Below are 111,954 nucleotides of genomic sequence, written 5' to 3'. Positions count from 1 at the left end.
GAGAAGACGCTGACCTTCGCGGACTTCTTCGGCGGCTACCAACGCCAGCTGTTCCTCATGGACCACGCCGGGCTTCCGCTGAAGACGGTGCTCGAGCAGCTCGACCTGCTGGGCGAGGAAGTGGTGCCCGTGCTGCGTAAGGAATTCGCTGCCCGACGCCCCGAAGGTGTGCCGGAGAACCCGCCGACGCACGCGAGCATGCTGGCACGCAAGGACGAAGTAGTTGCCCTCTAGTACCGAGCTCGCCACCGACGCCTGGGAGTCGCTCTTTCGCTCCCAGGTGTCGCTGATGCGACGCTTCACCGCGGACGACATCTGGAATCCGATCAGCCTGCGCGAGTACGACGTGCTGTTCACATTGAGCAAATGCGCCACCCGCAAGCTGCGTCTGCACGATCTGAACGACGAGATCCTGCTCAGCCAACCGTCACTCAGTCGCCTGTGCGAACGCCTCGAAAAGCTGGGGTACGTCACGCGCCGACCGGATCCGACCGACAAACGCGGAACCGTCGTCGTCCTCACCGACGACGGACTCGCCGTGCAGCGCGACATCGGCCGCAAGCACGCAGCCCGAATCCGCCGATACGTCGGCGGCGTTCTGTCCGACGACGAGATGACGACGCTCACCGCGTTGTGCACCAAGCTGCGTCTGGGCCAAGCGGGCGTCGTAGTTCTCGATCGAGCAACCGACGGGTCGGACGACAACCCATCGCAGGCTTGACCTCACGACTTGCGGCCTAGAACAGGGTCGCAACCTCGTCGAGGTCGGCGTCGTTCCGTGCATTAGATGCATTTGCCTTCAGGGCGGGAGTAGCGGGAGTAGACCTCGCGACCGCCACCGCAGCCGACGTGGCCGCCGTGGATGTACCCGCCGTGGATGTACCCGCCGTGGACTTGCCCGCAGCCGCAGCACGCGCAGCTTCACCGGCGAGTGCGTCGGCGGCTTCGTTGAAGTGGTTGCCGACGTGACCACGAACCCAGCGGAATCGGACGGGGCCTGCGCGCTCCGTGATCGCGCGATCGATGTTCATGACGAGATCGAGGTTCTTGACGGGCGACCCGCCTGCCGTCTTCCACCCCTTGCGCTTCCATCCGGGCAACCACTCGGACGCACACTTGATGGCGTACTGCGAATCGGATTCGATCAACAACGGCTCATCGCCCGGATGCGCGACTATTGCTTCGAACAGAGCGCGAAGCTCGGCGATCTGGTTGGTACCCGACGCTTCTCCACCGGAGTTGCTGGGGCCCGTGTGATTCACCCAGGCCCACCCGATGGCGCCACCCGGATTACGCAGACACGAGCCGTCAGTACTCACGATGATCACGACACAGGACCATACTTCGACCCACCGACAAAGAACAGACGCCGCGCATGAAATCGGCGTCGCTCCTCTGAATTACTGTGGGACACATCCGCGAAACGAAAGGACCTCCTGTCGTGACCGTTCCCTCGTCGTTCAGTGCCCTGGTTGCCCGCGAAGTCGCACACGAACCGGACGCATCCCGAATCGAACTCGCGAAGGAGACGGTCGACGAGACCTTCCTTCCCCGTCGCGACGCACCCGCGGTCACGATCGCCGTCGAGTATTCGAGCGTCAATTTCAAGGATGCGCTCGCCATCACACCGAAGGGTGGTGTGGTCCGCGACTATCCGATCGTCCCGGGTATAGACATCGCCGGAACCGTCGTCGAGTCCGCTGCCGACGACATCTCCGTCGGACAGAAAGTCGTCGCCCACGGATACGACATCGGCACCGGGCAACACGGCGGCTACGCCGAATACGCGCGAGTACCGGCAGACTGGGTCGTTCCTCTCACGACACTGTCGACGCGCGACGCCGCCGCGATCGGTACCGCCGGCTTCACCGCCGCGATGAGCGTCGAAGCCCTGCTCACCCACGGGATCCGACCGGACGACGGCCCCATCGTCGTCACCGGCGCCAGCGGTGGCGTGGGAAGCGTCAGCGTCGATCTGCTGTCGGCGGCGGGCTTCGAAGTCCACGCATCGAGCGGCAAGAAGGATGCCGTCGACCTGTTGACCAGCCTCGGAGCAGCGCACGTGATCGGCCGCCTCCCCGAAGATCCCGACGCGAAGCCGCGACCGCTCGGCCGTGCCGAATGGGCGGGCGCCGTCGACTGCGTCGGAGGAAAGACGCTCGCGCACGTTCTGTCGACCACGCGATACGCAGGCGCCGTCGCCGCTAGCGGGTTGACCGGCGGCGCAGGCTTGTCGACGACGGTTCTGCCGTTCATCCTTCGGGGCGTCGCACTGCTCGGCATCGACTCCGTCCAGCGGCCCATCGAGAAGCGTCGAGCAACCTGGCAGCAACTCGAATCGACGCTGCGCCCACGTCGCCTCGATCAACTCGTCACCGAAGTCCCTGTCTCGAATGTGCATGCGGCGTTGAACGACATCTCGCGGGGAGGTGTCACCGGCCGAACGGTGGTCGCAGTGGCCGGCGGGTTCTGACTGTCGGTCCCGGCCGATATCCTGGTGATCCCATGCTGTCGTCAGGTCCTCTTTCCGCCACCGACTCGGTGCGCGCCGAGTTCGTCTCCGACCGGCCACTGGACATGCTCCTGTCCATGTCGCCGCTACGTCGGGGGCGCACCGACCCCACCTACGAGCGCGACGCCTCCGGGTCCGTGTGGCGCACATCACGATTCGAGTCCGGGCCGGCCACCTACCGGCTCACGCAGACGTCGAGGCATTCGGTCGCAGCCACCGCATGGGGCCCGGGGGCGTCCGAATTCCTCGAGTCGCTGCCGGCGCTCGTCGGCGCGGACGACGACGCGTCGGAATTCGCGCCGGAGCATCCCACGCTGAAAGAAGCACATCGTCTGTTTCCCCACCTGCGCCTCGGACGCACGGGCCGCGTGATGGAAGCTCTCGTTCCGGCGATCCTCGAGCAGCGCGTGCACGGCCTGTCCGCGTTCGCGTCGTGGCGGACGCTCGTCACCAAGTTCGGCGATCGCGCTCCCGGGCCGACACCGAAGCCGATGTTCGTCTCGCCGACGCCCGACGTGTGGCGTCGAATCCCGTCGTGGGAGTACCACCTCGCGAACGTGGACCCGGCGCGGTCCAAGACCATCGTCCGGTGCGCGCAGGTCGCGAACCGTCTCGAGCAGGCGTCGTCGATGAGCCCCGCGGACGCGATGAAACGCCTTCGCGCCGTTCCGGGCGTGGGCATCTGGACCGCCGCCGAGGTAGCGCAACGCGCCTTCGGGGATCCCGACGCGTTGTCCGTCGGCGACTACCACCTGTCGGCCGTCGTCGGCTGGTCGCTCCTGGGACGACCCATCGACGATGCCGAGATGATCGAGTACATGAAACCGCTTGCGCCGCACAGACATCGGGCCGTCCGATTGCTCGCCGCAAGCGGCAAGGCCATCAAACCGAAGTTCGGGCCCCGCACTCCGCTCGTCGATCACACCTGGCACTGACTCCCTCCCCTACGCGCGACCCCCTTGCGCATCGGTGACGCAGGTGTATTCTTTGGTTGAAGGTTCAACTTAGCCGTCGTTACTCCAGTTCTCGAGGTGCCCATGTCCATCCAACGTCTCAACCACGCAGTTCTGTACGTCAGGAACGTCGAGAAGTCCGTCGCGTTCTACACCGACGTCCTCGGTTTCCGGACGAAGATGACCATGGGCTCCAGCGCGGCGTTCCTCCAGGCAAGTGCGAGCTCCAACGATCACGACCTCGGCCTGTTCCAACTCGGCGACGCCGCAGGACCGAGCAGCGCCGGACGCTCCACCGTCGGCCTCTACCACCTTGCGTGGGAGGTTCAGACGCTGGCCGATCTTGCCGATCTCGCGCAGAAGCTTTCTGCCGCAGGCGGTCTCGTCGGCGCGTCGGACCACGGCACGACCAAGAGTCTGTACGGCAAGGACCCGGACGGCATCGAATTCGAGATCGTCTGGCTCGTTCCGCTGAACCTGATCGACGACGCGGCCGTCGAGGCGAGCAAGTCCATCCGCCCTCTCGATCTGCAGGCCGAGATCGATCGATACGGCATCGACACACCCAGTGGCGTCGGCGTGTCGAGTCCCGTGAGCTGATCGCGCGGAGTCCGGCGGGGAACAACACCTCCACGGGTACGCGTTGTGCAAGCGAGATAGTTCGCTGCGATAAGGAGTCCACAGTGGTTGCCATAGGAAACTCGAACCTCGACATCTTCCCCCTCGCACTCGGTGGAAACACCTTCGGTTGGACGAGCGACGAGACGTCGTCGTTCGAGATCTTGGACGCCTTCACCGCAGGTGGCGGTAACTTCATCGACACCGCGGATTCGTACTCGGCGTTCGCCGACGGCAATTCCGGCGGCGAATCCGAGACGATCATCGGCAACTGGACGGCGGCACGCGGCAACCGCGACGACGTCGTCATCGCCACAAAGGTGAGCCAGCACCCCGAGTTCAGAGGTCTCGCACCCGCCAACGTGAAGGCCGCGGCGGAGGCGTCGCTGAAGCGTCTGCAGAGCGACCACATCGACGTCTACTACGCCCACTACGACGACGAGAACACGCCGCTCGTCGAGACGCTCGCCGCGTTCGACGAGCTGGTCAAGGACGGAAAGGTCCGCTACGTCGCCATCTCGAACTACTCGCCGGACCGCATCCGCGAATGGCTGTCACTCGCCGAGCAGAACGGTTTCTCGGCACCCGTTGCGCTGCAGCCGCACTACAACCTCGTGACTCGTCGCGAGTACGAGACCGAACTCGCCTCTCTCGCGGCCGACAACAATCTCGGTGTGTTCCCGTACTTCTCGCTCGCCGCAGGGTTCCTGACCGGCAAGTACCGCACCCGTGAGGACCTCGAAGGTCAGGCACGCCAGAAGTTGGCGTCGGGCTACTTCACCGACGAGGGCCTGAACGTGGTCGACGCTCTCAGCGATATCGCCGACGCCCACGACGCCGAGATCTCGTCCGTCGCGCTCGCGTGGTTGCTGGCACAGCCGACGGTCACCGCGCCGATCGCGAGCGCCAGCAAGATCACTCAGCTCCCGGCCCTGCTCGCCGCTCCCGCGTTGACCCTGTCGACCGACGAGGTCGCACGGCTCACCGAGGTTTCCGACCGGATCTAGTTCGCGGTCTCGCGCCGAGAGACAGACGCGCACGGATGAAGTGGATGGTGCCGTCGGGGATCAGGAACGACTCCTCGACCCCGACGGTCACCAGCTTTCTCCCGAACATCCCCGCGTCGATCACGAACGTCGCGTGCACCGTGTCGCCGTCCTCGGTCAACGCGATGTCGCGAATGTCCACGATCGCACGGTAGTAGAAGGCCGTGTTCAGACCCTTTTTCAACCCAGGGCCGGAAAAGCCGGTGGTGACACCGTTTTCGACCCGACGCGCTCCGGGCGCGAACTGGACCGCGCTCGCGTCGTGCGACGCCAGTGCATCGATGTAGGCCCGCGCCACTGCTTGCCGTGTCGACGCCGACTCAGGACTGTCCCCCTCCACGATCGTGACTGTAGTTCGACTTCGTCACACCGGGAACAGAACGACAGGCCTCGTTGCTGAGGGTTGGGTGTCCCACGCCACCGAACAAGCCACGACAGCGTCAGCGACGACGACCGAACCCACCTCCGCCGAACGGATGCGCATCATCCTCGTCCTCGGTGCGCTGATCGCCCTCGGCCCGCTGACGATCGACATGTATCTCCCCGCGCTGCCGTCGATCGTCGACGATCTGAATTCGTCCTCGGCCGCGGTGCAGCTCACGCTCACCGGCACGTTGATCGGTCTCGCCCTGGGCCAGCTCGTCATCGGCCCGCTGTCCGACATCGTCGGACGCCGTCTGCCGCTCATCGCAGGCACTGCCATTCACATCGTGGCATCGCTGCTGTGCGTCGTCGCACCGAACGTCGCCGTGCTCGGCGTGTTCCGCGGCCTGCAAGGTCTCGGTGCGGCAGCCGCGGCCGTCGTCGCGATGGCTGTCGTGCGTGACCTCTTCACCGGCCGCGCAGCCGCGACGGTTCTGTCGCGGCTGATGCTGGTCATGGGCGTCGCGCCCGTCCTCGCGCCGTCGATCGGTGGCGGCATCCTGCTCGCCGGCTCGTGGCGTTGGGTCTTCGGAGTTCTCGCGGTGCTCGGCGTCGCACTCCTGATCGTCGCGGTGTTCGCACTGCGCGAGAGCCTTCCGCCGGAGCGTCGCCGCAGCCGCGGCATCATGCCCGTCGTCCGCACGTACGGCGGTCTGCTGCGCGACGGCCAGTTCCTGGTGCTCGTCCTCGTCGCTGCTCTCGCGATGTCGGCCATGTTCGCCTACATCGCCGGGTCGTCGTTCGTGCTGCAGGAGGAGTTCGGCCTCAACGAGCAGCAGTTCGCGATCGTCTTCGCGCTCGGAGCCATCGCCCTCATCGGCGCATCGCAGCTCAACGTCGTGCTGCTCGGCCACTTCACCCCCGTGCGCATCGTCATCGCCGCGTTGTCGACGGCGGTGGTGTCCGCACTCGTCATGACGGTCATCGCGCTGGCAGGCGTCGGCGGTATGTTCGGCTTCCTGATTCCGCTGTGGTTCGTCCTCGGCGCAGTCGGCTTCGTCATGCCGAACGCCCCCGCGCTCGCACTGTCGCGCCACGGTGAAGCAGCCGGTACCGCGGCTGCCCTGCTCGGCGCCGCGCAGTTCGGGTCCGGCGCGATCATCGCTCCGGTCGTCGGCGTGCTCGGCAACGACAACGTGGCAGTATCGGTCACGATGGTCGGCGTCTCGGCGATCGCTCTCGTCGCGCTGATCGCAGTGACCCGAGCTACCAGGAGAACCGAGAGTGCCAGCGCAGAACGACAGACCGAGCAGGGAACGGGACTCGGCCGGTAAACCGCAGAACGCGCGTCCCCGCGACGGCCTGGGCAGGCCGCTTCCGCGGGGAGCCGTCGGCGTCGATCGCATTCCCGACGACCTGAGGCTCCCTCCCGACGAGGCCATCACTCGCGCTCAGGAACTTCTCGACGGCGGCATGCCCTTCCACGCTCACGAAATTCTCGAAGGAACGTGGAAGGACGCCCCCGAAGCCGAGCGGATGCTGTGGCAGGGACTCGCTCAGCTGGCCGTCGGCCTCACTCATCTCCTTCGCGGCAATGCCGTCGGCGCTCGATCCCTCCTCGGCCAGGGCCACGACCGCATCCGTGATCACGAGGCCGATCCGCCCTACGGACTCGATATCGCAGGCCTTCTGCACTGGTCCGACACGCTGGTCGACGCTCTAGACGCCGGTCGCGTCCCGGACTCGCCCGCCGTGCCGCAGCTTCGTCGCTGATCCCTCGTTCGCGCATCGAAACAGTGATCGCTATTGTGGCGAGAGGTTAGGTAAGGCTTTCGGAACAGAAGGAGATCCGGCGGTGACCGTGCAGACAGCAGCAGCGCAGATCCCGTACTGGGTTGCAGTGCTCACTCCCGAGGAGCGCTCGTTCGGAAGCCGCCGCAGCGACCCGAGAATCGACACCATCTCCTCGTCCGTCGTCACCAACACGCGCACGCAATGGGCGGGCCCGCAGCACCCGTCCGCGACGACTCTGCTGACCGCCCTGGCCGCGACCGTCGGGGCATGGCAGAGCGATCGTTGCCGCAGCTGCACGTCCGGCGTCCTCGTCGACATCGACGGCCCGGGTGGCCAGTTCTTCCCGGTGCGCCTTCCGTGCACCGGTGACGCGCACTCCCTTCTCGAGGAAGTTCGCCGACGCGTCGCCGCAGCACCCAACGGTGGGCGTGACTACGCGGCCGCGAAGTACCGACTGAATTCTCCGGCGCTGAATCGCAGGTCCGGCGCCCAGATCTCGTTCCGCGTCGGCACGGAGATAGAAGCTCGGGGCGACGACTCCCTGACGCACAGCCTGGCCGTCACGTGCGACGTCGTCGAGGTCGACGGAGTCACGATGGTGGACACCGCTTTTCGCTGGAACTGCCGAGTGTTCACCCGCGCCGACGTCGACGACTTCGAGCGCTTCTGGGAAAAGACACTCGCAGTCTTCGTATGAGGCCTGTTCGTCTAGTTCTTCAGGTACTGCACGTCGTCTGCGATACCAGCCTCGGGCGTTTCCAGAATCACGGGTGCACCTGCCGCCTCGGCCACTGCCTTGAGTACCTCGGCGTCGATCGTCCCGTCGGCGAGGTTGGCGTGACGGTCTCGCGCCGAATCGAACTCGTCGCGTGAATTGTTCAGGTGCACGAGGTCGATACGTCCGGTGATGGCCTTGACCCGATCGACGACGCCGACCAGTTCCTCGCCACCGGCCCACGCGTGGCACGTGTCGAGGCAGAACCCGGCACCGAATTCGCCGACGGCATCCCACAGCCGCGCGATGTCGTCGAACCGTCGCGCCATCGCGAAGTCGCCGCCCGCGGTGTTCTCGATGAAGATCGGCACCCCGAATCCGCCGTCCTTCGCCTGCCGCTCGAACAACTTGCGCCAGTTCTCGAAGCCCTTCGCGGTGTCCTCGCCGTCGCGCACATGCCCGCCGTGCACGACGAGACCGATCGCACCGATCTCGGCAGCAGCCGCAGCCTGCTCGATGACGGCTTTGCGGGACGGAATGCGAATGCGGTTGTTCAGACTCGCGACGTTCAGCACGTACGAGCTGTGGACGACGACGTCGACCTCGCTGTCGCGGAGCTGTTCGCCCTGCGGATGAGGTTCGAGTTTGTTCCACTTCTGCGGGTCGGTGAGGAACATCTGGACCAGGTCGACGCCGAGGCTCTCCGCGGAGCCGAGCGGATCGTTGCTGTCGCGGACGTGTGCTCCAATGCGCATGAGTCCAATAGTAGGAGCGACTTCTCAGGGTATCCCCCGATAGTGCGACGACCGAAAGCAGGGAACACTGTCCTGCATGACTGAAATCGCCGCCAGCGCGGTCGCACTGTCCAAGACGTACGGCACCGGAGACACACAGGTTCACGCGCTGCGCGACGTGAGCGTCCAGTTCGCGCGCGGCGAATTCACCGCGATCATGGGACCGTCGGGTTCCGGTAAATCGACATTGATGCACTGCCTCGCCGGATTGGACACGGCGTCGTCGGGCATCGTCACGATCGGTGACACCGAACTGACCGACCTGTCCGACAAGCAGATGACCGGATTGCGCAGGGACAGAATCGGTTTCGTGTTCCAGTCGTTCAACCTCGTCCCGACGCTGACGGCGCTGGAGAACATCACCTTGCCGCTCGACATCGCCGGCCGCACGCCGGACGAGGAGTGGCTCGACACCGTCGTCACCCGGCTCGGTCTGACCGACCGGCTGGGTCACCGCCCGAGCGAGCTGTCCGGTGGACAGCAGCAGCGCGTCGCGTGCGCCCGTGCGCTCGTCGGGCGCCCCGACATCGTCTTCGGCGACGAGCCGACCGGCAATCTCGATTCGCGCTCCTCGGGCGAGGTCCTCGGCATTCTGCGGACCGCAGCCGACGAGTTCGACCAGACCGTCGTCATCGTCACGCACGACCCCCGCGCTGCCAGCTACGCCGACCGCGTCGTGTTCCTCGCCGACGGTGCGGTCATCGATCATCTCGCCGACCCGACCGCCGAGGCCGTGCTCGATCGCATGAAGCAGCTGGAGACGGTCTGACATGTCGCGCACTCACAACCCCATGCGCAAGGTGTCGCTCAGAAACCTTGCCGCACACAAGGTTCGACTCGCGCTGACCGTGCTGTCGGTCGTGCTGGGCACCGCGTTCGTGTCGGGGTCGTTCGTCTTCACCGACACGCTCCAGCGCACCTTCTCGTCCATCTTCTCCGACACCGCGCAGGGTGCCGACGTCCGCGTCAGCGCGCAGGAAGCCGGTTCGAGCGGGGTACCGGTAAGCGACGCGAATGTCATTGCAGCCCTTCCGAACGTGCGCGCGGTCGCACCGTACGTGGGCGGACAGGTCGTGCTCCTGGGCAAGGACGGCGCCGCGGTGCAGACCGGTGGCGCGCCGACGGTGGGCGAGGCCTACCTGGCCGACGATCGACGCCTCGGCGACCCCGCCGTCTTCGTCGCAGGAACAGCGCCCACCGCACCCGGCCAGGTCGTCGTCAACGAAGGCGGCGCAACGAGATCCGGACTGACCGTCGGCGACGCGACGCAGGTCCTCGTACCGTCCAAGGGCACCGTGGACGTGACCATCGTCGGCATCTACGACACACCCGTCGAATCCGGCGGATACATCGGCCTGCAGTTCTACGAGTCGCAGGCCGACGAATTGTTCACCGACGGCACGCACGTGCAGTACTACGACGTTGCGGGCGGTGATACTGCCGGAAACGACCTTGCGGCACAGGGTCTTACCCAGAGCGATCTGCGCGACGAGATCGCCGCCGCCCTTCCCGACCTGAAAGTACAGACGGCCGACGAGGTGCGTGACGAGGCGCAGGCCCAGGTCGAGACCGCGCTGTCGTTCGTGAACTACTTCCTGCTGGCGTTCGGCGGGATCGCGCTTCTCGTCGGCACATTCATCATCTACAACACCTTCTCGATGATCGTCGCGCAACGCGTCCGCGAACTCGCACTGCTGCGGGCGATCGGTGCCAGCCGCGGCCAGGTGAGCCGATCGGTCGTGCTGGAGGCCCTCGTCGTCGGAATCATCGGTAGCGCACTCGGATTCGCAGGAGGCGTCGGTCTCGCATACGGCCTACGGGAGCTACTCAACGCATTCGATCTCGGATTACCCTCGGGCACACTGGCTCTCGAACCCCGAACGGTGATCGTCGCGTTCGCCGTCGGCATCGTCGTCACCGTTCTGAGCGCGTACGCGCCCGCGCGGCGTGCCGCGAACATTCCACCCGTCGCCGCCATGCGGGAGGAATTCGCGTCCACCGGCGACAGTCTGCGCGTGCGCACAGTCGTCGGCGCAGTACTCGGTGTGCTGGGTCTGCTCGCCCTCGTCGTCGGGGCGCAGTCGACCGGCGGTGGCGCCGCCGCGACCGTCGGAGTCGGTGCGGTTGCCGTCATCGTGGCCGTCGCACTCGCCGCACCGTCGCTGTCCAGGCCGATCGTCGGCGCGCTGGGCGCCGTGCTGACCAGGCCGTTCGGCGCCATCGGACGCCTCGCGCGAACCAACTCGGTGCGCAATCCGCGGCGCACGGCAGCAACCGCGTTCGCACTGATGCTCGGTCTGATGCTCGTCTCCGTCATCGGGGTGCTCGGCTCGACCGCCAAGGCGAGCGTCGACGCGCTCGTCGACAACGGCATCGAAGCCGACTACATCTTCAGCGGGCCGCCGTCGATCGGCGTGCCGACGGGCGCGGGACGGGCCGCACGGGACGTCCCCGGCGTCGAACGCGTCGCGATCCTGCATCCCGTGTCGGTGAAGATCGACGACGAGCAGGCGTTCGGCGTCGCCCTCGAAGGCAGCCCCGACGGTCTCTTCGATCAGAGCGTCGTGGCGGGATCCGGCGAACAGACGCCGAACAGCATCGGCGTGTCCGAGTCGGCGTCGAAGAACAACGACTGGCCGCTCGGGTCGACCATCGACATGGTCTCGCTCGACGGCAAGTCCGTCTCGGTCGAGGTGACGACGATCTTCGCCGACAACCCTCTCGTCGGCGACTGGATCCTGTCCGACGACGTCTACCAGGCAGTCACGCCGGGAGTCGTACGCTCGGACATCGCCGTCCTGATCGGCGCGGCACCGGGCACCGACCTGGGTCAACTGCGTGCCGATCTCGAGAACGCAGTGAAGCCGTTCGTCGTCGTCCAGGTGCAGGACCGCGAGGAGTTCAAGGGCGCGCAGAGTCAGCAGATCGACACGTTGCTCGCCGTGCTCTACGGCCTGCTCGCCCTCGCGGTGGTCATCGCGATCCTCGGCATCGTCAACACGCTCGCGCTGTCCGTCGTCGAACGACGTCGCGAAATCGGCATGCTGAGGGCCGTCGGCATGCAGCGTCCGCAGGTCAGGCGCACGATCTATCTCGAATCGATGCTCATCGCCCTGTTCGGTGCAATCGTCGGACTGATCCTCGGCGTCGTCTTCGGCTGGGGCTTCGTGCGGACTCTGCGCGACGAAGGACTCGGCGTCCTGACCATTCCATGGGGACAGATGGTCGGCATGCTGGTCGGTTCGGCCGTCGTCGGCATCGGAGCCGCGTTGCTCCCGGCGATCCGGGCCGCGCGCACCCGCCCACTGGAGGTGATCAGCGAGGCCTGACGAGGCCCGAACACGCCACCAATTGCCGGAAAACGGACCACCCAGTTACCGTGAACGTGTAAAACAGACCGAAGGATGGTTTAGTGCACGATTACTGAGTGGTCCGTCGGCAGTGGCAAGGGGAGGCGCATGTCGGTCCAGGAAAGCACGGCGCGCGAGGCCGATCGACGCTTCAACGAGACTCTCGCGCCTCTGAGCAGGCCCGACGTCCGCGACACCGTTCTCGGCCGTCTCTGCGAGGTCGCCCACGCAATGCCGTCCGCAACGGCCGTGGTGACCGACGACGGGTCCATCACGTTCGACGATCTGATGCACCGCACGTATGCGGTCGCCCGCAAGGTCGTGACCTTCGCGCCGACCGAAGCAGAACCCGTCGCCGTCGAGACCTCGTCGACGATCGACGCAGTGGTCCTGATGCTCGCGGTGTTCGCGTCGGGCAGGGTCCTTGTTCCACTCGACCCCCACCTGCCCGAAGCGCGCCGGGAACAGATCGTCGCGCAGTCCAGCGCCCGACGCCTCGCAATCGAGGACGTCGACGGCATCGAGGTGTCGTCGGTGCCGCTCCCGATGGTCACCGGAAACCACATCGCACTCATCGCGTTCACGTCCGGATCTACCGGTGCCGCGAAAGGCGTACTGCTCAGCAACCGCATGTGCCTGAGCAAGGCGTACGAAGTGAGCTCCACTCTGGGATTGTCCGGACGCCACCGCGTCGGGAATGCTCTTCCCGTCAGTTTCGGTGCAGGCATCAACACGTTGCTGGCCGGCATCCTCAGCGGCGCGCAGGTGCACTGTCGCGATCCACGGGCCGCGCATGCCGTGGAGTTCACCGACTGGGTCACCCGGAACGAGTTGACGACGCTGCATTGCTCGCCGTCCCTCGTTCGCGCGATCGCGGGCATTCCTTCCGATACGCGTCGGTTTCCGTCGCTGCAGTACGTGATCACCTACGGCGAAGCTCTGCATGCACGTGACGTGGTCGCTTTTCGGCACGAATCCGACTGTGCCGCAACGTTCGTGAACTGGTACGCCACCACCGAGGCGGGTGCCGTCGCGCGGATGCACTACGTCCCCGGCGCTCCGCTTCCCGACGGGTTTCTCGACGCGGGCAGGTGCCCCGGAGGCAAGAGCATCGACATCGTGCGATCCGACGGCGTTCTCGCCAGGCCCGGTGAGGTCGGGCAGGTCCGAGTCACCGGAGACTGCTTCGCCGACGGCTACCTCGACATGCCCGATCAGACCGCGCGTCGATTCTCCGTCGACTCCGGCCGACAGCGTTACTGGACAGGCGATCTCGGCCGCATCGACGAACGTGGCGTCCTGCACCTCGTCGGCCGGATCGACGACGCGGTCAAGATCCGCGGCTATCTCGTCGAACCCGCCGAGGTCGAGAGCGCGGTGCGATCGCTCGACGGCGTCACGGACGCGGTCGTCATTGCGTCCGAGGACAATTCGGCTCTCGAACTCGCCGTGTTCTTCGTCGGGGACTCGATCACCGACACGGACGTGCGCGGCGCTCTCCGCGAGACGCTGCCGGACTGGATGGTGCCGAAGTTCGTCACCCGGCTCGATGCGATTCCGCGCACGGATCGCGGCAAGGTCGACCGGGCCTCGCTCCCACCCATACCTCCGACGGATCGACACGGCGCGGCGGCGTCGTCTGAAACCGTGCTGTCGGGCGCGACCGAGTACTGGCTCGCGATCATCGTCACTCGCGAGTTGGAGTTGACGACACTGCATCGCGACGCGGACTTCGCCGAACTCGGCGCCACGTCGTTGGTGACGACGCGCATCCTCGTCGAGATCCGGCAGGCGTTCCACGTGGAACTGTCCCCGGCCGACCTCGTCAGTGCGATGACGGTACGTCGCCTGGCCGAGTTGATCGACCGACGGCTCGCCGCGGCCGATCGCAGCAGGGGACCGAAGAACCCGATGCTCGTACCGCTTCGTGAGGAAGGGACGGGAGCGCCACTGTTCGTCGTCGCGGGTGCAGGTGTTCCTGCCGTGGGCCTCGCCCCGCTCGCGAAACGACTGACCGGCCGCCCGGTGTACGCGTTGCAGGCCAGGGGCCTCGACACCCGTGCGCTCCCGCATCGCACGATCTCCCGGGCCGCGCGGGCCTATGCTCGCGAGATCCAGAAAGTGCAGCCTCACGGGCCCTACACGCTGGCCGGGCACTCGCTCGGGGCCTGGATCGCGCTCGAGATGGCGCACGTCCTCGAATCGCACGGTGAGACCGTCGAGCGTGTCGTGCTGCTCGACCCACGCCTGTACCAGTGGCTGCTGAACAAGGTGCCGGGAGGCGGAGAGCATCTCGAAGCAGCGCCACCGGACCCCTATTCGGAAAGCTACAAGCCCGGTTTCCGGGCCGTCGCCCGTCAGTGGGCACAGGTCGCGACCGCCGGACTCGTCCGGTTCCGAACCACCGAACGTTGGCTCGCGTTCGGCATCATCGGAGCGATGGCACTGCGCAGACATACGCCGAAGCCGTGGGACGGGTCGGTGACCGTCGTCGTCACCGAGAGCAACACCGCTGACCGCCGGTCGTGGGAAGTCCTCGCCCCGGGACGCCTGGATATCGAACAGATGCCGGGTGAGCACATCGGGCTGGTGCGCGAACCGGTCGTGAGCAAGGTCGCCGAGGTCATCGACCGCACCCTCGAGTCCGACCGGTGACGCTCACGGCCGCCATCGCGGCGCATCGCGGCTTGACCTGTTCACCACCGGCCGAGACGCGTACGTTGGGCCAGGACACTGTGAATCTGCCGAACGTCGATGCGCTGGAGGGGGTGCAACGGGCCATGAGCGAGTACCAGCTCGACTGCGTGGAGCTGCACAAGGACGTGCTCCGTTACGTCGACGAGGGCGACGGTCCGCCGGTCGTTCTGGTGCACGGCCTGCTGGGGTCACACCAGTCCTGGGCAGGTCAGATCGAGCGCCTGTCCGAGAAGTACCGCGTCATCGCACCTGACCTCTTCGGTCACGGGAGCTCGGACAAGCCGTCCGGCGACTATTCGTTGAGCTCGCACGCGGCCACCATCCGTGACCTGCTGGACCATCTCGAGATCGAGTCCGCACCGATGGTCGGACATTCACTCGGTGGCGGCATCGTCATGCAGGCGACGTACCTGTTTCCCGAGCGCGTCGACCGGCTCGCGCTCGTCAGCAGCGGAGGGCTGGGACCCGAGGTATCGCTCCTCCTCAAGGCGGCGACGCTTCCCGGCAGCGAGTTGGTACTGCCCCTCCTCGCGTCGGACTGGGTACGCAAGAACACCGAGAACGTCGTCGGCCAGCTGAACCGGTGGGGTCTCCCCGTCCGGCCGGGCAAGAGCCTGAACGAGACGTGGCGCGCGTTCAAGACCGTGTCGGACAAGCGTTCTCGCGAAGCATTCCTTGCGTCGACTCGTGCCGTCGTCGGCCCGCGTGGTCAAACCGTCAGCGCCAAACAACATTTCGACAAGTTCGAAGGTATGCCGTCCTTGCTGATCTGGGGTGGCCGCGACCGGATGATTCCCGCGTCGCACGCCGACAGCATTCGGCGTGAGGTGCCGGCGTCACGCGTCGAGATCTTCTCGTCGGCCGGGCATTTCCCGCAGCTCGACGAGCCCGACCTGTTCTACCGCGTGCTCGACGAGTTCCTCGCCGCGAACGCTGTCCCTCGATTGCCCACCAGCACAGCGGCATCGGACTGACGGCAGACTCACGACCATGACCGTGACTCCGATGTTCCCGCTCGGCAGCGCACTGCTGCCCGGTGAGCGCTTGCCCCTGCACATCTTCGAACAGCGGTACCAGGACATGCTGCGCGACTGCTTGGCGACGGAGGACCCGAGCTTCGGCGTCGTGTTGATTGCGCGCGGTAGAGAAGCGGGCGGCGGCGATGTGCGGTACGACGTGGCGACGAAGGCTCGCATCGTCGGTCACCGAGACATCGGCGGCGGACGGCACCTCATCGAGTGCGTCGGAGCCGAGCGGATCCGCGTCGACGTCTGGCTCGAGGACGACCCCTATCCACGGGCCGATGTGCGCGCGTGGCCGGACGAGACGTCGGGCGCACCTCCCCGATCTCCGCTCGCTGCACTGGAATTGGATGTACTACGCGACAAGATCGACGAGATGTACCGACTCGTCGGCAAACTCGCGGCCGCCGAGAATGCCGCGGCGCCTCCCGCGCCGAGCTTCTCCTCACTTCCGGACGATCCGGGAGAGCGCCTGTTCCTGCTCGCGTCACAGGTGCCGATGGGCGAATCGGACCGGCAGACCATCCTCGAAGCACCGGGACCCGGCGAGAGGCTCCGTGCGCTGCTCGACGCCATCGACACGGCCACGGACATCGTCCGGTTCCGTCTGCAGGGGTGAAAGCAAGAACCCCGGGAGGCTGATGCTTCCCGGGGTTCTTCTATTTGTAGCGGGGACAGGATTTGAACCTGCGACCTCTGGGTTATGAGCCCAGCGAGCTACCGAGCTGCTCCACCCCGCGTCGTTGTTCCTCTACCGTACATGCCCTATCCACCTAACGCCCAATCGCCTGGTCAGAGCGGTTCTGCCGACAGCGATTCTGCCTCGGGCAGAGAATCCTTCCCTCCAGGGCCTGTCGCTTTCAGTCTGGTTCTCGTACCGACCGAAAGGACTGATATGACCCCCATGATGAACGACGGCGACGCACCTGGCGCCTCGCCGTTCGACGACCAACTGTCCTCCCGGCTGCTCGACCAACGCATCGTCGTGCTCGGCGCCGCGGTCGACGACGCGATCGCGAACCGCATCTGCACGCAGCTTCTGTTGCTGTCGGCGTCCGATCCACGGCGAGACATCAGCCTTTACATCAACTCTCCCGGCGGATCCGTCAGCGCGGGTCTGGCGATCTTCGATACGATGCGGCTCGTTCCGAACGATGTGTCAACGCTCGCAATGGGGTTCGCGGCCAGCATGGGCCAGTTCCTGCTGTCCGCGGGAACGAAGGGCAAGCGGTACAGCCTGCCGCACGCTCGAATCATGATGCATCAGCCGTCGGCCGGGATTCGTGGCACCGCCGTGGACATCGAAATCCAAGCCGAGAATCTCGAGTACACGAAGGCGTTGATGCACAAGCTCAATGCCGAGCATTCCGGGCACGACGTCGACACCGTCACCGCGGACTCCGAGCGTGACCGCTGGTTCACCGCCGAACAGGCACGCGCGTACGGTCTCGTCGACACCGTCGTCACCACGCTCGACGACATCAGACCATCGGCGTCGAAACCGAAAGTGGGGCTGTGAATCTCATGGGTCAGTACACGATTCCCACCGTCGTCGAACGCACGCACAGCGGCGAACGGGCATACGACATCTACAGCCGTCTACTCAGCGAGCGGGTCGTCTTCCTGGGGACGGAGATCGACGACGGCGTCGCCAACGTGATCATCGCCCAGCTGTTCCATCTCGAGTCCGACAACCCCGACGCCGACATCAGCCTCTACATCAACTCGCCCGGTGGATCGTTCACGGCGATGACGGCCATCTACGACACGATGGAGTACATCCGGCCGGACGTGTCGACGTTCTGCGTCGGGCAGGCCGCGTCGGCCGCCGGTGTCCTGATGGCGGCGGGAGCCGCGGGCAAGCGAATCATGTTGGCGCACGCACGAGTTCTGTTGCATCAGCCGTCGGGCGGCGGCGAGGGCGTCATCTCGGATCTGTCGCTGCAGCGGGACGAGATCGTTCGCGTCCGCTCGGAGATGGAGACCATCCTCGCCCGTCACACGGGGCAGAACCCCGAGATCCTCCGGCGCGACACCGACCGGGACAAGATCTTCTCGGCGACCGAAGCAGTCGAGTACGGGCTCGCGGATCACATCGCACAGTCGAGGAACTAGGCCGCCATCATCGTCACCGGTGCCGGACCACGCGAGACTCGTCGGAGCGGCGACGCCCCGGCGAGCTCGCGGCCCGTCAAGATCATCAGGTGCGACGGCTTGATCTCCAAAGCGCCGCACAGCGCCGACAGGACCTCCGACGACGCCTCCTTGCGGCCACGCTCGATCTCCGACAGGTAGGGCGTCGACACGCGGGCTTCCGACGCCACGTCGTCGAGGGTGCGTCCCTGGTCCTGCCGCAGACGACGCAACACCTTGCCCATGCCGTCGCGCACGAGAGGTTCCGAGGCGTCCTCTGGACGACGCAGTGGCACTACCGGTGCGATCTCGTTCGTGTCGGCCATGGCCTCAGGCTAGGAGTGCGGACGTGTGTCCGCCGGACTATCGACAACTTTTCTGCTGACGGCAGAACGCACCAGAGCGACTGCGGTGAGGATCTCCCAGCCGACGAAGGTGTCGATCCCGATCCTCTCGGCCAAGCCCACCGGACCGACGCCGGCGATCAGTAGAACCGACCCCGCAGATCCGACGACCCCCAGACCGATGCTCGCAGCCCGATACCAGCGTGGGCAGTCCGGCACGCCCGTTCCGACGAGGATCGGAATCAGATTGCCTGCACCGATGGCCGCGATCGCGCCTGCCACGTGGACACCTGCGTTCTCTGCGCTGGTGTGTACTGCGGCCACGAGAAGACTGCCGACCGAATACGTTGCGATTGCGCCCAGGTACACCCGGCGGCGCCGACGCCGCAGCACGGGGGCGGAGGCCCAGCCTGCGATCGCCACCGACACTGCGGACACGCAGAACGCGGCGTTCATGACCACATGCGCCGGTGACGCCGGAACGCCCAATTGACTGACGGTGTCGCGGAGATGGTCGTACCCGTCGTACCGGCTCGACGCCCACGCCTCCGCCAGCAGATACTGCACGCCCGCGACACCGAAGAGAGCGGCTGCGGCAGCAGCGCGGCCTGGTCGAATGCGGTGGATGGTGCGCTCCTGTTCTTCTGGTCATTCCGCAGGTCCGGGTGGGCTGTGACCGTCTCTTACCGGTAGGTACAGTCGACTGCGATTCGGATGGCGGAAATGTGGAGAATCTCACAAGGGGTGGCATGACCAGCGGCATTACGGCGACACGGGTCTCGCCTCCTCCTCTGCGCACGTTTGGCGTCCGCGAATTCCTCCGCCTCGTCGTGATCGGCGCTGTCCTCGTTTTCTACCAGGTGATCGCCGTCGGCAAATGGATCGGACGGCCGCGACGCGGGTGGGCGGTCCATGCGTCGGAAGGCGTCGTCGACGCGTTCTTCGCGCTCGGGCCGACATTCGTGAAGGTCGGGCAGTTGATGGGGTCGTCGCCCGGGTTGTTCCCGAAGGTCCTCGCCGACACCTGCCTGCGATGTCTCGACGAAGTGCCGCCGTTCCCCGCGGCCCAGGCGCGATCCGTCATCGAGGCCGACCTCGGGCGTAGTACCTCCGAGCTCTTCCAGCTGTTCGACGACGTTCCGCTGTCGTCGGCGTCTGTCGCGCAGGTGCATCGATGCGTGCTGCACGACGGCAGGGAAGCCGTCATGAAGGTGCAGCGCCGCGGCATCTACCACCGCATGAAGGTCGATCTGCGTATCGCATACGTGTTCGCGCGTGCGCTCGAGAAGTACATCGCGTTCTTCTCCACGGCCAATGCGTCGGCGATCATCGTCGATCTGCATGCCGCCACCTTCGCCGAGCTGGACAGTGTCGTCGAGGCGCGTCGGCAAGCAGCGTTCCGCGCGGGGATCTCCGCGTTCGACGACAACAAGTTCGTCACCGCGCCCGAGGTGATCACCGAGTACTGCGGCAACCGAGTCATCTGCATGGAGCGCATGCACGGTTCGCCACTGGACCAATGCACGCCCGGCGTGGAGTCCGAGCTGATCGTGCGGCGCGCCGCCAAGGTGTGGATGGAAGCGCTCGTCCTGCACGGGTTGTTCCACGGCGACGTGCATGCGGGCAACGTCTGGGTGCTCGACGACGGCCGCGTCGCATTCCTGGACTTCGGCGTCATGGGCGAGATCGACGAGCAGTGGCGACTGCTGCTCCAGGATCTGTTCCATGCCACCGTCATCGACGGCGACTTCACCCGTCTCGCGGGCAGCGTGAAACGACTCGGCATCGTGTCCGACGACGTCGGCACCGACGCCGAAGTCGGCATGATCCTGCAGACCGTGTTCGCTCCGATGCTGTCGGATACGTTGGCGCACTTCAGTTTGACCGACTTCATCAAGGCGCTCGTCGGGATGGGCCAGCAGTACCGCACGTCGAGCCCGGAGGAGTTGATTCTCGTCGGCAAGCAGCTCGGCTACTTCGAGAGATACGCCATCGAACTGGCCCCGGACTGGGCTCTCGGCACGGACCCGTTCGTGTTCAAGAACGTGTTTCCGGCCGAGGTGGCAGCCCTGTCCCAGGCGAGGGGCATCGTCCTACCTGATTGAGGCAGGAGTGGAGCCCGCAGGAACGACCATCAAATAATCTGTAGTACCACTTTGCCTGCGGCCGTGCGGTTTTCGAGCGATGCGATGGCCTCGGCCGCCTTCTCGATCGGGAAGACCGACGGTTCCGGCGCTGTCAGCTTGCCGGACGCGAGCAGCGGCTCGAGCTCGGCCCACTGCGTCGCGAGGTAACCCGGACGCGTCATCCACCATGCGCCCCAGCCGACTCCGACGACGTCGACGTTGTTCAGCAGCAAACGATTGACCTTGACGGTCGGGATCTCGCCGCCGGTGAACCCGAGAACGAGAACGCGTCCCGACGGCGCCAGGCTGCGGATGCTGTCCGTGAAGCGGTCACCACCGACGGGATCGACGACGACGTCGACGCCCTTCCCTCCGGTGAGCTCCTTGACGGCGTCCTTCCAGCCGCGTCCGTTCTCGTCCTCGACCAGCACGACGTCGGTGGCACCCGCCGCGCGGGCGATGTCGGCTTTCGCCTGGGAGCTGACGACAGCGATGACTCGCGACGCACCGAGCACCGGTGCCATCCGCAGCGCCGACGTGCCGATGCCGCCCGCGGCACCGTGGACGAGGACGGTCTCGCCCTCGGTCAGTCTTCCGCGCTCGCGCAACGCGAAGTGCACGGTCAGGTCGTTGAAGAGGAGGCCGGCGCCTGCGGGGAGCGAGACGGCGTCGGGGAGCTTGAACACGGTGTCGGCGGACACGACGGCGACCTCGGCCATGCCGTCGGACAGGCCGGTCAGCGCGGCGACGCGGTCACCCGCGGCGAACCCCGAACCCTCGGGAGCCGAACGTACGACACCTGCGATCTCGCTGCCCGGTACGAACGGCAGTTCCGGCTTGTACTGGTACAACCCACGCGTCAGTAGTGCATCCGGGAATGCGACGCCCGCGGCGTGCACGTCGATGACGACCGCATCGTCACGTGCCGCAGGCTCGTCGATGTCGACGATCTCCACCGATTCCGGACCGTCGAGCCTCGTGATGTGTACCGCGCGCATACAGTGTCCTCTCCAGAGTGATGACGTGTGATGCAGCCTACAAAACCCCCGACCTGCGCACGGACCGGGTTGTGCTCCAATCGAGGTATGACCACTCGTCTCACCTTCCGTGAACCGTCCGGAGGCGCTGCACCCCGTGGCGGTGTCGTCGTGATCCAGGAAGCGTTCGGCGTCACCGACCACATCGTCGACGTCTGCCGACGCTTCGCCGACGCCGGCTGGGTTGCCGTCGCACCGCATCTGTTCCACCGACAGAACAAGCAGATACACGACTACACCGACATGAAAGCCGCGATGTCGTCGATCGGTTCCTTGAAGGCCGACGAGGTCGACTCGGATGTCGACGCCGCGCTCGGAGCCTTGGCCGAGCGTGGGTTCGAGCCGACACAGTGCGCGATCGTCGGTTTCTGCATGGGCGGTACGGTCGCCTTCCATACCGCTGTCCGACGCCCCCTCGGTGCCGCCGCAACGTTCTACGGCGGCGGAATCGACAAGGGCCGCTTCGGATATCCGACGATGCTGAGCGTCGCCGATGCCCTGCAGACACCGTGGCACGGCTTCTTCGGCGATCTGGACAAGGGCATCCCCACCTCGGAGGTCGAACAGTTGCGCACCGCCGCGGCCACATCGCCGGTGGCTACCGACATCACCCGATACGCCCAGGGGGACCATGGATTCCACTGCGACGATCGCCCGGCGGTGTACAACGCCGACGCGTCGGCCGATGCGTGGTCCAAGACCCTCGACTGGTTCGACGCGCATGTCGCCCGCTGAGACCGTGGAGGTTCGGACGTTCTGGGAGGGCCTCGGCCTGCCCGGAATCTTCGACGTCCACACCCACTTCATGCCGAAGAACGTCATGGACAAGGTCTGGGCGTACTTCGACGCGGTAGGCCCCCTCACAGGGATGACCTGGCCGATCTCGTACCGCCACGACGAAGACGTGCGCTTGGAGACGTTGCGCGAGTTCGGCGTTCGCGGATTCACGTCGATGATCTATCCCCACAAGCCGGACATGGCCGCGTGGCTCAACGCATGGGGCGCACAGTTCGCCGAGCGTACGCCCGACTGCGTGCACACGGCGACCTTCTATCCCGAGGAATCCGCCGGCGACTACGTCGCCGCTGCCATCTCGGGTGGTGCGCGAATCTTCAAGTCGCACATCCAGGTCGGTAACTACTCGCCGAACGACCCGTTGCTGGATCCGGTCTGGGGTGCGATAGAGGACGCGGGGATACCCGTCGTCATCCATTGCGGGTCCGGGCCTGCACCGGGGACGTACACCGGACCCGGCCCGATCGACGCTCTGCTGCAGCGTTTTCCACGTCTGCCGCTCGTCATCGCACACATGGGCATGCCGGAGTACGACGACTTTCTCGCCCTCGCCGACGCGTACTCGGAGGTCCGACTCGACACCACGATGGCGTTCACCGACTTCTCCGAGGCGGCGTGGCCGTTTCCACCGAGCAGCCGCTCACGGCTGGCGGACCTGCAGGATCGCATCTTGTTCGGCAGCGACTTCCCCAACATCCCGTACACCTACGCGGAGGCGTTGACCGCAGTACAGCGACTCGGCCTCGGCGACGACTGGGTGCGAGATGTCTGCTACTACAACGGAACCCGACTCTTCGAGCGCTAGAGGCGTGGCTTCAGCCAGGCCACCAGGTCGTCGAGCACCTGCTGGCGCTCGGGTTCGTTGAAGATCTCGTGATAGAGGCCGTCGTAGATCTCGATCGTGAGATCCTTCGAGCCGGCTTTCTCGGCGATCATGCGGCTTCCCGCGACGTCGGCGAGCTTGTCCTCACTGCCGTGCTGCACCAGTACCGGCAAAGTGAGGGTGGGCAGCCGCGTCGGGAAGCTCTCGGTCGCGCCGACGAGACCGCCGGCCACACCGGCGGGGATCTTGCCGTGATGCACGAGCGGGTCGGCGTCGTAGGCGGCGACGACGGCCGGGTCCCGCGAGACGTCGGCCGAATCGAGCGTCTGCACCGGCACGCGCGGCGCGATCTTGCCGAGCACCTTGCCGATCGTGATCAGGATCTTCGGGGTGTCGTCGCTCACCACGGCGAAGGGTCCGGACAACATCAACGCGTCGAGCTCCGCTTGATACTCGAGTGCGTACGACAGCGCGATCGCGCCGCCCATGCTGTGGCCGAGGAGAAATGCCTTCCCGTCAGGATGCTCGGCACGCGCGATGCGGAACAGTTCGTGGAGATCGGTGATGTAGTCGGACCAATTCTTCAGCTCCAGCCTCTTGCCGCCGGAACGACCGTGGCCGCGGTGATCGATCGTGTACACCGTCAGACCGAGCTGGGTCAGGCGCTCGACGACCTCACGGTATCTACCTGCGTGTTCGCCGAGGCCGTGCGACAGAACGAGGAATCCCGTCGCGTTGTCGGGCGTGTGGACGTCGTAGACGATCCGTGTCCCGTGCACGCCCGTGAACGTCGATTCGCTGGTCTTCATGTGTTGTTCCCCTCACACAGGCGCCGGATTCGGTAATCCCACCACGGGGCTGCGGCGAAGTACAGGAGAGTAGTAGATTCGATGCGATAGTTAGAAAAGGTAATTTTTTCGATGCGTGAATTACGGCGAGGGGATGTGCAGCCCCGATGAACGCCACCCCCTCTGCGCCTGCTTTCGGATGGCGTGACCCCAAGCGATACCTCTGGCCGTTGGGTCTGGTCATCCCGCTGAGCCCCTTCTTGGCGTGGGGTCTCGTGGCGTGGCTCGGCCCCGGAGCATTCTGGGCGCTGGGGCTCATCATCATCGCCATCGTCGTCCCCCTGGTCGACGCGTTCGCCGGCGTGGACAAGTCCAATCCGCCGCTCGAGGTCGCCGAAGCACTCGAGAACGACAGGTATTACCGCTGGTGCCTCTACCTGTTGATTCCACTGCAGTACGCGGGATTGACAGCGGCGTGCTATCTGTGGGCTCACGGGCCGCTGGGTGTTCCGGAGCGGATCGGCCTGGCGGTGACGGTCGGCGTGGTCGGTGGTGTCGGCATCAACGCGGCGCACGAACTCGGTCACAAACGCGAGAACGTCGAGCGCTGGCTGTCCAAAGTCACTCTGGCGCAATCGTTCTACGGCCACTTCTACGTCGAGCACAATCACGGCCACCATGTACGCGTCGCGACCCCCGAGGATCCGGCGTCGGCTCGGTACGGCGAGAGCTTCTGGAAGTTTCTGCCGCGCAGCATGTTCGGCGGGATCAAGTCGGCGTGGGAGCTCGAACAGAGGCGTCTCGATCGCGTCGGCAAGAAGACGTGGACCGCGCACAACCACCTGTTCAATGCGCTCGCCATGTCGATCGTGGTGTTCGCGGCGTTGATCGCAATCTTCGGGTGGCAGGTTGCGCCGTATCTCGTTCTGCAGGCTGCCATCGCGGTGATCCTGTTCGAGGCCGCCAATTACCTCGAGCACTACGGCCTGTTGCGGCAGAAGACCAAGCGGGGGCGGTACGAGCGGACGAACCACACCCACAGCTGGAACAGCGATCATCTGTGGAGCAATCTGTTCCTGTACCACCTGCAGCGGCACAGTGATCACCACGCGAACCCGGTTCGGCGGTACCAGGCGCTACGGACGGTCGACGAGTCTCCGCAGCTTCCGGCCGGATACGCGGTCATGATCTTCTGCGCGCTCGTTCCGCCGCTGTGGCGAAAAGTGATGGATCAGAGGTTGATCGACTACTACGACGGGGACATGGCGCGTATCAATGGCGGCTGACGCCACGTGCGCGCGAATGTATAGGGGGCTATACATTCGCGCGCACGTGCAGCGAAGCTGCCTATTCGTCCGTCTGCGCCCTCAGGTACCGCCCGAAGTGGGGGACCGTGAAGGCGATCGTTCCGCGCTCTGCCGAGTAGATCAGGCCCTTCTTGATCAGCCCGTCGCGCGCGGGGGACAACGACGCAGGTTTGCGCTTCAGCTCCGTCGCGACCGCAGCCGTCGGCACCGACGCGTCCTCCTCCGACAGGTCCGCCATCGCGCGCATGTACTCGCGTTCGGCGGGCGTCGCCCGTTCGTACCGTGAGCCGAAGAATCCGACGGCGAGTTCCTCCTCGGCCGTCGGCGCTGCGACACGCACGTCTTCCGCGGTGATCGGTGTTTCGGGCGCGAGATCCCACGTCGCTTTGCCGTACGCCTGCACGAAATACGGGTAGCCGTCGGCAGCCTCGTAGAGCGCATCGAGTGCCTCGGTGGTGAACTCGACGTCCTCGCGGTCGGCGGGCGCGATCAGCGCGAGATCGGCTGCCTTGCGTTCGAGCCGTCCGATGCGGTGGTAACTGAACAGTCGTTCCGAATAGCTCTTCGACGCGGACAGCACGGCAGGCAGATGCGGCAACCCGGCTCCGACGATGATCAGCGGGGCCGCGTCCTGACTGAGCTCGTGGCACGCCGCGCACAACGCCGAGATGTCGGCCGGGCCGAGGTCCTGCATCTCGTCGATGAAGATCGCGATGCCGACCCCGACGTCCCCCGCCAGCGTGGACGCGTCGAGCAGCAGTTCGACGAGGTCGATCTCGATGTCACCGGAATCGGCACGACCCGTCTTCGCCGGCACGTCGATGCCGGGCTGCCACCGCTCGCGCATGCCCTTGCCCGCCGACGCGCGCAACGCGAAAGCCTTGAGCACACCGAGGAATTCGTCGACGCGTTCCGGATCCCGATGCGACGCCGCGATGCCGCGCACCGCCATGTGCAGCGCCGACGACAACGGTCGTCGAAGCTCCTGATCCGGTCTCGCCTCGATCTTTCCCGTGCCCCACCCCCGCGCGACGGCCGCTGATCGGAGCTGGTTCAGCAACACCGTCTTCCCGACGCCACGCAACCCCGTCAGTACGACGCTGCGTTCCGGCCTGCCGCGGGTGATGCGTTCGAGTACGACGTCGAAGGCGTCGAGCTGCTTGGTCCGACCTGCAAGCTCGGGCGGCCGCTGGCCTGCGCCGGGAGCGTAAGGGTTACGCACGGGGTCCATGGGGTCAAAGTAACAACACGACTAAGCGTTTATGCGGACATCTAGACCGTGTCCTAGAGAACGCTATCGACGGCAATGGAGTCTCTCGGTGACTATCGAGCTGTCTATCGCCGACCGTAGAGTGCGTTAGATCGGAAAATAGTAGTTGCATCGCCTTCCGAACCAGGTCTAGATTGGCGTTCGTGAAGAACATTCTCGTAGTACGCCGCCGTAGCGGGGTCTGATTCGGACCGACCCCTCGCTGCGGGTCAACGTGCTACCTCGGTCCTTCCTTCACATTTCGAGGACCACCATCATGAAGGCTCTCACCGCTCTTTCGTCGCCAGACTGCTTCGCCGCTCGTTACGGAACCCCTCTCCCGCGCGACCTTCGAACTCAGGCACAGGACATGAACTGGACTACTTTCAGCCAGACCTTCACGTCGACCGACGGCCCGATCCGACTCGGCAGTTGGGAAGCCAATGCCGCACGGGGTGGCCGAACGACGTTCGACGCCACCTTCGGTATCGGAGATGCCATCCACACCGCGTCGGCGACGACGTACGGGCCGATCGACGCATTGACGTCCATGCTCTACGACCTCGGCTGTCACGTCGAGATACTCGAATTCCACCAGCAGACACTCACCGAAGGATCGACGGCCACGTTCGTCGCGTTCGAGTGCGACGGTCACCGCGAGTGGTCGATGGCAATCGAGGCCGACGCATCGCTGTCGTCGGTTCGGGCCGTCATCGGTGCGGCGAACATGCTTCACCTGTAGGAGGCTCTATCGGTATCTAGCCCAAAAGCTAGATAGCGATAGAAGTGCCTATGGCATCTCCATGGTCTGCGCGCGCTGCACCTCTGCGACCGCGCGGCGGATGTAGAGCTTGCCCGACGCCTTCCGCCTGACCAGCAGATCTGCCATCAGCAGCACTGCATGTTCGGGCCTCGGACGGGGGCGGCGCTCTTCGGTGTCGGCGACGCCCAACGCGCCGGTGAGCACCTCGACGAAGCCGTCGACGTCGACGCTCGGGTTCCATTCCGCCGCGCTGCGGACCGTCCGCGTGAGGGCGTCCTGGACGTCCTCGCCGGTCAGACCGTCGGGATGTAACTCCTCCAGCAACGACCTGACCATCTCCGCATGAATCAGTCCGAGCTGGGCGGGATCCTCGGACGTCAGCGTCTCGATCGCGTCGGCGAACTGTTCGACGGATCGTGCCGTCGCGGCAGCGATCGCGTCGTCGGTTGCCGCCGCGATGGTGCGTGCGGTCAGGGGCCAGTCGTGCGGCCAGTCGGAAGTCACGCGCAGATCATGGCAGGCCGCACCGACAAACTTTGTACATGTAACCGGCGTTCATATTAAGTTGGTTCGTATGACTACCAAACGCGTCGTCGTCAACGAAGGAATGCGGCTCGCGGTGTTCGAGACCGGCAACCCGGACGGCGAACCGATCGTCCTGGTGCACGGCTGGCCGGATACCCACGACCTGTGGAGTCACATCGTTCCGCTACTGGCCGACGAGTTCCGCGTCATCAGTTACGACACCCGCGGCGCAGGGGAGAGCACGGTCCCCGAGGAGCAGTCCGCATATCGCCTGAGCAACCTGGCGAGCGACTTCTACGCGGTGATCGACGCGGTCAGCCCCGATCGACCGGTCCACGTGCTCGCGCACGACTGGGGGGCCGTCGAAGTATGGGAGGCGGCAGGCGAGCCTCGCGCGGTAGACCGGATCGCGTCGTACACGTCGGTGTCGGGGCCCAACCTCGATCATCTCGCCCAGTGGTCGCGGTCCCGACTGCGAAAGCCGACGTGGACAGGCATCAAGCAGGTGCTCGCACAGACCCGCGCCTCGTGGTACACGGTCACGTTCCACATTCCGGGGCTGTCGACGTTCCGCATCAAGCGACAGTTCGCGAAGGGATGGCCCGCGTTCCTACAGGAGTTCTCGGACGTCGATCCCGCACTGGTGACCCAGAATTCGACGCTGTGGTCCGACGCGGTGAACGGCACGAACCGCTACCGCGCCAACATCGTCCCCCGGTTGACCCAGCCAAGGCAGCGTCACATCGACGTGCCCGTGCAGTTGATCGTGAACACCGAGGACGTCGCGGTTCGGCCGTTCCACTACGACGACACCGAGAAGTGGGTGAAGAACCTGACGCGCAGCGAAATTCGCGCCGGGCATTGGTCACCCATCTCCCATGCGTCGGAGATCGCGGAGTTGACGAAAAGCTTTGCGGCTTCGCCACCCGTGCGTCAGCGCAGGTTCTCCCGCAACGTGGACCCGGCATAGTCGCGACGAAAGACGCCGCGTGCCTGCAGGATCGGAACGACGTGGTCGACGAACTCGGTGAGGCCGTGGGGATAGAGCGGCGGCATCAGGTTGAAGCCGTCGGCGGCGCCTGCCTGCACCCAGGCCTCGATCTCGTCGGCGATAGACTCGGGCGTACCGATCATCGTCGCATGTCCACCGCCCGCCGCGAGGGTGCCGAGTAGTTCGCGGACCGTCGGCGCATCCTTCTCGACGATGCGCAGGATCGTGTCGTACCTACCGTGCGGACCGGTGAACTCCTCGAGCGGCGGCAGTGACGGTACGGGTGCGTCGAGTTCCCAGGTAGTGCAATCCTGTTCGACGAACATGCTCAACTGACGCAGCGACTGTTCGACGGGGAGTAGCGCGTCCAGTTCTGCTTTCTTCGCTCTCGCCTCGTCCATCGTCGATCCCACGTACGTGACGAGCCCCGGCATGATCCCGACCGCCGACGCGTCCCTGCCTGCCTCCGCGATCCGCTGTTTGACGTCGGCGTAGTACCGAGATCCGGACGAGATGTCGTACGCCACCGCATAAATGGCCTCGGCGTACCGGGCCGCGAGATCACGACCCTGCCCCGACGCGCCCGCCTGGAACAGCACCGGCCTACCTTGCGGCGATCGTGGAACCGTCAGCGGACCGTCGACGCGGAAGTGCTTGCCGTCATGGTCGATCCGATGCACCTTCGCTGGATCCGCATACATTCCACCGCGGTCGAGAACGAGCGCGTCGGCGTCCCACGTGTCCCACAATGCCAGTGCGACGTCGACGAACTCCTCGGCTCGTTCGTAACGCTCTTTCCTGCCGGGGATTTCGTCGAAACCGTGGTTCCGTGCTTCGGCGTCGAACATCGAGGTGACGACATTCCATCCGGCTCGGCCGCCACTGATGTGATCCAGCGACGCCAGCATCCTGGCGGCGTGAAACGGAGTGTAGAACGTCGTCGACACCGTCGTCACGAGTCCGATGTGCGTCGTCGCCCGCGCCATGGCCGACAGAGCCGTGATCGGTTCCAGGAACCAGGTTCCGGCGCCTGCGGGGTCGCGTACCGAATGGCCGTCGGCGAAGAAGACTGCGTCGAGCTTGCCGCGTTCGGCGATCTGCGCCAGTTCCTCGTAGTACGCGATGTCACCGAGGTCTTCGACCCGCGAATCCGGGTGGCGCCAGGCAGCGCTGTGGTGACCGCAACCGAACAGAAAGGCATTCAAATGCAGCATGATTCAGCCCTTGACGAGACCGCCGTCGACGACGAGGTTCTGCCCGGTCACCGAGCGTGACCACGGAGACGCGAAGAACAGGAGTGCGTCGGCGAATTCTTCGGGCGTGACGACGCGCTGCAGTGGGGTCGACGAGGCGATTAGGTCGAACACTTCGTCGGGTGTCGCGGCGCTGGCGTCCGTCGTGCGCAGCAGCCCGCCGGAGACCATGTTGACCGTGATGCCATCAGCGCCGAGATCGGTTGCGAGAGTGCGTGTCAGAGACAGCAGCGCAGCTTTCGATGCCGTGTAGTCGTGGTACGGGACCACCGGGTTCTGGAACAAGTTGGTGCCGACGTTCACGATCCGGCCGAAGCCTGCGGCGCGCATGCCCGGGATCGCGCGCTGCGTCGTCGTCAAAGCACCTTTAACGGCCCCACGGAATTGAGAATCGAACTGTTCCCACTCGATCGAATCGGCCTTGCTGCGCGCGTCACCGTCGAACGAGAAGTCCGCGAGCGCATTGTTAACGACCGTCGTGATCGGCGTGCCGAAGTGCTTCTCGGCCGCGGCGAACAGCGCATCCACCTGGTCCGCATCGGTGACGTCCGCCTGTACCGCAACGCCACCGATCTCGGTGGCCAGCTTCTCGGCTGCCTCCTGGCTGCGTCGATAGTTGACGACGACACGTGCACCGTGCGCCGCGAAGGCCCGCGCGATCGCGGACCCGAGACCGCGGCCGGCACCGGTGACCAGAACCGTTTGCTCGTCCAACTTCATTGAATGCGCCTCTCACTCGAAGGCACAGCTCAGACATAGTCATAGACATCCCTACGCTGGTGCTGGCCAGATCAGGTTCGACGGGTGTGTTCTCAGCCGCCGTGCAGCGGCACCCCGTGTCGATTGCCGAGTGTAGCCGTATCGCCTGTATATCTTTTTCTAGCTTGAGAACTAGAAAACGATATACAGCCCGATTCAGCCGAGAACCACCCATCCGTGCGGTGGCACGGTGACGTGTCCGCCCTGCACCGCGGCCTGGCCGGCCAACACGGGTCCGCTCAACCGGCACTCGACGCTGTCGTCGCCGAGATTGAGGACCACGTGGATCCGTTCCTCGCCCGCTGACGCGCGGTACGCCAGCGCGGTGTTGGTCAGCTCGACGACCTCCGTCCGTGCCGTGTGCAGCCACGAGTTCCGCCTCCGCAGGCCGATCAACTCCTGGTGCAGATGGAAGATCGGCCACCCGTACGGGGCGAGATCATCCTTGTTCGCGGGGAATTCGGGGCGAACCTCGTCGTCCCCGCCGACGCGCTCCTCCTTGGTGCCGCGAAAACCCTGCTCGTCGCCGTAGTAGATGGTCGGCGTCCCCGCGACGGTGAACAGGACGACGAGGGCGTGCGCGAGGTGCCGTTCGTCCGTGATGGTGCTGGCGATGCGATTGACGTCGTGGTTACCGACGAACGTGGCGGGAACGAACGCGTCGAGCCACTCGTTGTGTCGGCCCAGCGCATGAGACAGCTCGAAGAAGTTCTTCTCGGAGATCGCGCTCCAGATCGCCTTCCACAGCTCGTACTGTGTCACCGAGTCGAGTTCGCTGTCCGCTGCGATGCGGCCGTAGTCACCGTGAATGACCTCACCCAGGAAGTAGGCATCCGGAAAGGACTGGCGCACACGGGGTACGACCGATGCCCAGAACGACGTCGGAACCGCGTAGGCCGCGTCCAGACGCCAGCCGTCGGCGCCGCGACTCAGCCAGTGCGACATGACGTCGACCACGTACTGCCGGACGTCCTCGTTGTCGTGGTTCAGCGTCACCAGTTCGTCGTGGCCCTCGAAGTTGCGGTGCCGACCGGAGGAGTCGAGGTGAAACCAGGACGCGGCGTCCGCGTCACCGGCAAGCGCTTCCTGAAATCGTGGAAAATATTGCCCCACATGATTGAACACACCATCGAGCAATACCCGCATTCCGCGGTCGTGTGCGGCCTCGATCAGCGCGTCGACGTCCTCGGCGGTGCCGAGTCGTTCGTCGACGCGGAAATGATCGACCGTCTCGTATCCATGGCCCTCCGAGGCGAAGATGGGCCCCAGGGCGATTCCCGACGCTCCGAGTTCGACTGCGTAATCGAGCCATTCGACGATGCCACGCAGCTTGTGTTCGTCCGCCGACGACGATCCGTCCCAATTCCGAACGGGCGCACCGACGAAGCCGAGCGGATACACCTGCCACCAGATCGCGTGCTGGACCCACGCCGGAGCGGTCACGCTCGGATCACCGACTCACGGCCGAGCTCCGACGCACCGGTGTGGCCGGACAGACTGGTGACGAGATCGAATTCCGCAAGGATACAACGTAGTACATGTTCGACGCCTGCTTGGCCCGCGAGCGCCAGACCGTACAGGAACGGCCTGCCGAGAAGGACTGCATCGGCGCCGAGCGCCAGAGCCTTCGCCATGTCGGCGCCGGTGCGTACACCGGAGTCGAACAGCACCGTCAGTCGATCGCCCACTGCGTCGACGATCTCGGGTAGTGCGTCCAACGATGCACGTGCACCGTCGATCTGGCGTCCGCCATGGTTCGACACGACGATACCGTCGACGCCGTGTTCCAGCGCGGAGCGTGCATCGCCGACGGTGCAGATTCCCTTCAGCACGATCGGGCCGTCCCAGTGCTGACGCAGGAACGCCAGCTGCGACCAGTTCAGGCCAGGATTCGGGAACATTTGCGCCCAATGCATCGCGGCAGCAATGGGATTGGCGTCGACCGGCTGTTCGAGGCCCGCTCGGAACGCCGGATCCGACAGGTAATTCTCGATACCGAGATTCGCCAGGAAGGGGAGATAACCACGGTCGAGGTCGGCGGGTCGCCAGCCGAGAAGGGTTGTGTCGAGAGTCAGGACGAGCGTCGTGAAGCCGGTGCCCCGTGCCCGTCCGAGGAAGCTCAGCAACACCGATTCATCGGTGGGCCAATACAACTGGTACCAGCGGGGCGCGTCGCCGCCCGCTTCGGCGACCTGCTCGAACGAGTGTGACGCCTGCGTCGAGTGAATGTAGGGCACGCCGAGGGTTGCGGCCGCGCGCACCGTCGCGAGTTCACCGTCGGGATGCGCGAGGGTCTGGATCCCGACGGGCGCAATCATCAGCGGCGCGGGCAGTGCGGTGCCGAGGATCGTCGTCGCGTGGTCGCGTTCGGCGGCGCTCCGCAACATGCGCGGTGCGATGCGCCAGGCGTCGAACGCATCGCGGTTCGCGCGCGCCGTCGAACCGCTGCCCGCGCTGGCGACGATGTAGCCAAGGGCCTCGGGCGTCAGCGTGGCCGCGGCCTGCTCTTCGAGCGTCGCGAGATTGGTCGTGATCTCCGGCCTCGTATCGGTGAACATCCCCTGGGCGTAGATGCCGATCTGGTGGTCGCTGAAGTTCATGTTTCACACCGTAATAGGAGCGCGCAACCTCACCTGCCCTGTCGGGCGGTTTCACCCTCATCTGCCGGTGCGGACGCGGTCTCGGTCATAGCGTGAACACGCCTATGTACGACGTCGATCGAAGGGCCCGAGCATCATGACCGAGTTCCCAGGACTCGCCCACGTGGCGATCACCGTCTCCGACCTGGCCGCCAGTACCGCGTGGTACTCGCGACTGTTCGGCTCCGATCCGGTCCTCGACGAGGACGAAGAATCCGGCACCTTTCACCACACGGTGTTCGCCATCGGCGGCGGCATGCTGTTCGGCCTGCACACCCATCCCGGCCACGCCACCGGGGATCCGTTCGACGAGCACCACATCGGACTCGACCACGTCGGCTTCGGATGTACCCAGGATCAGCTGCAGGAATGGCCGGCGAGGCTCGACGAGCTGGGCATCACCCACTCCGGCATCAAGAACGCCCACTACGGCTCCGGTATCTCCTTCCGCGATCCCGACAACATCGCATTGGAATTCTTCGCACCTGCCTGATAAGGGTCATTCCTGCAGGCTCCACTCCCGCCTGATCGGAGGTGTCGGACGGGTGCTCTACGGTGTTTGCCGTGCCACCTCGCAGACGCAAGCCCGCCTCCACCACCGCCCGTACCGTCGGCGCGGGGAAGAGCGCTGCAGCGCGCAAGTTCAAGCAGGCGAGCGGCACGTCGACCGCGAAGAAGAAGGCCGCGCCGAGGAAGCGGGCCGTCCGTAAGACGGTCTCACCCGACCTTCGGCTCCCGGATCCCGGCGAGCGCGTCTGGGTCCTCGACGTCCCGTTCGAGGACCGGTCCCTCGCGTCGGCGTCGGGCGCCCGTTGGTACCCGGGCCCGCGAGTGTTCGCGTACTACGGAACCGAGCTACCCGACGCCTTGGCCTCGTTCGAGTCGATGCCCTACAGCCTGCAGCGGTGGGTGGAGGACGACGCGAACGAGACGTGGCGCGACGAGGTCGTGCACGAGCGTTCCATGAAGCCGCGCGAGACGCAGCTCGAATCGGTACGACGGCATCTCGACGCTCTCGACAACGGGCTCCCGTACTTCGCACAGATGGATTCGACGGGTCTCGGTAAGACGCTCGCCGTGTGCGAGGCCGTCCGGCAGATGGACGATCCTGCGATCTCCACGGTTCTCGTCGTCGCCCCGAAGGGTGCGCTTCCCGGGTGGCGACGCACCATCGCCGACACCGAGGCCGACCTCGACCCGGCTGACCGGAAGCGGTGGCTTCTCGTCACCTACCAGTCGACGAAGAAGCTGCTGACGGTGCCCGAGGACACCGACCTGGGCAAACGCAAGAAAACACAGAACAAGCGGACCATCGCGCTCGGCGAACTGCGCTTCGACATCGACGTCGTCATCGCCGACGAGTCCCACGCGTTGATGAACATCGAATCGCAGCAGTCGCAGATCATCTGGCGCTATCAGGAAGCTGCGCGCGCAGTGGTCTGGATGTCCGCAACCCCGGGTTATCAGCCGATGCACTTCGCGTACATGGCCCGGGCCATCGAACAGAGCCGCGGCAACGAGCCCATCGTCGACGACGACTCGCTGGGATACGCCGTCACCACCCAGTGGGCCACGTTCCTCGAGAACGCCGGATTCGCACTGAAAGAGGGCAAGGCGGGCGGCCTCAAGTCGTGGCGGTGGGAGCCCGAAGACGCTGCCCGACGCGACCGCGACATCTCGACCATTCATCGGTGGCTCGCGGGCGGTGCGGTGCCGTGGTCCATTTCGCGGCCGTCCCCTCCGACGCCGCGTGAACCCCTCGGGCAGGAACTGACGGCTGCGCAGAAGCGTCTCTACAACTCCGCGTGGGTCGACTACCGCAAGGAACTGGGTCTGCCGCTGTGGAAGTCCGTCGGTGGCAAGCGGGTTCTGCAGAAGAATCCCAGCACGCGAGCAGCGACCTTGCGGTTCCGGCAGAAGTGTTCGTACCTGCGGATTCCGGCGTCGGCAGACCAGGTCCGGTCGTGGGTCCGCGAGGGCAATCAGGTGTTCGTGTCGATGTTCTATCGCGAATCGGTGGCTGCTCTCGCCGAGACCCTGCGCGACGAGGGGCTCGACGTCGCGGTCGTCGACGGCAGCATGAGCAGTGCGAATCAGGAGATCGAGATCCGACGCTTCCAGACCGGTGCGGCGCGCGTGATCATCTCGACCACGACCAGTGCCATCAACCTGCACGCGGGCGAACTCTTGTTGCCGGAGCGGACCGTGTCGACCGCGGCGCCCCGCGTCACGCTGATCCACGACCCGCGCTGGACTCCCATCGACATCCGTCAGATCGAGGGACGCGCCAACCGCATCGACAAGGACCACAACCACACGACGTCGACCTGCTACTACGGCTTCGCCGAGGGCACGGTCGAGGAAGAAATGGTGCTGACGGGCATCGAGCGCATCGCGGATCTGGGGTCGATCGTCGGTCAAGCGGACCTGATCGATCCGGAGGCGTTTCTTGCAGCGAGAGCTTCACCCGCGTAGCGATTAGTCTGCGAGACACCATGAGTACCTCGCACCCGTTGTCGATTCACGTGCTCGGCCCGTTGCGTGCGCTACGGGACGGCAATGTCGTCGACCTCGCCGGCCCCGGCCGTCGCGCCGTCCTGACGCGACTGGCCCTGGCGAAGGGTGCCGTCGTGTCGACCGATCTGTTGATCGAGGACCTGTGGTCCGGCGAACCGCCACCGAAAGCACTGGCTGCGCTGCAGGTCCACGTCTCCAATCTCCGACGGGTACTCGAACCAGAACGCTTACCGCGCACGCCCGCGACGATTCTGATCAGCTCGTCTCCCGGGTACGCGCTGAACCTTCCAGCCCACGCCGTCGACGCCTGGCACTTCGAGTCACTCCTGACGGACGCCCTGCGCATCACAGCCCACGACGAGCGGCTCGCGATTCTCGACACTGCACTCGGCGTGTGGGCGGGGCGGCCCTACCAGGAAGTGGCCGACACCTCCTGGGCTGCACCCGAAATCGCACGTCTCGACGAACTGCACCGCACTACGGTCGAAGAACGCGCACGCACGTTGCTCGAACTGGGCGAACCGCCGACCGCTGTCATCACCGCCTTGATTCACCACGTCGCGGAGAACCCCGGACGTGAACGTCCGGCGCACCTGCTCGCCCTCGCCCAGTATCGAGCAGGCCGGCAGGGAGACGCGCTCGACACCATCGGTCGTGCACGCACGTACCTCGCGAACGAACTCGGCATCGACCCAGGCTCCGAACTGCGCACCCTCGAAGCCGACATACTCGCGCAGAGCCCACATCTCGAGGCGCCGCGACGCGTCGACGCACCGGCGTTACGCCCGAAAACACCTGCTGCGCAGCGTCGAATCAACTGCCGACCCGACGAGACGGAGACGGTGCTGACCATCGCGACGACGGTCGCCGCAGGCCAGGTCGAAGTCGTGTGGGTGGGTGGCGAGCCGGGACAGGGGAAAACGACGTTGGCGTCGAACGTCGTCGAACAACTGCGGTCCGACGGATGGGCGACGGCGTGGGGTCGCTGTCGGGAGGTCGACGGCACTCCGCCGGGATGGCCGTGGGCGGACATCGCGGCCGCACTGTCGCAGCAGTTCCCCATGCCGTCGACCATCGAGAAACAACTACTGCCCCTGATGTCGAACGTCGAATCCATTGCGGTCGAGCCGTTCTGGCTGTCCAAGACTCTCGCCGACTACCTCGCACTCGTCGCCGACAACAGTCCTGTCGCAGTGATTCTCGACGACTGTCACCGTGCCGACGAGCTGACGATGCAGACTCTACGACACCTGCTCGCCGCGCTCGCCTCGGTGAAAGTGCTTGTCGTGGCAACGTTTCGGTCGTCCGAGGTCTCGGCCGAACTGGACACGACCTGGGCTGCGACGGCCGGTGCGGGATCGACGAAGATCCACCTGACCGGGCTCTCCGCGGCCGGCGTCGCCGAGGTGGCGCGTCACTCCGGGTACACCGAGGCGAACCCCGATGTACTCCAGATTCTTTCGGAACGCACGGATGGAAACCCGTTGTTCGTACGGGAATTCGCTCGTCTCATCCTGTCCGAGGGCTCCGACGTCGCACTGTCCGCCGTGCCCGACACCATCGGTGACGTACTGAGGCGTCGAATCACCCGGTTGCCGGGCGAGAGCGTCACGACGCTGCGACGCGCATCCGTATTGGGTCGCGACGTCGACCTCGGAGTGCTCGCATCGATGGGCGAACGATCCGAAGACGCGCTTCTCGACGCGCTCGAACCTGCCGTTCTCGCAGGTCTTCTGATCGAACCATCGCCCGATCGCCTCCGCTTCACGCACGCGCTCGTCCGCGACACCCTCTACGGCGAGCTACCGCTGATGCGTCGCACACGCTTGCACGGCGCGACTCTGCGTGTGCTCGCCGATCGCACACCGAACGATCATGCCGCGCTGGCACACCATGCAATTCTGTCGGCCACCCCGTCGACGGCCATGGACGTTCTGCCGTACGCCGTCGACGCAGCCCGCAGGTACGAATCGCTCGGCTCACACCGAGAGGCACTGGCGCTGTGGCGCTCCGCGGCCACATTGCACGCTCAGGCCGTCGACGCATCCCCGTCGTCGCTTCTCGAAGTTCTCGCTCCACTCGTCGGATCGCTCGCACGGGCAGGGGACACCACGACCGCACGCACCGAACGGCAACGCGCCATCGACATCGCGTCGGGCATCGGGCGTCCGGAACTGATTGCGGCGCTGACGTCGTGGAACGCACCGGTGGTCTGGTCGATCCGGTCGGAGGTCGACATCGATCGAGCGGTCGTCGACCACATCGAAAGTGCTTTGGATACAGACGATCTTGCCCCGCGAGATCGTGCGTTGCTCCTGGTCGCGTTGGTGTTCGAGATCGAAGGCGACGACACGGACGAGACCATCGCCGCGGCCACGGAAGCCGTCGATCTCGCCCGTGCAACCGGCGATTCCGCGGTGCTGTGCCGCGCCCTGAATGCGTTGGGTTACATCGCACTCGGACCGGATCTCGCGGATCGGCTACCTTCTATCGCGGACGAATTGCTCACCGCCGCGGACGGTGACGCGGCTTTCACTTCCCTCGCCTACTATTACGCCTTCTTGGCTCACTGCGCGGCAACCGAACTCGACGCTGCCGAGTCGAGTGCAGCCGCGGCGATCCAGCACGCCTCGGGTCATCAGCTCGGCGAGATGCTGGGCGTGCTGCAGATCTACGAAGCCGCGTCGAAGATCATGGTCGGCAACACCGACGCCGCGCTGGCCGAATATGCCGCCATCGCCGAACACATGGTGGCAGGCGGAAACGCCGTCGCCTATTTCATTGCAATGATCGGAAGACTCGGCGTCGCAACATATCTCGACGATCTGTCGCCGATGGTGGACGAGCTGAGCGCTGTCGAGTCGATGCGGCCGCACAGCCTACGACTGCCGCTGATCGTCGCACTGTTGGACCGCGGCGACGTCGAACAGGCCCGTCAGCTCTGGTCCGACGCACGACCGTACCCACGGGACTACTACTGGCTAGGCATGACGACGTATTCCGCGCACGCGGCCGCGCGGCTCGGCGATATCGACGCGTCACGTCGAATTCACGACGAACTGTTGCCGTTCGCGGGTCGAATCGGGGGTCTGAACTCGGGCGCGTTCTACGCAGGACCCGTCGACTTCGCCTTGGCGGCAACGGCAAAACTCCTCGGCGACACTACTGCCGCCGAGGAGTTCGAACGTTCCGGAGATCGACTCATCGAGTCACTGCGTCGACGCGGCTCTCGGTGACCGCGTCGGCGTCGATGTTCTTTCTCTTCAGCATCAGCACGCCGATCGCGGCGATGGCGAGTCCGCGCGGAATTTCGATGACCAAGCCGGTCAGCACCGGCGCCTGCGGCAGGGGCACGAACAGGACCAGAGCACCGAGGATCATGACCACGCTGATCCACACCGGCACCGCCCGTGAACGCAGCAACGAGATGCCCATGAGCAGCATGCTCGCCATGAACGCGATGCCTGCGATCATCTGCAGGCTCTGGAATGCCGGAGCGGCGAACAGCGAATCGTCGTCGGGAATGAGGAAGTGGGCCACTTCGGGTCCCTTCGCGATGGGCACGGAGACGAACGCTTCGACCGTCAGGTGCGGCAGGATCACCAGCATGCTGGAGAAGAAGTAGAGGACGAAGCCGATCAGTCCGAGCAGGCCCGCCTTCTTCGACACCCAGACGTACACCGCGGGGAGGCCGAGGAACTGTAGAAGCGTTCCGATCAGAAGGAAGTACTGCGCGTAGGGATTGAACGGTGCGCTCAGCGCTTCCACCGAGTGCGCCCAGCCACCCACCACGGGGTGGAGGGTTCCGCCGATCAGATTGAGGACGAACGCGACGATCACGGACACGCCGCTGAGCCGGTACAGGAGTGAAGGTGTGATGTTCATGTGCGGAAGGTTGGCCCAGGCCACTTGGTCGCGACTTGGTGGGCTACACGTGCGCGCGAATGTATAGAGGGCTATACATTCGCACGCACGGGTGGCGAAGCCACCTCCCCCGAAATGTCCGCCGCCGCCAACATCGAGACGAGCAGTGGCACAACCTTCCTGGCGGAGATCCGGAACTCGCCCCGCGCATGCTGCTCGACGACGCCCGCCGAGCTCAGCGCCTTCAGGTGGTGATAGACCTGCCCGGTCGATCCGAGCTCCACCGCTTCCTGCAGATTGGACGCGTTCGCCGGGCCACGCAGAAGCGCCCGCACGATCCGTAGACGGACGGGATGCCCCAGCGCGGCGAGCACCTCGGCGGTGCGCGCCACCGACAGCTCGAGAATCGCATCGGGTGAATATCCGATGGACCATTCGACGTCCCCGTACAGGTGCACGTCGCCCTGGTACGTAACCGTCCCGCCCGACGGGGCAGCGTGTGGAGGTTTGCCGCGCCCCTCCAGTTCCGCCACCCGCGCTTCGAGGCGGTCCAATCGCGCTTCGACGTCGTCACTCACACGACGCAGGCTATCCGGTCGAGAGCGTCGGACGAGCTCATGGCGTCGACGATCAAGCCCTGCTGCACGGTGAAGGTGTTCATCGCCTCTTCGTACCGATCGGCGGGCAGCCCGTCGACGAGCCATACCGCAGTCGCGACGGTGCCGTCGTCACGACGCAATTCCATTGCCTGCGTGAGGACTCCGGGGAGATTGCCTCCCTTGAAGCCGAGGCCGATCGTTCCCGCGGGCGCGGGCTGATACTCGAGGTGACGCAGCACCGTGTCGGCGCCCGGCCCGAAGCTGCCGTCGCCGAACGATCTGTACAACGCCGTCAGCTGCTCCGCCGACCCGCGCGTGAAGAACTTCTCGACGCCCGCGGCCTGCTCGTCGTACGACGGGATCTGCACCGACGCACTGACACTCTCGCGGAACGGCTGATCGAAGGCCCAACGGTTCGCCGTCTCCCAGCGGTCCCCCTCCGCGAGAGCAGGATCGAACAACGACAGGGAATCGCCGACGAGCGTCGGCACCGCGAATCCATCCCAACCACTGTCTGCCGCAGCATCTTTCACAGCATCGTCGCCGAGCCGAAATCGGAGGTAGTCCGGAACCGCATTGTCGCTCTCCTGGATCATCGCGGTGACCATGTCGTCGAGCCGGGCCGTCGCATTCAGGTCCGTGGCACTGATCCCGTCGTTCGCGATTCCGAGTCGCGTCAACGCCGCCGGATGCGCACCGCCGTCGGTCCCCGGCACGTACCAGCGCTCCCACTCCAGCAGCGGGATCTGCTCGTCGGGATCGAGATCACCGTCGGCGACCGCCTTGGCGTACGCGCTGAGATGCACCACTTTCATCGCCGACGCCAACACTTGCTCTTCGTCCGGCCGGTGCTCGACGGTTCGGCCCCTGCCGTCGTCGATCAGCAGGCTGACCGTGTCGGGTGCCTGGTCGATCGATCCGAGCCATCCCTCCTCGGTCGCGAGATCGGTCGACGTCACGGCCGCGCAGTCGTCGGACTGCGCGGAGACTTCTTCGGATTCCGCGGACGTCGACGAACACCCGCTGACGACGAGGGCCGTGGCGCAGGCTGCAGAAAGTGTCGCGATCCGTCGCATGTCTTCCCCATCTTTTCGGCAATTCCGTAATTACGAACAAGCGTATGGGGCAATTCGGACACTTGCAATGGGAACATACGTTCGAATGCGTGGTAGGCTGGCCGAGCCGTCCGGGACGCGTTCGCGGACGGTCCAGAACTACCGGCGTCACCGCACTACCGGCGTCACAGCACTACCGATGTCACAGCACTACCGATGTCACAGCACTACCGATGTCACAGCAAGGCGGTATCGAGCATGGTGGTACCCGACGAAACAGGCGGCGAATCCTTCGACGCCTCCGCGACGCTCCATCGATTGGGCGATCGATGGGCCGAGAGCGCTCCGTGCAGGTGCGCCCGCGGTCATGCCCTCGGCCCACGAACCGTGCTGGTCGGGTCGAGGGCATGCTCCTGCGGACGGGGCCACCACCGCACACACGAGTGCAGAACGTGCGGGCACGTGACGTTCACGCCCCCGCTCGGACCACGGTGCGCGGACGCGAGTTTCGACTCCCGAGGCTCCGACCAGCACCGATGACGTCGTAGTACAGAATCGATCACATGGACAGTAGTACGGACTTCGATCGTCTCCGCAGCGAATTCACGCGTTTCATGATGGCGTACAAGTTCGGGATCGACGAACTCATGACCAAGATCAACATCTTGAAGGAAGAGTTCACTCACATTCACCGCTACAGTCCGATCGAACACGTCGGGTCCCGGCTGAAGACGCCCGAGAGCATCATCACGAAGGCGCGTCGCAAGAAGTGCCCTCTGACGCTCGACGACATTCGCAACACCATCGTCGACATCGCCGGTATTCGCATCACGTGCAGTTTCATCTCGGACACGTACCGCATCGCGGACATGCTGTCGAACCAGACCGACGTCACCGTTCTGGGGGTCAAGGACTACATCGCGAACCCGAAACCGAACGGCTACAAGAGTCTTCACCTCATCGTCGAGATCCCGGTGTTCATGAGCGACCGAGTGCAACCCGTTCCCGTGGAAATCCAGATCCGCACGATCGCGATGGATTTCTGGGCGAGCCTCGAACACAAGATCTTCTACAAGTACGACGGCACCATCCCCACGCCGCTACTCGACGAGCTGACCGACGCCGCCGAGAGTGCGAACCGCCTCGACGTCACGATGGAACGTCTGCACGACGAGGTCGCCGAGATCAAGAGCGCGTCGGATCGGCAGGACGACAGCATCCACCTGAACTCGATGCCGCCGTTGGCTCTGCCGGCGGAACTGTTGAGGTCGATAGTGGACACTAGCGCTCTCTACGGCGACAGCTAGATATTCGTAGAGAGACCTACACGCTCGATCAACCGCATCGCGTCGTACGGTGCATATCCCTTCATGTCGTTGTCGAAATACGCGAAGACGTCCATCCCCGCCGAGGTCCAGGCCCTGACACGCTCCGCCCAGACGTCGAGCGCGGCGTCGTCGTACCCGCTCGCGTAGAGCTCCTTGTCGCCGTGCAGCCGGGCGTACATGAAGTTCGACGTCGGGGTCTCGACGAACGGATATCGACCGGCTGTATCCGCGACGACGAACGCGACGTCGTGCGCGCGGACCAGCTCGATCGCCTTCGCGCACGCGAAACTCTCGTGACGCACTTCGAGGGCGTAGCGGATAGGCCGGTCGACGTCGTAACCGAGAGCGACCCGATCGTCGGTCAGCTTGTCGTCACGTTTGTCCGCCAGTGCGACGGCCTCCGACATCGTTCGGGGAAGCAGCTCGAAGAAGTTCGCCAGTGTGTCTGCGTCGAACTGCAGGTTGGGTGGGAGCTGCCACAGCACGGGTCCGAGCTTGCTGCCGAGCCCCAACACACCCGTCGCGAAGAAGTTCGCGAGCGCAGCCTCTACTCCCACAAGCCTTTTCAGATGCGTGATGTAGCGGCCGCCCTTGACCGAGAACACGAAGTCCGACGGCGTCTCGTCGCGCCACTTCACGAAGCTCGTCGGCTTCTGCATGGCGTAGAACGTTCCGTTGATCTCGATCGACGTCAGCCGTTCCGACGCGTACTCCAGCTCCCGCCGATGCGCGAGGCCCTTCGGATAGAGATCCCCACGCCACGGCGCGTACGTCCACCCGGAGATGCCGATCCGGACTTCGGTCTTGGCCGAGCGTGGGGTCATGTGGAAAGCCTAGGCGCCTACGGCGCACTACACCGGAAGCGACTTCTTTCCGGTCTCACGGATCGTCAGCACCGTCGCGACACCGACGGCACATACACCCATCACCCAGTAGGCGGGCGACATGGCGTTGCCGGTCGATTCCACCAGCTGCGCTGCGACGTACGGCGCCGTGCCGCCCGCGGCGATGGTGCCGATGTTGAATCCGAGGGACACGCCCGTGTAGCGCACCGCACGCGGGAAAAGCTCGGTGAACAGCGGGAACGCCGGCACCTGCACGACCCCGTTGAGCACCATGTACACGAAGTACACGATGCCGACGACGACGATGCTGGTGGTCGCGCCGAGAATCATGAAGGCAGGCAACGCGATCACGACGTACGCGAGATAGCCGGCGAGCAGAACGGGCTTGCGGCCGAACCTGTCGGTGAGCATGCCGCTGAGCGGGAACGTCGCACAGGCCAGCGCGATGGCGATCGCCGACGTCCAGTACACGGAGTCCTTCGAGAATCCGAGATCCTTGATGAGATACACGCTGAAGTACGTCAGACCGATGTAACCGGATCCATTCATCGCGATCGCGATACCGATGACGCGCAACACCGACAACGGGCTTCGCTTCACGACATCCGACAGCGGGCTCTCCGCAACCTGGTTCTTCTCGGCCATCTCCTCGAACTCGGGACTGTCCTCGAGCTTCAGCCGCACACGGAGGCAGATCACCGCGAGGGGCAGCGCCAGCAGGAACGGGATGCGCCAACCCCACGACGCCATCTGCTCGTCCGTCGTACCGAGTGTCACGAGACCGACGACCGCAGCCGCGACGGCGAACCCGAGCGTCGACCCGATCGGCGTGAACGAGCCGAAGAATCCACGACGGTTCGGCGGTGCCGACTCTGCGATGTACGTTGCGGCGCCGCCGATTTCACCTCCGGCCGAGAAGCCCTGCGCGAGCCGGATGACCACCAGCAGGATGGGTGCGAGGATGCCGACCGACGAGTGCGTCGGCAACAGACCGAGAATGCCGCACGCGATACCCATGCACACGACGGTGATGACGAGCGCGGATCGACGCCCGCGACGGTCCCCGAGTCGACCGAAGAAGATGCCACCGAGTGGGCGTGCGACATAGGCGACGCCGAAGACGGCCAACGTCGCCAGAATCGAGACGCCAGGACTGGTCGACGGGAAGAACAACGGCGCGATGATGACGGCGAGGAAGCCGTAGACCGCGAAGTCGTAGTACTCGATGAGAGTTCCGACGCCGCCTGCGATCGCGGCGCGTCGGGCCGTCGTCGACGAGGCCTTGCTCTGAGGCACGCTATCGGCGGAACGTGCGGGGGGATGTTCCACGTTCGTCATCGGTTCTGTCCTTGCTGTGCGAGGGAATGTTCTCGGAGGAGTAGCTCGTACGAACCGCCGGCCTCGATCACCTGGACGGTTCGCGCGTTCGGGGGAGTGCCGACGAGCACTGCGTCGTCGGTACGCACTGTCGCGGCGCGCCAGTCCAGTGACACGGCGTCACCGGTCTTCACGGCCGTCGACACGCCGGGCACGGTGATGAGCGGCATGCCGTTGAATGTCTCGCCGCGCCAGAAGCCGGGCGAGAACGACTCGGCGACAATGGCTGAGATGCCTGCATTGCGCAGCGCGACCATCGGCGGATAGTGCGGATGACCGTACCCGAAGTTGCGTCCGCCGACGACGATGTCGCCTGGACGTACTCGGTCGACGAACCCGTCGTCGTAGGCCTTCATGCACACGGACCGTAGGTGGTCGGGGTCGTAGGACTTGATGTTGGACACTCCGACCACGAGATCGATGTCGAAGTCGTCGCCGAAGACCCAGGCGACGCGGCCCTCGATGACGTCGGGCGGGGGTGGGTAGGCGCTCACCGACTTGCCTCCTGCCATTCCTGCACCTCACCGACGACTGCACTCGCCGCCACCGTGTACGGCGATCCCATGTAGATGTTCGCATCCGAACTGCCCATGCGTCCCGAAATGTTCAGTACGCCAGTCGAAATGCAGTTCTCTCCGGCCTGCAACGGCTTCTGGTACCCGAAGCAGAAGTCGCAGCTCGACGCCGCGATGTTCGCGCCTGCCGCACGAAGCACATCGAGAATGCCTTCGTCCTCGGCCTGCTGGTGCACCTTCTGTGACGTCGGCACGATGTTCAGTTCGACGCCGGGTGCCACGGTTCGGCCGTCGAGCACGAGCGCCGCGGCCCGAAGATCCTCGATCCGACCACTGGCACAGGACCCGATGAAGGCCTTGGTGATCGGCGTGCCGGACACCTCCTTCGCGGTCTTCGTGTTCGCGGCGCGTGCCGAACCGGGCTGCACGACGCGGGGCACGATCGTCGCGAGGTCGATAGTGTGTCGCGCCGAGTACGACGCGTCGGCGTCGGGATAGACCGGCGAGAAACTGTCCCGCGCAACCTCGTTCGCGTACGCGAGCGAGATGTCGTCGGGCTCGAAGATCGCGGACACTGCACCGGTGAACATCGCCATGCCACAGAGACCCTGCCGGTGATCGATCTTCATCGACCGAGCGCCCGGGCCACCGAATTCCATGACCTGGTGGGCACATCCGTCGGCACCGACGAGATCGATGATGGTGTGCACGAGGTCGCGGCTGTCGACACCGGGTGCGAACTCGCCGACGAGGTCGAACCGCGTCGTCGTCGGAATGTCGACGTACAGCTTGCCGGTCACCCAGGCTTCGATGAGATCGCGTCGGATTCCCCATCCGAGCGCTCCGAACGCGCCGACGCCACTGATGTGCCCGTCGAAATGCACGAGGAAGTCACCCGGAATGGCAAGCCCCAGTTCGGCTGTCAGCTGATGTCCGATGCCTGCGCCCTCGTGCAACTCGATGCCGTAGAACTCGCACCAGTCACGCGTCACCTGGTGGACTTCGGCTTCCTTGTCGTTGTTCTTCGTCAGCATGTGATCGATGAACACGACGTAGCGGCTGGGATCGGACAGTTCGGTGATGCCGAAGTCGTCGCGCATCTGACGGAACATGACGTCGGTGTAACCGGGGAAATCGTACGCGATCATCCGCGCGGGACGAACGGCGTGATTCTCACCGCCCCTGACGGTTTCGGCGTCGCATGCCCTGCCGAGAATCTTCTCGGTCATCGTGTATCCGCTCACGAGATCTTCTCCGGGAGGTACTTGCGCTGCTGCGCCTCGACCTCGGAGAAGCCGATGAGGTCGACGAACTCGTGGTGCTGCAAGGCGTCGGCGCTGACGGACGCCGGGGCCTCGCCGCCGGCCAAGCGTCGCAACGCCTCTCGTGCTGCGCCCGTGGCTGCCATCAGGATCTGCGTGGGCAGGAGCGCGAGGCGCACGCCGATCCGCTCGAGAACCTCGGGTGTGAACTCACGCTCGGTCCACGTCGAGGCGGTCAGCGTCGCCATCAGCGGAACACCGACCTCCTGGTGGCACCGCTCCCACTCCTCGATCGTCGTGAACGTCTTCGTCACGGGCATGATCATGTCCGCGCCGGCGTCGACGTACGCCTGGGCGCGGCGGATCGCGTCGTCACCTCGTGCATCGGTACGGGCGATGAGCAGGACGTCGTCGGGAATGTTGTCGCGTACTGCGCGGATCTTGCCGGTGCCTTCCTCGACGGTGATGAGGTCGACGGGGTCGCCGACGCAGATCGGGCACGACTTCGGCGAGACCTGGTCTTCCATGAACATGCCCTGCACACCCGCGTCGACGAACTTCCTGGCGGTGCGCGCGGCGTTGACGGCGTTGCCGTAGCCCGTGTCGATGTCGGCGACCAGCGGTAGTGACGACGATTCGTGGATCGTTCGCACAGCCTGCAGGTTCTCGGTTGCCGTGTACAGCTCGGCGTCGGGCAGTCCGAGCGCCGCGGACACCGCGAATCCCGAAGCGCAGAGCGCGCTGAATCCTGCCTGCTCGGCGAGGCGAGCGGTCAAGCCGTCCCAGACGCCGGGCGCGTAGACGAGTCCCTGCGTCGTGAGGTCCTTCAGGGTGGGGGCTGTCCCTGCCATCATCACTCCATTCCGTATTGCGGAACGCATTCCGCAGATCGCGAGAATGAAGCTAGAGTGGTGGCCGTCACATGTCAAGGCGGCTTCTCCGGAAACGCTGTTCGTATGATGACGAGACCTTCTTCGAGCCGACGAAAGAGTGAGCATCTGTGGTTGCGCCCATCGAATCCGACGACCGGTCGGGCCGCGACATCGTCGGAGCCGTACTGAAGGCCTGCAGCCTGCTCGAGCACTTCGACGCGTCCAGGCCCGTCTGGACATTGAACGACCTGACCTCGGCGAGCGGCATGAACAAGACCACCGTGCATCGACTCATGGCGACACTCATCCACGCAGGATGGATCGACCGCACGTCCGAAGGGTCGTATCGCGTGGCGATGCCGTTGTTCGAAATCGGTTCGGCCGCACTCGTTCAGCTCGACCTTCGCACCGCCGCCCGTCCGTACATGGAGAGCTTGGCCACGACGTTCGGCGACACCGCATTCCTGATGGTCCCGGCCGACGAGGGCGCCGTCTGCATCGACCGGCTCGAAGGCCACAACCCTCTGGTCGTCGCCGGGATCAACATCGGATCGGTCATGCCGTACCACGCCGCCGCCGGCCCCATCGCGATGCTTGCGTTCTCGAATGCGTTGCGAGAGAGATGGTTCCGTCGCGAACTTCCGGCGTACACCGACCGCACACTGACGGACGCCACTGCGCTCTCCGAGCACTTGGATTCCGTTCGGGCCGCGGGATATTCGGTCAGCAATTCCGACTACCTGGACGGCGTCGCCGCCGTCGCGGCACCGATACTCGGACGTGACGGGACGGCCGTGGCGTCCATCAGCATCGGAGGACGCGTCGAGGCCTTCGAAGGGGACGCGCTTCAGGACAAGATCGAGCGAGTGTGCGACGCGGCCGCGCGTCTCACGCACATTGCAGCGTCGCTGCCCGTGCGCGCATAGTTGGACTATGGACCAACTATCCGCGCACGGGTGGCGGAGCCTCCCGACCGTCGGATCTCTTCTCCTTGCCTGTGCGCTCGTCGGGGCCGACGCCGTCGCCGATCCGTCGAGACTGCCGACCCAGGTGCCCGCCGCCGCTGTTCCCGCGCTCGGTCTGACGGCCGAGCCCGCGCCCATCACAGCCGACATGGTCGCGGGCGTCCTGGACGGGGAAGAGTTCTCGGACTCGTCGTCCCGCACCTCCGGATGGGACGACTACCCGTATCTCCGCTACACGGTGACCTTCGGACCCGATGTCACCGTCGCGCAGATGGACTGGACCGGAACGTCGGTCAACCTGAACGATCTCGCCATGCACGTCCGCGCTCCGGGAACCGAGTCGTGGGGTCCTGCAGTGGCCACCGCGTCCCCGTCGACGCCCGGTGGGCCCATCGAGCTCACGGCGACGGTCGCGAACATCGACGGCACACTCGAAGTGATGATCGTCGACTCGCCGCGCGAGGACCGCTCGTTCGCGAACGACAACGCCGGACCCGATGCAACATTCGCGACGCCCGGCACGTACGACTTTGCGCTGCAACACATCACCGACACCCAGTACATCTCCCGCGACGACCCGGGTGTGTACGACGACATGACACGATGGACCGTCGACAACGCCGAGAAATACGGCATCGAATACAGCATGCACACCGGAGACATCATCCAGAGCTGGATCAGCCCCGGGCGTCCGGACACGCAGTCGCGCATCGAGTTCGACGCTGCGAGCGAGGCCATGAAAGTGTTGGAGGACGCCGAGATCCCCCACGGCGTACTGCCCGGAAATCACGACAATCTGTGGAACGTCGCAGGCAAGCTCGTACCGGGGATGCACGAGCAGAACCACGAGCTCTACAACGAATACTTCGGTCCGCAGCGGTACGAGAATCAGCCGTGGTGGGGGGATTCCTTTACACCTACGGACAATTCGGCACACTACGACCTGATCGACATCGCAGGTGCCAAATTCCTGATGCTGTACATCGGGTACAACCCGCCCGAGAAGGTCATGCAATGGGCCGAGCAAGTGTTGGACGAGCACCCGGATCGCAACGTCGTCATCGGAACGCACTACTACCTCGACGAAGGTGGCGAGAAGAAGCTGATGGCCTTCGGGGACATCGGCGCGAGTTCGGGACAGCAGATCTGGAATCGGCTTGTAGTACCGCATGATTCGGTGTTCCTCGTACTGTCCGGCCACGTCGACGGGCAGGCGACCGTCGTCGACCGGCAGATCGGGGACACCGATCGCACCGTCGTTCAGCTGCTCGCCGATTACCAGTACTTCGAGGTCGACGGCGAACGCACCACGGGCTTCCAGCGACTGCTGCAGTTCGACCTGGACGGCGGCACGATGGCCGTCACGACCCATTCGCCGTCGCTCGACCGATTCGACGTCGAGAATTTCGATCCGCGACGGCGTTTCGTGCCCGAAGACGGCGAGTTCGTCACCGACTTCACGTTGCGGGCGGATGTGCCGAGGGCCGTGACGGCGCGGTAGGCAACACGACAAACGCGCACCGAATGGCCACACGCACGCCGAATAGCCAGCAATTCGACGTGCGTCCGACCACAGCGTGCGCGTCTACTCGATCTCGCCGATTCCAAGACCTGACCTGGCGCGCCGATATAGCGTCGAAGCGTGTACGCCTCGGAAGAACTGCTGGCCTTCGTCGAGGGCTCGCCTGCCGCGGTGGCCGCGCACGACCGCGCCGCGTGGGTCGATCTCTACGCCCGGGACGGGGTCGTCAACGATCCGGTGGGGTCGCGGCCCCATCGGGGTCACGACGCGATCGCGCGCTTCTACGACACGTTCATCGCGCCGAACACGATCGAATTCCACGTCGAGCACGACATGGTGTCCGGGATGTCCGTCGTTCGAGACCTGTCGCTGACGATCACCATGTCGGCGGGCGGGGTCGTGACGGTCCCGATGCATCTGCGCTACGACCTCGTCGACGACGGTGGTTCGCTCGAGATCGCACGACTCGCCGCGCATTGGGAGTTGGCGTCCATGATCGGCCAACTGCTGCGCGGCGGATTCGCGGGAGTGCGGTCGTCGATCGCCCTGACTCCTCAGATGATCGGAAATCAGGGTGTGTCAGGCCTTGTCGGTTTCATGTCGGGCCTTCGATCCGTCGGCGCGAAGGGCAAGTCCGTCGCGGCAGACCGACTGCGCTCCGACCATGACGGCGCGACGTTCGAGAAGTTCATCGCCGCCGGACGCACCGTCAGCGCGACAGTTCGATGGGGTACCGAACGAGGTGTCGTGTTCGTGAACTTCGCACCCGGATCCCTGACCGTCGAATCCGTGACGCTGTTTCGCTGAGCCCCGTACGCGCACGTTTCAGCGAATGCGCAGGTTGCAACCTGCGCATTCGCTGAAAGGTGCGCGCTTAGTGAGAACTGAGCAATAATCGACCCTCATGCAGGCGGCTGGCAGAGCGGCACTCCTCGTCGTGCTGACCGCTGCTGCGTCGGCGTTCGCGGCGCCGCTCACCCCTGGCGTGGTCGACGCACCGCCGTCACCTCCGCCGGTCGCCGCACCGTCGCCACTCCCGCTCACCCCCGAGCAGATCACGAGCCAGGTCGACCCGTCCGTCGTCACGATCACCGCCGAGTGGGGAACGTCGGGAGTTGCAGGGACGGGATTCGTCGTCGACCCGGCCGGTCTCGTCCTGACGAATTACCACGTCATCCAGACCGCAGCTTCGGTCACCGCGGTGGGCAACGGACTGATGTACGACGCATCGGTTCTGGGGTACGACAAGACGCGTGACCTCGCGGTCCTGAAGTTGGATTCGGCAGCAGGCCTCCCGGTGGCCGTGATCGGACGTTCCGCGGACGTAGCCGTCGGGGACGCAGTGACGGCAATCGGAAACGCTTCGGGCGCAGGGGTTCTCGTTCCGGCCCCGGGACAGGTCGTCGCGCTCGACAAGACCGTCACCGCGCAGAGTTCCGTCGACGGCTCACGCAACGAGCTGACCGGAATGATCCAGATCGACGCCGACGTCCGAGCAGGTGACTCGGGAGGGCCGCTCGTCGACGCGTGGGGGAGTGTCATCGGCGTCGACGCGGCAGGCCTGTCCGACGAAGCCAGACTCACTCAGGCGCCGGAAGCATACGCGATCCCGATCGACATCGCGATGACCGTCGTCGACCAGATTCGCGAAGGCCGTTCTGCAGGAACGGTTCACGTGGGCCCGACGCCGTTCCTCGGCGTGCAGGTCCGAGATGTGTCGGCATGGAACGCGAACCCGTCACAGGGGGCCTCGGTCGTCGGAGTCGAGTACAACTCGCCTGCAGAACGGACAGGCCTCGTACGCGGTGACGTCATCGTCTCGTTCGACGGCCGCCCGGTCCGCTCGTCCGACGATCTCGCCGCGGAGATGGTGGGACGACGACCCGGCGAGATCGTCCGGCTGGAGTGGGTGACCACGACCGGCGTCCGGCGGACGCAGATGGCGACACTCGAAACAGGCAGTCCGACAGCCTGAGTCACGCTTCCAACACGGACAGAACGTTGCCTGCCGGGTCGGTGAACCACGCGATCAACGGCCCACCACCGCGAAAGATTCCACGCTCGTCGGTGCCCATGTCCGGATACTGCTGGAAGACCACACCTTTGGCCGTCAACGCGTCGACCGCGGCCTCGATGTCGGCGACGGGGAAGTTGAGAATCGTGTACGGGGCGGGCGTGTGCCCAGGCCTGGGATAGACCAACACCTCGGAGTTCTCGCTCAGGCGAAGATGGATCAGCCCCATCTCGCCGTCGACCACGGTCATTCCGAGTGTGTCGGCGTAGAAGGATCGGGCCGCCTCGATGTCGTCGACGGCGAATCCGGAGAACGGGGATCGGGTCAGTTCGAGTGTCATCGGTCCATGGTGCGCCTCGTCCGCGCGTATCGGGGCGCAAACGACGCATCACCGCCGGACCGCGAGTAGCGTTGACCAGGTGACCATTCGTCTCGGATACCAGATGCCCAACTTCAGCTACTCGGGTTCCGTGAAGGAACTGTTCCCCACGGTCATCGCGCAAGCGCGCGAGGCTGAGGCAGCAGGATTCGACACTGCCTTCGTCATGGACCACTTCTACCAACTGCCCGGAATCGGTGCGCCCGACGAGCCCATGCTCGAGGCGTACACCGCACTGTCCGGCCTCGCGACGGCCACCGACACCATCCAGTTGTCGGCTCTCGTCACCGGCAACACCTACCGGAACCCGGCGATCCTCGCCAAGACCGTCACGACGCTCGACGTCGTCAGCGGCGGCCGCGCTATCCTCGGCATCGGCGCAGGCTGGTTCGAGTTGGAGCACAACAGCTTCGGGCTCGAGTTCGGTACGTTCACCGACAGGTTCGAACGCCTGGACGAGGCGCTGCAGATCATCGAGCCGATGCTGCGCGGACAGCGTCCGACATTCGACGGACTCTGGTACCAGGTCGACGAGGCCATCAATGAACCCCGGATTCGCGACGACCTTCCGATCATGCTCGGCGGTGGCGGTGAGAAGAAGACCTTCGGCTTGGCCGCCCAGTTCGCCGATCACCTCAACATCATCTGCGACGCAAGCGAATTGCCTCGCAAGGTCAAGGCCGTCCAGGCCCGGTGCGAAGAAATCGATCGCGACCCGAAGGACCTCGAGACCAGCTTCCTGGCGTTCGTGATCATCGACGAGGACGGCGACAAGGCCCGGCAGCTCCAACACGACTACTTGCTGTCGACGGGCGTCGACCTGTCGAACCTCTCGGACGACGACAAGGCAGCAGCCACCGATCGCCAGTTCTGCGGCACCCCCGACGACGTCGCCGAGCAAGTCCAGCGACGCGTCCTCGACCAGGGCATCGACGGCGTGATCATCAACCTGGTGACCAACGGACACCAGCCCGGCATCGTCGAACTCGCAGGTAAGACGCTGAAGCCGCTCGTCTGACGTGCGTGGGAATGTATAGCGGGCTGTACATTCCCACGCACGGGGCGCAACAGCTGGCACGGGGGGACGGGCCGTGGCATAGTTCCCCCGTGGCACAGCTGACGACGAACGGGCACCGCGTGCTCGTCGCGAATCTGACGGGCGATTCGCTACGCGCGATGTCGGGATCGATGGTCGCCTACGAAGGCGACGTCTCCTTCAAGAACGCGGGCATGGGTGGCGGCGGCGGACTCAGAGCCGCGTTGAAACAGAAGGTCGCCGGTGAATCCCTCTCTCTCATGGAGGTTTCCGGCCAGGGCACCGTCTACTTCGCCGTCGACGCACAGGACATCACGGTCGTCGAACTGGCAGGCGACTCGATGCACGTCGAGGCGTCACAACTTCTCGCACTGACGGGTCAGCTGAAAACCGAGGTGAAGTTCAGCGGCCTGCGCGGCGCGTCGTCGGGACAGGGCCTGTTCACCACCGTCGTCAGCGGATCCGGCGCCGTCGCGCTGCTGTCGGCGGGTGGTCCGCTCATCGCACTCGCCGTCGACCCGCAGTACCCCCTCGTCGTGGACCCGGACGCCTTCGTCGCGCACCGCGGCCCACTGAACCAGAGCTTCGTCACCGACGTCACGTGGCGTTCCGCCATCGGCGGCGGCAGCGGTGAGGCGTTCTCGCTTCGTTTCGACGGCCAAGGCGTCGTCTACATCCAACCCGAGGAGCGCTGACGTGCCGCTCGAAGTCGTCAACAGCAAGGTCGTCAAAACGACACTCGCGCAGGGCCAGAACGTGTTGGCCCGCAAGGGCGCGATGCTCTACTACACCGGCGATGTCCGCTTCGTTCCTCATTCGATGGGCGGATCGGCGGCAGGCATGCCGAGTCTGGGCGGGGTCGCGGGAATGGCCGGACGGATGATGTCCGGTGAACACGTCTCGATGATGGCCGCCGAAGGCCAGGGCGAGGTCTTCTACGGCCACGCAGGCCTGTACGTCGAAGTCATTCATCTCGACGGCTCGTCGCTGCTGACCGTCGAAGCCGATCGCCTCCTCGCGCACGACGGGTACCTGCAGACCTCGGTCGTGGCACTGACGTCGCAAGGCGGCGTCCGTGGAGCCGTACGCGGCGCGATGACCGGCCAAGGTCTGTTCACCACCCAACTCAGCGGGCAGGGCAGCGTCGCGGTTCTCTCACATGGCGGTGCGATTCCGCTGGAGGTCGGGCCGCAACGCCCGCACGTGGTGGTCGATCCGCAGGCGTACGTCTGCCACATCGGAAACATCCAGGTCGACATCTCGGCCAACGTGGGCTGGCGCGACGCCGTCGGCCGCGGAAGCGGTGAGGCGATGCAACTCAAGATGACCGGCATGGGCACCGTGTGGGTCCAGGCGTCCGAGCAGAAATTCTGAGGCCCTCATGACTACTTTTCCGGGTCATTCCGCAGGCTCCACTCCCGCCGAAGTGCACACTCCCTACACCCTCCCGGTCAACGACAACGTGCCCGGCAACGACTACGCATTCTGCGTCGAACTAGCAGGTCAGCCGTGGTTCACGTCGAAGGGCGCGATGATCGCGTACTACGGCAACGTGCGGTTCGAGCCGCTCGGACAGACATCGATGCCCGCCATCGTCGCCGCGCGTTTCTCGTCGCCGCTGTACTCGAACGAGTGGGTTCTCGCGCAGGGGCAGGGGAAGCTGATCCTCGGTGACCGTGGCTTCGACATCAACTCCTACGACCTCGACGAAGGCAACCTGACGATCCGCGCCGCGAACCTCCTCGCGTTCGAGCCGACGCTCGATCTGAAGCAGTCGATCGTGCCCGGGTTCCTGACGCTCCTCGGCACCGGGAAGTTCCTGGCGTCGTCGAACGGGCAGGTCATGTTCGCCGAACCGCCACTGCGTATCGACCCCGAAGCGCTCGTCGGATGGGCCGATTGCCCGTCGCCGTCACATCACTTCGACGCCGGGTGGATGCAGAACTTCCTCGGTGCGGCCCGCGGATTCCTCGGCGCGAACAGCGGTGAAGAGCGGCAGTTCGACTTCACGGGCGCCGGAACCGTTCTCATCCAGTCCAGCGAAAAAGTACTCGACGACGGTCACCTGCTCCGCCACATCGAGTCGCAGACCGTCTCGTTGGGGCAGAACAGTCTGCGGGCGCTGCACCAGACCATCGGGTCACGGCTGCAGCAGTAGTGCGGCTGCACCGGCCGTGCCCAGCCGCGCACCTTCCAGCGAACGCGCAGGTTGCAACGCGCGCACCTGCTGCAACCTGCGCAGATCAGGGGTGAGGTCTAGGCCGTGACCGTAGCCGCGCACCTTCCAGCGAACGCGCAGGTTGCAACGTGCGCGCCTGCTGCAACCTGCGCGACGGAGAGCGATCCGAGGTGCGCGTCGACGTACAGCGAGCGCACACTGGAGACATGACCAACAACGGACCTTTCGGAATCGACCCCGAGGACTTCGATCGCTTCGCGAAAGAGGCGAGCGACGGACTGCGCGACGTCGTCGACCAGGTGGGCAAGTTCATCGGACAATCCGGCGGGGGAACGCCCTGGGGCGCGTTCTTCGGCGAGACGCCGTCGCGGCCTGCCCCGGAGCCCGAGACGACGGGCGCGAAGGGCGACGGCGTGTGGGCGATCTACACCGCAGCCGACGACGGTTCCGCACGCATCGACCAGGTCTTCGCGACGGAACTCGACGCGCTGCGTGCGCACAAGGACAACACTGATCCGACGCGCAAGGTGCGGTTCCTGCCGTACGGAGTGAGCGTCAGCGTGCTCGAAGACTAGCTTCGACGGCGTCTGCTGCACTCTCGATGCCGCCGTGCGCTCTGATGTCGGCGCTGATGCCTGCCAGTCGTGCGGCGATGTCCGCCGAGCCGGCGACGGTGTCCACGGCCTCACGCAGCGCGTTCGCGGTGACGTCGCCGTCGGCGAGTTGCACTCCGACGCCCAACTCCTCGAGCATCGCCGCGTTGCCGAACTGGTCGACAGCCTGAGGAACGGCCACGGTGGGCACGGCGAACCACAGCGCCTCGGTGCACCCGCCCATACCGGCGTGTGTGACGAACGCCGACGCGGCCGCCAACACCGTCAGTTGCGGAACTTGTTGATGCAGTTCGATGTTCGACGGCACTTCACCGAGAGATGCCGCGTCGACGCGGTAGCCGATCGCGATGACGACGTGCCAATCCGAGTGACGGAACGCGTCGATACACAGGCGATAGAAGTCGGGGCGTTCGTTGAATCCGGTGCCGAACGAGACGAGCAGAGTTTTCCTGCCGGCGGGTGCGCTCCAGCACTGGTCTGCCATCCGAGCCGGGTCGAGACACGGCCCGACGAACTGCACCGAACCCGGCACCCGATCGGCATTCGGCTGCATCGCGCGTGGAATCAGCGACAGCACGCTCTCCGGATACGTGATCCACTCCCATGGGTCGGCTTCGATCCCGTTGTCTTGCAAACACTTCGCGTAGGTGTCGCGGTAGTCCCTGCCGGCATCGGACTGCCGGATCGACTCCAGCGCCTCACCCATCTCGTCCTCGTAGCCTCGCCACGCGACGTAGGTCGGCGAAAGCTGCACTGCCGGAACACCGTAGCGGCGCCCGAGGATCGGAGCCGCAAGACCGCCGATGTCGTACAGCAACAGATCCGGACGGTCGGCGTCGTAGAACTCGGTGAGAATCGGGAACGATTCGATCGCCTCGTCGAGAAACACCCGCATCGCCGACGCCGGATCCTCGGGCCAGGCCGCTTCACCCTGCGGCAGTATCGAATCGAACGAAACGAGCTGAGCACCAGCAGGTTCGACGACGCCGGCCATCGATGCGCCGACCGCGTACGTGAGGCGGTGTCCGCGTCGCACCAGCTCGGCGATCAGGCCGAGCGACGGATAAATATGACTCGGCGCGGTACAGCCGATCATGGCGATGTGCACTCGGTGACGGTAACCCGATGCGATGTCCGATTCCACCGATTTTCACGGGAGACGTTCGCGGGTCCACGGCACGGCACGGTAGGTTGACCCCACATCAACCAGCGAGGCAACCGACGAGGAACAGACACAGCATGCGGGTCGACGGGCGGGATATTCCGGTCAGCGGGAGCCTGCTGCAGCCTTTGAATCGGCGCACGAGCGACATCCTGCGTCTCGTGTTGTCGCTCGTTCTGCTGGCCGCCGTCATCGCCGGGTCGCTGATCACTCGCGGGCAGTGGGACGCGCTCGAGAAGTCGGTGTCGAACATCGTCGGTGTCCTCAGCCCCGACCAGTCCAACCTCGTCTACCTGTTGTACGGCGTCGCGATCCTGGCTCTGCCGTTCGGCATTCTGATCGGGTTGATCGCGCGTCGGCAATGGAAGCTGCTGGCCGGGTATGCGGCAGCAGGACTCATCGCGGGGCTGGCGTTGTCCATCACCGGCACCGGAATCTCGACGCCCGCATGGCACCTCGACGTACCCGACCGCCTCGACACGTTCCTGTCTCAATTCCTCGACGACTCCCGGTGGATCGCCATGCTCGCCGCGGTCCTGACGGTGTCCGGCCCCTGGTTGCCCGCGCGATGGCGTCGGCTGTGGTGGTTCCTGCTGTTGGCGTTCGTCCCGATCCACCTGTTCGTCAGCACCGTCGTGCCTGCGCGGTCGCTGCTCGGCCTGTCGGTCGGCTGGTGCGTCGGCGCGATCATCGTGCTGTTCGTCGGCACCCCGGCACTCGAGGTTCCGCTCGACGCGGCCGCTCGCCTGCTCGCCGAGCGGGGCCATCCCGTCGACTCGTTCCGCGTTCTGAAGCCCGCCGGGCCGGGACCGCTCGTGCTCGCCGCGGCTGTGCGCGGTGCGGAACCGAACATCGTCGTCGAGATGTACGGGCAGAACCAACGCAGCGGGGGCGCTCTCCGGCAGGCGTGGCGCTGGCTGTCGTTCCGCAACAGCGAGAGTGCGCCACTGCACGCGTCGATGCGACGAGCCGTCGAACATCGCGCTCTGATGGGTATCGCCATCGGTGACCTGGGCGTGGCCAGCAGCAGACCGCTGGCGGTTTCGGCGCTCGCGCGCGGCTGGGCGATGTACGCACACACCGCGCCGCGCGGTGTTCCCGTCGACGAATCGTCGGAGGACGCACTGGCCACCAGTATCTGGAAGGGACTGCAGATACTGCATTCACATCAGATCTCGCACGGTGACCTGCGCAGCGCCGAGCTCAGAGACGACGAGGGGACCGCCCTGTTCGGCGGATTCTCCAACGCCGAGCTCGGCGCGTCGGACGCTCAGATGCAGTCGGACGTCGCGCAGCTGTTGATTTCGACGTCGGCACTCTTCGGTGAGGAACGCGCGGTCCGCATCGCCATCGACACGCTGGGCACGCAGACCGTGCTGACCGCGTCGGGACGACTCACCCGTTCCGCGATTCCCGCGCGGGTGCGAAAGTCCGTACCCGACGGCACCGGCGTGATGAACGCGGTACGCGACGAGGTGGTGAAGCAGACCGGCACCGACGAGATTCGCGCCGAGCAGGTCACACGTTTCACGCGAAACCAGATCATCCAACTCGTCCTGCTGATCGGACTCGTCTACGTCGCCTACCCGTTCATCAGCGCAGTCCCGACGTTCGTCAGCGAACTGCGAACGGCCAACTGGTGGTGGGCACTGCTCGGACTCGCCGTGTCGGCACTGACGTACATCGGTGCCGCCGCGGCGTTGTGGGCGTGCGCCTTCGGCATGGTCAGCTTCAAGAATCTGACGATCATGCAGGTGGCCAACACGTTCGCGGCCACGACGACGCCCGCAGGTGTCGGCGGCCTGGCGCTCAGCGTGCGATTCCTGCAGAAGGGCGGGCTCGGCGCTGTCCGCGCGACGGCCGCTGTCGCACTGCAACAGTCGGTCCAGGTGATCACGCACGTATCGCTGTTGGTGTTCTTCAGCGTGGTCGCGGGCACGTCGGCCGATCTCGCGCACTTCGTTCCGGATCCGACGGTTCTGTACCTGATCGCCGGTGTCGCACTGGGCATCATCGGCACGTTCATGTTCGTCCCGACGCTACGGCGGTGGTTGCGCAACGCCGTTCGCCCCCAGCTCACCGAGGTGTTCGGTGAACTCGGACAGCTTGCCAAGGACCCCAAGCGATTCCTGCTGATCGTTCTCGGCTGTGCTGCAACCACACTCGGCGCCGCGCTCGCACTGTGGGCCAGCGTCGAGGCATTCGGCGGCGGAACCACCTTCGTGACCGTCACCGTCGTGACGATGATCGGCGGAACGCTCGCATCGGCCGCGCCCACGCCCGGCGGCGTCGGCGCCGTCGAGGCAGCTCTGATCGGCGGCCTGGCCACCTTCGGCCTGCCCGCGAGCGTCGCGGTGCCGTCGGTGCTGCTGTACCGCGTCCTGACATGCTGGCTCCCGGTCTTCTGCGGTTGGCCGACACTGCGCTGGTTGACGCGCAAGGACATGGTCTGACGTGACCGACGGCCGTCGGCGGAAAGTCTCGAACGCTCGACAGCGGACTGTTTCGACACGACAAGCCAAGTGCGGGATTCGAATGAACACTCGAACCCGGCACTGGTACGGTTTCTTTCATCGGGTCGGGGCCGATACGACATGATCGAGTGATTCACGGATGATCCCGTGGTGCACATGGTCCTAGAACGAGAGGCCACATATCGGTGGGCGACATTCTCCCGTCGCGGTCGGCCACGTTCGACCTGCTGACCGGTGACCGATCGTGGTCCCCTGCACCAGACGATCAGCGATGGGCACGTCTGCTCGTCGGCGCGATGACTCTCTCGTTCGGGCTGGCCGGAATGCTGGTCATTCCGTCGGGCCAGTTCAGTACCGGTGAATCGATCTTCGTAGGACTTGCCACTCTGTCGACCGTTCCTGTCGCCGTGGCGTGGTGCCTCGGCAGTTGGCCCAGCCCGCGTCTCGCCGCCCTCAACGTGCTGTGGGCCGACGTCGGAATCCTCGGTGTCCTGCTGGCTTTCGAGTCACCGTTCGCCGCGATGCCCGGGTGTGCGATGTTCGCCGTCATCGCCGTGTTCGCGATCGTGGCGACCTCGCAGCAGATGCTGGTCCTGCATCTGGTGTTCTCGATCGGGGCGCTCGCCGTCTTCGCCGTCCTGTCGGTTCTGGACGGAATCGATCCGTGGTTGGCCGGTTCGCGGTGCGTCACGTTGGGCGCCCTGTTCGTCGTGCCGTTCGCGGTTCGGCCGTATCTGCACGACCTCCGCAGAAAGGCCGAGGTCGCGCTACGAGACTCGTTGACGGGCTTGTTCAATCGTCGCGGACTGTTCGAGGCCGTCGAGGAGTTCAACGAGTCCGTACCGGACTCGCCGCGCGAGGACATCGTGATCGGCGTACTGGTCATCGACATCGACGGGTTCAAGGCGATCAACGACCGCTACGGCCATCCCTCCGGTGACGCGGTCCTGGTCGACGTCGCGAACCGGCTCCGCGGTGCCGCGTCGTCGGACACGGTCGTCGCCCGGCTCGGAGGCGACGAATTCGTCTGCGTCCATGTCGGATCCAGAACCGACGTCGACGGTATCGAGCGGCGGATTCGGGCCGCGCTGGAGGAAACCGTCGACGGCCCACCCTTCACGGCCAGTGTCGGCTCGGCCGGGGAAGCCGCGACGCGGGGGGACACGACCGGGGCGCAGCTTCGCAAGTTGATCGCGATCGCCGACATCGACCTGTACCGCAGCAAGGTTCACCCGCAGGCGCTGGTGCCCGTGCACCGAATCGATCCACTACAGGTACGCGACCGAATCGACTCGATGATCGCGGCAGGCGGCCCGAGCGTGGTGTTCCAACCGATCTGCGACACCGCGACGACCGAAATCGTCGGTTACGAAGCGCTGTCACGCTTTCCGTTCGGTCACGGGTCGCCGTTGATCTGGTTCCGCGACGCGTCGCAGGCGGGAATCGGGCCCCGTCTCGAACTGGCCGCCATCGACGAAGCACTTCGCGCCATGGCCACCCTGCCGCCCGATGCTTTCGTGTCGATCAACGCTTCCGCCGAAACCATCAGAACCACCGACCTTCTCGCCAGGCTCTCACCGCACGTCTGCTCACGCACGCTGTATCTCGAGATCACCGAACACGAACGCGTCGACGACTACCGTTCGGTTGCGCGGTCGGTCGAGGGCCTGCGCGCCGCCGGGGTTCGGATCTCGGTGGACGACGTCGGCGCAGGGTTCTCCGGTCTGCGCCAAGTCGTCGAGCTGAAACCCGATGCGCTGAAAGTCGACATCTCTCTCGTCCGCGGTATCGACACCGACCCGACCCGCAGAGCCGTAGCCGCCGCGCTCGCGAAGTTCGCGCACGACGTCGGCTCCACCCTCATCATGGAAGGCGTCGAGACCGCGGGTGAATTACGCGTCGCCCTCGAACTGGGCGTCGACATGGTGCAGGGTTTCCTCACCGGTCGCCCCGAGGCGCCGAGCGCGTCCTGAGATGTTTCGTTCGTCCTAGACGTCGGCGACCGTGAACTTGGTGAGGCTCGGCGCGCCGGCGAGCAGCGGAGCGAGGTCGGTGATCTTGCCTGGGCCGGCTCGGAATTCGCGGTACTTCGCGTCGGCGTCCGACGACTCCCACCGCTCGTAGGCGATCCAATGGGTCTCGTCCGCCTCGTCGATCAGGACGTCGACACCGAGGCAGCCGTCGAACGCGCGGGTCTCACCCAGCACGCGGCCGAGCACGACCTTGGCGTCGTCGAGAACCTCGGGCTTCAGCTTCAGATCGAGCAGTGCGATCAGTGCCATTTTCTCTCCTCGTGTGCGAACGGTGTCCGCCGCTCACACTACTGTTTCTGCACAGGGTCTCGAAGAACTTTCGCGTCGCGAGCGAACGTGCGCACCTGCTCGTCCTGCCACACGTGGGCCGGTACGCCGCCACCGAGAAGCTCACGAGCCAAAGCCGGTTCCTGCGCCAGCGGGACGTCGCTGCCTGCGATGACGACGTTGCCGTAGCGTCGGCCCTTCAGCATCGCGGGATCGGCGACGATCGCCGTGTGTGGAAAGACCGAACCGATGGTCGACGCCTCCCGCCGCGTCCGCTGGAGGTCCCGGGTGTCGCCACAGTTGACGACGTACACACCGCCGGGCGCGAGGACGCGTCGAACATGATCGGTGAATTCCCTCGTCTGCAACGCCTCCGGCGTGGTGCTGCCGGCGAACACGTCACGGACGATCACGTCTCGACTGTTCTCGGTGAGCGTCTCGGTCACCTCACGTGCATCGCCGACGCGGATGCGCAGCAGCGGTGCGCGCGGAAGGTCGAACCAGTCGCGGACGAGTTCGGCGAGCCTACCGTCGAGTTCGACGACCACCTGCCGCGCGTCCGGGTACGCCGCGGCGAAATACCGTGCGAGAGTGCAGGCTCCACCGCCCAGATGCAATGTTCGCAATCGTGATCCCGGAAAGTCGTGGTGCCGAACGAGTCCGGCCATCCACCGCATGTACTCGAAGTCGAGCTGGGTGGGGTCGTCCATGTCGATGTGCGAACTGGGCACACCGTTGATCTGCACGGTCCAGCCGTCGGAAACGAGTGTGTCCCTGATCAACTCGCACGTACCGGTGTCGATGTCGTAGACGCCTGCCGTCGGACCGGCCGAATCCTTCTTCCTAGGCATGCGGTTCCAGCGCCGGCGGCGTCATCGTGTCGGGGCGCTCGGCCCGATTCGGTAGAACAGTCACCCTGCCAGTATGCGACTACGCCCGTCGAGGAGGCGAGACCCGCTCGTCGTCGCCCGGGAACGCGACCGTGCGGCTACCCCCATCAGGGGGTAGTCCACTGTGTCGTCGGTCACATACCTTCCTCGTACTGGTCATCGAGCCAGCACTGTCCACGAGGAGTGCAATGAGCAATATTTCCAAACCCGACGTAGCCGCCCCCGAGCGACCGACTACGTCCGGACCGACCACCAGCGTTCGCCGAGTCGCGTTCGCGAGCGGAATCGGGACGACGATCGAGTTCTACGACTTCTTCATCTACGGAACCGCAGCCGCTCTCGTCTTTCCGACGGTGTTCTTTCCCGCGCTCGGCTCGACAGCAGGCACCGTGGCGTCCTTCGCGACGTTCGCCGTCGCATTCGTCGCGCGTCCTGCGGGCGCAGTGTTGTTCGGGCACTTCGGCGATCGGATAGGTCGCAAGAAGACCCTCATCTCCACACTGCTGCTGATGGGTATCTCGACATTCGTCATCGGACTGCTCCCCGGTGCCGAGACCATCGGGGTGGCCGCGCCGATCATCCTCGTGCTCCTACGGTTCGGACAGGGTTTCGCCGTCGGTGGCGAATGGGCTGGGGCCACACTGCTGACAGCCGAGTACGCACCCGCGAACAAACGCGGCTTCTACGCGATGTTCCCCCAGCTGGGACCGTCCGCGGCATTCGTACTCTCCAGTGCCACCTTCCTGGTCACCGGAGCCTTGCTCGGCGACACCAACCAGACGTTCCTGGACTACGGATGGCGCATTCCGTTCCTGTTCAGCGCCGTACTGGTTCTGATCGGGCTGTACATGCGACTTGCTATCGAGGAGACACCGATCTTCCGCGCCGATCGACAGCTCCGCGACACCCGAACCGATCGACCGTCGCGTCTGCCGTTCTTCGATGCCTGGCGTGTGCAGAAGAAAGAGATCCTGCTTGCCGCCGGCGCGTTGGCGTCGTTGTTCTCGCTCTTCTACATGGGCACCGCCTACCTCACGAGCTACGGCACCAAGACACTCGGCTTCGATCGCCCGTTCGTCCTGATCACGGGCATCGTCGCGGCCGTCGTCTTCGGCCTGGCAACTGCGATTTCCGCGGCCTACTCCGATCGCATCGGACGTCGCCGGGTGATCATGACGTCGTGCATCGTCGCCGTCCCGTGGTCGCTCGCTCTGTTCCCACTGTTGGATTCGGGATCGGAGACGGCATTCGTCCTCGGAATGTGCATCACTCTCCTGATCTTCGGCATCGCATACGGTCCCACCGGCGCACTGCTGCCCGAGCTGTTCCAGACCCGTTTTCGTTACACGGGAGCGGGACTCGGCTACAACCTCGCCGGGGTGCTCGGCGGTGCCGTTCCTCCGATCTTGGCCGCGCCTCTGACTGCGTCGTTCGGCAGCATGTCGGTCGGCATCATGCTCGCTGTGCTCGCGCTTCTGAGCATCGTGTGCACCAAGGCGCTCGTCGAGACGAAAGAAGTCAACATGGCCTGACGCTCTACCACCGGCTCCCGTTCTCGCCGCGTCGGCGGTCAGGACGGGAGCCGTGCCGTCCAGACGGTCTCGACGCCGGCCGAGCAGTCCAACAGCCGCACTGCCTCCGTGCGGAGGGTGTCGGTGGGACCGACCCAGCCCAGCACCCGCACCGCCGCGTCGGCGATGGTCCTCGCGTATTCGACGGCGGGGACTCCTCGGCCGTTCTCGGCGTCGGCCCTCCCGTTCACGACGGTCTCCACCAGACGAAACGGTAGTTCCTCGGTGCCGGGGAGTGCATCGACGCCCAGCTCGGATGCCGTGGCCGAGGCCAGCGACGCGTAGATGTTCATGAGCGCGTACCGGTGCTGCCGGAAGGCGTCGAACCGATCCGCCCTCAATTCCGGCAGGAGATAGAGCGCTCCGAGGTTCCAGGTGGAGCGAGCCAGCTGATCCGCGTCGAACAGCACGAGGGCGTACATCTTCACCGCCGCCGACGCGTCGCTCTCCGCCACCCCGCGACCGACAGCCAACGGCTCGTCGACGGTTCCGCCGAGGAGTGCGTCGAGGATGTCGTCCTTGCCCGCGAAGTGGTGGTACAGAGATGCCTGACGAAGCCCGACCGCGTCGGCGATCATGCGCGTCGATGTGCTCGTGTAACCCCGCGTCGTGAACAGCTCGGCAGACGCGTCCAGAATCTCCTCGCGTGCCGTGTCACCCGGGCGCTTCTTCGTGCTGAGTCTCGGTCGGCCTGCGCCGGTGGTGGTGGCCATGTGCTCATCCTGGCATCGAATCGCCTGGTGTGGAGTTTCTGTCACCGGGCAGAAACGTACGAAACACAGATGTTTCACGACGGCACACGTTCGCTACATGCTCGTCACCCAACGAGCGATCCCGGACGGAAAACTATCGAGTGACAGAAACCCCCGCACCGGCAGCGCAGACGGGCGGTCACTCTCACTTCCGTTCAGGAGACACGTATGAGCTCGACTACTCTGCCCGCACCCGAGGGGCCGGCGACATCGACCACGAGCGATCACTCCGACCTCGTCGGGCTGGGATACGAACCGCAGCTTCATCGTTCGCTCGGGAAGTTCGCGTCGTTCGCTGCAGGGTTCTCGTTCGTCTCGATCCTGACGACGATCTTCCAGCTCTTCGGACTCGGCTTCAGCTTCGGTGGTCCCGCCTTCTTCTTCACGTGGCCGCTGGTGTTCCTGGGTCAGTTCATGGTGGCACTGAACTTCGCCGAACTCGCTGCGCGATACCCGATTTCGGGTGCGATCTATCAGTGGTCGAGGCGCATGGGCGGTGAGATCGTCGGATGGTTCGCCGGCTGGTTCATGATCATCGCGCAGATCGTCACGGCAGCGGCAGCGGCCATCGCGCTGCAGGTAGTACTGCCGAGCGTCTGGAGCGGATTTCAGATCGTCGGCGACGACACCGCCCTCACGTCCCCGAGCGGCGCTGCCAATGCCGTCATCCTCGGCTCGGCCCTTCTGGTGCTGACGACGACGATCAACTGCATCGGCGTCAACTGGATGTCACGTATCAACAGCATCGGTGTCACCTGCGAAATCGTCGGTGTCGCAGCGGTAGTGCTCGTCTTCTTCACTCACGCCGAACGTGGACCGCAGGTGGTACTGGACACCGGCTCCGCAGGCGCCGAGCCCGGATACATCTGGGCGTGGATCGTCTCGGGACTGATGGCTGCCTACGTCATGGTCGGATTCGGCTCCGCAGGTGAACTGGCCGAGGAAACGCACAATCCCCGACGCGTCGCACCGCGCACGATTCGCTTGGCGCTGTCGGCCTCCGCGCTGGGCGGTGGACTGATGATCGTCGGTGCGCTGATGGCCGCTCCGAGCCTCACCGATGGTCGACTCGCAGCGGAAGGCCTACCGTACGTTCTCGATTCGATCCTCAGCTCGCCGTGGGGAACCGTTCTACTGATCGACGTCGCGATCGCCGTCTTCATCTGCACACTCGCGATCCAGACCGCTGCATCCCGCCTGATGTTCTCGATGGCACGCGACGGCCGACTGCCCGCGTCGAAGTTGCTGTCGACGGTGAACACACGGACCGGAACGCCCATGGCGCCGTCGGTTCTCATCGGAATCGCCTGTGTCGCAGTCCTTGCGGTGAACGTGGGCAACGCAGCGATCTTCACGACGCTGACCAGCGTCTGCATCGTGCTGATCTACCTCGCCTACATGATGGTCACCGTGCCGCTGCTCGTTCAACGTCTGAAGGGCTGGCCGCGCGGCGGTATGCAGGTCGACTCGGAAGGCAAGAAACTGTTCGGCCTCGGAGTCCTGGGCATCCCCGTCAACATCCTCGCGGTGCTGTACGGCGGCCTCATGGTCGTGAACCTCTCCTGGCCGCGCGCCGAAATCTTCAACCCCACCGGGGAATTCCCGATACTGCAGTGGGCGGCACCCCTCACCGTCCTCGCCGTCGTCGTCGTGGGCATCGTCTGCCTGCCGCGCGGCAAAGCACGCCCGAAGCCCGTCACGATCGGAGCCTGACACCCATGAACACCGCAACGACTCACGCCGCCCGAGACCATGCCCGAGCGCAGGCCGCGGCGATCACCGGGCCAGCCGCGCCCGAGGGCATCAGCGAACTGACCTGGTCCGAAACCGTCCCCGGTGGTCGCTACACGACGAAGGTCCTGGCACGGGGTACCCGGCTCCGCCTGCGCGACGTCGACGGCAACGCCTGCGCACACCTTCTTCTGTACCGCGCGGACGCACCGTGGGAACGCCTCAATGCTGCTGACACGGTGAAGGTTCCGTGGCAGGCGTATCTCGGCATCGGTCACCCGCTGCTGTCCGACCAAGGCCGGGTACTCGCGACCGTCGTCGCCGACTCGTCGGGACGCCACGACGCGTTCTGCGGCACCACATCCGTTGCCGCCAACGACGCGAAATACGGTAGCGGAGACCTGCATTCGTCCTCGCCGGCCGGACGGGAGCTGTTCACCGTCGCAGCGGCGAAGCACGGTCTGGAACCTCGCGATCTGCCACCGTCGATCTCGTTCTTCCACGGTGTGCGCGTCGAGGCCGACGGCGCGTTGACGGCGACGGGCAATGCGAACGCAGGAGCGGAGATCGACCTGCTCATCCATCTTCCGGTCGTCGTGCTGCTCGCGAACACGGCCCATCCGCTCGATTCGTCCCCGACTTTCGACACCACCGCACTCGATGTGCTGGCGTGGGATGCATCGTCCGAACTCAACGACTTGTCCAACACCGACCCCGAATACCGACGCGCGGTGTGGAACACCGAAAGCGCATGGACCGCAGCGAAAGGCACACGATGACAACGACACTCGGAACCGTGATCCTGGACGAGATCGCCGACGCCAGGGCACCGTGGTCCGCCGTCGTCGCGGCCGGTGACATCCTCACCATCGTCGACCTGCACGGCAACCAAGCCGTCGACACGTTGATGTACTCGGCGCACGATCATGCCGTTCGCTACTCGGCGGCAGCGACCGTCGTCGCCCAGAAGAACCTGTTCCTCACCACCGGGACCGTTCTGCGCAGCGACGATTCCACCGCGCTGATGACCATCGTCGACGACGAGGTCGGCAACCACGACACCGTCGGCGGCGCCTGCTCGCAGGAGTCGAACACCCTGCGGTACGGACACCACACCGCGCACCAGCACGCCTGCGTCGAGAACTTCCTGATCGAGGGCGCCAATTGGGGCCTCGGCAAACGAGACTTGGTGTCCAACATCAACTTCTTCATGAACGTTCCCGTCGACGCCGACGGCACCCTCGGGATCGTCGACGGCCTTTCCGCCCCCGGTAAGTCGCTGTCGCTGCGCGCCGAGATCGACACACTCGTCCTCGTCTCGAACTGCCCACAGATCAACAACCCGTGCAACGGTTTCGACCCCACGTCGGTCCGCATGATCGTGAGCAGGCCATGACCGGTACCAAGATGACCGTCGTACGCCCCGGCATGCTGACGACGGTGCAGGACTGGCCGGGACGCGTCGGCTACTGGCAGGTCGGTGTGCCGCCGTCGGGACCGATGGACGACCTGTCCTTCCGCCTCGGCAACGTCGCCCTCGGAAACCCCGAGGGCGCACCGGGTCTCGAATCCGCGATGGCCGGTCCGGCGTTGACGTTCGACGCGGACACGTACGTCTGTGTGACGGGTGCGGACACCCAGGTACGCGTGGACGGCGTACGGGTCGCACAGTGGCGTCCGGTGCTCGTTCCTGCCGGAGCCGTCCTCGACGTCGGCATGACCGACGGCGCGGGCCTGCGCGTCTACGTCCTGATCCAGGGAACGATCGACGTCGAGCCGTACCTCGAGAGCGCATCGACGTTCACGCTCGGCAAGTTCGGAGGCCACCGCGGCGGAACCCTCGGTGAGGGAGACGTTCTGGAGATCACCGGTGCCACCGACGACGCCGACCGCGTCCGATCGATCCCGATGGAACACCGCCCTGTCCTGACGACGACATGGGACATCGCCGTCACCGAAGGGCCGCACGGTGCACCCGAGTTCTTCACCCGCGCCGACATGGACACGCTGTACTCGACGTCGTACGAAGTGCACTTCAACTCCGATCGCACGGGTGTCCGCCTCATCGGACCGAAGCCGGAGTGGGCGCGACAGGACGGCGGAGAAGCCGGCCTGCACCCGTCGAACATTCACGACAACGCCTACAGCGTCGGCGCACTCGACTTCACCGGTGACACACCGATTCTCCTCGGACCGGACGGTCCGAGTCTCGGCGGATTCGTCTGCCCCGTGACGACCGTGGCCGCGGAACGCTGGAAGCTCGGGCAGTTGAAGGCGGGAGACACCGTCCGCTTCGTACCGATCAGAGCGGCGCACGCCGCCGCGTTGGGCACGCTCGGAGTCCAGCGACGCGCGAGTATGTCCGTCGTGTTCTCGAGTGGGGGCGACGGCGACGACGGCGTCCTCGCGCGTCGCGACGCGGAGACCTCGGTGACGTATCGGCGCTCCGGTGACGACAACGTGCTCGTGGAGTACGGAGACATGAAGCTGGACCTGACATTACGTGCTCGTGCGCATGCACTGCACCAGCGAGTCGAGGCCCTCGCGCCGAAGGGCCTGATCGATCTCACGCCGGGGATCCGTTCGCTGCAGGTCAAGGTCGATCCCGACGTACTCCCGATCTCGACGCTGATGGGTTTGCTCTCGGAGATCGAAGACGACCTGCCCGCCGCGTCCGAACTCGTGGTGCCGTCGCGTCACGTGCGGATGCCGCTGTCGTGGGACGATCCGTCCACCCGTGAAGCGATCGCGCGCTACATGCACGGCGTTCGTTCCGACGCGCCGTGGTGCCCGTGGAACATCGAGTTCATCCGGCGTATGAACGGATTGGACACTGTCGCAGATGTTTTCGACACCGTCTTCGCAGCCGAGTACATGGTGCTGGGTCTCGGGGACGTCTACCTGGGTGCGCCCGTCGCGACTCCGTTGGATCCGAGGCACCGACTCGTCACGACCAAGTACAACCCGGCACGCACCTGGACACCGGAGAACGCCGTCGGGATCGGCGGAGCCTACCTGTGCATCTACGGCATGGAGGGGCCGGGCGGCTACCAGTTCGTCGGCCGTACGACGCAGGTGTGGAATCACCGATACCGCAGCACGAGCGCCCCGTTCGAGAACGAGAGTCCCTGGCTGCTGAGGTTTTTCGACCGAATCTCCTGGTACCCCGTCGAACCCGAAGAGCTGATGGATCTGCGCGCGGACACCGCGGCCGGGCGAGGGAACGGCGGTGTCGAGATCGCCGACGGCGAGTTCTCGCTCGCCGACCACGAGCAGTTCCTCGCGGCCCATGCGGATTCGATCGACAGTTTCCGTGCGACGCAGTCCATCGCATTCGACGCCGAGCGCGCGGCGTGGCACGCGGCGGGCGAATTCACCAAGAAAGGCGGCACCGATGCTGCAGCATGAGATCGCCGAGAAGGTGCGTCGGGCGTACAAGCGCATTGCCGAGGTCGACCGTCCCGAAGTCTGGATCACACTCCGGCCCGAGGACGACGTGCTGGCCGACGCAGCCGCCGTCGACCCGACCCTGCCGCTGGCCGGGATGCTCGTGGCGGTCAAGGACAACGTCGACGTCGCAGGCTTGCCGACGACCGCGGCATGCCCCGAGTTCGCGTACACGCCCGAGGTGACGGCAACGGCCGTCGCACGACTCGTCCAGCAGGGCGCGCTGATTCTCGGGAAGACGAATCTCGATCAGTTCGCCACCGGTCTCGTCGGCACCCGCAGCCCGTACGGTCCGGTGCGGTGCGCGTGGGATCCCGAGCGGGTGTCGGGCGGATCCTCGTCGGGCTCGGCGGCCGCCGTGGCGCTCGGCATCGTGGACATCGGAATCGGCACCGACACAGCAGGTTCCGGACGCGTACCGGCAGCGTTCCACGGAATCGTCGGCATCAAGACGACGCTCGGCATCGTCCCGACGACCGGCGTGGTGCCTGCATGCGCGGACTACGACTGCGTCACCGTACTCGCATCGGATCTCGAAACCGCCACGCGCGCAACACGTGTCATGACCGGTTACGACGCGTCGGACCCACGCAGTCGGACCTGGCCTGCCGACGTCCGACTGGCCGCGTCGCCGACACCCCGTCTGGCGGTTCCCCGCGCGGAGGATCTCGCGGCACTCAGCCCCGAGTACCGCGAGGCGTTCGACCGGACGCTCGCGTCGCTGAAGGGCATCAGCTACGTCGAGGTCGACATCTCCGTACTGCTGGGCGCTGCCGTCCTGCTGTACGACGGTGCGATCGTCGCACAGCGCTACTCGGCGGTCGGGGAATTCCTCTCGGGTGAGCCGGAGAGCGCGGATCCGACTGTGGCACAGATCGTTCGGAACGCCGCGCAGCCCGCTGCGCATCGTTACGTCGACGAACTCGGTGTGCTCGCCTCCGCGAAGCGGACGGCATCGGAACTGCTCGACGGGTTCGACGGATTGCTCCTACCGACGACGACCGAACATCCGACCATCGCTGCGGTGCAGGCGGATCCGGTTGGCATCAACCGCCGGCTCGGCACGTTCACCAACTTCTGCAACCTGTTGGACATGGCCGCCGTCGCCGTTCCGGGCGCACCGACGACGGAGGGTCATCCGTTCGGCGTCATGGTCGTCGTGCCCGGCTTCGCCGACCAGGTGGCCGTCGACGTCGCCGCGCGGGTGTCCGATTGTGCTGCACCCGTTCTCGTCGACGAGGGTGTCGATCTACTGGTCGTCGGTGCGCATCTCGAGGGCTTCCCCCTTCATCACCAGCTGACCGACCGCGGTGCGCGCTTCGTCGGCGAGGTACGCACGTCCGACGCGTATCGACTCGTCGATCTCGGCACCACCCCGCCCAAACCCGGTCTCGTACGGCACGGTTCCGGTCTCGGTGCACCCATCGCGGGCGAGCTGTATCGGATGTCCGCGGCGGGCCTCGGAACGTTCCTCGCCGGGCTGCCTGCACCGATGGGGCTGACGTCGGTCGAACTGTCCGACGGCCGCTGGGTCACCGGATTCGGTTGCTCGTACGAGGCAGGGGAGGCGGGCGTCGACATCACCGAGTTCGGTGGGTGGCGCTTCGCACCCGTGCGCGGAAAGTCGTAGCCCAGGCCAACTATGCACGCACGGGTGCGTCAGCGCACAGACGAACGGCAAGGAGGCCGAGCACCGTTCCCATCACGTACCGCTGAATCCGCGCCCACGTCGGTCGGACCGCCAGGAACTGCGCGATCGTGCCCGCGCCCAGCACGATCAGTGCATTGATCGTCACCGCGACGAGAATCTGCACTCCGCCGAGCACGACGCCCTGCACGAACACATGTCCGGCAGCAGGATTCACGAACTGCGGAATGATCGAGATGTACATGACGGCCATCTTGGGGTTCAGCAGATTCGTCACCAACCCCATCGTGAACAATCGGTGGTTCGAATCCTGCTGCAGCCCCGACACTTCGAAGACCGTCGTCGATCCTCGAATCGCCGACACGGCCAGCCACAACAGATAACACGCTCCGGCGATCTTGATGGCCGTGTACAGCGCGGGAACAGCAACGAACACCGCCGCCAAACCGAGGTTGGTGGCCACCACGTACACCACCAACCCGAGCGCGACGCCGCCGAGCGACACGAGTCCCGCGTTCCGGCCCTGAGAGATGCTGCGGGACACCAGATACACCATGTTCGGCCCAGGAGTGAGCACCATCGCCAGCGCGACAGCGAACACACCCATCACCGCAGTCGTCGTCACCATGCCATCGACGATGACAGTGTTCGGACCCGTTGTATCGGGCCAGTTTCACGATCGTGGACGGGTGCGTCAGCGCATGGCCGCAATCACCTGGGCGAACGCCTCCATCCCTGCCGCGGTGGGGTGCAGGGGCGCAGCCGGATTCGCCGGCACGACGCCTTCGAGATAGCGCTGATCGGGAGCCGCACACGCGTCGTGACCCACGCTGACGGGCCGGACGTCGACGAATTCCGCGTCGTGAGACCGGGCCTTGGCGGCGAGGGCGTCGTTCAATCGATCGACGCTCGCCTGCAGGTAGTCCGCATCCCGCGCCCACACGGGCTGGGTGCCGTAACAACCACCGGGCTGGACGTACGTGCCGTAGCCGACGACGACGATCTCCGCATTCGGAGCTCGGTCGGCGATCGCGTCCAGCACGTCACCCCACTTCGGTGCGGCAGCGGCGATGGCGTCGGCGATGCGGTCGTTGCCGCCTGCCGTGAGCGCGTCGGCGCACGACTCCCCGTTCGGCTCGGGAGAGAAGTTCACGCATCCGCGCGCGGCCGCGACCAGGTCGACGTCGTTACCGCCGATGGTGATCGTGACGAGGTCCGTGTCCTGGGACAGGGCGTGGAGCTGAATCGGGATCGAACCGCTGTTGGTCTGCTGCGGGGTGACCGTGATGTTCTCCGACCGCGCACCCGAGCAGGACACGTCGACGAACGTCGCCGCATCGATCAGCCGAGCCAGAACATGGGGATAGTTCGCATCGGATTGCAAGCAGCCGGGCGTCCCGGTCGAATTCGGAATGAGAGGTCCCGACGCAGCGGAATCTCCGAGTGCGACGTAGTCGATCGCCGGAGGGGTCGGGGCCGACGCGCCCGATTCCTGCTCGGCACTGCATCCGACCAGTACGAGTCCTGCCAGAAGTCCTACCGCTGCGCGACGCATGATTCTCCCAGGCTACCGATGCGAATTGGCACCACCGCGCAGGTTGCAGCGAACGCGCACGGTGCAACCTGCGCTGCCGCTGGAACGCGCGCGGAGAACGCGTGGCACGGATTCGCAGCCAAGTCACAGGCAACACGGGCTGCCCATTCGACGACGGCGCCGGTACCCTCGACCAGGTTCACCGCACACGTAACGTAAGGACTACCTCCGCATGATCACGAACTTCATCAACCTCATCCTCGGCAGCGTCGGATCCATCTCGGCCGGCAGCAGCGGCTTCGAGCTGGCTCCGGGAGTTCTCCCCTTCGGTCTCTGATATCGGAGCGATCATGGGGAACGATCTCCCCATCTGCGTCACGTGCGGCGTCCAGTATCCGCTGGACGCCGACCGTGCGCAGTGCCCGATCTGCGAGGACGAGCGGCAATACGTCGGCTACGACGGCCAGCAGTGGACGTCCCTCGCAGAGCTGCGGCGCGACGGGTACACCGTCGACATCCACGAGGAAGTTCCCGGGTTGTGGGGGCTGGCGACGGCACCCGACTTCGCCATCGGCCAGCGCGCGCTGTTGATTCCCGGCCCCGGCGGAAACGTGCTGTGGGACTCGATCTCGTACATCGACGACGCGGCCGTGCAGCGGGTCACCGAACTCGGCGGCATCTCCGCCATCGCGTTGTCGCACCCGCACTACTACAGCTCCATGGTCGAGTGGAGTCGCGCGTTCGGCGACGCCCCCATCTACGTGCACGAGCGCGACGCGCCATGGGTGCCCCGCCGCGACAACGTGGTCCTGTGGTCGGGAGACGCGAGAGAAATCCTCCCCGGACTCACTCTGATCAACGCGGGTGTCCACTTCGCCGGCGGCACCGTCATGCACTGGGCCGACGGCATCGACGGCCGAGGTGCGCTGTGCGCCGGCGACATCTTCACCGTCGTCGCCGACCGTCGGTGGGTCGGCTTCATGTACAGCTACCCCAATCTGATCCCCGAGCATCCGGACACGATTCGGCGTGCCGTCGAGCTCGTGCGTCCCTTCGACTTCGGCTCGCTCTACGGAGCCTGGTGGAACCGGATCATCACTCGCGACGCGCACGACGCGGTGTTCCGCTCGGCGCGACGGTATTTCGACCACATCGGAGTTTCGACCGACGTCTGAACATTACTATGTGACGATGCGTACCCTGCGGCGGTACTTCGCACGGCTCGAACCTGCCGCGCTGTTCCTCGCAGTCGTGTTCTTCACGTTCTCCATGACGCCGTCTCTGCTACCCCGTGTCTGGTACCTCCAGGGCGTCGCCACCGGAATCAGTGTGGCGACAGGCTACGGGCTCGGCTGCCTGCTGATCTGGATCGGACGTGCATGCGGGTTGAAACCCCGGTGGTCGGACGGGACGAAACGTACCGGATGGTGGCTACTCGGCGCGACCGCGGCCGTCGTCGTTCCGCTGTTCCTCGTTCTCGGATCGTGGTGGCAGGAAATAGTCCGGAAGCTCGTCGAGATCGACGATCCGGCGCGGGCCCTGTATCTCGGCGTTCTGCTGGTGGCAGTCGCCGTCTCGACGCTCTTGCTGGCATTCGCGCGCGGATTACGCTGGTGCGCCCGGAAACTTGTTGCGCTGTGCACCCGTTTCGTACCCATCCCGATCGCCAAGGTGATCGGTGTGGCGGCCGTGGCGCTGCTGACACTGCTCGTCCTGAACGGAGTCGTCGACAATGTCCTCATCGCCTCCATCACGAGCGCGTCCAAGATTTCCGACGAGGCCAACCACCCCGGCGTCGAACAACCCACGGCGCCGGAGAAGTCTGGTTCACCCCAATCGAACGAGGACTGGGATTCGCTCGGCAAGGAGGGACGGCGGTTCGTGTCGTCGGGACCGTCGGCGGAGGACATCGAGAAGTTCACCGGCACTGCGGCCCTGACTCCGATTCGCGCCTACGTCGGTGCTGCAGAGGCCGATTCGATAGCCGACGCCGCAGACAGAGTCGTCGCAGAACTGAAACGAACGGGGGCATTCGACCGCGCAGTGTTAGCCGTCGCGACGACGACGGGCCGCGGCTGGGTCAACGAATCCGTCGCCGGGTCGCTCGAGTACATGTACGGCGGCGATACTGCAATCGCGTCGATGCAGTACTCGTTCCTGCCGAGTCCCATTGCCTTTCTCGTCGATCGCGATTCACCGCGCGAGGCGGGGCGCGCGTTGTTCGACCGCGTCTACGATGCCGTCGCCGAACTCTCGGAAGACGCACGTCCCAGGTTGGTCGCATTCGGCGAGAGCCTCGGTTCGTACGGCGGTCAGGATGCGTTCGGCGGTGCCCGGGACATGGTCGCACGGACCGACGGCACACTTTGGGTCGGCAGCCCGAACTTCACGGAGCAGTGGTCGCAGATCACCGCAGATCGCGACCCCGGATCGCGGGAGATTCTTCCCGTCGTCGCCGACGGCCAGCACGTTCGATTCGCCGGCCGGCCTGCCGATCTGGACATCGGTACACCGTGGGCGAACCCGCGCGTCGTCTATTGGCAGCATGCGTCGGACCCCATCACCTGGTGGTCACCGAACCTCGTTCTGCATCAACCTGATTGGTTGCGAGAACCGCGCGGCTACGACGTCGACCCAGGAGTTCGGTGGTTCCCGTTCGTCACGTTCTGGCAGACGACGTTCGACATGGTGTTCTCCACGGACGTCCCCCAGGGGCACGGACACAACTACGGCGAGGACGCCGTCGACCTCTGGGCCGCAATTCTGCAGCCCGAGGGATGGACGGCCGCAGACACCGAGCGGTTGCGCGGCGTCGTCGCCGGTTGACAATCGAATTTCTTGGGTATGTGCCGGACATGACCGACACCGATCACACGCATCCCGACGAGCAGGCGGACTCGGCCGATCCCAGCACGGTGGACACCGAGCAAGGCGCGGACACCGCCGAATCAGACGTTCAATCCGATCCCGCGGAAGGAACCGATTCCGGAGATTGGTCCGGCGAAGGCGGCGCGACGCCCGACGGCCCTGCTACCAAAACCGAGTAGAACTCACGCTTCCGAGAGGCGACGTTCGTACGGGCGAACCTGACGAACGTCGCACACGGGAACCACCTTCTCCACCATGGTCCGGCCCGCGAGCCAGTCGTCGATGGTGAACACCACGCGTAGGTCTCCGAGCCAGTCGATGTCGACGACGACACCTACCGAACCCGCCGGTACGCCACTGCACCACGATCGTTTGCCCAGATCGCGGACGGCGACAACGGTGTCCCCGTCGCGCCACGTGTTCTCGTGCCACGAATGCTCGACTGCTCTGTTCATCGTCCCCCGACCACTGTTCGTACGACCTCTTCCGTACCCGACCAGTGAACAACACCACAGCACGTGTTTCAAGGCGATCCAGGTCGGTTGACCTGGACATTCGATGCCGAACCGTCCTGTTTCAGCCCCCGAAACGGGGCGTGGATCCGAAGAATCCGTCCAGCGAGTTCCGGAGACCGTCAACATCGAGTCCATGTGCCCGTTCATGGTTTTTCGGCGAGCCGTATCGGCGCAGTTCCTTCCGCCCCACACCCAGGCCGAGTACTCGGTGGGGGACGTGGGACAACGCGTCGGACACGTACGGCACCGACGTCCCCGCCAGATACGGCTCCACGATCGCCACGTCGGGATGCGTCAGCGTGGACACGAGGGTTGCCGCGTCGAACGGCCGAACGGTGTCGGCGTACAGAACCGTGACGTCTCGGAGTTCGACGGCATCGAGCGTGTTGTCCGCCATCGGTCCCACCGCGACGACCGTCCCCGAGCTGCCTCGCCGGAGCACAGTGAAGCCGGGGCCGTCGGAGTAGCGTCGGCGATTGGATGTGCTGTCGAGCCGCAGATAGACGCGGTCATCCGATCGAACCGCTCGACGCAGCGCATCCTCCGCCTCGTCGGCCGTGCCGGGGACGTCGATCGTCCACCCATCCAGGGTGTCGAGCACCGCGACGTCGCGATGGCCGAAATGCGTCTGCCCACCGGACGCCATGCCGTACGAACCGCCCGCACTGACGAGTACGGCGCCGACGCCTTGATGGCCGAGATCGAGCTTCACCTGCTCGAAAGGTCGCTCGACAAGGAACGGCGGAAACGTGTGCACGATGGGCCGCATCCCGGCCAGCGCCATACCGCCCGCCAGGGAAATCGAAAGTTGTTCGCGGATACCGACATTCACCACTCGCGCCCGAACGTCGTCCGTCAGGAACGGGTCGACGTATCCGACGCCGATCTCGGCGAGCACCAGCGCGAGCCGATCGTCTTCGGCCAGCAGCTCCGGAACAAGCCGGTAGAAGCGCTCACGCTGATCGGTCGATGCGGCAATCGATGTCGTCATGGTCTACCCCTTCTTCTCCACGTGGGCGACGACGGCATGAGGCATGTCCCCGTCTCGGGCGGTGAGCGCACGGTGCAGTCGTCGATGATCTCGGCCGTCCACGTCGTCGACCACCCATCCCTCGACCGCGAACCGGCGTGCGATACCGCCGGGCCACCCGAGCCCCGCGGAGTCGTTGTCGATCACCACGGCGGTCAGATTCGTCAGACCGCGACGGCCGGCGAACTGGATGGCTTCGATGTTGCTGCCCTCGTCCAGTTCCGCATCGCCGAGCAGGACGAACACGCGCGCGTCACTCCCGCGCAGCGCCAGAGCGAGAGCGGTTCCCGCGGCCAGGCCGAGCCCGTGACCGAGCGAGCCCGACGAGATCTCGACGCCGGGCACGAGGGTGCGATCCGGGTGATATCCGAGAATCGAGTCGAAGTCGCCGAACGTGTCCAGCTGCGTCGGCGTCAGGAACCCGTGTGCGGCGAGCACCGCGTAGTACGCCATCGGCCCGTGACCCTTGGACAGAAAGAATCGGTCACGGTCCGGGTCGTCCAGATCGCTCGGGTCGACGCGGAGCACGTCCGAATAGAGAACCCAGATGACGTCGAGCGTGGATGTGGCGCTGGCATCATGCTTTTCGTCGCCGGTCATTCTGGTCATGAGCGCCGGTAACTCGTCGTAGGTCGCTGTCATGACCCCAGCCTGCGACCTCAACCTTTGTCGAGGTCAAGGCCCGACCCTCTCGAGTTGTCCATTTTGCCAATCCGGCAAAGTTACTTGCCATAAACGGAACAGTGGGTCACAGTGGGAACATGACATCGAAACCCGAGTACGACGTGATCATCATCGGCGGCGGCGCCGCAGGCCTTGCAGGAGCGGTGACGCTCGGGCGGGCGCGCAAGCGGGTGCTCGTCGTGGACGCAGGTCAGCCGCGCAACGCACCGGCCGACCACGCCCACAACTACCTCGGCCTCGAAGGCATACGGCCCCTCGACCTGCTGGCCAGAGGCCGCGACGAGGCACAGTCCTACGGCGTCGTGATCAAGGCCGGTTCGGTGCTGTCCGCATCGAAGTCCGACGAGCACACCGATCCGCACTTCACGGTCGACCTGTCCGACGGCACCGCGGTCACTGCGCGACGCCTCCTCGTCACCACCGGTCTCACCGACGTGCTGCCCGACATCGAGGGACTCGCAGAGCAATGGGGACGTAGCGTTCTGCATTGCCCGTTCTGTCACGGCTGGGAAGTTCGCGAGCAGACCGTCGGCATCATCGGCAGCGCGTTCGCGGCGCATCAGGCAATGATGTGGAGGCAGTGGGTCGACGACGTCGTGCTGTTCACGAACCAATTCGAGCCCACCGCAGAGGAATCGGCCAAACTGGCGGCCCTCGGCGTGACCGTAGTGAAGGGTGAGATCGCGCGCCTCGCACTCGACGACGACACGCTCGCCGGAGTCACATTGGCCGACGGCACCACCGTTCCGGTGCAGGCAGTCGTCACCAAGCCCGAGTTCGAGGCCAACGCGGACATTCTGGTGAGTCTCGGCCTCGAGGTCACCGAGATGACGATGGGCGACAAGCCGATGGGCGCGTCGTACGTCGCCACCGATCAGGCCGGGAACACCTCGGTCCCCGGCGTGTTCGCAGCGGGCAACGTCGCGGCGCCGATGGAGAACGTGATCGGCTCTGCCGCAGCAGGAGTCCGCGCAGCGGGCGGTATCGTCGCCAGCTTCATCGAAGAAGACGTCCGTTCGGCACTCGCTGCCACATCCCGCTAGCGGCCGGGCTCGCGCAGCTCGTTCATCAGCAGTTCCAGTGCAGGCGCTGCCGAAACGAGCTGCGCAGCAGCATCTTCGGGTAGGTGCGCGAGCGCCTCGGTAATGCGCGACGACCATGCCGCCTCGATCTTCGTGCGGTTACGCACCATCTGCTCGGTGACGTTCAGCTGCGCGACCCGCCGATCTTCGGGCGACGGCGTGCGCGCGAGGAGGCCCCTCTGCACCAGACTCTTCACTGCCGCACTGACATTCGACTGCTGCATCGCCAGCAGCTCGGCCAGCGCCGTGATCCCTATACCAGGGCTTCGGTCGACCTCCTTGAGGATTGTCAACTCCGGCGCGGGTATACGTTCGATCCCCAGGTCCTCGACGGGATCGAGCCGTTGAACAGTCCAGCTCAAATCGTGCAGCACCGAGGCGAGAGCGTCGGGCCCTGGCGTTCGCGGAGAAGTCACACGACCATAATACATATAAATTTATATGCTATTGTTCGACTATCCCAGTTACGTCGAACGGACCCTGCCTGCCCATGAGTACGACTCAGACCGCACCGAAAACCCTCACGCCTCCGAGCGGACTTCTCGTCTGCGTTCTCGCGCTGCTGACGGCCATTCCGCCGTTGGCCACCGACATGTACCTGCCCGGATTTCCCGCGATGGCCGAGGAACTGTCGACGTCGGCGAGCAGCATTCAGCTGACGCTGACGACGTTCCTGATCGGTCTCGCGCTCGGTCAACTCGTCATCGGCCCCCTGTCGGACAAACTGGGTCGACGGGTGCCGCTCATCGTCGGATCGGCAGTCTGCCTGGTCGCGGGCACGGCTTGCGCCCTCGCGCCGTCGATCGATTTTCTGATCGGCGCGCGGTTCGTACAAGGTTTCGCCGGCGCTGCAGGCGTCGTGTTGTCACGGGCCATCATCGCCGATCGCACCGAAGGCAGTCGCTCCGCGAAGCTGTTCGGGCTCATGATGATCATCGGCGGCGTCGCGCCCGTCATCGCACCGCTCATCGGCGGCGCCGTCGTCGATTCGATCGGATGGCGCGGCGTCTTCTGGATCATCACCGGCCTGACGGCGTTGATGCTGGTCTCCGCGATTGCGTTCGTCCCCGAGTCGCTCCACCCGCATGCCCGACGCGGTGGCGGTCTCACCGACATGATCACCGGCATCGGATCCGTACTCCGCAATCCCCGTTACGTCGGGTACACGCTGACGTTCACGTTCGCGTTCAGCGTCATGTTCGCCTACATCTCGGCATCGCCGTTCGTACTGCAGAACATGCTGGGGCTCAGCGCAGGACAGTATTCGGCGGCGTTCGCCGTCAACGCTCTCGGCCTCATGATCGGCAGTGCGATCACAGCAAAACTGGCGGATCGGATGTCGTTGCATCGCATGATGACCGGAGGCATCTGCGCCATCGTCGTGACGACGGCTGCGCTGATGATCCTCGTTCTGATCGGAATCAGCCTGTGGCCGACGCTCGTACTGCTCTTCTCGACGCTCGTGAGCCTGGGCTTCGTGTTCGCGAACGCGACAAGCCTTGCGGTCGCACAGGTTCCACACCTGGCAGGCACCGGATCAGCAGTTCTCGGTGCGCTACAGTTCGGTTTGGCCGCCGTGGTGTCGCCGTTGGTGGGTCTCGGCGGTGAGCACACTGCCATTCCGATGGTGATCGCCATGCTCGCCGGTGCGATCATCGCCGCAGGTGCGTGCCTGTTCGCATCACGAATCCGCGACTCCGATCAGGCCGTCGTGTACCCTTCGACCACGTAGGACCATCCGAAGGGGTAGGTGTGAAGGACCGGCCGACGTCCCTCCGGCCAGGCCGCGGACGACGGCCCGCCGGAGAGGTACGTGCCGCCGTTCTGAAGGCCGCCGCCGATCGCTTGTTCGAAAGCGGTTTCGCAGCAATTACTTTCGACAAGGTGGCCGCGCAGGCCGGCACCAGCAAGATGACGCTCTACAAATGGTGGCCGTCGCCTGGCGCGCTGGCGTACGAGGCCTATTCGAGCGTCGTCGACGACGTCGTGTCGTTCGAGGACACCGGTGACATCTCCGCCGACCTGAAAACCCAACTGCGGTCGTTCGTTTCACTACTGACCGCGGAACGGTCAGGACATATCGTCGCGGAGTTGATCGGCGCGGCACAGAGCGACCCCGCTCTCGCCGACGAGTTCATCCGCTCGTACGCCGGTCCGCGTCGAACGCGAATGGTGGGACGCCTCCAAGCCGCCCGACGCGTGGGACAGATCGCGAACGGCATCGACCTCGACGTCGTCATCGACGAACTGTGGGGCGCTTGCTATTTGAGGTTGTTGCTTCCGACCCTGCCGTTGGACTTCGACTTCGTCGATGCACTCGTCGACAACGTGACGGCGGGCATCTCGCCGCCGCGTCGATGATCAGTCGAACTGCGACAGAAATTCGGCAACCTGCTGCTCGACGGAGGACTTGTCGAGGCCGAGATCGGTCAGCAACCCTGTTCCGTCCTCGTGTTCGAGTAGAGCCAGAAGAATGTGCTCGGTGCCGACGTAGTTGTGCCCCATACGAAGCGCTTCGCGGAACGTCAACTCGAGGACCTTCTTCGCGTCGGCGTCGAACGGGATCAGAGCGGGGGATTCCGCGACGGCCTTCGGTAACACCGCCGCGGCCGCGTCACGCACGTACTGCTCGGTCCGGTTGTCCGTCAACAGGATTCGCGCTGCAATGCCCTCCTTCTCACTCAGGAGGCCGAGGACGATGTGCGCCGGGGAGATCTCTGCGTTCTTGGCGGAGTGCGCTTCGTTCTGCGACCCCACCACGACGCCCCGAGCACGCGGAGTGAAACGGTTGAACCCCTGGTTCGCGTCGAGGTCGGAGTCGGAACCCTTGGGCACGAACCGTTTCTGAGCAGCCTGCTTCGAGACGCCCATGCTGCGGCCGATGTCGGTCCACGACGCACCGGAGCGGCGTGCCTGATCGACGAAGTGCCCGATCAGGTGATCGGCGAGGTCGCCGAGTGCGTCCGCCGCGAGAACCGCGTCGGACAATTGGTCGAGCGCATCGGTGTGCACCTTCTTGATGCCCTCGATGAGGTCGTCGAGACGGACGGGGACGTTGAGTTTCGTGGGTTCGGTCATGCGTCAACCATAAGTTGACGATTCCCGATCGTCAACCCTCGGTTGACGATGTCATCGAAACGCTCGCGCCGCCTCGACTCCGGCCGCGACGTCGAGCTGCCGCGCGCCGAACAGCGTGCGCAGCTGGTCCGCGGACACGTCGGCGCCTGCCGCGATCGCCGCTGCTACGGCCTGGGGATCGACGTCGGCGGACATGCCCTGGTCACGCGCGATGTGCTGGAGGAATTCGGTCAGATGACGCGCCGTCGCGTCGTGCGTGACCGTCGGAAGAGCAAGGGATTCGAAGCCGTCGGAGAGGGTGTAGTCGGCGCGCGTCCATACCCCGCCGTCGAAGCCGTACACGAACCCGATCCACATGCCGTTCCGCTCGATGTCGGCGAGGTAGTCCTCGATCGCGTCCCGCCACCACGCGGGAGTGTCCGCGAGAAGATCGGTTTCGGGCTCACCGAAGTACGGTGCTGCTCCGGCGTAGTAGGTGTCGCTGTACTCGTGGTCGTGGCCGACGAGGACCGCCCGTCCCTCGTCGAGTATCCGGACGTCGGCCCAGTTGCCGCCGCCGTCGTCGTAGTGCCAGGTGCGATCACGCGCACAGCAGTGGTCCGGCCGACCCTGTGCTGCCGTCAACGCGGAACAGAGCGCCCATCGTCGGCGCATCTCGTCGGGACCGGACTCCAGCGGCGCACGCTTCACGCCACGGGAAAATACCGTCAGATGGCCGGAACCGCGACCGTACCGGCCATCATGATCTTCTCCACGACGTCCATGAACTCGTCGGGTGCCTGGATGTCGGTGCTGGCTGCGATGGTCGTCGTCGCCGTCATGACCGGCTGGTCACGTTGGTCGAAGATGTCGTTCTCGACGACGATCAGATCGGTGCCGGCAACCTTGCGCGCCGAGACGATGGACACCTCGCAGCTCAGGCGATCACCTGCGCGCAGCGGCCGGTGGAAGGCGAACTTCTGATCGACCTGCAGGATCTGCGGCATGGCGTAGCAGCTGAGGGTCTCTTCGAACAGCCGACGCTGTGCGACGAATCCGACGAGCGCCATGAAGGTGGGCGGAGCGACGAGATCGTGGTGACCGAGTTCCGCGGCTGCGTTCACGTCGAAGTGGGCCGGATGAAAATTCTGTACGGCACGTGCGAACTCGGCGACCTTCGCTTTGCCGACCTCGTAGACGTCGTCGATCCGGTAGCTCTGTCCCACCATGGCACGTACCTGCCCCGGCACGTCCTCTGACACATCGCTCATGGGTGACGATTTTACCGCCCTGCTGGTCGACCGAATGCAACGCGTTCCACACGGGGCCGAAAGCTCCTCCAGCAACCGTTCAGCAACCGTGGAATCGCCGTACTCGACGCCGACCCGGAGTGGAACAACTACGAGGACGGCGCACCGGTGTTAGCGTCGGTCGATGCGTTCGAGACGAATCACCGTGGCGCTCTGCGCACTCGTCCTGTTACCGGTCACTGCCTGCAGTAACGAGGAGACCGAATCCGCGTCGTGCGCGGCTGGTGACATCACCGCAGCCCAGAGCACGTCGGCGGGCGGCAGTTCCGGCGGTGACATCTCGACGAACCCGGAGATCGCGACCGGGTACCGATCGGGGATGACACCGGTCGACACCCGCGACTACGCGGTGTCGACGGCCAATCCGATCTCGACCGAGGCCGCGTGCGAGGTCCTGCGCGACGGCGGTACCGCTGCCGACGCGCTCATCGTCGCGCAGACCGTGCTCGGGCTCGTCGAGCCGCAGTCGTCGGGCATCGGGGGCGGCGCGTTCCTGATGTACTACGACGCGAAATCTCGCGAGGTACAGGCGTACGACGGTCGGGAGGTGGCGCCCGCGAGCGCCACCGGCGACTACCTGCGCTACATCGACGACGTCGACCGCACCCCGCCGCAACCCGATGCACGATCGAGTGGCCGATCGATCGGCGTGCCCGGGGTGCTCCGGATGCTCGAGCAGGCACACACCGATCACGGGACGCAGGACTGGTCCGATTTGTTCCAGCCGGCTGTGCAGTTGGCAGACAACGGGTTCGCGATCAGCCCACGTATGGCGCAGTCGATTGCCGACTCCGCCGCGAAGCTGGCGCTCGACCCGGAATCGAAGGACTACTTCCTGCTGCCGGACGGCGCACCGAAGTCCGAGGGCACCCTGCTGAACAACCCGGCGATGTCGAAGACGTTGTCCTCCATCGCGGACGGTGGCGCCGACGCGTTCTACACCGGCGACATCGCGGACGCGATCGTCGACGCCACCGCCGACACCTCGGCAGGCCGCACACCAGGGCAGATCACGCTGGAGGACCTCGCGGGATACGAGGCCAAGACCCGTACCGCCGTCTGCACGCAGTACCGGGACCACGACATCTGCGGAATGCCCGGGCCGTCGTCCGGTGGGATCGCGGTCGCGTCGGCGATGGGGATTCTGTCCAACTTCGATCTGGCCGAGTACGCACCGACCGACATGGATGCGAACGGCGGGAAGCCCACGGCGGAGGGTGTGCACCTGATCTCCGAAGCCGAGCGACTTGCGTACGCGGACAGGGATTTCTACGTCGCCGATCCAGACTTCGTGCCACTTCCCGGGGGATCACCGGATGCGCTGCTGGACCCGGAGTACCTGAGCGAGCGGGCAGGGATCATCGATCCGCAGCGCAGCATGGGAACGGCACAGCACGGCGACTTCGGGCCCGTGGAATTCGCGTCGTCGACCGATCCCGAACACGGAACCAGCCACATCTCCGTCGTCGACCGCTACGGTAACGCCGCGTCGATGACGACGACGGTCGAGTCGGCGTTCGGTTCGTTCCACATGGTCGACGGCTTCCTGCTGAACAACCAGCTCACGGATTTCTCGGCCGAGCCGGCATCACCGGATGGGACACCGCTGGCCAACCGCGTCGAACCGGGAAAGCGTCCCCGCAGTTCGATGGCGCCGACGCTGGTGTTCGACCGGAACACCGACGGCTCACGGGGCGATCTGGCGATCGTGACGGGCTCTCCCGGCGGATCGGTCATCATTCAGTTCGTCGTCAAAACGCTTGTGGGCATGCTCGATTGGGGGATGAACCCTCAACAGGCCGTGTCGATGGTCGACTTCGGTGCCGCCAACTCGCCCGCCACGAACTACGGCGGTGAGCATCCGAACGTGCGGGGGCCGGAGGATCCCGTCGTGAAGCAACTCGACGCGATGGGCCACGACGTGTCCGTCGCCGACCAGTCCAGCGGCCTGAGCGCGCTGCAGCGCACCGATACCGGGTGGACCGGTGGTGCGGATCCGCGTCGTGAGGGTGTCGTGCTGGGTAACTAGTAGCCGCACTACTGCAACCGATATCCCATGCCCGTCTCGGTGAGCAGATGCTTCGGGTGCGACGGGTCGTCCTCCAGCTTCTGTCTGAGCTGTCCGAGATAAATTCGCAGATAATGGGTTTCGCGTTCGTGCCGCGGACCCCACACCGCTTGGAGAATTTCTCTCTGCGACACCAGTTTTCCGCGGTTGCGGGCCAGGAGTTCGAGCACACCCCATTCGGTGCGGGTCAGGTGGACGTTCTCCCCGTGCCGGGTGACCGTTTTCGCCGACAGGTCGACGGTGAACGCGTCGGTCACGACGACGGCGTTCTCGGTCGCATGCGGACCACGCCTCCCCGCCGCTCTGAGGCGCGCGAGCAGCACGTCCATCCCGAACGGTTTGGTGACGAAATCGTCGGCACCGGCGTCGAGAGCGTCGACGATGTCGGCCGAGTCGGTCCGCGCCGACAACACGACGATCGGCACGTCCGTCCATCCCCGCAGGCCGCCGATGACGTCGATACCGTCGATGTCGGGTAGCCCGAGATCCAGAACGACGATCTCGGGATGGAAATCGGCCGCCGCACGCAACGCCTCGGCTCCCGACGTCGCGACGGCAAGCTCGTAGCCTCTGACCTGCAGGTTGATGCGGAGAGCGCGCACGATCTGCGGCTCGTCGTCGACGACGAGCACGCGAGTCCTCGCTGCCGTCATCGGATCACCGCCCCCAACTCGACGGTCATCGTGAGCCCGCCGCCCGCGGTGCCCGAGGCGACGACCGACCCGCCCATGGCCTCGGCGAAACCCTTGACGACGGACAGTCCGAGCCCGACTCCGACCGCGTTGTTGCGGTCGCCGAGTCGCTGGAACGCGTCGAACATGGTGCTCTCCGATCCTTCCGCGATTCCGGGGCCGCCGTCGGAGACCGTGATCGACGCACGCTCGCCCGCGCGCGTGGCGCTGATCCGGATGTCGCTGTCGGGCGCATGACGCGCGCTGTTGTCGACGAGATTGGCCAGCACCCGTTCGAGCAGCCCCACGTCTGCGAGTACTTCGACGTCGCCCACGTCGATATGTACCCGCCCGACCGGAGCCGACGATCCGACGAGCGACCGATGGACGGCATCCTCGACGTACACCGGCTGCAGGGTCGGTCGAACGACGCCGGCCTGCAAGCGCGACGAGTCCAGGAGGTTGCCGACGAGCGCGGTCAGTTGATCGGCCGATTCGTCGATGGTGGCGAGCAGTTCGGCGGTGTCCTCGGGAGAGAACTCGATGTCGGTGCTGCGCAGCGACGACGACGCGGCTTTGACCGCGGCCAGAGGCGTCCGCAGATCGTGGCTGACGGCCGACAGCAGCGCTCGCCGCAGCACGTCCGCCTCGGCCAACGCACTGGCACGGCTGGCCTCCTCGGTCAGTCTCGCCTGTCGTACCAACCCGGCCGCCTGATTGGCGACGGCCGTCAGCACGCGTCGGTCACGCGCACGGGTGCGGGCCCCCGCGAGCACCATCGTGAAATCACCGGCGGGCGCATCGATTCGCGTATCGGCGTGTTCGACGGTCGGCGCAGGCACATCCCCGACGCTACCGACCGTGTCACCGGTGGACACTTCGATCAACGACACCGACCGCTGCCCGTACGTCTCCCGGACGCGCTCGAGCAAGGCGTCGAGATCTGCACCGCGCAGCACGGAGCCGGCGAACAACGTCAACAGCTCGGCCTCGCGCGACGCGCGTCGTGCCTCCCTGGCACGTCTCGATGCGGTGTCCACCAGAACCGCGACGGCGACGGCGACTATCAGCAGCACGACCGTCACGACGAAGTTCTCGGGCTCGGCGACCGCGAAGCTGTGTCGCGGAGCGGTGAAGAAGAAGTTGAGCAGAAATCCTGCGATCAGAGCCGACAGTGCCGCGGGCGCAACCCCTCCGAGGAGAGCCACGCACAACACGACCATGAAGAACAGCGCGCTCTCACCGCTCGAGTCGAACTGCGGGTCGACGATCGCGAGTACGGCAGCGGCGACACAGGGAACGGCCACCGCAGCGACCCACGACAGCATCCGTCGCGCACGGGAATCCGCATGGACGCGCAGACGTCGTCGTCGAAACCCGGTCTCGCCGTGCGTCACCATGTGCACGTCGATGGTTCCGGAGTTCTGCACGACGGACGATCCGATGCCTTCGTCGACGATTCGAGCGAACCGAGACCGTCGCGAAGTGCCGATGACCAACTGCGTCGCGTTGACGCCCCGCGCGAATTCCAGCAGCGTCGTCGGGACGTCGTCGCCGACGACACTGTGCATGCTCGCGCCGACGGCCGTCGCCAAGGTGCGGACAGCCCCCATCTGCGGCGCGGACACCCCCGCGAGGCCGTCGCCGCGCACGACGTGCACCACCATGAGCTCGGCGCTGGACCGAGACGCGACACGACTTGCGCGACGCACCAGCGTCTCCGACTCCGGCCCACCCGTCACCGCGACGACGACTCGCTCGCGCGCTTCCCACGTGTCGGTGATGTGTTCGTCGGTCCGGTATTTCACGAGCGCCGCGTCGACCTGATCGGCGATCCACAGCAACGCCAGCTCGCGCAGCGCCGTCAGATTGCCGCGCCGGAAGTAGTTGTCCAACGCGGCGTCGATCTTCTCGGCGCTGTAGATGTTCCCGTGGGACATCCTGCTGCGCAACGCTTCCGGCGTGATGTCGACGAGCTCCACCTGCGCTGCCGCACGAACGACGTTGTCCGGGACCGTTTCTCGCTGCACGACACCGGTGATCTGCTGGACGACGTCGTTGAGCGACTCGAGGTGCTGCACGTTCAGGGTCGACACGACGTCCAGACCCGCGTCGAGCAACACTTCGACGTCCTGCCAACGCTTCGTGTTCCGTGAGCCCGGCGTGTTGGTGTGCGCGAGCTCGTCGACCAGAACGAGATCCGGCCGACGCGCCAGCACGGCATCCAGATCGAGTTCGCGTCCGACGGTGCCGCGGTAGGGAATCTCGGTCGGCGGGACGACTTCGATGCCGTCGAGCGCCGCCTCCGTCACCGCGCGCCCGTGTGTCTCGACGAGAGCCGCCACGACGTCGCATCCCCTGTCCAGGCGGCGACGAGCCTCACCCAGCATCGCGTACGTCTTGCCGACGCCAGGCGCAGCACCCAGATAAATCCGCAGCTCCCCGCGGGATTCCTGGTCCATGCACGTCTCCTAGTCCGGGCTGCAGTGCGGCGCAGTCAGTCCGAGAGCGACGTTGAGCTGCGGAACGTTCACCACAGCCGCCCCGAGTACACCGTACTGCGGACCGTGCGTGTAGTCGTTGACGAGTGCTCGAACGTCGGTGACGCTCAGGCCGTTCACCTCGGCCACCCGTGGAATCTGCAACGCCGCGTAGGCGGGACTGATGTCGGGATCGATGCCCGATCCCGATCCCGTCACGGCGTCGACGGGCACCAGGCTCGGGTCGACGTTCTCACGCGCTGCGACAGCGGCACGGCGTTGCTGGACGAACGACGCCAGCGTTTCGCTGCTCGGACCCTGGTTGGTCGGGAGCGCGGCACTCGGGTCACCGGGCGCGAACGCGTCGTCGTCGGCGACCGATCCGGTGACGCGGGGGTGGAAGTACGGGTCGGGCTGTCCGTCCGGAACCTGTGGATCGACACCGACCAGAGAGCTTCCGACGACGCATCCTGCAGCGTCTCGAAGCGGCGACCCCTCCGCCGACTCCGTGTCCAGACGGCTGACGGCCCACACAGCGACGGGATAACCGACGCCGAGAACAGCGGTGAACACGGCGAGTACCGCGAAGCCGGCGAGCATCTGACGAAGAAAACCGTGTGCGAAGCGCATGTCAACCAATCCCGGGAACGAGTCGGACGAGAAGATCTATCAGCCAGATGCCGACGAACGGCGTGACGACGCCACCGACGCCGTAGATCAACAGGTTTCGCCGCAGCAGCGAGGCAGCCGACGACGGGCGATAGCGAACACCTTTCAGTGCCAACGGAATCAGCACGACGATCACCAGCGCATTGAAGATGACCGCCGACAGGATCGCCGACTCGGGCGTCGCGAGTCGCATGATGTTCAACCCACTCAGCTGCGGATACAGCCCACTGAACATGGCGGGCAAGATCGCGAAGTACTTGGCCAGATCGTTGGCCAGGGAGAACGTCGTCAACGCGCCGCGCGTGATCAGCAACTGCTTACCGATCTCGACGATCTCGATCAGTTTGGTCGGATCCGAATCCAGATCGACCATGTTGCCGGCTTCCTTGGCGGCGGACGTTCCCGTGTTCATCGCAACGCCGACGTCGGCCTGTGCGAGCGCAGGGGCGTCGTTGGTGCCGTCGCCCGTCATCGCGACGAGCCTGCCGCCTTCCTGTTCCTTCCTGATCAACGCCAGTTTGTCCTCCGGCGTCGCCTCGGCGAGGACGTCGTCGACACCGGCTTCTGCGGCAATCGCTTTCGCGGTCAGCGGGTTGTCGCCCGTGACCATGACCGTCCGAATGCCCATCGCCCGCAGTTGTGCGAAGCGGTGTGCGATCCCCGGCTTCACGACGTCGGACAGTTCGACGACGCCCAGGACGGTCGAGGAGCCGTCGGCCGTCTCCGCTACGACGAGAGGCGTACCTCCGGATTGTGCGATGTCGTGCACGGTGTTGCGCACGGCGTCCACCGGCGTACCGCCGTTCTCGAGTATCCATGCGGCGACGGTGTCCGCAGCGCCTTTGCGAATCCTGCTGTCACCGATATCGATACCGCTCATCCGTGTCTGCGCGGTGAAGGGAACGAACTCACCGGCGATCTCCGACGCATCGGCTGTCGGTGCCAGATCGAATTCACTGCAACACAATTCGACGATGCTGCGCCCTTCGGGCGTGCCGTCCGCCAACGACGAGAGCCGCGCCGCGCGAGCCAGGTCGACGGCGTCGACCCCGGGCGCCGGGTGCAGAGCGGTCGCGCGTCGGTTTCCGTAGGTGATCGTGCCGGTCTTGTCCATGAGCAATGTGTCGATGTCACCGGCAGCCTCGACCGCCCGGCCGGACATCGCCAGGACGTTCCGCTGCACGAGACGATCCATGCCGGCAATCCCGATGGCGGACAACAGCGCTCCGATGGTGGTCGGGATCAGGCAGACGAGAAGCGCGATCAACCGCACCGGATCCTGTTGGTCACCGGCGTAGGCGCTCATCGGTCCGATGGCGACGACGGCGAGCAGGAACACGATCGTGAGCGAGGCCAGCAGGATGTTCAGCGCGATCTCGTTGGGTGTCTTCCGACGAGACGCCCCTTCGACGAGTCCGATCATCCGGTCCACGAACGTCTCACCCTGCGCAGCGGTGATGGACACGACGATCTCGTCGGACAGGACCGTCGTGCCGCCGGTGACCGCCGACCGGTCGCCGCCGGCTTCGCGGACCACGGGGGCCGATTCACCGGTGATCGCCGATTCGTCGACGCTGGCGATTCCCTCGACGACGTCGCCGTCACCCGGGATGGTCTCACCGGCGGCCACGATCACCTCGTCACCGATCGCGAGGTCGGAGCCGCGTACGGTCTCGACGCCTCCGCCCGCGGTGCGTCGTCGCGCGGTGGTGTCCTGCTTGACCTTGCGCAGGCTCGCTGCCTGCGCTTGGCCGCGCCCTTCCGCCACGGATTCGGCGAGATTCGCGAACAGCACCGTGAACCACAGCCACCCCGCGATCGACCACGCGAAGACGGAGGGGTCGCCGACGGCAAGGACCGTCGTCACCACCGACCCCAGGAACACCACGAACATGACGGGGTTTCTCGCGAGGTGCCGAGGATCGAGTTTGCGGAACGCACCCGGCAGCGCGGTCCACAGTTGGTCCGTGTCGAATATGCCGGCGGGAACGGCGGTTTCGATGTCCACGGGCTGTTCCGGACTGGTCACGACAGTCATTGCATCGCCTCCGCGATCGGGCCCAGAGCGAGGGCGGGGAAGAAGGTGAGGGCGGCGACGAGGACCGCCGAGCCGAGGAGCAACGTGCCGAACAGAGGACCGGTGGTCGGCAGCGTTCCGACGTCGGTGGCCGTACGCCTGCTCTTGACGAGGGAGCCGGCAAGCGCCAGAACGAAGACGATCGGCAGGAACCTGCCGAACAGCATCGCAAGGCCCAGGGACGTCTGGAACCAGTCGCTCGTGACCGTCAGGCCACCGAACGCGCTTCCGTTGTTGTTGGCGGCCGACGCGTAGGCGTACAGAACCTCGGTGAACCCGTGGATCGACCCTGGAGTGCCCGGGTCACCCGAGTTGCCCTGAAACTTTGTGGTGGAGTCCAGAACGACGGTGACGGCGGTGCCTACGAGCACGAGCGCGGGCATGACCAGCACCGACAGGGCCGCCATCGTGATCTCGCGTCGACCGAGTTTCTTGCCGAGGAATTCCGGGGTGCGTCCGACGAGAAGTCCACCGACGAACACCGCGACTACGGCGAGGATCAGCATCCCGTAGAGGCCGGTACCGACGCCGCCGGGCGCGATCTCTCCGAACAGCATGTTCAGCAGGACCGCCCCTCCACCGAGCGGAGACATGCTGTCGTGCGCGGCATTGACTGCGCCCGTGGAGGTTCCGGTCGTCGAGACGGCGTAGAGCACGGAGCCGGGGATACCGAACCGTACCTCTTTGCCCTCCATCATCGCGCCCGCCGCGTTCGCAGCGATTCCGCGGGTGCCGGATTCGGCGGCGAGTGTGACGGCGAGCAAGCATCCCCACAGCGTCGCCATGACGGCCAGTACCGTCAGACCCTGCTTGCGATTTCCGACCATGGTGCCGAACGTTCGCGTCAGGCAGACGGGAATCAGCAGCAGCGCGATGATCTGAACGATGTTGCTCAGTGGCGTCGGATTCTCGAACGGGTGTGCCGAGTTGGCGGCGAAGATTCCGCCGCCGTTGGTCCCCAGCACCTTGATGGCCTCCTGCGATGCAGCAGGTGCAAGTGCGGTGTTCGTCATCGATCCGTCCAGCCCGTGTGCTGTGAAACCCGACGAAAACGATTGCACGACACCCTGTGTCAGCAGCACCAGGGCGATGACGAAGGAGATCGGAAGCAGAATCCGCAGCGTCCCCCGGGTGAGGTCGACCCAGAAGTTGCCGATCTCGCCGCCGCTTCGTACGCGCACGAATCCACGTACCAGAGCAACCGCCACCGCCATACCGACCGCCGCGGACACGAAGTTCTGCACGGCGAGGCCGAGCGGCTGCGTCAGATTCGACATCGTCGTCTCGGGTACATAGGACTGCCAGTTGGTGTTGGTGACGAACGAGACGGCGGTGTTGAACGCGACGGCCGGACTCACCCCGGGCAACCCGTCGTTCAACGGTAGAACGCCTTGAATTCGTTGCAGTACATACAGAAACAGCACCGAGGCCGCCGAGAATGCGAGGAGGCTGCCGGCGTAGCCGACCCAGGTCTGTTCGGTCCGTCGATCGATGCGGCAGATGCCATAGGTCACCGCTTCGACCCGTAGATCGCGGGTGCCGTCGAACACGCGGGCCATGTAGTCACCCAACGGCACGTAGGCGAGTGCGAGCACGGCGATCACAGTAGCGATCTGCAGGCCCGCGAGAAGCGCAGGATTCATGTCGGCGTCAGAACCTCTCGGGATCGAGCAGCGCGATCAGGAGGTAGACGACCGTGACTGCTGCGAGTGCGATCGCCACGACGCTCACGACTCCTGAATACGTGATCACTGTGTTGCTCCAAGTGCCCGTACGACGAGCGCGCACGACGCGAACGCGGCGAGTACGACGGCTAGGTAAGCGAAATCGGCCATGACCCCAGCTTCGGCTCGTCGACGCGTCCGGACGACGATTCTTACGAGCTCCTTACGGACCGACCGTGCGTTCTTGACGACATTATTACGGCACCGACCGTCCGGTTCCCGACGCGAACCTGAGAGTGGCACTGGTCATTTCGGGCAGGCTCTCAGGTTCGGGCCGTAGGGTGTGCCGGAACCACGCTCGACGCGACAGGGAGTTTCTCATCAGTCACGAACGCCGAACCCACAACCTTCGTCATCTGGCAGCGGGGACGGCCTGGATACTCTCGTTCGCCTATCTGTTGGCAGAGGTATTCACCGCCGCGGCCTGGAAGACGCCGTACAGCTTCGCCCGAGATTCGATCAGCTCTCTCGGGGTCACCACGTGCGACGTCGACTCGTGTTCACCGATGCACGACGTGATGAACTCGTCGTTCATCGTGCTCGGCGCCCTTACGCTGGTCGGCGCGGTGTTTCTTCACCGACACATCAGAAGCGGCCGGGAGAAGAAGTGGATCCTCTCGCTCGCGGTCGTCATTGCCGTCAGTACCGCCGCGACTGGCCTGTTCCCCGCGAACGACGGCACGATCGTCCACTGGACCGCGGTACTTCCCGGATTCATCGCCCGGCATGTCGTACTCGTGTTGATCGCATGGCATCTGTGGCACGAACGACGACTGGTCGCAGTGTGGTCCGCTGTGTGTGCGGCGGTCGGAGTGGTGGGCGCAATCCTGATGGTCGCGCAGACGCTGCACTTCGGCCTCGGGGAGCGCCTCGCGCTGTATCCCATGCCGACATGGATGGCCGTCACGGGCACGGCGGTCCTGTTCGCCCTGGCCCGGCGGACGGTGCTCGCCCGGTTCGACTTCACGTTCGCCCGTGATCCCCGGCGGTGGATTCGGCGGGCGGCCGTCGAGAGTATGCCGACCCTGGTAAGGGAGAAGCCGGGGAAAGCCGAAGCTGGGCGTGATGTCCCAGTCGCTTCCGTATGAACCGGGATCTCTGATGTGACCACCGCGAGTGGGACATGTCGCCCACGAGAGACCGGCCGCGCAACGAGTTTCGCACAGTGGGCCCTCGACCACGTCGACGAGTTCCGCTGACGTCAGCGCTCCACGTCGCCGATGGAGGAGATGGACACGGGCCGCCCGTAGAACCAGCCCTGACCCAGAGTGGCACCGAGGTCGACGGCGCGGGCCCGGTCACGTTCAGTCTCGATGCCTTCGGCCACCATCACCGCGGATGCGTCGTCGACATGCTGTCGAACCGCACGAAGCACACGACGGGACCGAATCGTCCCCGGGTGGCGCAGAATTCGCGCGTCGAGTTTGACGATGTCGGGTTCGACGATGCGTAGTGCCTCCAGCGTGCTCCAGTTCGAGCCGACGTCGTCGAGTGCGATGGTGATTCCACGACGGCGTGCCGCTCGGACCATGGCGCGCAGACCGTCGGGGTCGACGTCGAGGCCACGTTCGGTGATCTCGAGTACGACATCGAGGTCGTCTGCGAGCGTGTCGAGGTGCGCCTCCATCCGAACCGGATCGGCTGCGCCGCACGGTTCGACGTTGAGGAACAACGTGAGGCCACGCACCGACAACGACGATCGAGCTTCTCTGACTGCCGCAGTGCGGCAAGCGATGTCGACGTCGGCCACGACGCCGCGTCGCCGGGCGAGCGCGAACACTTCGGCAGGATCGACGCCTTCGACGGTTGGCCAGCGCGCTAGCGCCTCGACGCCGACGACTCCGCCGGTGTCGAGCGTGACCACGGGCTGGAAGGACGGGATCATCGCATCGATCGCCACGAGTGCGGCGCGTGCGGACATCGACGTGACGGTCATCGCCTGGACGCCTCCGACGGAGTGTGCGCATCCAACGAGTCCGCGATCAATGCGGCATGCAGCGACCGTAGGCCGGACGACTTCATGGGGTCGATTCCGGTGATCTGCTCGATGCGCTTGAGTCGATAGTCGACGGTATTGGGGTGCACGACAAGTTGCTTGGCCGCCTTCTTGCGGTTGGCTTCGGCTCCGACGAACGCACGTAGGGTCGGCAGCAGATCCGGAACCACCCGCAGCGGGTCGAGCAGTTTCTGCAGGTGCCGTCTTCCGACGCCGGGGCGCGCGATCTGAAATTCGAGCGCGAGGTCGGAGATGCGGTGCACGCCCGGTCGATACTCGAGTCGCTGGACGAGACGGAGAAGCTCGTACGCGTTCTCGGCCGCGTCCGGAACATGATCCATCGTCGCCGTCACCGACGCCGCGTAGATCGAGATGCCACCTGCCGCGCTCATGCGCTCGACGATCGTCTCCGCACTGTTCGACGCCGTGTCGGGCACCAGGACGGTGCCACCGGTCGGACTCAGCACGGCCAGCGCGAGAGACGGGGACACACAGTCGGCAACGGCGGCGTGGATACGGCGCTGCTTCATTCCCGCGGCTATGTCCCGCTCGGCCGGGGACCCCTTCTCGTCGGGGTGCGGCGGAAAGTGCAACGCGATGACGTCGTACGACGCGGCCAATTCGATGCCGGACCGCTCGGCAAGGCGCTGCGCACGGGTGCCGCCGGTCAGCAACGCGGTGGTCATCGAATGCCCGGCGTCGTCGTGCAGCGTCGCGGCGGCCCTGTACTCGTCCAGGTAGGCCGACGTAACCGCTTCGGACACGACGTCGAGAAGCCCGAACATCAACACCGCGCCGTCGACCAGCGCGGCATGTTCGTCGGCGTCCGCAGTGTCGGCGACCAGCCGCAATCCGGCCGAGAAGCCCACGTGGAACGCGTGCAGGATCGGCGCGATCTGCATGCCGGCCCGAGCCCACCTGGCTGCGTGTTCTCGCAGCCTCGTCAGGTCGACGGTGGACGGTTGCGTTCCGCTGTCGAGGACGTCTGCAGCGAGCTCGACGCACAGCGCGGCGATTTGAGCTACCTCGTCGCGGCCGTGGTCGTCGGTCAGTTCGGTGCAGTCGGTGCCATCGATGATGGCGTCGACCATTCTCGAAGTCGCGGCGCGGGTACTGCGCAGGCTGTGCGACGCCGGGCGGCCGCCCAGGAACACGGCAAGCGCGGCACCGGTAGGTGTTGCCATCCGAGCTCCCTTCCCGACCGCCTCGAAAACATACGATCAGATCACAATACGACAACAAACAGACTTTGCGACTGATTTCAGCGGGTTCTTCGATCTCGACGGCGGTAACGGGCACGCGTCGACAGTGAATGGGCCGCTGTTCGCGGCAGCTATGACCGAAAATTGGTCGAGCGTTGTCGATTGCGGCACGCGTCGATCGTCATCACGGTGAAAGACCGCACGACGCGGTGGAGATTGCAGACGACGAGGAGCACACCATGCGCTACGCACTTCTTCTGAACAATGCCGAACCTGCCGACGGGGAGATCCCCGAGGAGGCGATCGACCAGATGCAGCAAGCCTTCGGCGCGTACGGCGCAGCGCTGCAGGCCGCGGGAGTCCTCGTTGCAGCCGAGGTCCTGACCAACACAACTGCGACGACGACCGTCACGCTACGGAACGGAACCGTGCAGATTCAGGACGGCCCGTTCGCCGATACCAAGGAAGCACTCGGCGGCGTCTTCGTCATCGATGTTCCCGACCTGGACGCGGCGTTGATGTGGGCCGAGCGGTGCCCCGGCGCCCAGTACGGCGTCATCGAGGTACGGGCGGCGGCGACGTCCTTCGTCGACGGATCATGGACCTGACCAGCACCGTCGCACACGCCGAGGCGGCCGCCCGCACGTCGTACGGGCGGCTTCTCGCGATTCTGGTCGGGGCGAGCGGCGACATCACCAGCTCCGAGGACGCGTTGGCCGACGCGTTCGAGCGTGCGTTGACGACCTGGCCACGCAACGGCGTCCCGACCAACCCGGACGCGTGGCTGCTGACCGCGGCGCGGCATCGCCAGCGCGACGGTTGGAAATCGGCCGCCAGTCGGACCAGCGTTTCGCTCGACCCCGCAGTTCATGCCCGCAGCAGCGTAGACGACATCGACCCGGATGCCGTTCCGGACAAGCGACTGCAGCTGATGCTGATGTGCGCTCACCCGGCGATAGATCCGGCCGTACACACTCCGCTGATGTTGGACGTCGTCCTCGGCTGCACGGCGAAGCAGATCGCCCAGGCGTTCCCGCTCCCCACGTCGACCCTCGCGGCTCGTCTGGGACGGGCGAAGAAACGTATTCGCGATGCACACATCCCGTTCGAGCTGCCCGATCGATCGGTGCTTCCGGCTCGGCTGACGGCCGTCATGGCGGCGGTGCACGGTGCGTTCGCGATCGACTGGCACACCACCGGCACCGAGGTACGGGAGGGCCTCGCGGGGGAAGCGTTGCACCTCGTCGAGACTCTCTGTGTCCTGCTGCCGGACGACGCCGAGGCTCACGGTCTCGCTGCACTGATGTGTCTGTCACTCGCCAGGCTTCCGGCACGGTACGACGACGGCGTCCTCGTGCCGCTACCCGAGCAGGACGAGACGCGTTGGAACCAGGACCTTCTGTCACGCGGCGAGAACCACCTGCGCGTCGCACACGCGTCGACGAGCAGGGGGTCGCCGTTGGGCCGTTTTCAGCTCGAAGCCGCGATCGAGGCCGTACACTGTGCGCGCCGACGCACCGGCGTGACCGACTGGTATCACTTGGCCCAAGTCCATTCTGCGCTGCAGACGCTTGCACCGACGGTCGGCGGAGCAGTCGCGCTCGCCGTCGTCACAGCCGAAATCGACGGTCCTGCAGTCGGATTGCGGATGCTCGACGACGCGTCGGTCGCGACGTCGTTCCAGCCCGCGTGGGCGGCCCGCGCGAATCTCCTGGGGCGCCTCGGGCGCGTCGACGACGCAGCTGCCGCCTACGCCAAAGCGATGTCACTGTCTCCCGACGCGCCCACGCGCGAGTTCCTCCGGCGTCGACTCGAATCTCTCGGCCCGGACGAGGTTCCCGATAGCCTGACGTGATGGACTCTTCGTTCGACGCCGCTCTCGACGCCGCCGCCCCCGGGAGAATCCTGCGCGACGCCGACGCGATGGCTCGCTACTCGACGGACTGGACGCGCAGGTGGACGGGTTCGCCGCGAGCGGTCGCGAGGCCACGGTCGGTCGAGGACGTTGCCGCTGTGCTGGCTGTGTGCAACGACCATCGAGTATCCGTGGTTCCACAGGGCGGCAACACCGGCCTTGTCGGCGGCGCAGTTCCAGCGGACGGATCCGTCGTGGTGACCACCGAGGCACTGACATCGACTTCCGACGTGCGCGAGGACGGCTCGGTGACGGTCGGAGCCGGCGTCACGCTGCACGAACTGGAACGACTTGCTCAGGAGAACGGTCGGACGACCGGTTTGGCGCTCGCGTCCGGGGCGTCGGCGACGGTCGGTGGCGTTGCCTCGACGAACGCCGGTGGCGCGCGGGTGCTGCGGTACGGCACGGCGCGTGACCGGATCGGCGGCCTGCGGGCGGTGCTCGCGAACGGCGAGGTCGTCGACCGCCGGGTCGGTCTACGAAAGGACAACACCGGCTACGACCTGACGAACCTCCTCGTCGGATCCGAGGGCACGCTCGCGGTGATCACCGACGTGACGTGGAAGCTCGTCGCACCGCATCGCGATCGACTGGTTCTTGCATTCGCCTTCCCCGATTCGGGGAGTGCCGCCGATGCGCTGACCACCCTGCTGTCGTTTCCCGGGCTCGACGCAGTGGAGTGGGCAGCGGGAAGTGCCGTGAAACGTGCTGCGGCTCTTCTGGATACGACACCACCGCTGCCGACCGACGGCTTTTGGGTCTTCGTCGAGCTCGGGGACTCCGACGTCGGCGACCGCAGCCTCGTCGACGCCTCTGCACCGGTGATCGACTCGCTCACGGCGTCGGGATTGGACGCCGACCGGATCGCGGTCGCCGTCTCGGTCACCGAACGACGAGCACTGTGGTCGTTCCGCGAGCGCATCACCGAATCCGTCAGTGCTGCAGGCGTTCCCGTCAAGCTCGACGTCGGTGTGCCCGTGCACGAGTTCTGCGCGTTCGTAGACGCACTTCCGTCGACGGTGCACGGAGTGGACGCCGCCGCGATCCCAGTGCTGTTCGGACACTTCGCCGAGAGCAACATCCACGTCAACATCCTGCCCGGATCCGGAACCTTCTCCGAGGCCGTGGCCGAGGCGTTGGAAGACGCTGTCCTCGACCACGTGCTCTCGGTCGGAGGAACCGTCAGCGCCGAACACGGAGTCGGGCGAGCGAAACGTCGGTGGCTGACGCGTCAGCGCGGGGCCGTCCAGGTTCAGGCGATGGCTGCGATCAAGAACGCGTGGGACCCCCACTCGATCTTGAACCCGGGCGTGCTGTTCGACCGAGGTCAGGCTGCAATCTGATCCTCTTCCCGCTCGTCGACCTTCTCCCAGCGATCGGTGTACTGGAAGTGCGGGCGACGGTCACCGATGTACGAGCTGAGCCACGAGACGACCGCGACGTAGCGATTCCTGAAGCCGACCATGTACAGCAGGTGCACCGCGAGCCACATGACCCAGGCGATCGGTCCGGACATGTCGACCTTGCCGAACAACCGTGCGACGGCACTGAATCTGCCGACGATCGACATGCTTCCCTTGTCGACGTACTCGAACGCGGTCCCGTTCTCGACCTTGCCGGTGATCATCTTCGCGACGTGGCGTCCCTGTTGCATCGCGACGGGCGACTGGCCGGGCAGGCCGTTCAGCGACGTCACGTCGCCGATGGCGTAGACGTCCTTCGACGTACCGACCGTGAGGTCGTCGTGCACCAGAAGACGTCCGGCCCGATCGGTGTCGCAACCGGTTCGCTCGGCGACGGTTCCAGCCAGATCGCTTGCCTGGACGCCGGCCGACCAGATGACGGTCTTGGCCGCGATGGTGCGGGAGGTCTTGGTGTCGACATCCTGGATCGTGACCACGTCTTCGTCGATGTCGGTGACGAGCGCGCCGGTGACGACGTCGACTCCCGATTTCTCGAGCTTCGTGCGCGCGTAACTCGACAGCTTGCCGCCGAATGCGGGCAGAACGTCCTTGACGCCGTCGACCAGCGTGACGGTGACGTCGTCGGGAGAGATGTCGGGGAACGAGCCAGCGAAGTACCGCTGGGCGAGGTCCCTGATCTGGCCGGCGAGTTCGACGCCCGTTGCACCGGCGCCGACGACCACGAAGCTCAGCAGGTCCTTCTTCACGGCCGGGTCGGAGGCCAGATGTGCATTCTCGTAGCAGCTCAGGATCTGCTCGCGCAGTGCGATGGCGTCGTCGACGGTCTTGAGCGCGAACGTGCGGTCCTTGAACTCGTCTCGTCCGAAGTAGGCCTGGGTGGCGCCTGTCGCGACGATGAGCTTGCCGAAGCCGATCGTGTGCGTCGCACCCGCGGCGGTGTACGTGACCTGGTGCTTGTCGGGATCGACATCGACGACGCGTCCCAGACGGACGTCGGCCGAGTCGTACTCGGCAAGGATGCGCCGGATCGGCGGGGCGATCTCGCCGGTCGACAGCATGCCCGTCGCGGCCTGGTAGAGCAACGGCTGGAAGAGATGTTCGGTCGTGCTGGAGATGAGGGAGAACCGTACGCCCGCCTTGCCCAGAGTCTTGGCGGCGGCCAGTGCTCCGAATCCTGATCCGACGATGACGACCTCGTACGTGTCCACTGTCTTGCATCCCTTTCCCACGAATCGATCTTCCACACTCCATAGAACGCGGGCACGAAGTCGTTATCAACGCGAAAGTTGGAATAGCATCGATGAGCGAAACTCATGGATGGAGGCGACGTGGAGCTGAGGCAGCTGAAGTATTTCCTGGCCGTGGGCGAGGAATTGAGTTTCTCTCGGGCGGCCGAGCGCTGCTATGTGTCCCAATCTGCAATCAGTCTCCAGATAGCCAAGCTCGAACGCGAGATGGGCGAACCGCTGTTCGAGCGGTCGTCGAGATCGGTCCGATTGACCGTTGTCGGAGCACAATTGGTGTCGATCGCGCGGCATATGCTCGAACTCGAGCAGGCAGCGCTGGCGCTGACGACCCGGAAGCAGAACCAGCTACGCCTCACCGGCAACATGACGTTCGCCGCGAACGCGCTCGCCGCGATCGTTCGCGTCCGCGAGCGGCATCCCGAAGCGGAGATCGACTTCGTGCTGAAACGATTCGCCGAACAAATCGACGCAGTCATGTCCGGGGACTGCCAAGTGGCGTTGATTCGCGGAAGCGTCGAGCGGTCGAGCCTGCAGGTCACCGAGTTGTGGACCGAAGATCTGGTGGTCGTGCTCGCCGAAGGTCATCCGCTGGCCCGTGGTGAGAACCCCAGCCTCGAACAGTTGGCCGCGTACCCGCTGCTGCTACCGAAACGTTCCGATCAAATCCTGCTGCACCGTGTGATCGAGGGCGCGATGAAACGCAGTGGTCTGCGGCTGACGTTCGGTCCGCCCGTTGCCCCTGATCACACCGCCAGCGCCGAATTGCTCAACCATCCCGAATGCTGGTCGATCATCTACGCGAGCACTGCGGAGAGCACGCCGAAGACCGGTCTTGCATTCCGCACCGAAGCGCACCGCAGGCTGCAGTTGGCGGTCTCGGCCGTCGTCGACTCGTCGATTCCGGCGACGGACATTCAACGGGACCTCATCGAGGCACTCGCCGACACGGCACCGGATCAGACGATCGACTAGAAAACTCCGGCCTCACGCATCCGCTGAACGACGAACGCTCCGCCGTAGACGTCGTCGAGCGGCCGCGGTTCGGACAGCGGCGAGAACGCCACTCCGAATCTGGCCGAGTCCGAGTTCATCTGCGCGACAACCACATCCACTGCATAACTGCGATTCTCGATAGTCACGTCGCCCGCGCGGTAGTAGTAGTCGTCGACGCCGACGCGCACCGCGCGCTGCTCCATCGTGCTATTGCCCATCGCCATCGCGTTCCACTTCTGGGCGGTCAACCCGACACAGGAATAGACGTTGTCGAATGTGGTGTCGTAGTCGGAGCCAGGCGTCACGGAACCGCCGCCGATCGAGCCGTCGGAACGCGATACCCAGTGGTCGGCCCATTCCGGAGGCTCATCGCCGGTGACGCGGACGCTCGACACACCGGCGTCGGAACACCGTCCGGTCGCCGCGTGCACCGACTCGCCGCACGCCGACGTCGCGGCGCCGAGCACCGCGCAGACTGCTCCGAGGGCCACCGAACTCCCCCTGACCCGTGACCACGTCATGGAGGAACCATACCCTTCGGCATGTTTCGACGTGCCTGGGCGTCGGAAACCTCTGTGACGGAACGGTTTTGGGGCGCTGTCACCGCTTGAATGGTTCATTCATACGATCAGATGGCTTCAATAGTTCATTCATGCCCCCGAGTGGCGCGGTCGCGAGCCGTATGCCGCCGCTGTCGTAACCGAATATTTCCTTGCTACTCCCTATGCTTCCCTATTTTGCTCCTTCAGTGCACAATACGTTCATGACAACGACACAGATCTACACCTCTACCGCCGGAGCCGACGACGTCGCGCGCCGCTACCGCGCCATGCTCGACAGCTGGCCCGTGCCGTCGGAGAAGCGACGCGTCTCGACGCGAGCAGGCGAAACGCACGTCGTCACGTCCGGCCCAGCGAATGCTCCGGCGCTCGTTCTGCTGCACGGGTCGGGATCGCATGCCGGAACCTGGATCGGCGACATTGCCACCTGGGCGCGCGAATTCCGAGTCCACGCCGTCGACATGCTGGGCGAACCCGGCGGAAGCGACCCTGTGCGACTTCCCTTGGACACGGACGCACTCGCGTCCTGGCTGGACGAGGTACTCGACGCCCTCGACGTCGCGCACACGTCTTTCGTCGGGATGTCGCTCGGCGGTTGGACAGCACTCGACTACGCGATTCGTCGACCGACCCGCGTCGACAAGCTGGTGTTGCTGTGCCCGGGCGGAATCGGTCGCCAGACGATGGGATGGCTACCGAAGGCCCTGCTCTTGCGCGCTTTCGGCAAGCGTGGGCGGCGACGCACCGCGCAGATGGTGACGGGTCTGCACACCGCCTCCGCTGCACCGGTTCTCGACGACGTGGTACGCATTTTCGCGCACTTCAAGCCGCGCACGGAGCGACTGCCGATATTCTCCGACGACGACCTCCGCGGCATCTCGATTCCCGTGCAGGTGATCGTCGGCGACCGTGATGTCATGATGGATTCCGCCGAAACGGCCAGTCGTGTAAGGAAATCGATCGCCGACGCGTCGGTCACGGTACTGCCCGACACCGGACACGCCGTCGTCGGACAGACGGATACGGTGATGAGGTTCCTCAGGAGTTGATCCGGACCGTCCCGGTCAGGTCCGGCCACGGCGGACGCCGTAGGACTGCAAGGGCGGAGATCGTCGCCGCTACCAGTCCGACCGCGATACCGAACATCGCGATGCGCGTCTGATCCACCGCAGGCGTCCACGTGCATTTTCCATCCACTACAACGAACAACCCTGCCGCCGTGCGTGATCCGTCGGACCGAACGGAGGAGACAGCGATGATGGTCGCGCCGTCGGCAGCTGTGTGTGGGTCACCGAACACGAGCGTCGACGGCTCCGCACGGATCAACCTGTCTCGCATACTCATGTTTCCACCCCTGCCTACTCGCGCCCGAAACCAACCATACGGATCGGCTCCCGGTGAGACTCGAAAATGACTGGACAGGAACGGATGGCGGTGAGGAGGATTTCCTGGACAATCCCGTCGCCGAGAGGAATCCATGCTGCCCGACCTCAGTGATCCGCCCCTGATCCTGCCCGCCGAACACGTCGCCCCCGAGTCGTACGACAATCTGGACGTCTATCTGCCCGCCGACGGCCTGCCTGCCCCGTGTGTGTTGCTCGTTCACGGACTCTTTCCCGAGAAACCCGCAGTGACACCGCGACATTCACGCTTCTACCGTGATTACGCGAGCCACTTGGCCCGGCGGGGAATCGCGGCCGGCGTCGTCGACCATGATCTCCTGAACGGATTCCTCTACCCCGAGGCACTTGAGACGGTCACGACGGCGTTAGATCGACTTCGTTCCTTGCCCACGACCGACGGCGACTCGGTGGGTGCGTGGTTCTTCTCCGGCGGTGGCCCGCTGGCTTACCCGCTTCTCGCCGAGCCGCCGTCGTGGCTGCGGTGCGTCGAACTGACGTACCCCGTTCTGCCCGGTCCCGGGACTCCGGGCTGGCCGACGCCGGCGCAAGCTATCGCGGGCATCGCGTCGGTGCCCACGTTCCTCACACTCGTCGAGCACGAGATACCGGATTTCGTCGACGGCCAGAACGGGTTCGTCGAACAAGCATCGAAGGTCGACGCACCGCTGGAGATTCAGAGGGTCGACGGCGTCGGACATGGCTTCGACGCAACGGCGGACGGACGGCACGCACGGGACGCGGTCTCCGCCGGCCTCGACTGGATGGTCGAGCGCCTGACCAACAGGCATCCCTAGCCCGGACGGGGGTTCTTCTGAAATTCACCGCCAGCGATTTACTTAGTTCTGGCGACACAATATAACTTTCGGTATGGAAAATCCCTTCACTCCCGACGCCGGAGCGCAGCCGGGCATGCTCGTCGGGCGCGAGGGATACCGAACTGCATTCACGACGCTGCTCGACGGGCTCGAACGCGGACATCCTCAGCAATCTCAGTGGGTGACCGGGTTGCGAGGAATGGGTAAGACCGTCCTCCTGCGTGAGTTCGCGCAGATCGCTCGTCGACGACGGTGGACGGTCGTCGACACCGGCGCTGTCCGACGCGACGACCTGGGGTTTCGCCGTCAGTTCACCTTCGAGTTCCGTAGTGCGCTGTTCTCCCTCGCGCCGCGCTCGCGCTGGTCGGGCGAGACCGAAGCCGCGGCACGGGCGCTGGGTTCGTTCGCGTCACCCCTCGGCGAGAACAGTCCGCTCACCGCACACTGGGACCTGACGGCGCCCGGCAGCGCCGACACCGGCGATCTCGCGGCTGACGTCACCGCCGTTCTCCTGGCGCTCGGCGAGGCAGCCCACGAGCACCGCACCGGCGTCGTCTTCGTCGTCGACGAGATGCATCACCTGACCGTCCGACAACTCGGCGCGCTGGTCGATGGGCTACACCGGACGTACCTGCGGGAGCTGCCCATCACCCTCGTCGGCGCCGGAATCCCCAGATCCGACGCGCTCATGCCCGAGACGCAGGTCCGCGCGAAGCGCCTCTTCGACTTCGTGGAACTGGAGGCGTTGTCCAGTGCCGAGACTGCCGATCTGCTACGCACGCATCAGGAATGGGACGACGACGCGATCGCATGGGCCGTCGAACGTACCGGTGGCGTTCCGGCCCTCGTCCAGTCGCTCGGGTACGTCCTGTGGCAGAGGGCTGGAGCCTCGGCCGTGGTGGGCGCAGCGGCAGAGACGGCCTACGTCGAGCACGTCGATCACCGCTACTTCGGCGCAATGCTCGCTCGGGCAACGGAACTGGAGCTGGCGTACTTGCGTGCGGTCGTCGATGCCACGGAGGAAACCGAGACCGCCCGGCTGCTCGAACGGACTGCACATCGATGCCACTCGACGCGAAGCGATCTCGTCGACAAAGGAATGATCTACCTGCGCGACGACGGGACGGCTGCCTTCACTGCGCCTGCGTTCGCGGACTATCTGACGCGGGCGATGCCGACGCTCGTCGTTCCGGCACAGAAATCGAGGCGCCGGCGATACGACCCGTGAGTGTTATCGAGTTGCGCCGGAGACGAATTCGTTCGCTGCCGCGACGACATCCGTCGCGAACGTGCCCAGCGTTACGCTCGTTGCACCGCCGTCGACGGGAATGACGGTCCCGTTGACGTATTCGGACAGCTCACTGGCCAGGAAGGTCGCGACGCCCGCGATGTCGGCGGGAAAGCCCACGCGACGCGACGGCTGGCCGGGGCCCAGTCGCTCGGCCAGGAACGTCGTGAACTCCTCGGATCGCCCGTCCTCGACGCCGAACGTGCGAGACATGATCGGGGTCATGATGATTCCGGGCGCGATGGCGTTGGCCCGGATTCCGTACTGGCCGAGTTCTGCGGCAGCCTGCCTTACGAGGCCCACGACCGCATGCTTGGCGGCGGTATAACCCACCGCACTCCACCCGCCCTGCAGGGCAGCAGCACTGGCGGTCGAGATGACCGAACCCGGCGAACCCTGCTGGATGAACTGGGCCGCGGCGTATTTGGTGCCGAGCAGAACGGACCGCGTCAGCAGCGCGATGGTCTTGTCGAAGCCGTCGGCATGCACGTCGAGAATCGTCGACGGGTCACCCTGTGCCCCTGCGTTGTTCACCATCACGTCGAGACGACCGAAGGTGTCGACGGTGAAGGCGACCGTCGACTCGATCGACTCCTCTTTCGTCACGTCGGAATGTACGAACGCGGCGTTCTCGCCGAGTTGACCGGCGAGTGCCGACCCGTCGTCGTCGCGGATGTCGGCGATGACGACCTTCGCACCCTCGGCGACGTACTTCTCGACGATCCCTCGCCCTATCCCGCTCGACCCGCCCGTGACGATGGCAACTTTGTCTTCGAGCAAACCGGGCATGGGTCCTCCTGGGGATGCGAATCTCGCCGAGACGGTTAGGCCGTCGAGCACAGAAGGACGCTACCGGCGGGTCGGCGTCCGAGACAGTCCTCGAAAGTGGACGTTTCGTCAGCGGGTGCGCTCGCGCCTTCTAGACGCGGCCGACCATCGCCTCGATCAACGACGACAGTTCAGCCCGGGCCTGGTTCGGTTCCAGTGCGTCCGCCGCGGCCGCGCGGGACAGCGCCTCGGCGGCACCGAAGATTGCGGTCATCGACGGTTGCGTGACTCCCGCGGGACCGGCGAACGGCTCCAGAAGTTCGCGGCAACGGTTCGAGTACTTCTCCTCGGCCGTCCGCTTGACCTGTTCGAGCTCGGGCGAGCCCTCCAGCGCGGCGAGAACCCCCGTCAGCTCCCGCCCCTGCGCGAGGGTGCATCCGACGTACGAGTTCGCGATCGCAGCAGCGCGCCCGGACAGCGTTGCGTCACTGTCGGCCAGATACTGCTCGAGCATGGCAGCCTGCCGGTCGTCGAACTCGGTGTACAGGTCGGCCAGAAGGGCGGCGCGCGACGCGAAATGGCTGTACACAACAGGTTTCGCAACGCCTGCGCGCTCTGCCAACCGGCCGAGCGTCAGGGCGTCGGCGCCTTCCTCCCGCACCAACGCCCACGACACGTCGATCAGCTGGTCGTACCTCTCGGCACGCGACAATCGCGTTCTCACCATCGGACACCTCCTTGCGCTATGTACCGATAGTAACCTACCGTTGGTACATAGCGTATTCGCCTCCGAAAGGACTTCTCATGAACAGCCTTGTCGTGGTGTCCCATGCCGACCCGAACTCGTTGACCCACCACGTCGCACACGCGACAGCCGACGCCCTGCGCGCCGCGGGAGGAGGCGTCGAACTCGCGGATCTTGCTGCCGAAGGATTCGATCCGAGGTTCGATTCCAGCGATCTCGACTTCTACCGGGGCAAGGGTTCGACGCCGAAACCTGTTGCTGCGGAGCAGGAACGTATCGATCGTGCCGACCATCTCGTACTGGTGTTCCCGATGTACTGGTGGTCGTTCCCCGCCCTTCTCAAGGGGTGGATCGACCGGGTGTTCGTGAACGGCTGGGCATTCGACTACACACCGGGTAGCAGCTTCGAGAAGAGGCTGGGACACCTCACGATCCACCTGGTCCCGGTTGCGGGCGACGACGCCGACAGCTTCCGTCGGCACGACATCCACGACGCCATCCGAATCCAGATGGAACGGGGAATCATCGAATACTGCGGTGCGACAGTCGGTTCGACGACCGTACTGCACGAGTCGGACACCAAGCCGGCCGACGTGTTGGCTGCGGAGGTTCGGGAAGTCGCGACGCAGGTCGCGTCGTCTGTGCATGGTCGCACCATCGTAGGCGCCGCGTCCGGTTCCTGACGGCGACGACAGGGCCCGCGCACACACTCGCCTGTATATCCATCGACGGACAGCCGATCGGAGGATATTCCGGACGCATCGTCGCTGCCATCATGATTTCCGACCCTGCCCTCACCCCTGAGTCGGAGTAAATCATGTTGATTGGACGACGAATTCTCGTAGCGATGACTGCAGCAGCAACGGCGTCACTGGCGTTGCTCGCACCGGGAGTCGCTGCGGCTCAGCCCATTCCGGGCAGCGCGGACATCACTACCGGTAGCGCTGAAGGCGCAGTGAACAGTGGCAGCGCCTTCCTCGACGCCGGCAGCAGCATCCTGGACGGCGATATTCGCGGCGGTGCACGTCGAATATTCGACGAAGGCATCTCGATCTTCAACAGCCTTCCCGGGTCGGGATCGGCTGCGCCACGCCAATTCTGCAACAACGCCACCATCGCCGGCGGGCCCGGCATCACCCAGACGAACCACGACCTGGGACGCAGCGGGCCACTGTCGTTCGGGATTTCATGGGAGACGTACGACATCCCGGACGTCATCGACGTCTTCTATCAGGGAGCTCTCGTCTTCAGCACCGGACCGATCGGCGACGACATCAACGAGGGCACCGGCGGGACTGTCATCAACCTTCCGCCAGGAACAGAAAGCTCGGTGCTCGTGAAGGTCACCGGCCCCGGTGGCACCGACTGGGATTACAACGTCGGTTGCCCCCTCGCCTGATACGCACCGAAGCGGGCCCGGTACTTTCCGGGCCCGCTTCGGCGGTTCGATCTGTACTCGGCCTCGACGAAATCAGCCGGGGGTGAACCTAACCCCGCGCCATATCCACGAACCGCGACAGGTGCAGCTGGTGCGCAACCGTGATGGTCGCGGTCGGACCGTTACGGTGCTTGCCGAGGATCAAGTCGGCCTCGCCGCCACGCGGGTCGTCACGCTCGATCGCGTCGGGACGGTGCAACAGGATGACCATGTCGGCGTCCTGCTCGAGCGATCCGGACTCACGAAGGTCGGACACCATGGGCTTCTTGTCGGTGCGCTGCTCGGGACCACGGTTGAGCTGACAAACCGCGACCACCGGCACTTCCAACTCCTTGGCGAGAAGCTTCAGCTGACGCGAGAAGTCCGAGACCTCCTGCTGACGTGATTCGACCTTCTTGCCCGACGACATCAGCTGAAGGTAGTCCACCACAACGAGTTTCAGCCCGTGACGCTGCTTCAGGCGACGCGCCTTCGCACGAATCTCCATCATCGTCAGGTTGGGGGAGTCGTCGACGAACAGCGGCGCCTCGCTGATCTCGCTCATACGACGCGCCAACCGTGTCCAGTCGTCGTCGGTCATCTTGCCCGAACGCATGTCGCCGAGCTTGATCTTCGCCTCTGCAGACAGCAGACGCATCACGATCTCGGTGCGGCTCATCTCCAGGGAGAAAATGACGCTCGGCAGTCCATGCTTGATCGAGCACGAACGCATGAAATCCATACTTAGGGTAGACTTACCTACACCAGGACGAGCCGCCACGATGATCATCTGACCTGCGTGAAGACCGTTGGTGATTTCGTCGAGCTCCGCGAATCCGGTTGGCACACCGAGCGAGATGCCGCCGCGGCTGGCGATGGAGTCGATCTCGTCCATCGTCGGCTGCAGCAGCTCTTCCAGAGGCAGGAAGTCCTCGGCGGTACGACGCTCGGTGACCTCGTACACCTCGGCCTGCGCACGGTCGACGACCTCGGCGACATCCTGACCGTCCGAGCCCGCATAACCGAACTGCACGATGCGAGTGCCTGCTTGCACCAGACGGCGCAGGATCGACTTCTCGCCGACGATCTCGGCGTAGAAGCCGGCGTTGGCTGCCGTCGGCACCGTCTGCGTCAAGGTGATCAAGTACGGCGGACCACCGATGCGCTTGAGCTCACCGCGACGATCGAGCTCGGCCGACACCGTCACCGGGTCGGCGGGCTCACCGCGGCTGTAGAGGTCGAGGATGGCGTCGTAGATGCTCTGGTGAGCCGGGCGGTAGAAGTCACCCGGTCGAAGCACCTCGAGAACGTCCGCAATGGCGTCCTTGCTCAGCAGCATGCCGCCGAGGACGGACTGCTCCGCCGCCATGTCCTGTGGAGGCTGTCGACCGAAATCCTCACCGGGCGCTTCGCTGGGGGGTGGTTCGGAGGAGTAGTCGGGCTGCCCTCGATCGTCCACAACTGCCACGCGAACTCGACCGTCCTTCCCATCGCACACCGCCGGCCGCTACCACTTCGCGACCCGTCGGAACAAGTTGTACATCGGCACACCGACACCCCCGTAGATGCCGAGACGTCCCCGCCGCCGTTCACGCCCAACCGGGCCGCGGAGACACGCTGGAGGCACGTTATGTGGTCTCGTCTCGCGTCACAACACGGGCTGTGGATGAATCTGTGGATCGAATGTGGATAGCGTTGAACAACTGTGTTGACCATCTGGGGACAACCTGGGTATAACTTCGCTCCCAGGTGGTATATCCGCTGCGTAGGCACTGTGCAGAAACTTTCTGTCCTGTGTATGAATTATCACCCGGCGTGTCGCCCGAGTTTGACAACTCGGGCGTGTTGAGTAAATGGCAAGTGAACTGGAGAGTGAATCCGGTCACAGTGCCTGGGAACACTCACAAATCCCGGCAAACGACCCGGTTTCCCTACTCGGCGGTAGATACAGACCATTCGGTCCTCGACATTGCGGACGTTCGGCCTCTGATTTTGCGGCCGCGCGTCCCTCGTATTTGTGCACCATTCAGCAGCCGCGCACGATGCAACCCGCGCACACACTGCAACCCGCGCACACGACCACCCGTCTCTTATACAA

The 111,954-nt window shown here is 65.3% G+C and carries 109 protein-coding genes, 1 tRNA gene and 1 riboswitch (1 of these 111 only partly in view); of the genes, 60 read left to right on the top strand and 50 right to left on the bottom strand.

Annotation, left to right across the window (positions count from 1 at the left end; all coding sequences use genetic code 11):
* Both RhoFasB10_RS12970 and RhoFasB10_RS12965 read left to right on the top strand, forming a co-directional pair.
* On the top strand, positions 1-234 hold the 3' portion of the coding sequence (locus RhoFasB10_RS12970; RefSeq protein WP_068430971.1) for an LLM class flavin-dependent oxidoreductase. Its footprint begins 858 nt before the window's first position; only the last 234 of its 1,092 coding nucleotides appear in the window; the start codon falls outside the window, past its left edge; the stop codon is at positions 232-234.
* The gene (locus RhoFasB10_RS12965) at positions 224-721 is read left to right on the top strand and encodes a MarR family winged helix-turn-helix transcriptional regulator (protein ID WP_174551495.1); all 498 of its coding nucleotides are present in this window, start codon (positions 224-226) and stop codon (positions 719-721) included. The genes RhoFasB10_RS12970 and RhoFasB10_RS12965 overlap by 11 nt, the downstream gene beginning before the upstream one ends.
* 16 nt (positions 722-737) lie before the next feature.
* Here RhoFasB10_RS12965 and RhoFasB10_RS12960 read toward each other — a convergent pair whose 3' ends face one another.
* Entirely contained in the window at positions 738-1,328 is a 591-nt protein-coding gene (locus RhoFasB10_RS12960) for a ribonuclease H (protein WP_084423995.1), read from the bottom strand.
* 140 nt (positions 1,329-1,468) lie between these two features.
* Between RhoFasB10_RS12960 and RhoFasB10_RS12955 the strand changes: the two genes are divergently transcribed.
* From RhoFasB10_RS12955 to RhoFasB10_RS12940, 4 genes are all read left to right on the top strand, one after another.
* Entirely contained in the window at positions 1,469-2,473 is a 1,005-nt protein-coding gene (locus RhoFasB10_RS12955; RefSeq protein ID WP_206030869.1) for an acryloyl-CoA reductase, read from the top strand.
* A 32-nt stretch (positions 2,474-2,505) separates the two neighbouring features.
* Complete coding sequence (locus RhoFasB10_RS12950; protein ID WP_167676687.1) at positions 2,506-3,447, top strand: DNA-3-methyladenine glycosylase 2 family protein; 942 nt, start codon at positions 2,506-2,508, stop codon at positions 3,445-3,447.
* Between the two features lie 102 nt (positions 3,448-3,549).
* Positions 3,550-4,065, top strand: a complete 516-nt coding sequence (locus RhoFasB10_RS12945; protein ID WP_068431091.1) for a VOC family protein — start codon at positions 3,550-3,552, stop codon at positions 4,063-4,065.
* A gap of 83 nt (positions 4,066-4,148) precedes the next feature.
* A complete protein-coding gene (locus RhoFasB10_RS12940) occupies positions 4,149-5,090 on the top strand; it encodes an aldo/keto reductase (protein ID WP_167676685.1) in 942 nt (313 codons plus the stop codon).
* Here RhoFasB10_RS12940 and RhoFasB10_RS12935 read toward each other — a convergent pair.
* On the bottom strand, positions 5,065-5,469 hold the full coding sequence (locus tag RhoFasB10_RS12935; protein WP_167676683.1) for a hypothetical protein: 405 nt from the start codon (positions 5,467-5,469) through the stop codon (positions 5,065-5,067). The two genes, RhoFasB10_RS12940 and RhoFasB10_RS12935, sit on opposite strands and share 26 nt — an antisense overlap.
* 136 nt (positions 5,470-5,605) lie before the next feature.
* Between RhoFasB10_RS12935 and RhoFasB10_RS12930 the strand changes: the two genes are divergently transcribed.
* The 3 genes from RhoFasB10_RS12930 (at position 5,606) to RhoFasB10_RS12920 (ending at position 7,983) form a co-directional block, all read left to right on the top strand.
* On the top strand, positions 5,606-6,826 hold the full coding sequence (locus RhoFasB10_RS12930) for a multidrug effflux MFS transporter (protein ID WP_157105417.1): 1,221 nt from the start codon (positions 5,606-5,608) through the stop codon (positions 6,824-6,826).
* Positions 6,777-7,265 carry a DUF309 domain-containing protein gene (locus RhoFasB10_RS12925; protein WP_167676681.1) on the top strand — a complete coding sequence of 163 codons (489 nt, stop codon included), beginning with the start codon at positions 6,777-6,779 and terminating at the stop codon, positions 7,263-7,265. Before RhoFasB10_RS12930 ends, RhoFasB10_RS12925 begins: the two co-directional genes overlap by 50 nt.
* Before the next feature lie 82 nt (positions 7,266-7,347).
* Positions 7,348-7,983: a hypothetical protein gene (locus tag RhoFasB10_RS12920; RefSeq protein WP_206030857.1), complete on the top strand. Its 636-nt coding sequence runs from the start codon at positions 7,348-7,350 to the stop codon at positions 7,981-7,983.
* Positions 7,984-7,994: 11 nt separating this feature from the next.
* Here RhoFasB10_RS12920 and RhoFasB10_RS12915 read toward each other — a convergent pair whose 3' ends face one another.
* Positions 7,995-8,756 (bottom strand): deoxyribonuclease IV, encoded by a 762-nt coding sequence (locus tag RhoFasB10_RS12915; protein WP_167676678.1) that lies wholly within the window; start codon positions 8,754-8,756, stop codon positions 7,995-7,997.
* Between the two features lie 76 nt (positions 8,757-8,832).
* Here RhoFasB10_RS12915 and RhoFasB10_RS12910 point away from each other — a divergent pair, with 76 nt between their 5' ends.
* From RhoFasB10_RS12910 to RhoFasB10_RS12890, 5 genes are all read left to right on the top strand, one after another.
* Positions 8,833-9,564: an ABC transporter ATP-binding protein gene (locus tag RhoFasB10_RS12910; protein WP_114329936.1), complete on the top strand. Its 732-nt coding sequence runs from the start codon at positions 8,833-8,835 to the stop codon at positions 9,562-9,564.
* 1 nt (position 9,565) lies between these two features.
* Entirely contained in the window at positions 9,566-12,124 is a 2,559-nt protein-coding gene (locus RhoFasB10_RS12905; protein WP_206030856.1) for an FtsX-like permease family protein, read from the top strand.
* A gap of 129 nt (positions 12,125-12,253) precedes the next feature.
* A complete protein-coding gene (locus RhoFasB10_RS12900) occupies positions 12,254-14,800 on the top strand; it encodes a non-ribosomal peptide synthetase (protein ID WP_068430934.1) in 2,547 nt (848 codons plus the stop codon).
* A gap of 125 nt (positions 14,801-14,925) precedes the next feature.
* Positions 14,926-15,816, top strand: coding sequence for an alpha/beta fold hydrolase (locus RhoFasB10_RS12895; RefSeq protein ID WP_068431085.1), 891 nt, complete (start codon positions 14,926-14,928; stop codon positions 15,814-15,816).
* A gap of 16 nt (positions 15,817-15,832) precedes the next feature.
* Positions 15,833-16,483: an LON peptidase substrate-binding domain-containing protein gene (locus tag RhoFasB10_RS12890; RefSeq protein WP_068430931.1), complete on the top strand. Its 651-nt coding sequence runs from the start codon at positions 15,833-15,835 to the stop codon at positions 16,481-16,483.
* A gap of 47 nt (positions 16,484-16,530) precedes the next feature.
* Here the strand turns inward: RhoFasB10_RS12890 and RhoFasB10_RS12885 are convergent.
* A tRNA-Met gene (locus RhoFasB10_RS12885) sits at positions 16,531-16,604 on the bottom strand.
* 164 nt (positions 16,605-16,768) lie between these two features.
* On the opposite strand from RhoFasB10_RS12885, the gene RhoFasB10_RS12880 reads away from it, so the two are divergent.
* Positions 16,769-17,383 (top strand): ATP-dependent Clp protease proteolytic subunit, encoded by a 615-nt coding sequence (locus RhoFasB10_RS12880; RefSeq protein ID WP_240931076.1) that lies wholly within the window; start codon positions 16,769-16,771, stop codon positions 17,381-17,383.
* A gap of 5 nt (positions 17,384-17,388) precedes the next feature.
* On the top strand, positions 17,389-17,979 hold the full coding sequence (locus RhoFasB10_RS12875) for an ATP-dependent Clp protease proteolytic subunit (RefSeq protein WP_068431082.1): 591 nt from the start codon (positions 17,389-17,391) through the stop codon (positions 17,977-17,979).
* Here RhoFasB10_RS12875 and RhoFasB10_RS12870 read toward each other — a convergent pair.
* Both RhoFasB10_RS12870 and RhoFasB10_RS12865 read right to left on the bottom strand, forming a co-directional pair.
* Positions 17,976-18,323, bottom strand: a complete 348-nt coding sequence (locus tag RhoFasB10_RS12870; RefSeq protein ID WP_068430925.1) for a helix-turn-helix transcriptional regulator — start codon at positions 18,321-18,323, stop codon at positions 17,976-17,978. The two genes, RhoFasB10_RS12875 and RhoFasB10_RS12870, sit on opposite strands and share 4 nt — an antisense overlap.
* Positions 18,324-18,332: 9 nt before the next feature.
* The gene (locus RhoFasB10_RS12865) at positions 18,333-18,908 is read right to left on the bottom strand and encodes a DUF998 domain-containing protein (RefSeq protein ID WP_068430922.1); all 576 of its coding nucleotides are present in this window, start codon (positions 18,906-18,908) and stop codon (positions 18,333-18,335) included.
* A 182-nt stretch (positions 18,909-19,090) separates the two neighbouring features.
* Here RhoFasB10_RS12865 and RhoFasB10_RS12860 point away from each other — a divergent pair, with 182 nt between their 5' ends.
* Positions 19,091-20,446 carry an AarF/UbiB family protein gene (locus RhoFasB10_RS12860; RefSeq protein ID WP_068430919.1) on the top strand — a complete coding sequence of 452 codons (1,356 nt, stop codon included), beginning with the start codon at positions 19,091-19,093 and terminating at the stop codon, positions 20,444-20,446.
* Between the two features lie 29 nt (positions 20,447-20,475).
* Here RhoFasB10_RS12860 and RhoFasB10_RS12855 read toward each other — a convergent pair whose 3' ends face one another.
* Positions 20,476-21,465 (bottom strand): NADPH:quinone oxidoreductase family protein, encoded by a 990-nt coding sequence (locus RhoFasB10_RS12855; RefSeq protein ID WP_068430917.1) that lies wholly within the window; start codon positions 21,463-21,465, stop codon positions 20,476-20,478.
* An 87-nt stretch (positions 21,466-21,552) separates the two neighbouring features.
* On the opposite strand from RhoFasB10_RS12855, the gene RhoFasB10_RS12850 reads away from it, so the two are divergent.
* The gene (locus tag RhoFasB10_RS12850; RefSeq protein ID WP_167676674.1) at positions 21,553-22,239 is read left to right on the top strand and encodes a dienelactone hydrolase family protein; all 687 of its coding nucleotides are present in this window, start codon (positions 21,553-21,555) and stop codon (positions 22,237-22,239) included.
* Positions 22,226-23,104, top strand: a complete 879-nt coding sequence (locus RhoFasB10_RS12845; RefSeq protein ID WP_206030855.1) for an amidohydrolase family protein — start codon at positions 22,226-22,228, stop codon at positions 23,102-23,104. Before RhoFasB10_RS12850 ends, RhoFasB10_RS12845 begins: the two co-directional genes overlap by 14 nt.
* Here the strand turns inward: RhoFasB10_RS12845 and RhoFasB10_RS12840 are convergent.
* Positions 23,101-23,931 carry an alpha/beta hydrolase gene (locus tag RhoFasB10_RS12840; protein ID WP_167676670.1) on the bottom strand — a complete coding sequence of 277 codons (831 nt, stop codon included), beginning with the start codon at positions 23,929-23,931 and terminating at the stop codon, positions 23,101-23,103. The genes RhoFasB10_RS12845 and RhoFasB10_RS12840 overlap by 4 nt on opposite strands.
* Positions 23,932-24,077: 146 nt before the next feature.
* Between RhoFasB10_RS12840 and RhoFasB10_RS12835 the strand changes: the two genes are divergently transcribed.
* A complete protein-coding gene (locus RhoFasB10_RS12835; protein ID WP_167676668.1) occupies positions 24,078-25,196 on the top strand; it encodes an alkane 1-monooxygenase in 1,119 nt (372 codons plus the stop codon).
* Between the two features lie 61 nt (positions 25,197-25,257).
* Here the strand turns inward: RhoFasB10_RS12835 and RhoFasB10_RS12830 are convergent, their stop codons facing one another.
* Positions 25,258-26,448, bottom strand: a complete 1,191-nt coding sequence (locus RhoFasB10_RS12830; protein ID WP_167676666.1) for an ATP-binding protein — start codon at positions 26,446-26,448, stop codon at positions 25,258-25,260.
* 388 nt (positions 26,449-26,836) lie between these two features.
* Here RhoFasB10_RS12830 and RhoFasB10_RS12825 point away from each other — a divergent pair, with 388 nt between their 5' ends.
* Positions 26,837-27,208 (top strand): alpha-isopropylmalate synthase regulatory domain-containing protein, encoded by a 372-nt coding sequence (locus tag RhoFasB10_RS12825; protein WP_240931065.1) that lies wholly within the window; start codon positions 26,837-26,839, stop codon positions 27,206-27,208.
* Between the two features lie 48 nt (positions 27,209-27,256).
* On the opposite strand, the gene RhoFasB10_RS12820 is transcribed toward RhoFasB10_RS12825, so the two are convergent.
* Positions 27,257-27,733 (bottom strand): hypothetical protein, encoded by a 477-nt coding sequence (locus RhoFasB10_RS12820; protein WP_068430897.1) that lies wholly within the window; start codon positions 27,731-27,733, stop codon positions 27,257-27,259.
* A gap of 70 nt (positions 27,734-27,803) precedes the next feature.
* Here RhoFasB10_RS12820 and RhoFasB10_RS12815 point away from each other — a divergent pair, with 70 nt between their 5' ends.
* Positions 27,804-28,724: an alpha/beta fold hydrolase gene (locus tag RhoFasB10_RS12815; RefSeq protein ID WP_068430894.1), complete on the top strand. Its 921-nt coding sequence runs from the start codon at positions 27,804-27,806 to the stop codon at positions 28,722-28,724.
* Here RhoFasB10_RS12815 and RhoFasB10_RS12810 read toward each other — a convergent pair.
* The 4 genes from RhoFasB10_RS12810 to RhoFasB10_RS12795 form a co-directional block, all read right to left on the bottom strand.
* On the bottom strand, positions 28,688-29,959 hold the full coding sequence (locus RhoFasB10_RS12810) for an LLM class flavin-dependent oxidoreductase (RefSeq protein WP_167676662.1): 1,272 nt from the start codon (positions 29,957-29,959) through the stop codon (positions 28,688-28,690). The genes RhoFasB10_RS12815 and RhoFasB10_RS12810 overlap by 37 nt on opposite strands.
* Before the next feature lie 3 nt (positions 29,960-29,962).
* The gene (locus RhoFasB10_RS12805; protein WP_068431080.1) at positions 29,963-30,718 is read right to left on the bottom strand and encodes a 3-oxoacyl-ACP reductase; all 756 of its coding nucleotides are present in this window, start codon (positions 30,716-30,718) and stop codon (positions 29,963-29,965) included.
* A gap of 31 nt (positions 30,719-30,749) precedes the next feature.
* Positions 30,750-30,845: riboswitch (TPP riboswitch) on the bottom strand.
* Positions 30,846-30,913: 68 nt separating this feature from the next.
* Complete coding sequence (locus RhoFasB10_RS12800; RefSeq protein ID WP_167676660.1) at positions 30,914-32,200, bottom strand: alpha-amylase family glycosyl hydrolase; 1,287 nt, start codon at positions 32,198-32,200, stop codon at positions 30,914-30,916.
* The gene (locus tag RhoFasB10_RS12795; RefSeq protein ID WP_167676658.1) at positions 32,197-33,357 is read right to left on the bottom strand and encodes an alpha-hydroxy-acid oxidizing protein; all 1,161 of its coding nucleotides are present in this window, start codon (positions 33,355-33,357) and stop codon (positions 32,197-32,199) included. The genes RhoFasB10_RS12800 and RhoFasB10_RS12795 overlap by 4 nt, the downstream gene beginning before the upstream one ends.
* Before the next feature lie 136 nt (positions 33,358-33,493).
* Here RhoFasB10_RS12795 and RhoFasB10_RS12790 point away from each other — a divergent pair, with 136 nt between their 5' ends.
* The 3 genes from RhoFasB10_RS12790 to RhoFasB10_RS12780 all read left to right on the top strand — a co-directional run bounded on the left by RhoFasB10_RS12790 (position 33,494) and on the right by RhoFasB10_RS12780 (position 39,149).
* Positions 33,494-33,889 carry a VOC family protein gene (locus RhoFasB10_RS12790; protein WP_068430881.1) on the top strand — a complete coding sequence of 132 codons (396 nt, stop codon included), beginning with the start codon at positions 33,494-33,496 and terminating at the stop codon, positions 33,887-33,889.
* 71 nt (positions 33,890-33,960) lie between these two features.
* Positions 33,961-35,871 carry a helicase-related protein gene (locus RhoFasB10_RS12785; protein ID WP_346764387.1) on the top strand — a complete coding sequence of 637 codons (1,911 nt, stop codon included), beginning with the start codon at positions 33,961-33,963 and terminating at the stop codon, positions 35,869-35,871.
* Between the two features lie 20 nt (positions 35,872-35,891).
* Entirely contained in the window at positions 35,892-39,149 is a 3,258-nt protein-coding gene (locus RhoFasB10_RS12780; RefSeq protein ID WP_167676654.1) for a BTAD domain-containing putative transcriptional regulator, read from the top strand.
* Here RhoFasB10_RS12780 and RhoFasB10_RS12775 read toward each other — a convergent pair.
* From RhoFasB10_RS12775 to RhoFasB10_RS12765, 3 genes are all read right to left on the bottom strand, one after another.
* On the bottom strand, positions 39,115-39,798 hold the full coding sequence (locus tag RhoFasB10_RS12775; protein ID WP_068430872.1) for a hypothetical protein: 684 nt from the start codon (positions 39,796-39,798) through the stop codon (positions 39,115-39,117). The two genes, RhoFasB10_RS12780 and RhoFasB10_RS12775, sit on opposite strands and share 35 nt — an antisense overlap.
* Before the next feature lie 71 nt (positions 39,799-39,869).
* Entirely contained in the window at positions 39,870-40,355 is a 486-nt protein-coding gene (locus RhoFasB10_RS12770) for a helix-turn-helix domain-containing protein (RefSeq protein WP_167676650.1), read from the bottom strand.
* Positions 40,352-41,452, bottom strand: a complete 1,101-nt coding sequence (locus RhoFasB10_RS12765; protein ID WP_167676648.1) for a serine hydrolase — start codon at positions 41,450-41,452, stop codon at positions 40,352-40,354. Before RhoFasB10_RS12765 ends, RhoFasB10_RS12770 begins: the two co-directional genes overlap by 4 nt.
* Before the next feature lie 542 nt (positions 41,453-41,994).
* Here RhoFasB10_RS12765 and RhoFasB10_RS12760 point away from each other — a divergent pair.
* Entirely contained in the window at positions 41,995-42,738 is a 744-nt protein-coding gene (locus RhoFasB10_RS12760) for a GTP pyrophosphokinase family protein (protein WP_167676646.1), read from the top strand.
* On the opposite strand, the gene RhoFasB10_RS12755 is transcribed toward RhoFasB10_RS12760, so the two are convergent.
* The 5 genes from RhoFasB10_RS12755 to RhoFasB10_RS12735 are packed head-to-tail and all read right to left on the bottom strand — an operon-like array spanning position 42,735 to position 47,609.
* Positions 42,735-43,583, bottom strand: a complete 849-nt coding sequence (locus RhoFasB10_RS12755; protein ID WP_167676644.1) for a DUF72 domain-containing protein — start codon at positions 43,581-43,583, stop codon at positions 42,735-42,737. The two genes, RhoFasB10_RS12760 and RhoFasB10_RS12755, sit on opposite strands and share 4 nt — an antisense overlap.
* 27 nt (positions 43,584-43,610) lie before the next feature.
* Entirely contained in the window at positions 43,611-44,942 is a 1,332-nt protein-coding gene (locus RhoFasB10_RS12750; protein ID WP_167676642.1) for an MFS transporter, read from the bottom strand.
* The gene (locus tag RhoFasB10_RS12745; protein ID WP_068431071.1) at positions 44,939-45,475 is read right to left on the bottom strand and encodes a 3-isopropylmalate dehydratase; all 537 of its coding nucleotides are present in this window, start codon (positions 45,473-45,475) and stop codon (positions 44,939-44,941) included. Before RhoFasB10_RS12745 ends, RhoFasB10_RS12750 begins: the two co-directional genes overlap by 4 nt.
* Positions 45,472-46,725: an aconitase family protein gene (locus tag RhoFasB10_RS12740; protein ID WP_167676640.1), complete on the bottom strand. Its 1,254-nt coding sequence runs from the start codon at positions 46,723-46,725 to the stop codon at positions 45,472-45,474. The genes RhoFasB10_RS12745 and RhoFasB10_RS12740 overlap by 4 nt, the downstream gene beginning before the upstream one ends.
* An 11-nt stretch (positions 46,726-46,736) precedes the next feature.
* On the bottom strand, positions 46,737-47,609 hold the full coding sequence (locus tag RhoFasB10_RS12735) for an isocitrate lyase/PEP mutase family protein (RefSeq protein WP_114329960.1): 873 nt from the start codon (positions 47,607-47,609) through the stop codon (positions 46,737-46,739).
* A gap of 149 nt (positions 47,610-47,758) precedes the next feature.
* On the opposite strand from RhoFasB10_RS12735, the gene RhoFasB10_RS12730 reads away from it, so the two are divergent.
* From RhoFasB10_RS12730 to RhoFasB10_RS12715, 4 genes are all read left to right on the top strand, one after another.
* Positions 47,759-48,556, top strand: a complete 798-nt coding sequence (locus tag RhoFasB10_RS12730) for an IclR family transcriptional regulator (protein ID WP_167676638.1) — start codon at positions 47,759-47,761, stop codon at positions 48,554-48,556.
* A 7-nt stretch (positions 48,557-48,563) separates the two neighbouring features.
* Positions 48,564-50,096 (top strand): metallophosphoesterase, encoded by a 1,533-nt coding sequence (locus RhoFasB10_RS12725; RefSeq protein WP_167676636.1) that lies wholly within the window; start codon positions 48,564-48,566, stop codon positions 50,094-50,096.
* A 141-nt stretch (positions 50,097-50,237) separates the two neighbouring features.
* The gene (locus RhoFasB10_RS12720; RefSeq protein WP_167676634.1) at positions 50,238-50,924 is read left to right on the top strand and encodes a nuclear transport factor 2 family protein; all 687 of its coding nucleotides are present in this window, start codon (positions 50,238-50,240) and stop codon (positions 50,922-50,924) included.
* A gap of 97 nt (positions 50,925-51,021) precedes the next feature.
* The gene (locus tag RhoFasB10_RS12715; protein WP_167676632.1) at positions 51,022-52,092 is read left to right on the top strand and encodes a trypsin-like peptidase domain-containing protein; all 1,071 of its coding nucleotides are present in this window, start codon (positions 51,022-51,024) and stop codon (positions 52,090-52,092) included.
* Position 52,093: 1 nt separating this feature from the next.
* Here RhoFasB10_RS12715 and RhoFasB10_RS12710 read toward each other — a convergent pair whose 3' ends face one another.
* Positions 52,094-52,471: a VOC family protein gene (locus tag RhoFasB10_RS12710; RefSeq protein WP_068430847.1), complete on the bottom strand. Its 378-nt coding sequence runs from the start codon at positions 52,469-52,471 to the stop codon at positions 52,094-52,096.
* Positions 52,472-52,550: 79 nt separating this feature from the next.
* Here RhoFasB10_RS12710 and RhoFasB10_RS12705 point away from each other — a divergent pair, with 79 nt between their 5' ends.
* The 5 genes from RhoFasB10_RS12705 to RhoFasB10_RS12685 all read left to right on the top strand — a co-directional run bounded on the left by RhoFasB10_RS12705 (position 52,551) and on the right by RhoFasB10_RS12685 (position 56,300).
* The gene (locus RhoFasB10_RS12705) at positions 52,551-53,528 is read left to right on the top strand and encodes an LLM class F420-dependent oxidoreductase (RefSeq protein ID WP_346764386.1); all 978 of its coding nucleotides are present in this window, start codon (positions 52,551-52,553) and stop codon (positions 53,526-53,528) included.
* A gap of 89 nt (positions 53,529-53,617) precedes the next feature.
* Positions 53,618-54,241: an AIM24 family protein gene (locus RhoFasB10_RS12700; protein ID WP_279387067.1), complete on the top strand. Its 624-nt coding sequence runs from the start codon at positions 53,618-53,620 to the stop codon at positions 54,239-54,241.
* Between the two features lies 1 nt (position 54,242).
* Complete coding sequence (locus RhoFasB10_RS12695) at positions 54,243-54,920, top strand: AIM24 family protein (protein WP_167676630.1); 678 nt, start codon at positions 54,243-54,245, stop codon at positions 54,918-54,920.
* A 7-nt stretch (positions 54,921-54,927) separates the two neighbouring features.
* A complete protein-coding gene (locus tag RhoFasB10_RS12690) occupies positions 54,928-55,704 on the top strand; it encodes an AIM24 family protein (RefSeq protein ID WP_167676628.1) in 777 nt (258 codons plus the stop codon).
* 227 nt (positions 55,705-55,931) lie between these two features.
* Positions 55,932-56,300, top strand: a complete 369-nt coding sequence (locus RhoFasB10_RS12685) for a hypothetical protein (protein WP_068430840.1) — start codon at positions 55,932-55,934, stop codon at positions 56,298-56,300.
* On the opposite strand, the gene RhoFasB10_RS12680 is transcribed toward RhoFasB10_RS12685, so the two are convergent.
* Positions 56,281-57,447, bottom strand: coding sequence for a macrolide family glycosyltransferase (locus RhoFasB10_RS12680; protein ID WP_346764385.1), 1,167 nt, complete (start codon positions 57,445-57,447; stop codon positions 56,281-56,283). The genes RhoFasB10_RS12685 and RhoFasB10_RS12680 overlap by 20 nt on opposite strands.
* Positions 57,448-57,578: 131 nt before the next feature.
* On the opposite strand from RhoFasB10_RS12680, the gene RhoFasB10_RS12675 reads away from it, so the two are divergent.
* Positions 57,579-59,954, top strand: a complete 2,376-nt coding sequence (locus RhoFasB10_RS12675) for a lysylphosphatidylglycerol synthase transmembrane domain-containing protein (RefSeq protein ID WP_167676626.1) — start codon at positions 57,579-57,581, stop codon at positions 59,952-59,954.
* Between the two features lie 206 nt (positions 59,955-60,160).
* Positions 60,161-61,948 carry a bifunctional diguanylate cyclase/phosphodiesterase gene (locus RhoFasB10_RS12670; protein WP_308115225.1) on the top strand — a complete coding sequence of 596 codons (1,788 nt, stop codon included), beginning with the start codon at positions 60,161-60,163 and terminating at the stop codon, positions 61,946-61,948.
* A 15-nt stretch (positions 61,949-61,963) separates the two neighbouring features.
* Here RhoFasB10_RS12670 and RhoFasB10_RS12665 read toward each other — a convergent pair whose 3' ends face one another.
* Both RhoFasB10_RS12665 and RhoFasB10_RS12660 read right to left on the bottom strand, forming a co-directional pair.
* Positions 61,964-62,257: an antibiotic biosynthesis monooxygenase family protein gene (locus RhoFasB10_RS12665; protein ID WP_068430832.1), complete on the bottom strand. Its 294-nt coding sequence runs from the start codon at positions 62,255-62,257 to the stop codon at positions 61,964-61,966.
* A 38-nt stretch (positions 62,258-62,295) separates the two neighbouring features.
* Positions 62,296-63,126: a fused MFS/spermidine synthase gene (locus RhoFasB10_RS12660; protein WP_068430829.1), complete on the bottom strand. Its 831-nt coding sequence runs from the start codon at positions 63,124-63,126 to the stop codon at positions 62,296-62,298.
* Positions 63,127-63,353: 227 nt separating this feature from the next.
* Here RhoFasB10_RS12660 and RhoFasB10_RS12655 point away from each other — a divergent pair, with 227 nt between their 5' ends.
* Positions 63,354-64,697, top strand: a complete 1,344-nt coding sequence (locus tag RhoFasB10_RS12655) for an MFS transporter (protein ID WP_167676624.1) — start codon at positions 63,354-63,356, stop codon at positions 64,695-64,697.
* A gap of 38 nt (positions 64,698-64,735) precedes the next feature.
* On the opposite strand, the gene RhoFasB10_RS12650 is transcribed toward RhoFasB10_RS12655, so the two are convergent.
* On the bottom strand, positions 64,736-65,449 hold the full coding sequence (locus tag RhoFasB10_RS12650) for a TetR/AcrR family transcriptional regulator (RefSeq protein ID WP_068430823.1): 714 nt from the start codon (positions 65,447-65,449) through the stop codon (positions 64,736-64,738).
* Positions 65,450-65,656: 207 nt separating this feature from the next.
* On the opposite strand from RhoFasB10_RS12650, the gene RhoFasB10_RS12645 reads away from it, so the two are divergent.
* The 5 genes from RhoFasB10_RS12645 to atzF are packed head-to-tail and all read left to right on the top strand — an operon-like array spanning position 65,657 to position 72,296.
* Entirely contained in the window at positions 65,657-67,201 is a 1,545-nt protein-coding gene (locus tag RhoFasB10_RS12645; protein ID WP_167676622.1) for an amino acid permease, read from the top strand.
* 5 nt (positions 67,202-67,206) lie between these two features.
* Entirely contained in the window at positions 67,207-67,998 is a 792-nt protein-coding gene (locus tag RhoFasB10_RS12640; protein WP_068430819.1) for an urea amidolyase associated protein UAAP1, read from the top strand.
* Positions 67,995-68,615, top strand: coding sequence for an urea amidolyase associated protein UAAP2 (locus tag RhoFasB10_RS12635; RefSeq protein WP_068430817.1), 621 nt, complete (start codon positions 67,995-67,997; stop codon positions 68,613-68,615). The genes RhoFasB10_RS12640 and RhoFasB10_RS12635 overlap by 4 nt, the downstream gene beginning before the upstream one ends.
* Complete coding sequence (locus RhoFasB10_RS12630) at positions 68,612-70,627, top strand: 5-oxoprolinase/urea amidolyase family protein (RefSeq protein WP_167676620.1); 2,016 nt, start codon at positions 68,612-68,614, stop codon at positions 70,625-70,627. Before RhoFasB10_RS12635 ends, RhoFasB10_RS12630 begins: the two co-directional genes overlap by 4 nt.
* Complete coding sequence (atzF, locus tag RhoFasB10_RS12625; RefSeq protein ID WP_068430813.1) at positions 70,614-72,296, top strand: allophanate hydrolase; 1,683 nt, start codon at positions 70,614-70,616, stop codon at positions 72,294-72,296. The genes RhoFasB10_RS12630 and atzF overlap by 14 nt, the downstream gene beginning before the upstream one ends.
* Before the next feature lie 10 nt (positions 72,297-72,306).
* On the opposite strand, the gene RhoFasB10_RS12620 is transcribed toward atzF, so the two are convergent.
* Both RhoFasB10_RS12620 and RhoFasB10_RS12615 read right to left on the bottom strand, forming a co-directional pair.
* Positions 72,307-72,942 (bottom strand): LysE family translocator, encoded by a 636-nt coding sequence (locus RhoFasB10_RS12620; RefSeq protein ID WP_068430810.1) that lies wholly within the window; start codon positions 72,940-72,942, stop codon positions 72,307-72,309.
* A 66-nt stretch (positions 72,943-73,008) separates the two neighbouring features.
* The gene (locus tag RhoFasB10_RS12615; protein WP_084423989.1) at positions 73,009-73,869 is read right to left on the bottom strand and encodes an SGNH/GDSL hydrolase family protein; all 861 of its coding nucleotides are present in this window, start codon (positions 73,867-73,869) and stop codon (positions 73,009-73,011) included.
* 329 nt (positions 73,870-74,198) lie between these two features.
* Between RhoFasB10_RS12615 and RhoFasB10_RS12610 the strand changes: the two genes are divergently transcribed.
* Genes RhoFasB10_RS12610 through RhoFasB10_RS12600 form a run of 3 tightly spaced genes read left to right on the top strand, consistent with a single transcriptional unit; the run spans position 74,199 to position 76,895 of the window.
* The gene (locus RhoFasB10_RS12610) at positions 74,199-75,023 is read left to right on the top strand and encodes an MBL fold metallo-hydrolase (RefSeq protein ID WP_068430807.1); all 825 of its coding nucleotides are present in this window, start codon (positions 74,199-74,201) and stop codon (positions 75,021-75,023) included.
* A 16-nt stretch (positions 75,024-75,039) separates the two neighbouring features.
* Entirely contained in the window at positions 75,040-76,674 is a 1,635-nt protein-coding gene (locus RhoFasB10_RS12605; protein WP_174551493.1) for an alpha/beta-hydrolase family protein, read from the top strand.
* Positions 76,675-76,703: 29 nt separating this feature from the next.
* A complete protein-coding gene (locus RhoFasB10_RS12600) occupies positions 76,704-76,895 on the top strand; it encodes a hypothetical protein (RefSeq protein ID WP_068431050.1) in 192 nt (63 codons plus the stop codon).
* 3 nt (positions 76,896-76,898) lie between these two features.
* Here RhoFasB10_RS12600 and RhoFasB10_RS12595 read toward each other — a convergent pair whose 3' ends face one another.
* The 3 genes from RhoFasB10_RS12595 to RhoFasB10_RS12585 all read right to left on the bottom strand — a co-directional run bounded on the left by RhoFasB10_RS12595 (position 76,899) and on the right by RhoFasB10_RS12585 (position 78,903).
* Positions 76,899-77,171: a hypothetical protein gene (locus RhoFasB10_RS12595; protein WP_068430804.1), complete on the bottom strand. Its 273-nt coding sequence runs from the start codon at positions 77,169-77,171 to the stop codon at positions 76,899-76,901.
* Positions 77,172-77,292: 121 nt separating this feature from the next.
* Positions 77,293-78,222, bottom strand: a complete 930-nt coding sequence (locus RhoFasB10_RS12590) for a transketolase (protein ID WP_167676618.1) — start codon at positions 78,220-78,222, stop codon at positions 77,293-77,295.
* Positions 78,223-78,225: 3 nt separating this feature from the next.
* Entirely contained in the window at positions 78,226-78,903 is a 678-nt protein-coding gene (locus tag RhoFasB10_RS12585) for a thiamine pyrophosphate-dependent enzyme (protein ID WP_068430799.1), read from the bottom strand.
* Between the two features lie 119 nt (positions 78,904-79,022).
* On the opposite strand from RhoFasB10_RS12585, the gene RhoFasB10_RS12580 reads away from it, so the two are divergent.
* Positions 79,023-79,988, top strand: coding sequence for an NAD(P)/FAD-dependent oxidoreductase (locus RhoFasB10_RS12580; RefSeq protein ID WP_167676616.1), 966 nt, complete (start codon positions 79,023-79,025; stop codon positions 79,986-79,988).
* Here the strand turns inward: RhoFasB10_RS12580 and RhoFasB10_RS12575 are convergent.
* Complete coding sequence (locus RhoFasB10_RS12575; RefSeq protein ID WP_254303632.1) at positions 79,985-80,443, bottom strand: MarR family winged helix-turn-helix transcriptional regulator; 459 nt, start codon at positions 80,441-80,443, stop codon at positions 79,985-79,987. The two genes, RhoFasB10_RS12580 and RhoFasB10_RS12575, sit on opposite strands and share 4 nt — an antisense overlap.
* 74 nt (positions 80,444-80,517) lie before the next feature.
* On the opposite strand from RhoFasB10_RS12575, the gene RhoFasB10_RS12570 reads away from it, so the two are divergent.
* Both RhoFasB10_RS12570 and RhoFasB10_RS12565 read left to right on the top strand, forming a co-directional pair.
* On the top strand, positions 80,518-81,759 hold the full coding sequence (locus RhoFasB10_RS12570; RefSeq protein ID WP_068430790.1) for a multidrug effflux MFS transporter: 1,242 nt from the start codon (positions 80,518-80,520) through the stop codon (positions 81,757-81,759).
* Positions 81,760-81,779: 20 nt separating this feature from the next.
* On the top strand, positions 81,780-82,388 hold the full coding sequence (locus tag RhoFasB10_RS12565; RefSeq protein ID WP_068430787.1) for a TetR/AcrR family transcriptional regulator: 609 nt from the start codon (positions 81,780-81,782) through the stop codon (positions 82,386-82,388).
* On the opposite strand, the gene RhoFasB10_RS12560 is transcribed toward RhoFasB10_RS12565, so the two are convergent.
* The 3 genes from RhoFasB10_RS12560 to hadA are packed head-to-tail and all read right to left on the bottom strand — an operon-like array spanning position 82,389 to position 84,355.
* Positions 82,389-83,105: a Clp protease N-terminal domain-containing protein gene (locus RhoFasB10_RS12560; protein WP_068430784.1), complete on the bottom strand. Its 717-nt coding sequence runs from the start codon at positions 83,103-83,105 to the stop codon at positions 82,389-82,391. It abuts the gene before it with no gap.
* A 51-nt stretch (positions 83,106-83,156) separates the two neighbouring features.
* Positions 83,157-83,795, bottom strand: a complete 639-nt coding sequence (locus tag RhoFasB10_RS12555) for a hypothetical protein (RefSeq protein ID WP_254303631.1) — start codon at positions 83,793-83,795, stop codon at positions 83,157-83,159.
* Positions 83,796-83,812: 17 nt separating this feature from the next.
* Complete coding sequence (gene hadA, locus RhoFasB10_RS12550; RefSeq protein ID WP_068430781.1) at positions 83,813-84,355, bottom strand: (3R)-hydroxyacyl-ACP dehydratase subunit HadA; 543 nt, start codon at positions 84,353-84,355, stop codon at positions 83,813-83,815.
* Between the two features lie 163 nt (positions 84,356-84,518).
* Between hadA and ggt the strand changes: the two genes are divergently transcribed.
* The gene (ggt, locus tag RhoFasB10_RS12545; RefSeq protein ID WP_068430778.1) at positions 84,519-86,423 is read left to right on the top strand and encodes a gamma-glutamyltransferase; all 1,905 of its coding nucleotides are present in this window, start codon (positions 84,519-84,521) and stop codon (positions 86,421-86,423) included.
* Between the two features lie 8 nt (positions 86,424-86,431).
* On the opposite strand, the gene RhoFasB10_RS12540 is transcribed toward ggt, so the two are convergent.
* The 6 genes from RhoFasB10_RS12540 to RhoFasB10_RS12515 are packed head-to-tail and all read right to left on the bottom strand — an operon-like array spanning position 86,432 to position 94,108.
* On the bottom strand, positions 86,432-87,115 hold the full coding sequence (locus RhoFasB10_RS12540; protein WP_068430775.1) for a response regulator: 684 nt from the start codon (positions 87,113-87,115) through the stop codon (positions 86,432-86,434).
* Positions 87,112-89,595, bottom strand: coding sequence for a sensor histidine kinase KdpD (locus RhoFasB10_RS12535; RefSeq protein WP_167676614.1), 2,484 nt, complete (start codon positions 89,593-89,595; stop codon positions 87,112-87,114). The genes RhoFasB10_RS12540 and RhoFasB10_RS12535 overlap by 4 nt, the downstream gene beginning before the upstream one ends.
* A 9-nt stretch (positions 89,596-89,604) precedes the next feature.
* Entirely contained in the window at positions 89,605-90,243 is a 639-nt protein-coding gene (locus RhoFasB10_RS12530; RefSeq protein ID WP_068430768.1) for a potassium-transporting ATPase subunit C, read from the bottom strand.
* Position 90,244: 1 nt separating this feature from the next.
* The gene (gene kdpB, locus RhoFasB10_RS12525) at positions 90,245-92,320 is read right to left on the bottom strand and encodes a potassium-transporting ATPase subunit KdpB (protein ID WP_167676612.1); all 2,076 of its coding nucleotides are present in this window, start codon (positions 92,318-92,320) and stop codon (positions 90,245-90,247) included.
* Entirely contained in the window at positions 92,317-94,002 is a 1,686-nt protein-coding gene (gene kdpA, locus RhoFasB10_RS12520) for a potassium-transporting ATPase subunit KdpA (protein WP_167676610.1), read from the bottom strand. The genes kdpB and kdpA overlap by 4 nt, the downstream gene beginning before the upstream one ends.
* Positions 94,003-94,009: 7 nt before the next feature.
* A complete protein-coding gene (locus tag RhoFasB10_RS12515) occupies positions 94,010-94,108 on the bottom strand; it encodes a potassium-transporting ATPase subunit F (RefSeq protein ID WP_114330101.1) in 99 nt (32 codons plus the stop codon).
* 370 nt (positions 94,109-94,478) lie between these two features.
* On the opposite strand from RhoFasB10_RS12515, the gene RhoFasB10_RS12510 reads away from it, so the two are divergent.
* On the top strand, positions 94,479-95,171 hold the full coding sequence (locus tag RhoFasB10_RS12510) for a DUF998 domain-containing protein (RefSeq protein WP_167676691.1): 693 nt from the start codon (positions 94,479-94,481) through the stop codon (positions 95,169-95,171).
* A 113-nt stretch (positions 95,172-95,284) separates the two neighbouring features.
* Here the strand turns inward: RhoFasB10_RS12510 and RhoFasB10_RS12505 are convergent, their stop codons facing one another.
* On the bottom strand, positions 95,285-96,019 hold the full coding sequence (locus RhoFasB10_RS12505) for an EAL domain-containing protein (RefSeq protein WP_068430757.1): 735 nt from the start codon (positions 96,017-96,019) through the stop codon (positions 95,285-95,287).
* The gene (locus tag RhoFasB10_RS12500) at positions 96,016-97,263 is read right to left on the bottom strand and encodes a helix-turn-helix domain-containing protein (RefSeq protein ID WP_068430754.1); all 1,248 of its coding nucleotides are present in this window, start codon (positions 97,261-97,263) and stop codon (positions 96,016-96,018) included. Before RhoFasB10_RS12500 ends, RhoFasB10_RS12505 begins: the two co-directional genes overlap by 4 nt.
* A gap of 257 nt (positions 97,264-97,520) precedes the next feature.
* Between RhoFasB10_RS12500 and RhoFasB10_RS12495 the strand changes: the two genes are divergently transcribed.
* Genes RhoFasB10_RS12495 through RhoFasB10_RS12485 form a run of 3 tightly spaced genes read left to right on the top strand, consistent with a single transcriptional unit; the run spans position 97,521 to position 100,539 of the window.
* Entirely contained in the window at positions 97,521-97,889 is a 369-nt protein-coding gene (locus RhoFasB10_RS12495) for a YciI family protein (RefSeq protein WP_068431038.1), read from the top strand.
* Entirely contained in the window at positions 97,880-99,136 is a 1,257-nt protein-coding gene (locus RhoFasB10_RS12490; protein WP_167676608.1) for a DUF6596 domain-containing protein, read from the top strand. The genes RhoFasB10_RS12495 and RhoFasB10_RS12490 overlap by 10 nt, the downstream gene beginning before the upstream one ends.
* Positions 99,136-100,539 carry an FAD-binding oxidoreductase gene (locus RhoFasB10_RS12485; protein ID WP_068430751.1) on the top strand — a complete coding sequence of 468 codons (1,404 nt, stop codon included), beginning with the start codon at positions 99,136-99,138 and terminating at the stop codon, positions 100,537-100,539. Before RhoFasB10_RS12490 ends, RhoFasB10_RS12485 begins: the two co-directional genes overlap by 1 nt.
* Here RhoFasB10_RS12485 and RhoFasB10_RS12480 read toward each other — a convergent pair.
* Positions 100,524-101,828, bottom strand: coding sequence for an NAD(P)/FAD-dependent oxidoreductase (locus tag RhoFasB10_RS12480; protein ID WP_068430748.1), 1,305 nt, complete (start codon positions 101,826-101,828; stop codon positions 100,524-100,526). The two genes, RhoFasB10_RS12485 and RhoFasB10_RS12480, sit on opposite strands and share 16 nt — an antisense overlap.
* Positions 101,829-101,948: 120 nt before the next feature.
* Here RhoFasB10_RS12480 and RhoFasB10_RS12475 point away from each other — a divergent pair, with 120 nt between their 5' ends.
* Positions 101,949-102,839 (top strand): LysR family transcriptional regulator, encoded by an 891-nt coding sequence (locus RhoFasB10_RS12475; protein ID WP_068431035.1) that lies wholly within the window; start codon positions 101,949-101,951, stop codon positions 102,837-102,839.
* Here RhoFasB10_RS12475 and RhoFasB10_RS12470 read toward each other — a convergent pair.
* Entirely contained in the window at positions 102,836-103,381 is a 546-nt protein-coding gene (locus RhoFasB10_RS12470; RefSeq protein ID WP_167676606.1) for a hypothetical protein, read from the bottom strand. The genes RhoFasB10_RS12475 and RhoFasB10_RS12470 overlap by 4 nt on opposite strands.
* Positions 103,382-103,623: 242 nt before the next feature.
* Here RhoFasB10_RS12470 and RhoFasB10_RS12465 point away from each other — a divergent pair, with 242 nt between their 5' ends.
* Positions 103,624-104,469, top strand: a complete 846-nt coding sequence (locus RhoFasB10_RS12465) for an alpha/beta fold hydrolase (protein ID WP_068430742.1) — start codon at positions 103,624-103,626, stop codon at positions 104,467-104,469.
* On the opposite strand, the gene RhoFasB10_RS12460 is transcribed toward RhoFasB10_RS12465, so the two are convergent.
* Complete coding sequence (locus tag RhoFasB10_RS12460) at positions 104,459-104,764, bottom strand: hypothetical protein (RefSeq protein ID WP_068430739.1); 306 nt, start codon at positions 104,762-104,764, stop codon at positions 104,459-104,461. The genes RhoFasB10_RS12465 and RhoFasB10_RS12460 overlap by 11 nt on opposite strands.
* A 133-nt stretch (positions 104,765-104,897) precedes the next feature.
* Between RhoFasB10_RS12460 and RhoFasB10_RS12455 the strand changes: the two genes are divergently transcribed.
* Positions 104,898-105,617, top strand: coding sequence for a hypothetical protein (locus RhoFasB10_RS12455; protein ID WP_084423985.1), 720 nt, complete (start codon positions 104,898-104,900; stop codon positions 105,615-105,617).
* A gap of 73 nt (positions 105,618-105,690) precedes the next feature.
* Positions 105,691-106,866 carry an ATP-binding protein gene (locus RhoFasB10_RS12450; RefSeq protein WP_167676604.1) on the top strand — a complete coding sequence of 392 codons (1,176 nt, stop codon included), beginning with the start codon at positions 105,691-105,693 and terminating at the stop codon, positions 106,864-106,866.
* Between the two features lie 3 nt (positions 106,867-106,869).
* Here RhoFasB10_RS12450 and RhoFasB10_RS12445 read toward each other — a convergent pair whose 3' ends face one another.
* Positions 106,870-107,715, bottom strand: coding sequence for a glucose 1-dehydrogenase (locus RhoFasB10_RS12445; RefSeq protein WP_068430734.1), 846 nt, complete (start codon positions 107,713-107,715; stop codon positions 106,870-106,872).
* Between the two features lie 130 nt (positions 107,716-107,845).
* Positions 107,846-108,421, bottom strand: coding sequence for a TetR/AcrR family transcriptional regulator (locus RhoFasB10_RS12440; RefSeq protein ID WP_068430732.1), 576 nt, complete (start codon positions 108,419-108,421; stop codon positions 107,846-107,848).
* Positions 108,422-108,498: 77 nt separating this feature from the next.
* Between RhoFasB10_RS12440 and RhoFasB10_RS12435 the strand changes: the two genes are divergently transcribed.
* Positions 108,499-109,122: an NAD(P)H-dependent oxidoreductase gene (locus tag RhoFasB10_RS12435; protein ID WP_167676602.1), complete on the top strand. Its 624-nt coding sequence runs from the start codon at positions 108,499-108,501 to the stop codon at positions 109,120-109,122.
* A 164-nt stretch (positions 109,123-109,286) separates the two neighbouring features.
* Positions 109,287-109,838: a hypothetical protein gene (locus RhoFasB10_RS12430; protein ID WP_167676601.1), complete on the top strand. Its 552-nt coding sequence runs from the start codon at positions 109,287-109,289 to the stop codon at positions 109,836-109,838.
* An 88-nt stretch (positions 109,839-109,926) separates the two neighbouring features.
* Here the strand turns inward: RhoFasB10_RS12430 and dnaB are convergent, their stop codons facing one another.
* On the bottom strand, positions 109,927-111,315 hold the full coding sequence (gene dnaB, locus RhoFasB10_RS12425; protein WP_157105416.1) for a replicative DNA helicase: 1,389 nt from the start codon (positions 111,313-111,315) through the stop codon (positions 109,927-109,929).
* Between the last annotated feature and the right edge of the window lie 639 nt (positions 111,316-111,954).

The sequence above is a fragment of the Rhodococcus sp. B10 genome (genome assembly GCF_011770055.1).
Taxonomy (GTDB): Bacteria; Actinomycetota; Actinomycetes; order Mycobacteriales; family Mycobacteriaceae; genus Rhodococcoides; species Rhodococcoides kyotonensis_B.
The sequence above is the reverse complement of the archived record's forward strand: the minus strand, read 5'-3'. Positions and strand labels throughout refer to the sequence as shown.

Bases quoted from the DNA above. Each gene is read 5' to 3' on its own strand.
- RhoFasB10_RS12665 (WP_068430832.1), bottom strand. From the start codon at position 62,257: ATGGCACTGATCGCACTGCTCGATCTGAAGCTGAAGCCCGAGGTTCTC.
- RhoFasB10_RS12895 (WP_068431085.1), top strand. From the start codon at position 14,926: ATGAGCGAGTACCAGCTCGACTGCGTGGAGCTGCACAAGGACGTGCTC.
- RhoFasB10_RS12490 (WP_167676608.1), top strand. From the start codon at position 97,880: ATGGACCTGACCAGCACCGTCGCACACGCCGAGGCGGCCGCCCGCACG.
- RhoFasB10_RS12875 (WP_068431082.1), top strand. From the start codon at position 17,389: ATGGGTCAGTACACGATTCCCACCGTCGTCGAACGCACGCACAGCGGC.
- RhoFasB10_RS12825 (WP_240931065.1), top strand. From the start codon at position 26,837: ATGAACTGGACTACTTTCAGCCAGACCTTCACGTCGACCGACGGCCCG.
- RhoFasB10_RS12715 (WP_167676632.1), top strand. From the start codon at position 51,022: ATGCAGGCGGCTGGCAGAGCGGCACTCCTCGTCGTGCTGACCGCTGCT.
- RhoFasB10_RS12450 (WP_167676604.1), top strand. From the start codon at position 105,691: ATGGAAAATCCCTTCACTCCCGACGCCGGAGCGCAGCCGGGCATGCTC.
- RhoFasB10_RS12945 (WP_068431091.1), top strand. From the start codon at position 3,550: ATGTCCATCCAACGTCTCAACCACGCAGTTCTGTACGTCAGGAACGTC.
- RhoFasB10_RS12615 (WP_084423989.1), bottom strand. From the start codon at position 73,869: ATGCGTCGCGCAGCGGTAGGACTTCTGGCAGGACTCGTACTGGTCGGA.
- atzF (WP_068430813.1), top strand. From the start codon at position 70,614: ATGCTGCAGCATGAGATCGCCGAGAAGGTGCGTCGGGCGTACAAGCGC.
- RhoFasB10_RS12915 (WP_167676678.1), bottom strand. From the start codon at position 8,756: ATGCGCATTGGAGCACACGTCCGCGACAGCAACGATCCGCTCGGCTCC.
- RhoFasB10_RS12630 (WP_167676620.1), top strand. From the start codon at position 68,612: ATGACCGGTACCAAGATGACCGTCGTACGCCCCGGCATGCTGACGACG.
- ggt (WP_068430778.1), top strand. From the start codon at position 84,519: ATGCGTTCGAGACGAATCACCGTGGCGCTCTGCGCACTCGTCCTGTTA.
- RhoFasB10_RS12445 (WP_068430734.1), bottom strand. From the start codon at position 107,715: ATGCCCGGTTTGCTCGAAGACAAAGTTGCCATCGTCACGGGCGGGTCG.
- RhoFasB10_RS12740 (WP_167676640.1), bottom strand. From the start codon at position 46,725: ATGACCGAGAAGATTCTCGGCAGGGCATGCGACGCCGAAACCGTCAGG.
- RhoFasB10_RS12830 (WP_167676666.1), bottom strand. From the start codon at position 26,448: ATGGACCCCGTGCGTAACCCTTACGCTCCCGGCGCAGGCCAGCGGCCG.
- RhoFasB10_RS12735 (WP_114329960.1), bottom strand. From the start codon at position 47,609: ATGGCAGGGACAGCCCCCACCCTGAAGGACCTCACGACGCAGGGACTC.
- RhoFasB10_RS12840 (WP_167676670.1), bottom strand. From the start codon at position 23,931: ATGAAGACCAGCGAATCGACGTTCACGGGCGTGCACGGGACACGGATC.
- RhoFasB10_RS12760 (WP_167676646.1), top strand. From the start codon at position 41,995: ATGGACAGTAGTACGGACTTCGATCGTCTCCGCAGCGAATTCACGCGT.
- RhoFasB10_RS12860 (WP_068430919.1), top strand. From the start codon at position 19,091: ATGACCAGCGGCATTACGGCGACACGGGTCTCGCCTCCTCCTCTGCGC.
- RhoFasB10_RS12610 (WP_068430807.1), top strand. From the start codon at position 74,199: ATGGGGAACGATCTCCCCATCTGCGTCACGTGCGGCGTCCAGTATCCG.
- hadA (WP_068430781.1), bottom strand. From the start codon at position 84,355: ATGAGCGATGTGTCAGAGGACGTGCCGGGGCAGGTACGTGCCATGGTG.
- RhoFasB10_RS12595 (WP_068430804.1), bottom strand. From the start codon at position 77,171: ATGAACAGAGCAGTCGAGCATTCGTGGCACGAGAACACGTGGCGCGAC.
- RhoFasB10_RS12580 (WP_167676616.1), top strand. From the start codon at position 79,023: ATGACATCGAAACCCGAGTACGACGTGATCATCATCGGCGGCGGCGCC.
- RhoFasB10_RS12685 (WP_068430840.1), top strand. From the start codon at position 55,932: ATGACCAACAACGGACCTTTCGGAATCGACCCCGAGGACTTCGATCGC.
- RhoFasB10_RS12560 (WP_068430784.1), bottom strand. From the start codon at position 83,105: ATGACCGAACCCACGAAACTCAACGTCCCCGTCCGTCTCGACGACCTC.
- RhoFasB10_RS12850 (WP_167676674.1), top strand. From the start codon at position 21,553: ATGACCACTCGTCTCACCTTCCGTGAACCGTCCGGAGGCGCTGCACCC.
- RhoFasB10_RS12910 (WP_114329936.1), top strand. From the start codon at position 8,833: ATGACTGAAATCGCCGCCAGCGCGGTCGCACTGTCCAAGACGTACGGC.
- kdpA (WP_167676610.1), bottom strand. From the start codon at position 94,002: ATGAATCCTGCGCTTCTCGCGGGCCTGCAGATCGCTACTGTGATCGCC.
- RhoFasB10_RS12810 (WP_167676662.1), bottom strand. From the start codon at position 29,959: ATGCTGCATTTGAATGCCTTTCTGTTCGGTTGCGGTCACCACAGCGCT.
- RhoFasB10_RS12485 (WP_068430751.1), top strand. From the start codon at position 99,136: ATGGACTCTTCGTTCGACGCCGCTCTCGACGCCGCCGCCCCCGGGAGA.
- RhoFasB10_RS12780 (WP_167676654.1), top strand. From the start codon at position 35,892: ATGAGTACCTCGCACCCGTTGTCGATTCACGTGCTCGGCCCGTTGCGT.
- RhoFasB10_RS12835 (WP_167676668.1), top strand. From the start codon at position 24,078: ATGAACGCCACCCCCTCTGCGCCTGCTTTCGGATGGCGTGACCCCAAG.
- RhoFasB10_RS12900 (WP_068430934.1), top strand. From the start codon at position 12,254: ATGTCGGTCCAGGAAAGCACGGCGCGCGAGGCCGATCGACGCTTCAAC.
- RhoFasB10_RS12455 (WP_084423985.1), top strand. From the start codon at position 104,898: ATGCTGCCCGACCTCAGTGATCCGCCCCTGATCCTGCCCGCCGAACAC.
- RhoFasB10_RS12585 (WP_068430799.1), bottom strand. From the start codon at position 78,903: ATGACAGCGACCTACGACGAGTTACCGGCGCTCATGACCAGAATGACC.
- RhoFasB10_RS12435 (WP_167676602.1), top strand. From the start codon at position 108,499: ATGAACAGCCTTGTCGTGGTGTCCCATGCCGACCCGAACTCGTTGACC.
- RhoFasB10_RS12470 (WP_167676606.1), bottom strand. From the start codon at position 103,381: ATGACGTGGTCACGGGTCAGGGGGAGTTCGGTGGCCCTCGGAGCAGTC.
- RhoFasB10_RS12765 (WP_167676648.1), bottom strand. From the start codon at position 41,452: ATGCGACGGATCGCGACACTTTCTGCAGCCTGCGCCACGGCCCTCGTC.
- RhoFasB10_RS12690 (WP_167676628.1), top strand. From the start codon at position 54,928: ATGACTACTTTTCCGGGTCATTCCGCAGGCTCCACTCCCGCCGAAGTG.
- RhoFasB10_RS12465 (WP_068430742.1), top strand. From the start codon at position 103,624: ATGACAACGACACAGATCTACACCTCTACCGCCGGAGCCGACGACGTC.
- RhoFasB10_RS12725 (WP_167676636.1), top strand. From the start codon at position 48,564: ATGGACCAACTATCCGCGCACGGGTGGCGGAGCCTCCCGACCGTCGGA.
- RhoFasB10_RS12590 (WP_167676618.1), bottom strand. From the start codon at position 78,222: ATGACGACATCGATTGCCGCATCGACCGATCAGCGTGAGCGCTTCTAC.
- RhoFasB10_RS12710 (WP_068430847.1), bottom strand. From the start codon at position 52,471: ATGACACTCGAACTGACCCGATCCCCGTTCTCCGGATTCGCCGTCGAC.
- RhoFasB10_RS12795 (WP_167676658.1), bottom strand. From the start codon at position 33,357: ATGAACTTCAGCGACCACCAGATCGGCATCTACGCCCAGGGGATGTTC.
- RhoFasB10_RS12655 (WP_167676624.1), top strand. From the start codon at position 63,354: ATGAGCAATATTTCCAAACCCGACGTAGCCGCCCCCGAGCGACCGACT.
- RhoFasB10_RS12430 (WP_167676601.1), top strand. From the start codon at position 109,287: ATGACTGCAGCAGCAACGGCGTCACTGGCGTTGCTCGCACCGGGAGTC.
- RhoFasB10_RS12805 (WP_068431080.1), bottom strand. From the start codon at position 30,718: ATGAAGTTGGACGAGCAAACGGTTCTGGTCACCGGTGCCGGCCGCGGT.
- RhoFasB10_RS12755 (WP_167676644.1), bottom strand. From the start codon at position 43,583: ATGACCCCACGCTCGGCCAAGACCGAAGTCCGGATCGGCATCTCCGGG.
- RhoFasB10_RS12905 (WP_206030856.1), top strand. From the start codon at position 9,566: ATGTCGCGCACTCACAACCCCATGCGCAAGGTGTCGCTCAGAAACCTT.
- RhoFasB10_RS12880 (WP_240931076.1), top strand. From the start codon at position 16,769: ATGATGAACGACGGCGACGCACCTGGCGCCTCGCCGTTCGACGACCAA.
- RhoFasB10_RS12640 (WP_068430819.1), top strand. From the start codon at position 67,207: ATGAACACCGCAACGACTCACGCCGCCCGAGACCATGCCCGAGCGCAG.
- RhoFasB10_RS12620 (WP_068430810.1), bottom strand. From the start codon at position 72,942: ATGGTGACGACGACTGCGGTGATGGGTGTGTTCGCTGTCGCGCTGGCG.
- RhoFasB10_RS12535 (WP_167676614.1), bottom strand. From the start codon at position 89,595: ATGGACCAGGAATCCCGCGGGGAGCTGCGGATTTATCTGGGTGCTGCG.
- RhoFasB10_RS12930 (WP_157105417.1), top strand. From the start codon at position 5,606: ATGCGCATCATCCTCGTCCTCGGTGCGCTGATCGCCCTCGGCCCGCTG.
- RhoFasB10_RS12890 (WP_068430931.1), top strand. From the start codon at position 15,833: ATGACCGTGACTCCGATGTTCCCGCTCGGCAGCGCACTGCTGCCCGGT.
- RhoFasB10_RS12605 (WP_174551493.1), top strand. From the start codon at position 75,040: ATGCGTACCCTGCGGCGGTACTTCGCACGGCTCGAACCTGCCGCGCTG.
- RhoFasB10_RS12495 (WP_068431038.1), top strand. From the start codon at position 97,521: ATGCGCTACGCACTTCTTCTGAACAATGCCGAACCTGCCGACGGGGAG.
- RhoFasB10_RS12750 (WP_167676642.1), bottom strand. From the start codon at position 44,942: ATGACGAACGTGGAACATCCCCCCGCACGTTCCGCCGATAGCGTGCCT.
- RhoFasB10_RS12660 (WP_068430829.1), bottom strand. From the start codon at position 63,126: ATGCCTAGGAAGAAGGATTCGGCCGGTCCGACGGCAGGCGTCTACGAC.
- RhoFasB10_RS12645 (WP_167676622.1), top strand. From the start codon at position 65,657: ATGAGCTCGACTACTCTGCCCGCACCCGAGGGGCCGGCGACATCGACC.
- RhoFasB10_RS12570 (WP_068430790.1), top strand. From the start codon at position 80,518: ATGAGTACGACTCAGACCGCACCGAAAACCCTCACGCCTCCGAGCGGA.
- kdpB (WP_167676612.1), bottom strand. From the start codon at position 92,320: ATGACTGTCGTGACCAGTCCGGAACAGCCCGTGGACATCGAAACCGCC.
- RhoFasB10_RS12500 (WP_068430754.1), bottom strand. From the start codon at position 97,263: ATGGCAACACCTACCGGTGCCGCGCTTGCCGTGTTCCTGGGCGGCCGC.
- RhoFasB10_RS12815 (WP_068430894.1), top strand. From the start codon at position 27,804: ATGACTACCAAACGCGTCGTCGTCAACGAAGGAATGCGGCTCGCGGTG.
- RhoFasB10_RS12845 (WP_206030855.1), top strand. From the start codon at position 22,226: ATGTCGCCCGCTGAGACCGTGGAGGTTCGGACGTTCTGGGAGGGCCTC.
- RhoFasB10_RS12460 (WP_068430739.1), bottom strand. From the start codon at position 104,764: ATGAGTATGCGAGACAGGTTGATCCGTGCGGAGCCGTCGACGCTCGTG.
- RhoFasB10_RS12775 (WP_068430872.1), bottom strand. From the start codon at position 39,798: ATGAACATCACACCTTCACTCCTGTACCGGCTCAGCGGCGTGTCCGTG.
- RhoFasB10_RS12635 (WP_068430817.1), top strand. From the start codon at position 67,995: ATGACAACGACACTCGGAACCGTGATCCTGGACGAGATCGCCGACGCC.
- RhoFasB10_RS12505 (WP_068430757.1), bottom strand. From the start codon at position 96,019: ATGACCGTCACGTCGATGTCCGCACGCGCCGCACTCGTGGCGATCGAT.
- RhoFasB10_RS12650 (WP_068430823.1), bottom strand. From the start codon at position 65,449: ATGGCCACCACCACCGGCGCAGGCCGACCGAGACTCAGCACGAAGAAG.
- RhoFasB10_RS12530 (WP_068430768.1), bottom strand. From the start codon at position 90,243: ATGCGCTTCGCACACGGTTTTCTTCGTCAGATGCTCGCCGGCTTCGCG.
- RhoFasB10_RS12440 (WP_068430732.1), bottom strand. From the start codon at position 108,421: ATGGTGAGAACGCGATTGTCGCGTGCCGAGAGGTACGACCAGCTGATC.
- RhoFasB10_RS12600 (WP_068431050.1), top strand. From the start codon at position 76,704: ATGACCGACACCGATCACACGCATCCCGACGAGCAGGCGGACTCGGCC.
- RhoFasB10_RS12540 (WP_068430775.1), bottom strand. From the start codon at position 87,115: ATGACGGCAGCGAGGACTCGCGTGCTCGTCGTCGACGACGAGCCGCAG.
- RhoFasB10_RS12855 (WP_068430917.1), bottom strand. From the start codon at position 21,465: ATGCGCGCGGTACACATCACGAGGCTCGACGGTCCGGAATCGGTGGAG.
- RhoFasB10_RS12675 (WP_167676626.1), top strand. From the start codon at position 57,579: ATGCGGGTCGACGGGCGGGATATTCCGGTCAGCGGGAGCCTGCTGCAG.
- RhoFasB10_RS12790 (WP_068430881.1), top strand. From the start codon at position 33,494: ATGACCGAGTTCCCAGGACTCGCCCACGTGGCGATCACCGTCTCCGAC.
- RhoFasB10_RS12950 (WP_167676687.1), top strand. From the start codon at position 2,506: ATGCTGTCGTCAGGTCCTCTTTCCGCCACCGACTCGGTGCGCGCCGAG.
- RhoFasB10_RS12870 (WP_068430925.1), bottom strand. From the start codon at position 18,323: ATGGCCGACACGAACGAGATCGCACCGGTAGTGCCACTGCGTCGTCCA.